Raw genomic sequence first — 114495 nt, forward strand, 5'->3', positions numbered from 1 at the left:
CTCCGGATCTGCGCCTCGAGCGCCTCGTCCAGCTTGCCCTGCTCGCGTACGGACTCCAGGATCGCGGCCCGCCGCTCCTCGAGCTCCCGCAGATACCGCAGCCGCTCCTCGAGCGTGCGCAGCTGCGCGTCGTCGAGCATCTCGGTCGCTTCCTTGCGGTAGCGCGCGATGAACGGCACGGTCGACCCGCCGTCGAGCAGCTCGACGGCCGCCTTCACCTGCCGCTCGCGTACGCCGAGCTCCTCGGCGATCCTGCCTTCGATGGACGTCGTCACGGTTTCCCGACTCGCCTTCTCGTGCTGGCTGTGCTTGACAGTGCATTGTGCCGGGTGGCCGGGTGCCGTGTCGCGCGCCGCCTCAGACGTGGCGGCTTCGGCGGCCGCTTCCCGAGGCTCCGCCGAAGAGACGGGCCGGCAGCCGGAAGGGGAGCGTCACCACAGTGGCGATCGCCGAGCCGATCGAGCGGCGTCAGCCCTTGCCGCTGAGGTTCGCGGGGAACGCGCCCGCTGCCACCGCGGTCATCAGGAAGCCGCGCGCAAGCTCGGTGAGCCGCTCGGTGCCCTCGGCGCCCAGGTGCTCGTACGGCGCCCGGTCGAGGCGGTCCGTGTGCTCCTCGAGATCGGTCCGGAGCGCCGCACCCGCCTCGGTCAACTCGCCCTCGCCGTCCAGCAGTCCACGTTCGCGCAGCCGTCCCTCGGCCGCCTCCCAGTCCGCACGCCGCCAGCCGCGCGTGGCCAGAATCCAGCGCGGAGCCATGCCCTTGCCGGTGGCGGTGTGGCTCACCAGGGCCTCGACAGGGTCGAGCTCTGCGGAGAGCAGCGCCACGAGATGGGCGTCCCCGCGGTGCTCGCGCAGCAGGGTCGCGGCATGCCAGTAGGCGAGGTGCGGCTCCTCGGGCACGGGAAGATCGGCGTGCGCCGCGTACAGCGGCCGGGCGTGCCGGGTGCCCGCCTCGGCGGCGCGCAGCGCGAGCTCTGCGGCCTCCGCCAGCTCCTTCGACGCGACGACCTCGTCACCGAGCAGCCGCCGCAACGTGCTGTCCACGGCGCGCAGCCGCGCCTCCAGCACGGCCTCGGGGGATGCGGTGTCCCACACCGCGGGCAGATGCCGGGCGATCAGCTCGTGGTTGAAGTTGTAGAAGGCCGCGGCGACCGCACCCGGCCCGACGGCGCCCATCGCGGCGCCGCGCCCGGCGAAGTAGGCGGCGCTCGAGTCTTCGACGCCGAGCCGAGCGAGCTCCTTCGTGAAGTCGGGCGAGAAGTAGACCGTCGAGTGCATCGGGTTGAGGGCGTTGTGGCAGCGGCGGCCGGCGCGCGCGGGCAGAGAGCTCATAGGCAGAATGTTACCGACTGGTTGGTACGTAGTGAAGTCCGTGCTCATGGCAGGAAAGGTGGGGTACTCGTCATTGCGGCCATCTCCGCCGCGTCGAAGCATGGACACCATGACCCAGCGATCCGTACTCGTCGTTCTCTTCGACGACCTGCAGAGCCTCGATGTGACCGGCCCGGTCGAAGTCCTCGCGGGCGCGAGCACGGCGGCGGGCGGCGCGTACGAGATCCGCACCGCGTCCCTGGACGGTGCCCCGATCCGTACCTCCAGCGGCCTCACGCTCGTCCCGGACAGCAGCCTCACCGACGCCGCCGACCCCCATACGCTGCTGGTCCCCGGCGGCAACGGCACCCGTACCCCGGACCCGCGCCTCATCGACTGGCTGCGCGTCCACGCCCCGCGAGCCGAGCGTCTGGTGTCCGTCTGCACGGGAGCCCTGCTGCTGGCCGAGGCCGGTCTGCTCGACGGTCACCGGGCCACCACGCACTGGGCCACCTGCGACCACCTCGCCCGCCGCTACCCGGCCGTCGACGTCGACCCGGACCCGATCTTCGTACGCGACGGAAAGCTGGCCACCTCGGCCGGTGTCACCTCCGGCATCGACCTCGCCCTCGCCCTGGTCGAGGAGGATCTCGGCCGGGACATCGCGCTGACCGTCGCCCGCCATCTCGTCGTCTTCCTCAGGCGGCCCGGAAACCAGGCGCAGTTCAGTGTCCAGCTCGCCGCACAGACCGCGCGGCGGGAGCCGCTGCGTGACGTGCAGCAGCACATCACCGAGCATCCGGAAGAGGACCTCTCGGTCGAGGCACTCGCCGCCCGCGCCCGGCTCTCGCCGCGCCACTTCGCCCGCGCCTTCCAGAAGGAGACGGGCATGACACCGGGCCGCTACGTCGAACGGGTCCGTCTGGAACAGGCGCGCCGGCTCCTGGAGGACAGCCCCGACGGCGTGGAGGAGATCTCGCGCAGCTGCGGCTACGGCACTCCTGAGGCCATGCGCCGCGCCTTCGTCAAGACCCTCGGCACGGCACCGGCCGAATACCGGCGCCGCTTTCGCACCCTGACCCCGAAGTAGCCCGAAGCAGTCGCAGAGCCTGCAGAAGCCCGCAGAACCGGGAAGAACCCGAACCGAGAGGGACCGACCACCATGCAGATCGCCATTGTTCTCTTCGACCGCTTCACCGCGCTGGACACCGTAGGGCCCTACGAAATGCTCTGCCGCCTCCCCGGCGCCGAGGTGGTTTTCGTCGCCGAGCACACCGGACCGGTCACCAACGACCGCGGCGACCTCGCGCTCGTCGCCGCGAAGACCTTCGCCGAGGTGAGCAGCCCGGACATCGTCGTCGTCCCCGGCGGCCCCGGCCAGAGCGACCAGATGGAGAACGAGATCCTGCTGGGCTGGCTGCGCGCCGTCGACGCCACCACGACCTGGACGACCTCGGTCTGTACCGGCTCGCTGCTGCTCGCCGCGGCCGGCCTGCTCAAGGGCCGCCCGGCCACCTCGCACTGGTTGGCCCTTGACTTCCTGCGCCAGTTCGGCGCCGAGCCCACCGGCGAACGTGTCGTCACCGACGGCAAGTACGTCACGGCCGCGGGCGTCTCGTCCGGCATCGACATGGGGCTCACCCTGGTCGGCAGGATCGCGGACGACGAGCACGCGCAGGCCGTACAGCTGCTCACCGAATACGACCCTCAGCCGCCGTACGACGCCGGATCACCGCAGAAGGCCCCGGCAGCCCTGGTCGAGGAGTTCCGTACGAAGAGCCGCTTCATCCTCCGATAGGCCATCCGGCCATCCGGCCATCCGGCCATCCGGCCATCCGGCCATCCGGTCAGGCGGTCCAGGTGAACCGGGGCACTCTGCGCTCCAGGAAGGCGGCGACCCCCTCCGTGAGGTCGCCGCTGACGCGCGCCTGCTCCTCCCAGTGCGTGTCACGGTCGGTGCGGCCCGTCGCGAACTCCTTCGCCGCGGCCTGGGTGAGCTGGGAGCGCGACGCGATGATTCTGGTGAACTCCGCCACCCGCTTCCCCAGTTGGCCGCCCGGCAGCACCTCGTCCAGCAGACCGGTCCGCAGCGCCCGCTCCGTATCGATCAACTCGGCGGAGAACAGCAGATACTTGGCGGCGGCAGGACCCACCAGCGAGACCAGCCGCCGGGTGGACGAGGAGGGGTAGACGATTCCCAGCTTCGCCGGCGTCACCCCGAACAGCGCGCCCTCCTCCGCGAACCGCAGATCGCACGCCGCGGCCAGCTGGCAGCCGCCGCCCACGCAGTAGCCGCGCACCGCGGCCAGCGTCGGCTTCGGGAACGCGGCGAGTGCCTCCTCGGCTCGCACGGCCAGCGACTGCGGGTCCTGGCCGGGCTCGCGCAGGGAGGAGATGTCGGCGCCGGCGCAGAAGGTCGGGCCCTCGCCTGTCAGCACCAGCGCCCGTACCTCCTCGTCCGCCGCCAGCTGCCCGAGCAGCTCGGGCAGAGTCCGCCACATCCCGGCGGTCATGGCATTGCGCTTGGCGGGATTGCTGATGACGACGGTGGCGACACCGTCCGCGACGGTGTGCGTCAACTGCGGCTGCGGCTCGGGCGGCTCGGGCGGCTCGGACGGCTCGGACGACTGGGGCGGCTCCATGAGCCGGATGCTATCCGCCGGACCCGAACCTATGATCGTTAGGTGAGCGTGGTCACGGATCTGACGAAGCGGCCAGAAGGAGATCAGGAACAGTCGCGCAGCTGATGCTGTCATACGCACCCGGTCAAAAACCGTCGATTGGCGCTGACTTCTGCTCAGCAGCCCGGTCCGGACCAACTGACTCCCAACACTTATTACTCGATGGTCAGTGGCAATCGATCCGAGGGTGGGTGCCGGACTATGGAGAGCCGTGGGAGCGTCCCGGCCCGGCCACTGTCGTACGAGGGCGTCTGGCGGTTCACGGCTCCTGCCGTCGACATATCGGTCCCACAGGCCAGGCATGCCGTACGCGATCTACTGAACCGCCAAGGCGTACCGGTCGGGGACGATCTCGTCCAGGGACTGCTGCTGATCGTGTCCGAACTGGTCACCAACGCCGTACGGCACGCCGCCCTGCTCTCGCCCGAGGTTGCCGTCGAGGTCGCCATCGGCGCGGAGTGGATCCGCGTCTCCGTGGAGGACAACCACCCGTACCGGCCCAAGGCGCTGGAGAAGGACTACGGGCAGACGGGCGGCCGCGGTCTGCTGCTCGTACGGGAGATCACCCTGGAGGCAGGCGGATCCTGCGACGTCGAGCACACCGCGAGCGGCGGCAAGATCATCTGGGCCGCGCTGCCGCTGAAACCGGTCGGCGACAGCGCGCCGCTGTAGACCGCTTGACCGCTTGTGCTGGACCGAGGACCTACTGCCGACCCGGCTTGCCTCACCAGCCGCCGGACGGCCCCGTGAGCTCCTTGATCGCCGGCCGCGCCGCGTCCAGCACGGTCATGAACCACGCGGAGAACGGCGCCTCCGCATGCCGGTCGGCCAGCTCCTTCGGCGTCACGAAGGCCGTCTCGCCGACCTCCTCCGGGTCCGGCCGCAGCGGAGCCTGCACCAGCCCGACGAAGAGGTGGTTGTACTCCTGCTCGACCAGGCCCGAGTCCGGGTCGGGGTGGTTGTAGCGGACCGTGCCCGCCTCGGCGAGCAGCGAGGGCGAGATGCCCAGCTCCTCGTACGTACGCCGGGCGGCGGCCGCGAACGGGGCCTCGCCGGGGTACGGGTGGCCGCAGCAGGTGTTCGACCAGACACCGGGGGAGTGGTACTTGCCCAACGCGCGACGCTGGAGCAGCAGCCGCCCCTGCTCGTCGAAGAGGAACACGGAGAACGCCCGGTGCAGCTGTCCGGGCGCCTGATGTGCGGAGAGCTTCTCCGCGGTGCCGATGGTGGTGCCGTGCTCGTCGACCAGTTCGAGCAGGATCGCTTCTGGTGCGCCGTTCGACGAGCTGTTCGCCGCGGTGGCTGGTGTGGTCGGCATACCCATCCTTCGCTTCGGTCCTCGGCCCTGCGGGGCCTGCCCAGTCTGCCGCACAAAAGCGGCTTGTCCGTACTTCGGCAGCCCGGGCATGTCCGCCCTCGCCGCGTCGGCACGCGGCGAGGGCGACCCTACTCACCAGAATTCATCAGAACTCATCAGACCCCGAAAGCCGCCGGATAGCGGATCGTGCCGCGTGGCACGCCCCCGGAGCCGTCGAGCACAAGGACCATCATGGCCTCGTCGGCAACCTCGAAGGTTGGCCTGATTCCGTACCGTGAGGCCGGTTCGAAGCCGAACCTCGGGTAGTAGCCGGGATGCCCGAGGACCAGGACGAGCCGCTCTCCGCGCACCCTGGCCAGATCCAGCACAGCCCGGACGACCGCCTGGCCGGCGCCCTTGCGCTGGTGCTCGGGAGCCACCGCGACCGGCGCGAGCGCCACCGCCGGAACGTCCTCCACATGGCACCGGGTGAGCAGTGCGTACGCCGCCACCGTGCCGTCCGCCGCCTCGGCGACATACGACGTCCCTGGCAGCCACGCCGCACCGTCGAGACGCAGCGCGTCCACCAGGCCTGCCTCCTCCGGGGTCGCGAACGCCGCGGCATTGACGGCGCGCACGGCCGGGATGTCGGCCGCCGTCTCCGGCCGGGTGCGCCAGCGTGCGTCGGCGGGACGCAGCGCGTAGCCGGTGTAGCCGTACTCCGTGCCGTGCTCACGGCGCATGGCGATCTCCGCCCGGGTGGCCGCGAGCGCCTGCGCCATGCCGGGAGCCGCGGCATCCGCGGCGTCGGCCCGCTCGCCGAGTGGGCCGTAGTACTCGTCCCAGTCGCTCTCGGGCTGGCGGTGCACCCCGAGGACGGTGTATCCCGCCGCGACCGCCGCGGAGGTGTTCTCGACGGTGGTACGCAGTGCGTAGTGCTGGTCCCAGAAGGCACGGGCCTCGGCCGAGGGGTTCCCGGCGGTCCACTCGCACTCGGTGAGAACCAGTGAGCCGCCCGGCGAGAGCAGCCGCCGCCACTGCCGCAGAGCGGTGTCGAAGCCGATGCTGTACGCGGAGCTCTCCGCCCAGACGAGGTCGAACGAGCCGTCGGGGAAAGGGAGTTCGGCCATGTCGGCCTTGATGGTGCGGATCGCGTCACCGAGTCCGCGGGCCTCGGCGGTCTGCCGTAGCTCGTCGAGGAACGGCTCGTGCAGATCGACTGCCGTCGTCTGCGCACCGGCCTCGGCGGCCAGCAGCAGGGCGGACCGGCCGGGGCCGCAGCCCAGATCGAGCACGCGCGGACGCGTCGGCAGTGGCCCGGCGAGGGCGAGCAGCCGACGGGAGGTGTTGTCGGAACCGGGGCCCTGCCGCGGAAGACCGTGATGCAGGGCGAAGAAAGCGTCGTGGAGAGTGTTGTCGGACAACGTGGGAACCCTTGAGTGTGTGCGGGCTCCGGCCGGCGTACGAGATCAGGTCAGTCGTACGAGATCAGATCAGAGATACGTGATCAGGTCAGACGTGCGTGATCACGTGATGCGAGATCAGGTCGGCCGGGAGCCCGGAAGCCGAGGACGGACCAGGCGTGGCGCTGCGCGGGGCAGCCTGCACTGCGACGGTCATCAACTCAGCTCCTCTCAAGCGTGGCGGTCAGACTAGCAGCGCTCAGTGACAGAGCTTGGCCTCGTGCTCCGCATGGCCAACGGGCTCCAGCTGGAAAGTGCAGTGCTCGACATCGAAGTGATCCCCGATGCAGCCTTGCAGATCGTGCAGCATCTTCTCGTGCCCGACTGAGTCCAGGGCGCCCTGACTCACCACCACATGCGCGGAGAGCACCGGCATCCCGGAGGTGATCGTCCAGGCGTGCAGATCGTGCACGTCCTCCACGCCGGGAAGAGCGACGATGTGCGCCCGCACCTCGCCCATGTCGACGCCCTGGGGAGCCGCCTCCAGCAGGACGTTGAGGGTTTCCCGCAGCAGTTTCCAGGTGCGCGGCACGATCATGAGGCCGATGAGCAGTGACGCGATGGGGTCGGCCGCCTGCCAGCCGGTGGCGATGATGATGCCGGCCGAGACCAGCACTGTGAGCGAGCCGAGCGTGTCCGCGAGCACCTCCAGATACGCCCCGCGCACATTGAGGCTCTCCTTCTGGCCGCGCACCAGCAGGGACAGCGAGATCATGTTGGCGACGAGACCGATGAGGGCGAAGGCGATGGTCAGCGCGCCCTTGGTCTCGGCAGGGGTGATGAAGCGCTGCACCGCCTCGTACAGCAGATAGCCGCCGACCCCGAGGAGCAGCAGACAGTTGGCGAGGGCCGCGAGGATCTCGGCCCGTGCGTAGCCGAAGGTGCGGTTCTGTACGGCCGGGCGGTTGGCGAAGTGGATCGCCAGCAGCGCCATGGCGAGGCCGACCCCGTCCGTCGCCATATGGGCGGCGTCGGCGATCAGGGCGAGGGAGCCGGAGAGCACACCGCCGACGATCTCCAGGACCATCACGCCCAGCGTGATCGTCAGCGCGATGCGCAGGCGCCCCTGGTAGGCCGCGGCCGCGGTGCCGGTCGGCGGCGGTCCGCCGTGCGAGTGCCCGTGATCGTGCCCAGCCCCCATGAGGACGCCTCCTGGTCGTCGAAACGATCTGCCGAGACCTCAGTCAACTACGGGTGGGGGGTATCGGGCAACACGGCACTGAACACCGTTGTCATATCGCCTGACCTGCGGAAATGACCGCAGGTCAGGGCGCTGACAAGGTCATTTGATCCGAGCCTCCGGGTGCCGCAGACACCAGCCCTCCCAGGCCGACTCGACCATCTCGCGCACACCTCGCGAGGACGTCCAGTCCAGCTCCTTGGCGATCAGATCGACCGAGGCGACGGCCTTCGCCGCATCGCCGGGACGGCGAGGCTCGACGACCGGCTCGTCGGTGAACCCCGTGATCTCGGCCACCACGTCGGCGAGCTCACGCACCGAGACACCGACCCCACGGCCGATATTGACCGTCAGATCCCCGCCGCCGTCCTGCTCGGCCAGCCGGCGCGCGACCGCGAGATGGGCGTCGGCCAGATCCGAGACATGGATGTAGTCACGGATGCAGGTGCCGTCAGGGGTCGCGTAGTCGGCGCCGAAGATCCGCGGAGCCTCACCGCGGGTGATCCGGTCGAAGAACATCGGAATGATGTTGAACACCCCCGTGTCGGCCAGCTCCGGCCGCTCCGCCCCCGCGACATTGAAGTAGCGCAGACAGGCGGTGGACAGGGAGTGCGCCCGGCCGGTCGCCCGGACCAGCCACTCGCCCGCGAGCTTGGTCTCGCCGTACGGATTGATCGGCTCGCACGGAGCGGACTCGGGGATCAGGTCCATCTCCGGTACGCCGTACACGGCGGCCGATGACGAGAACAGGAACTGCTTCACGCCGGCCTCGACGACCGCCTCCAGGAGCACCGTCAGACCGTGCACATTCTCACGGTAGTAGTGCAGCGGCTGCTCGACGGACTGTCCGACCTGCTTCTTCGCCGCGAGATGTACGACACCGGTCACAGCGTGCTCGGCGAGCGTGCGGTCCAGCAGCTTCCGGTCCAGGACCGCCCCGCGCACCAGCGGGATCCCCTCCGGCAGCCGCTCGGCGACGCCCGACGAGACATCGTCGAGGACCACGACCCGCTCACCTGCCGCCGTCATGGCCCGCGCCACATGCGCTCCGATGTACCCCGCCCCACCTGTGATCAGCCAAGTCATGCCGACCACCCTAGGCCCTGCCGGTCCGCGGTTTGTCGGGCGAGGCATGCATCGACGATGATGATCGCGGCGGGCCCTTCGGGGCCCGGTCCGTGCCGAGCGGGACGTAAACGGCCAGTGAACTCCCGCTTCCGTTCATCCGATAGCCTCTGCCGACGTGCCGCCGCCCGCGTAGCCGGGCCGGGCCGCCGCACCCGCACCGTCAGTTCCAAGGAGTGAGTTCGTCTGTCGACCGCCATCCTCACCGGTCCGCCGGTACCCGGATCGTCGCTCGAGGGCGATCTGCGGTCGCTGGGCTTTGACGTACGGGTCGCCTCCGGCGCCGAGGACACCGCCGCGCTGATCGACGCCGTACCGGTCGCAGACCGCGTCGCCGTCGTCGACCCCCATTTCGTCGGGCACGTCCACGCGCTGCGGCTGGCACTGACCGATCCCCGCTTCCCGGCCGCCGCGGTCCCGGGCGCGCTCACGGCGCAGCCCGAGGCGCGGACTGCCCTGAGCCGCGCACTGTCGGTCACCGCGGGCACCGGAACGCCGTCCCGCGCGGACGGACCCGCACCGTCCGGAGCCGCCGCAGAGGGACCCGCACCGTCCGGAGCCGCCGCAGAGGCGGCGACCGGCGCACGGCCCGGCGGCGTGGCCGACAACAGCGACACCCTGTCGGCCGTCCAGACCGCGGTGCTGCCCGACGCGCTCGCCGACGCGCTCGACGCCGACGGCACCGCCGTGCACCGGCCCGAGCTGGGGTCGCTCGTCGCGACCGTTCCCGGTGACCCGCAGGCTCGCAATGAGGCCCGGCAGGCAATCGCCGCGGTCGATGACGAAGCTGTACGCCTGCGCTCGGCCGTGAAGGCCCGCGACGGGTTCTTCACCACCTTCTGCATCAGCCCGTACTCGCGCTACCTCGCCCGCTGGTGCGCCCGCCGCGGATTCACCCCCAACCAGGTCACCACCGCCTCGCTGCTCACCGCGCTGATCGCGGCGGCCGGAGCGGCCACCGGCACCCGCGCCGGATACATCGCGGCAGGCCTGCTGCTGCTCTTCTCCTTCGTTCTGGACTGCACCGACGGGCAGCTCGCCCGCTACTCGCTGCAGTACTCGACGATGGGCGCCTGGCTGGACGCGACCTTCGACCGTGCCAAGGAGTACGCCTACTACGCGGGCCTCGCCCTCGGCGCCGCCCGCAGCGGTGATGACGTCTGGGCGCTCGCGCTCGGCGCGATGGTGCTGCAGACCTGCCGGCACGTCGTCGACTTCTCCTTCAACGAGGCGAACCACGACGCGACGGCCAACACCAGTCCCACGGCGGCCCTCTCCGACAAGCTCGACAGCGTCGGCTGGACGGTCTGGATACGCCGGATGATCGTGCTGCCGATCGGTGAGCGCTGGGCGATGATCGCCGTACTCACTGCCGTGACCAGCCCTCGCACCGTCTTCTACGCGCTGCTGATCGGCTGCGGGCTGGCTGCCTGCTACACCACCGCCGGCCGCGTCCTGCGCTCGCTGACCCGCAAGGCACAGCGCACCGACCGCGCCGCCCGGGCGCTCGCGGACCTCGCCGACTCGGGCCCACTCGCCGAAGCCGTCGCGCGCTCCTTCACGACGCGTGCGCGGAGCCTCCCCGGGTTCCTGCCGCTCGCGACCGCCGTGGCCGGCGGCGCCGCTCTCGTGGCGACCGCCGCCTTCACCGACTACGGCACCGTCTGGCCCGCCCTCGCCGCTGTGGTGTATGTCATCACCTCGGGCCTCGCCGTCGCCCGCCCCCTGAAGGGCGCACTCGACTGGCTCGTCCCACCGGTGTTCAGGGCCGCCGAGTACGGCACTGTCCTGGTGCTCGCGGCCCGCGCCGACGTGAACGGGGCTTTGCCCGCGGCTTTCGGGCTGGTAGCGGCAGTCGCCTACCATCACTACGACACGGTCTACCGCATCCGCGGCGGTACGGGCGCGCCCCCGCACTGGCTGGTGCGGGCGATCGGCGGGCACGAAGGACGGATCCTGGCAGTCGCGCTGCTGGCCGCCCTGCTCAACAACTCGGACTTCACCACCGCGCTGACGGTCCTTGCTGTGGCCGTGGCACTCGTGGTGCTCGTCGAGAGCATCCGCTTCTGGGTGTCCTCCGGAGCACCCGCCGTACATGACGAAGGAGAACCCGCATGATCGGCCTTGTACTGGCAGCCGGTGCCGGACGGCGTCTGCGCCCCTACACCGACACGCTCCCGAAGGCCCTCGTGCCCGTCGACGGCGACACCACCGTCCTCGACCTCACCCTGGGGAACTTCGCGGAGATCGGGCTCACCGAGGCCGCCATAGTCGTCGGCTACCGCAAGGAGGCCGTGTACGAGCGCAAGGCCGCCCTTGAGGCGAAGTACGGCCTCAAGCTGACCCTCGTCGACAACGACAAGGCCGAGGAGTGGAACAACGCCTACTCCCTGTGGTGCGCCCGAGACGTCCTCAAGCAGGGCGTCATCCTCGCCAACGGCGACACCGTCCACCCGGTCTCCGTCGAGCGGACCCTGCTCGCCGCCCGCGGCAACGGCCAGAAGATCATCCTTGCCCTCGACACGGTGAAGCACCTCGCCGACGAGGAGATGAAGGTCATCACGGACGGTGACAAGGGTGTTCAGCGCATCACCAAGCTGATGGACCCGGCCACCGCCACCGGCGAGTACATCGGCGTCACCCTCATCGAGCCCGAGGCTGCCGACGAGCTCGCGGACGCGCTGAAGACCACCTTCGAGCGCGACCCCGACCTCTACTACGAGGACGGCTACCAGGAGCTCGTGAACCGCGGCTTCACCGTGGACGTGGCCCCCATCGGCGACGTCAAGTGGGTCGAGATCGACAACCACGACGACCTCGCGAAGGGCCGTGAAATCGCGTGCCTGTACTGACCCGGCTGATCCCGTCCCCGGTCGTCGTCGACATCCGCACGGGAGCCCTCGACGACCTGGTCGGCCTCCTCGCCGACCAGCGGATCTCGGCGTCGGGCAGGCTCGCCTTCGCGATAAGCAATGGCTCCGGCCAGGCGCTGCGCGAGAAGCTCGCGCCACTGCTGCCCGACGCCGACTGGTACGCGGTCGCCGACGGCACGATCGACTCTGCCGTGAAGCTGGCCGACGACATCAAGGGCAAGCGGTACGACGCGGTCGTCGGTCTCGGCGGCGGCAAGATCATCGACGTGGCGAAGTACGCCGCGGCCCGCGTCGGGCTGCCGATGGTCGCGGTCGCCACGAACCTCGCGCACGACGGGCTCTGCTCCCCGGTCGCCACTCTCGACAACGACAACGGCCGGGGCTCCTACGGAGTCCCCACACCGATCGCCGTCGTCATCGACCTGGATGTGGTCCGCGACGCCCCGGTGCGCTATGTGCGTTCCGGCATCGGTGACGCGATCTCGAACATCTCGTGTGTCGCCGACTGGGAGCTCTCCCACCGGCTGACCGGCGAATCCATCGACGGACTGGCCGCCGCCATGGCCCGTCAGGCCGGCGAGGCAGTGCTCCGGCATCCCGGCGGCATCGGCGACGACGCCTTCCTCACCGTCCTCGCCGAAGGGCTGGTCCTGACGGGTATCTCGATGTCGGTGGCCGGCGACAGCCGACCCGCCTCCGGCGCCTGCCACGAGATCAACCACGCCTTCGACCTGCTGTACCCCAAGCGCTCAGCGCTCCACGGCGAGCAGGTGGGCCTCGGTGCCGCCTTCGCGATGCATCTGCGCGGTGCCCACGACGACGCGGGACTCTTCGCCGAGGTGCTGCGCAGACACGGCCTGCCGGTGCTGCCCGAGGAGATCGGGTTCTCCACGGACGAGTTCGTCAAGGCCGTGGAATACGCACCGCAGACCCGTCCGGGCCGCTTCACCATCCTCGAGCACCTTGACCTCACCACCGATCAGATCAGGGACGCGTACGCCGACTATGCCAAGACCATCAGTAGCTGAACTCCGTCCGGTCGTTCACCCGGAGGGCGTGAAGGACAGGCGAAGCGGCGAGCACTGGGGCGGCCGCCTGTACATGCGCGAGATCTCCCTGCGCATCACCCGCCGCCTGGTCACCACCAAGGTCACGCCGAACCAGCTGACCTACCTGATGACCCTCTGCGGCGTCCTCGCGGCCCCCGCCCTGCTCGTGCCGGGCGTCTGGGGCGCAGTCCTCGGCGTCGTGGCGGTCCAGCTCTACCTGCTGCTCGACTGCGTCGACGGCGAGGTCGCCCGCTGGAAGAAGCAGTTCTCGCTCTCCGGCGTGTACCTGGACCGCGTCGGTGCCTACCTGTGCGACGTGGCGGTCCTGGTCGGCTTCGGCCTGCGCGCCGCCGACCTGTGGGGCCCCGGGCGGATCGACTGGCTGTGGGCCTTCCTCGGCACCCTCGCCGCGCTCGGCGCGATCCTGATCAAGGCCGAGACCGACCTGGTCGGGGTCGCCCGCCACCAGGGCGGGCTGCCGCCGGTCAAGGAGGCGGCGTCCGAGCCCCGCTCGTCCGGCATGGCACTGGCCCGCCGGGCCGCCGGCGCGCTGAAGTTCCACCGGCTCGTCCTCGGCATCGAGGCGTCCCTGCTCATCCTGGTGCTCGCCGTCCTGGACGCGGTCCGGGGCGACCTGTTCTTCTCGCGCCTCGGCGTCGCCGTGCTGGCCGGCATCGCGCTGCTCCAGACGCTGCTGCACCTGGTGTCCATCCTGGCCTCGAGCAGGCTCAAGTGAGTACGCCCATGAAGCTCGGCGCGGTCATCATCACGATGGGCAACCGCCCCGACGATCTGCGCGCCCTCCTCGACTCGGTCGCCAAGCAGGACGGCGACCCGATCGAGGTGGTCGTCGTCGGCAACGGCGCCCCGGTGACGGACGTGCCCGAGGGCGTACGCACCGTGGACCTGCCCGACAACCTGGGCATCCCCGGCGGACGCAACGTCGGCATCGAGGCCTTCGGCCCGTCCGGCTCCGGCGTCGACGTACTGCTCTTCCTGGACGACGACGGACTGCTGCCCAACAACGACACCGGGGAGCTGGTGCGCCAGGCCTTCGACGCCGATCCGAAGCTGGGCATCATCAGCTTCCGGATCGCCGACCCTGAGACCGGGCTCACCCAGCGGCGCCACGTCCCGCGGCTGCGCGCCTCCGACCCGATGCGCTCCTCGCGGGTGACGACCTTCCTGGGCGGCGCCAATGCGGTCCGTACAAAGGTCCTCGCCGAAGTCGGCGGGCTGCCCGACGAGTTCTTCTACGCCCATGAGGAGACGGACCTCGCCTGGCGGGCGCTGGACGCGGGCTGGGCGATCGACTACCGCTCGGACATGCTGCTGTTCCACCCGACGATGCCGCCGTCCCGGCACGCGGTCTACCACCGCATGGTGGCCCGCAACCGGGTCTGGCTCGCCCGCCGCAATCTGCCCGCGCCCCTGGTCCCCGTCTACCTTGGTGTCTGGGTGCTGCTCACACTGGCCAGGCGCCCTTCGGCGTCCGCGCTGAAGGCCTGGTTCGGCGGCTTCAAAGAGGGCTGGCAGACGCCCTGCGGTCCCCGTCGGCCGATGAAGTGGCGTACGGTATGGCGGCTCACGCGACTGGGCCGACCGCCCATCGTCTGACAAGCTCGGTTCTGGGATCATCGGGCGTACTCCCAGGACCGGCGACGTCCGAAGCAGCGCCCGACCTGCCGCGCATCTTGAACACGAAAGTTTCAACTTGTGAGTGACACAACCCATGACGGTGCGATCGCGATGACCGCCCCGCCATCTCCCGACGAAGGCCTGACCTCGGCGCAGCTCGCGGCCAAGTACGGCCTGTCGGTGAGCGGTGCCCGGCCGGGGCTCGTCGAGTACATCAGGCAGCTCTGGGGCCGGCGCCACTTCATCCTGGCGTTCTCCTCGGCGAAGCTGACCGCGCAGTACAGCCAGGCCAAGCTGGGCCAGCTCTGGCAGGTGGCGACCCCGCTGCTGAACGCGGCCGTCTACTACATGATCTTCGGCCTGATCCTCGATTCGGGCCGGGGGATGGACAAGGCGGTCTTCATCCCCTTCCTCGTGACGGGTGTGTTCGTCTTCACGTTCACCCAGACCTCGGTGATGGCCGGTGTCCGGGCGATCTCGGGCAATCTGGGGCTGGTGCGGGCGCTGCACTTCCCGCGCGCCGCACTGCCGATCTCGTTCGCGCTGCAGCAGCTGCAGCAGCTGATGTTCTCGATGATCGTGCTGTTCGTCATCGCGGCCTCGTTCGGCAGCTATCCGTCGCTCAGCTGGTTGCTGATCTTGCCCGCGCTGGCCATGCAGTTCGTGTTCAACATCGGGCTGGCCCTGATCATGGCGAGGCTGGGCAGTAATACACCGGACCTTGCCCAGCTGATGCCATTCATCATGCGCACCTGGATGTACGCCTCGGGCGTCATGTTCTCCATCTCGGTGATGCTCAAGGGCAAGCCGGAGTGGATCACCCATGTGCTGATGTACAACCCGGCGGCGATCTACATGGACCTGATCCGGTTCGCGCTGATCGACGGGTACGGCGCGTCCAACCTGCCGCCGCATGTCTGGGTGGCCGGAGCCCTCTGGGCCGTGCTGCTGGGCGTCGCAGGCTTTGTGTACTTCTGGAAGGCTGAGGAGCGGTACGGCCGTGGCTGACAACGACCAGGGACGCATCCCGACTGTCATCGCCGACGATGTGCACATCGTGTACCGGGTCAGCGGCGGCAGCGGCGGCAAGGGCAGTGCGACCGCGGCGCTGAGCCGCATACTCCGCCGTGACAAGCGAGAGTCCCGCGGTATCCGCAAGGTGCACGCCGTACGCGGTGTCTCCTTCACCGCGTACCGCGGCGAAGCGATCGGCCTGATCGGCACCAACGGCTCCGGCAAGTCGACCCTGCTGCGCGCCATCGCGGGCCTGCTGCCGACGGAGAGCGGCAAGGTCTACACCGACGGTCAGCCCTCCCTGCTCGGCGTCAATGCCGCGCTCATGGGCGATCTGACCGGCGAGCGCAACGTCATTCTCGGCGGACTGGCCATGGGCATGACGCGTGAGGAGATCCGCGATCGCTACGAGGGGATCGTGGACTTCTCCGGAATCAACGAGAAGGGCGACTTCATCACCCTTCCGATGCGCACCTACTCCTCCGGCATGGGAGCGAGGCTCCGCTTCTCCATCGCCGCGGCCAAGAACCACGACGTCCTGATGATCGACGAGGCTCTGGCGACCGGTGACCGCAAGTTCCAGATCCGTTCCGAGGAACGAATCCGGGAGCTCCGAAAGGAGGCCGGCACGGTCTTCCTGGTCTCTCACGGTGCCAAGTCGATCAGGGACACCTGCGACCGCGTCCTGTGGCTGGAGAGGGGCGAACTCCTGATGGACGGCCCGACCGACGAGGTCATCAGGGCGTACGAGAAGGAGACCGGCAAGTAGTCCGGTCCCGATCGAAGTCCGGGTCGAAGGCTCCCGTCGTGACATCCAGGCGGGGGCCTTTTTTGGGGCTCGGCTCGCCTCGCGGTGGAGGCCGTGCCCTTCGGGGGGACGGCCGGGCAGGAGTCGCCACCGCTCCGGGCCGGGATCGTCAAGTGAAGGTCAAGTCCTGTGTCGCCAGGGATGGTTGACCGGGATTGGAGTGTTCTTGTAACGCGCGCAGCACCCCGACGTATCACTGGGCGTTGTACAACGTAAGCTGTACCGGTGCTGAATTGCGGCAAGTAGGGCGATACTCCCTAGGAATCCTGTCCGCCGGGCGGTCTCCCAGCGGGGAGGATGGGCGGCGTGTCCGAAATAGGATGTATTGGGTCGGCAGTGTAGAACGGGAGATGTGACGGCAATGACGGAAAATCTCCAGCTCCGCGAGGCTTTCGCCGTCCCCGCACCGGGCAGCGCGCCATGACTGGCACCCGGATGGCGCGCCCCGAGGCATCCGTGCGCGCCACACTCGACAAGGCCGCGGACGAGAACTTCCCCGTGGCCCCCTTCTTCCTGCCGCGCGCCTGGCGCGACGACCTGATGGCCGTCTACGGCTACGCCCGCCTCGTCGACGACATCGGTGACGGCGACCTCGCACCCGGCGGCGCGGACGCCCGTCACCTCGGCGTGGACCCGGCACTGGCCGAGGACCGGCTCGCCGTGCTCGACGCCTTCGAGGCCGATCTGCGGCGCGTCTTCGACGCCACGCCGCGGCATCCCCTGCTGCGCGCCCTCCAACCGACGGTGCGCCGCCGCTCGCTCACCGCCGAGCCCTTCCTCGGCCTGATCGAGGCAAACCGCCAGGACCAGCTGGTACGGCGCTACAAGACGTACGACGATCTCCTCGCCTACTGCGAGCTGTCCGCCAACCCCGTCGGCCGCCTGGTGCTGCAGATCACCGGCACCGCCAGCCCCGAGCGCGTACGCCGCTCCGACGCCGTGTGCACCGCGCTCCAGATCATCGAACACCTCCAGGACGTGACCGAGGACCTGGGGCGCGACCGGGTCTATCTGCCGGCCGAGGACATGGAGCGGTTCCGCGTCACGGAGGCCGACCTCGCCGCGGGAACCGGGAGCGCGTCGGTGCGCGTCCTGGTCGCATACGAAGCTGAACGCGCCCGGCAGCTGCTGAATGAAGGCACCCCACTGGTGGGTAGCGTCCACGGCAGGCTGCGGCTGCTGCTCGCCGGATTCGTGGCCGGGGGGCTCGCCGCCCTCACCGCGATCGCGGACACCGGACACGATGTCCTGCCAGGACCGCCCAAGCCCACCAAGGCGAATCTGCTGCGTGAAGTGGGAGCTGTCTTGCGAAGAGCGCGTAGAGAGGGGTGAGCCGGACGATGGAGGGACCGACGGAGGTGTCCGCACCGGTGCAGGCCGCGTACAGCTACTGCGAGGCCGTCACCGGACAGCAGGCGCGCAACTTCGCCTACGGCATCAGGCTGCTGCCGACCGAGAAGCGCCAGGCGATGTCGGCGCTGTACGCGTTCTCGCGACGTGTCGATGACATCGGCGACGGCACCCTCGAGCCGAAGGCCAAGGAGGACCGGCTCGAGGGCACGCGGGACCTGCTGGACCGGATCCGGCAGGACGCGGTCGACGAGGACGACATCGACCCGGTCGCCGTGGCGCTCGCGGACGCGGCGCGTCGCTTCCCGCTCCCGCTCGGCGGGCTCGACGAACTCATCAACGGCGTGCTGATGGACGTGCGCGGCGAGACGTACGAAACCTGGGACGACCTGAAGGTCTACTGCCGGTGTGTCGCGGGCGCGATCGGGCGTCTCTCGCTCGGCGTGTTCGGCACCCAGCCCGGTGCGCGTGGCGCCGAGCGCGCCGCCGAGTACGCCGACACGCTCGGCCTCGCCCTCCAACTCACCAACATCCTCAGGGACATTCGCGAGGACGCGGGCAGCGGACGCACCTATCTGCCCGCCGACGACCTCGCCAAGTTCGGCTGCTCCGCGGGCTTCCGCACCACCACCCCGCCGCCCGGGTCCGACTTCGCCGGCCTGGTGCACTTCGAAGTCCGGCGCGCCCGCACGCTCTTCGCCGAGGGCTACCGGCTGCTGCCGATGCTCGACCGGCGCAGCGGCGCCTGTGTCGCCGCGATGGCCGGCATCTACCGCCGACTGCTCGACCGCATCGAGCGCGACCCCGAGGCGGTGCTGCGCGGCCGCGTGTCCCTGCCCGGACGCGAGAAGGCCTACGTCGCCGTGCGTGGCCTGTCCGGACTCGACGCCCGGCACATCACCCGGCAGACCCTCAGGGGGCGTTCCTGATGCCGGCGCACGCGCACAAGCGGCGGGCAACCGTCCGCCACGGCGCGGCGTCCTTGACGGCAACGGCCCGAGGGGAGGTCGCATGACGAACGACGACGACATGCGGTCCCGGCACGCGGTGGTGGTCGGCGGGGGACTCGCCGGAGTCACCGCGGCACTGCAACTCGCCGGCGCGGGAGTCCGCGTCACGCTGGTCGAAGGCCGCCCTCGTCTGGGCGGTCTCGCCTTCTCCTTCCGCCGCGGCGACCTCACCGTCGACAACGGCCAGCATGTGTATCTGCGCTGCTGCGCCGCATACCGCTGGTTCCTCGAGCGGGTCGGCGGTGCTCATCTCGCCCCGCTCCAGGACCGGTTGGACGTACCGGTGCTGGACGTGGCGCGCGCGCGGGGCCCGCGGCTCGGACGGCTGCGCCGCACCGCGCTGCCCGTGCCGCTGCACCTGGCCGGCAGCCTCGCCACCTACCCGCACCTCTCGCTCGCCGAGCGGGCGAGTGTCGGGCGCGCCGCGCTCGCCCTCGGAAAGCTCGACCCGGCCGACCCGGCGCTGGACGGTATCGACTTCGCCACCTGGCTGGGCCGCCACGGCCAGTCCCAGCGCACCATCGACGCCCTCTGGGACCTCGTCGGCGTGGCGACCCTGAACGCCACCGCGCCGAATGCCTCGATGGGCCTTGCCGCGATGGTCTTCAAGACCGGGCTGCTCTCCGAGCCCGGCGCCGCCGACATCGGCTGGGCGCGCGTGCCGCTCGGCGAACTCCACGACACGCTGGCTCGCAAGGCCCTCGACTCCGCAGGCGTACGCACCGAACTGTCGACCCGCGTGAAGGACATCTCCCGGGCGGAGTACGGCCGCTGGCACGTCGAGGTGGACGGCGAGCAGCTGGAAGCCGACACCGTCGTGCTCGCCGTACCGCAGCGAGAGACCCACGCCCTGCTGCCCGAAGGGGCGCTCCCGGACCCCGACCGGCTGCTCGACATCGGCACCGCGCCGATCCTCAACATCCATGTCCTGTACGACCGCAAGGTGCTGCGCCGCCCCTTCTTCGCCGCGCTCGGCACTCCGGTCCAGTGGGTCTTCGACCGCACCGAGGCCTCGGGCCTGCAGCACGGCCAGTATCTGGCGCTGTCCCAGTCCGCCGCCGAGGACGAGATCGACGCGCCCGTCGCCGTACTGCGCGAGCGGTATCTACCCGAGCTGGAACGGCTGCTGCCCGCCGCGCGCGGCGCCCACGTACGCGACTTCTTCGTGACCCGGGAGCGGACGGCGACCTTCGCCCCGGCCCCGGGAGTCGGCAGGCTGCGACCCGGCGCGCAGACCCGCGCCCCCGGCCTGTACCTTGCGGGCGCGTGGACCGCCACCGGCTGGCCCGCGACCATGGAGAGCGCCGTGCGCAGTGGCTTCAGCGCCGCGGGTGCCGCACTCTCCGCGCTCGGCCGCCCCCATGAACATCCGCTCAAGGAGGCGGCGTGAGTCTGAGTACTGGAACAAGAGGAGAGACCGTGCCGACTGTGCCCTCGGCGAATCCGGCTGGTGACACCGCAGCCGGAGGAGAGAGCCTGGACACCCTTGCGTTGCTTGAACGCGGGCGGACCATGTCCACCCCGGTGCTGCGCGCCGCCGTGGACCGGCTCGCGCCGCCCATGGACACCGTCGCGGCCTATCACTTCGGATGGATCGACGCGGAGGGACGGCCCTCCGCCGGGGACGGCGGCAAGGCTGTACGGCCGGCGCTCGCACTGCTCTCCGCCGAGGCGGCCGGAGCAGCGCCCGAGGTGGGCGTGCCCGGCGCGGTCGCCGTGGAGCTGGTGCACAACTTCTCGCTGCTGCACGACGACCTGATGGACGGCGACGAGCAGCGCCGCCACCGGGACACCGTCTGGAAGGTCCACGGCCCGGCCCAGGCGATCCTCGTCGGCGACGCGCTCTTCGCGCTCGCCAACGAGGTCCTGCTCGAGCTCGGCACGGTCGAGGCGGGGCGTGCCACACGCCGGCTGACCACCGCCACGCGCAAGCTGATCGACGGCCAGGCCCAGGACATCTCCTACGAGCACCGCGAGCGGGTCACCGTCGAGGAGTGCCTGGAGATGGAGGGCAACAAGACGGGCGCGCTGCTGGCCTGCGCCGTCTCCATCGGCGCGGTGCTCGGCGGGGCGGACGACAGGACCGCCGACACGCTGGAGGCGTACGGCTACCACCTCGGCCTCGCCTTCCAGGCCGTCGACGATCTGCTCGGCATCTGGGGCGACCCTGTCTCCACCGGCAAGCAGACCTGGAGCGATCTGCGCCAGCGCAAGAAGTCCCTGCCGGTCGTCGCCGCACTCGCCGCGGGCGGACCGGCCTCACAGCGCCTCGGGGAGCTACTCGCGGCCGACGCCAAGAGCAATGACTTCGACAGCTTCTCCGAGGAAGAGTTCGCGATCAGGGCGGCCCTGATCGAGGAGGCGGGCGGCCGCGAGTGGACCTCGCAGGAGGCCCGCAGGCAGCACGCCGTCGCGATCGAGGCCCTCAGCGGTGTCGACATGCCGGAACAGGTGCGGGCGCAGCTCGTCGCGCTCGCGGACTTCGTCGTCGTACGAAAGAGATGATCGATATCGCCTGCCGCATATGAATCGCAGTCGCCGGCCGGTGCACGGGCAACCGTGCGCCGGCCGACGGAGACCCCAGCACAGCAGAGAGCCACTGCATCGAAGGGGAAGCCATGACAGCGACGACCGACGGAAGCAGCGGGCCCGCGTGGGCCGGCGCAACCGCGGCCAGTGAAACAACCGAAACGACATCCGCCGCGAGCGCCGTTCTCGACGCCGCAGGGCGGGCCGCGGAACGCTCCGTAGAGCATCTGCTGGGTCGGCAGGACGCCCAGGGCTGGTGGAAGGGCGACCTCGAAACCAATGTGACGATGGACGCGGAGGATTTACTGCTCCGCCAGTTCCTCGGCATCCAGGACGCTGTGACCACCGAGGCGTCCGCCCGTTTCATCCGCGGCGAGCAGCGCGACGACGGCACCTGGGCCACCTTCTACGGCGGTCCCGGTGAACTCTCCACCACCATCGAGGCGTACGTCGCCCTGCGGCTGGCCGGCGACCGGCCCGACGACCCGCACATGGCGCGCGCCTCCGGCTGGATCCGCGAGCAGGGCGGCATGGCCGCGAGCCGGGTCTTCACCCGGATCTGGCTGGCCCTCTTCGGTTGGTGGAAGTGGGACGACCTGCCCGAGCTGCCGCCCGAGCTGATCTTCCTGCCCAAGTGGTTCCCGCTGAACATCTACGACTTCGGCTGCTGGGCGCGGCAGACCATCGTTCCGCTCACCGTGGTCTCCGCGAAGCGGCCGGTGCGGCCCGCGCCGTTCGCGCTCGACGAGCTGCACATCGACGCCCGGGTGCCGAACCCGCCCAAACCACTTGCGCCCCCCGCGAGTTGGGACGGGTTCTTCCAGCGCGCCGACAAGGCGCTGCACGCGTACCACAAGCTCGTACCGCGACGGCTGCGGCGCGTCGCGATGAACGCCGCCGCTCGCTGGATCATCGAGCGCCAGGAGAACGACGGCTGCTGGGGCGGAATCCAGCCGCCCGCCGTGTACTCCGTGATCGCCCTGCACCTCCTCGGCTACGACCTCCAGCACCCCGTCATGCGGGCGGGCCTGGAGTCGCTGGACCGCTTCGCCGTGTGGCGCGAGGACGGCGCCCGCATGATCGAGGCCTGTCAGTCACCGGTCTGGGACACCTGCCTCGCCACCATCGCGCTCGCCGACGCCGGGCTGGCAGCGGACCACCCCGCGCTCGTGAAGGCCGCCGACTGGATGCTGGGCGAGGAGATCGTACGGCCCGGCGACTGGTCCGTACGCAGGCCCGGACTGGCCCCGGGCGGCTGGGCGTTCGAGTTCCACAATGACAACTACCCGGACATCGACGACACGGCCGAGGTCATCCTCGCCCTGAGGAGGGTCAAGCACGCCGACCCGACGCAGGTCGATGCGGCGATCGGGCGGGGCGCGCGCTGGACCATGGGCATGCAGTCCAGGAACGGCGCCTGGGCCGCGTTCGACGCAGACAACACCAGCGCGTTCCCCAACCGGCTGCCGTTCTGCGACTTCGGCGAGGTCATCGACCCGCCGTCGGCCGACGTCACCGCGCATGTCGTCGAGATGCTGGCCCATGAGGGCAAGGCTCACCACCCCCGTACCCGGCGCGGCATCGAGTGGCTGCTCGCCGAACAGGAGACGAACGGAGCCTGGTTCGGGCGCTGGGGCGTCAACTACGTATACGGGACAGGGTCGGTGGTGCCGGCGCTGATCGCGGCCGGAATGTCCGCCGCGCACCCCGCCGTCCGCCGTGCCGTCCGCTGGCTCAGATCCGTTCAGAACGACGACGGAGGCTGGGGCGAGGACCTGCGCTCGTATCGCGAGGAGAAGTGGATCGGCCACGGTGACTCCACCGCGTCCCAGACGGCCTGGGCGCTGCTCGCCCTGCTCGCGGCGGGGGAGCGGGAGAGCGAGTCGGCGGAGCGGGGAGTGGTCTGGCTCGTCGAGAACCAGCAGTCGGACGGCTCCTGGGACGAGCCGCACTTCACCGGCACCGGCTTCCCCTGGGACTTCTCCATCAACTACCACCTCTACCGGCAGGTCTTCCCGCTCACGGCGCTCGGTCGCTATGTGCACGGGGAGCCCTTCGCCGACCGCACGGACAGTCGCAAGGGGGGCTGATGGAAGCGTCCTCGGAGGAGTCCGGCGCCGCCGCGCCCCTGCTGATCGCCTGTGCGCTCGGCATCGAGAAGCTCGCCCTGCGCAGCGGCGACCGCAGTGGCGCGCGCGGCCAGGTCACCCTGCTCCGTACGGGTATGGGGCCGGCCAACGCGGAACGTGCCGTACTCGGTGCGATGCGCGAGGGTCCGCTGGGCGGTGCGGTGGTTGTCGCCGCCGGTTTCTGCGCGGGCCTCGCCCCGGGCATGCATCCCGGGGACCTCGTCGTCGCCGACGAGACGCGCGACACCACCGGCGTCACGGCCTGCACACACACAGAACTGCTGGTCAAGGCGGTGACCCGGGCCGTACCCGGACGCACCGTGCACACCGGCCCACTGACCGGGTCCGACCATGTCGTACGCGGGCAGGAGCGTGCCGAGCTGCGTGCCACCGGGGCGATCGCGGTGGACATGGAGTCCGCGGCCACGCTGCGCAGCGCTCTGAGCACCGGGCCCCGCCCGGTTGCGGCCGTCCGGGTGGTCGTGGACGCTCCAGAGCATGAACTGGTCCGTATTAGCACGGTGCGCGGTGGAATATCAGCTTTCCGTGTTCTTCGCGCCATCCTTCCCGCTTTCTACGAATGGCACCGTTCTTTGCTGCTCCCCAGGAGGTGAGCTAGATGGCCATGCCGCTCCGTCAGACCATCAGGGTCGGGACTTATCTCATTGAACAGAAGCTCCGCAAGCGTGAGAAGTTTCCGCTCATCGTCGAGCTGGAGCCTCTCTTCGCCTGCAATCTGAAGTGCGAGGGCTGCGGGAAGATCCAGCACCCGGCCGGGATTCTGAAGCAGCGCATGCCGGTCGCGCAGGCAGTCGGGGCGGTGCTCGAGTCCGGGGCCCCGATGGTCTCGATCGCAGGCGGCGAGCCGCTGATGCACCCTCAGATCGACGAAATCGTGCGGCAATTGGTGGCCAAGAAGAAGTACGTGTTCCTCTGCACCAACGCCATGCTGCTGCGCAAGAAGATCGAGGAGTTCACCCCTTCTCCCTACTTCGCCTTTGCCGTGCACATCGACGGGCTGCGCGAGCGGCACGACGAGTCGGTCGCCAAGGAAGGTGTGTTCGACGAGGCGGTGGAGGCGATCAAGGAGGCCAAGAAGCGCGGCTTCCGGGTCACCACCAACTCCACCTTCTTCAACACCGACACCCCGCAGACCGTCATCGAGGTGCTCAACTTCCTCAATGACGACCTGAAGGTGGACGAGATGATGATCTCGCCCGCGTACGCCTACGAGAAGGCGCCCGACCAGGAGCACTTCCTGGGCGTCGAGCAGACCCGTGAGCTGTTCAAGAAGTCCTTCGCCGGCGGCAACCGGCGACGCTGGCGGCTCAATCACTCGCCGCTCTTCCTCGACTTCCTCGAGGGCAAGGCGGACTTCCCGTGCACGGCGTGGGCGATCCCCAACTACTCGCTCTTCGGCTGGCAGCGCCCCTGCTATCTGATGGCCGACGGATACGTCCCCACCTACCGGGAGCTCATCGAGGAGACCGACTGGAGCAAGTACGGCCGCGGCAAGGACCCGCGCTGCGCCAACTGCATGGCGCACTGCGGCTACGAGCCCACCGCCGTCCTCGCCACCATGGGCTCCCTCAAGGAGTCCCTCCGGGCGGCGCGCGACACCGTCTCGGGAAACCGCGGGTGACGTGATGCCCGCAGGGAAGCCAGTCGCACTGGGGCTGCCCGAGCTGCCGGCCAGGCCGATCGCGATGCGCCGCACCTCGCGGCGCATCCAGGTCGGCACTGTGGCCGTCGGCGGGGACGCCCCGGTGTCGGTGCAGTCGATGACGACCACACGCACCTCCGACATCGGCGCGACGCTGCAGCAGATCGCCGAACTGACCGCGTCCGGTTGCCAGATCGTACGAGTCGCCTGCCCGACCCAGGACGACGCGGACGCGCTGGCCACCATCGCGCGCAAGTCCCAGATCCCCGTGATCGCGGACATCCACTTCCAGCCGAAGTACGTCTTCGCTGCGATCGACGCCGGCTGCGCTGCCGTCCGGGTCAACCCGGGCAACATCAAGCAGTTCGACGACAAGGTCAAGGAGATCGCCCGAGCCGCGGCGGATGCGGGGATTCCGATCCGGATCGGGGTGAACGCCGGATCGCTCGATGCCCGGCTCCTCGCCACGTACGGCAAGGCGACGCCCGAGGCGCTCGTCGAGTCCGCGCTGTGGGAGGCGTCCCTTTTCGAGGAGCACGGCTTCCGCGACATCAAGATCTCGGTCAAGCACAACGACCCGGTGGTGATGGTGGGCGCCTACCGGCAGCTGGCGGCCGCCTGTGACTATCCGCTGCATCTGGGCGTCACGGAGGCGGGACCGGCGTTCCAGGGGACGATCAAGTCGGCCGTTGCCTTCGGCGCGCTGCTGAGCGAGGGCATCGGCGACACCATCCGGGTCTCGCTCTCCGCCCCGCCCGCCGAAGAGGTCAAGGTCGGCATCCAGATCCTGGAGTCCCTGAATCTGCGGCAGCGGCGGCTGGAGATCGTGTCCTGCCCGTCCTGCGGTCGGGCGCAGGTGGATGTGTACAAGCTCGCCGACCAGGTCACGGCGGGTCTCGAGGGGATGGAGGTGCCGCTGCGCGTCGCCGTCATGGGGTGTGTCGTCAACGGCCCCGGCGAGGCGAGGGAAGCGGACCTCGGTGTGGCGTCGGGCAATGGGAAGGGTCAGATCTTTGTGAAGGGCGAGGTCATCAAGACCGTGCCCGAGTCGAAGATCGTCGAGACCCTCATCGAAGAGGCGATGAAGATCGCCGTATCCATGGAGGACGCAGGGGTGACCTCCGGGCAGCCCGCCGTCACCGTGAGCTGATCAGCATGTGAAGGGGGTCCGACCGTGACGATTCTTGAGACCATCAGGGGGCCGCGCGATCTCAAGGCGCTGACGGATGCGGAACTCGAAGATCTCGCAGAGGAGATCAGAGAGTTCCTGGTCCATGCGGTGGCCAGAACAGGGGGCCATCTGGGGCCGAACCTCGGGGTGGTGGAGCTGACCGTCGCCCTGCACCGGGTCTTCGACTCGCCCGTCGACCGCATCCTCTGGGACACCGGGCACCAGAGCTACGTACACAAACTGCTCACCGGCCGACAGGACTTCTCCAAGCTGCGCGGCAAGGGCGGTCTCTCCGGCTACCCGTCCCGCGAGGAGTCCGAGCACGACGTCATCGAGAACTCCCACGCCTCGACCGTGCTCGGCTGGGCGGACGGCCTGGCCAAGGCACATCAGGTGCTGGGCAGCAGCGACCATGTCGTCGCGGTCATCGGCGACGGCGCGCTCACCGGCGGTATGGCCTGGGAGGCGCTCAACAACATCGCCGCGGCCAAGGACCGGCCACTGATCATCGTGGTGAACGACAACGAGCGGTCCTACGCGCCGACCATCGGCGGCCTCGCCAACCACCTCGCCACCCTCCGTACCACCGACGGCTACGAGCGGATGCTGGCCTGGGGCAAGGACGTTCTTCAGCACACACCCGTGGTCGGGAAGCCGCTGTACGAATCGCTGCACGGCGCGAAGAAGGGGTTCAAGGACGCCTTCGCACCGCAGGGGATGTTCGAGGATCTGGGCCTGAAATACCTGGGGCCGATCGACGGACACGACATAGCGGCCGTCGAGTCCGCGCTGCGCCGCGCGAAACGCTTCCACGGGCCCGTACTGGTGCACTGTCTGACCGAGAAGGGGCGGGGCTACCAGCCTGCGCTGGAGGACGACGCCGACCGCTTCCATACCGTCGGCGTGATGGACCCGCTCACCTGCGAGCCGCTCGCCCCCTCCAACAGGCCTTCCTGGACCTCGGTGTTCGGGGACGAGATCGCCGAGATCGGCGCGGAACGGCCGGACGTCGTGGCGATCACCGCCGCGATGCTGCATCCCGTCGGGCTGACCGAGTTCGCCGAGCGGTTCCCCGAGCGGGTGTGGGACGTCGGCATCGCCGAGCAGCACGCCGCGGTCTCCGCGGCCGGGCTGGCCACCGGCGGACTGCACCCGGTCGTCGCCGTGTACGCCACCTTCCTCAACCGCGCCTTCGACCAGCTGCTGATGGATGTCGCCCTGCACAAGTGCGGGGTGACGTTCGTACTGGACCGGGCCGGCGTCACCGGGGTCGACGGGCCCTCCCACAACGGCATGTGGGACATGTCGATCCTGCAGGTCGTCCCGGGGCTGCGGATCGCGGCGCCGCGCGACGCCGACCGGCTGCGCCAGGAGCTGCGCGAGGCCGTCGCCGTGGCAGACGCGCCGACGGTGCTGCGCTTCCCCAAGGAGTCGGTGGGCGAGCCGGTCGAGGCGATCGGCCGGATCGGCGGGATGGACGTACTGCACCGGGCCGACGACGCCGAGGTGCTTCTGGTCTCGGTCGGCGCGCTGGCCGCCGTCTGTCTGCAGGCGGTGGAACTGCTCAGGGGCCGCGGTCTGCGCTGCACCGTGGTGGACCCGCGCTGGGTCAAGCCCGTCGACGAACAGCTCGCACCGCTCGCCGCCCAGCACCGGCTGGTGGCAGTGGTCGAGGACAACAGCCGCAACGGCGGTGTCGGCTCGGCCGTCGGGCAGTCGCTGCGCGACGCCGGCGTGGATGTGCCGCTGCGCACCTTCGGCATCCCCGAGCAGTTCCTCGCGCACGCCAAACGCGGCGAGGTGCTGGCCGACATCGGACTCACCCCGGTCGAGATCGCGGGACGGATCAGTGCCGCCATGGCAGTCAAGGAGAGCTGAGGAATGACCGATCCGCTCAAGGGCTTCGATCTGGCGAGACTCCTCGCGGAGCGCGGGGCCGAGCGCTATGAGCTGCATGCGCGATATCTCAACCACCAGCTGCCGCGCATGCTGCACACCATCGGCTTCGACAAGGTCTATGAGCGGGCCGAGGGCGCGTACTTCTGGGACGCCGACGGCAACGACTATCTCGATATGCTCGCGGGCTTCGGGGTGATGGGGCTCGGCCGGCACCATCCCGTCGTACGCAAGGCGCTGCACGATGTCCTCGACGCCTCGCTCGCGGACCTCACACGCTTCGACTGCCAGCCGCTGCCGGGGCTGCTGGCGGAGAAGCTGCTGAGGCAGAGTCCGCACCTGGACCGGGTGTTCTTCGGCAACAGCGGTACGGAGGCGGTGGAGACGGCGCTGAAGTTCGCCCGGTACGCGACCGGGAAGCCGAGGATCCTCTACTGTTCGCACGCCTTCCACGGGCTGACCACCGGATCGCTGTCGGTCAACGGGGAGGCCGGCTTCCGGGACGGCTTCGCGCCGCTGCTGCCCGACACCGCGATCGAGCTCGGCGATCTGGCCGCGCTGGAGCGGGAGCTGCTGCGGGGCGATGTGGCGGGCTTCGTCGTGGAGCCGATCCAGGGCAAGGGCGTGCATGCGACGCCGCCAGGATTCCTTTACGCCGCACAGGAGTTGCTGCACAAGCACAAGGCGCTGCTGATCGCCGACGAGGTGCAGACCGGCCTCGGCAGGACCGGTGACTTCTACGCGTACCAGTACGAGGCAGGGGTCGAGCCGGATCTGGTCTGTGTGGCGAAGGCGCTCTCGGGCGGGTACGTGCCGGTCGGCGCGACGCTCGGCAAGGACTGGATCTTCAAGAAGGTCTACTCGTCGATGGACCGGGTGCTGGTGCATTCGGCCAGCTTCGGCTCCAACGCCCAGGCGATGGCTGCCGGGCTCGCGGTGCTCGCGGTGCTGGAGGACGAGCATGTCGTGGCGAACGCGCGGGTGACCGGAGAGTTGCTGCGGTCGCGGCTGGCCGCGCTCGTCGACCGCTATGAGCTGCTGCACGAGGTGCGGGGCCGCGGCCTGATGATCGGCATCGAGTTCGGCCGCCCGGACTCGATCAAGCTGCGCGGCCGCTGGACCATGCTGCAGGCGGCCCGCAAGGGTCTCTTCGCGCAGATGGTGGTGGTGCCGCTGCTGCAGAAGCACCGGATCCTCACCCAGGTCTCCGGCGACCACCTGGAAGTGATCAAGCTGATTCCGCCGTTGACCATCGGAGAGCGGGAGGTCGAGCGGTTCGTGGCGGCCTTCACCGCGGTGATGGACGATGCGCACGGCGGTGGCGGGCTGATGTGGGACTTCGGCAAGACGCTGGTGAAGCAGGCGGTCGCCAACCGCTGATTTTGCCCCTGGGGCAAAAAATTTGCCCCAGGGGAAAGATCCTGGCGCAATGGAGGCATGAGCCCCACTGAAGAGGCGGCCACGGTGCTGCCGGATGTCGCGCCACGGCTACGCGATCTGCGCCGCCGCCGTGGCCTCACCCTGGAAGCCGCAGCCCAGCGTGCGGGGCTTTCCCCCGCCCACCTGTCCAGGCTGGAGACGGGCAACCGTCAGCCGTCGCTGCCGATGCTGCTCGCTCTCGCCAGAATCTACGGTACGACAGTCGCGGAGCTCCTCGGCGAGCTCGCGCCGGAGCGCGATCCGATCATCCGCGCCGGCAGCCGGGAGCCCTCCGAGGCCGACGGCTGGACCTACCACCAGACCGGCGGAGCCGGCCGGGCGATGCAGGCCCTGCGGCTGGTGGTTCCGTACGGCAGCCAGGGCGAGCTCGTCCGGGTGCATCCCGGGGAGGAGTGGCTGTACATCCTCAACGGCCGGCTGCGCCTGAGCCTGGGTGACGCAGTCCACGAGCTGGCGCCCGGGGACAGCGCGCACTTCGACTCACTGACCCCGCACCGTCTCGCGGCGGTCGGCCGCGAGGGTGCCGAGCTGCTGTTCGTCCACACGCTGCTGCAGAGCCCCAACCTCCATCCGCACAACTGAGTTCAGAGAAGAGGCCTGTTATGTCCAAGAGCAATGAAGAGCGGTCGTTTCCCCGTGGGCTGGTGATCCGGCTGTTCGCCTATCTGGTGGCGGGCCATCTGTTCGCCGGGTTCCTCTACCTTCTGTTCACGCTGGGCGGCCAGAACCAGTAGGCGGCCGCTCGGCATCCGGCGGCTCCGCATCCTCTGCTCCGCGGTCGCCTACGCCTCGTCGATGAGACGCTCGCGCAGGCGCTCGCGCGTCTCCGGGGCGATCTTCAGGCCCTCGGCGAGGTACCGCTCCGTCGTGCCCCAGGTCTCCTCGATCGTCTCGAAGGCCGCCGCGAGGTACTCGGCGCGCGCGTCGAAGAGCGGGCTCAGCAGCTCCATCACCTCCGGGGACATCCCGGCCGGGGAGTTGTCGCTGCGGCGCACCAGATAACGCCGGTGCGGATCATTGGACTTGAGGTAGTCCGCCTCGATGGCCTCGCGCTCCACGCCGACCGCGAGCAGCGACACGGCGATCGAGATTCCGGCGCGGTCCTTGCCCGCCGCGCAGTGCATCAGCGCCGGGACACTGTCTTCAGCGAGCGCGTGCAGTACGCGGCTGTGCTCGGCGGTGCGATGCTTGATGATCGTCCGGTACGACGTCGACATCCGGCCCGCCGCCTTGCCGTCCGCGAGGATCGACTTCAGCTGGTCGAGATCGCCCTCCCGGACCATCTTCCAGAACTGGGCGCCGTCGGCCGGGTCGGTGAGCGGCAGATTCACATTGCGCACGCCCGGCAGCTCGACGTCCGGGCCCTCCAGCTTCTGGTCCGCGGCATTACGGAAGTCGAAGATCGTGTGCAGGCCCAGGGTGGAGAGGAACGCGGTGTCGCTCTCCGTGGCATGGGCGAGGTGGCCGCTGCGGAAGAGCCGTCCGTACCGCACCCGCCGGCCGTCCACGGTCGGCAGGCCGCCCACGTCCCGGAAGTTGCGCACTCCGGACAGCTCAGGTTCTGTCGACGGGATCTGCGGCAGCTGCTGTGTCACGGGGGCTCCTGAAGTGACAGCCGTCGGCGCTGCTCGCCGACGATGGCGCGTTTCCCGACGATACGACATTGCTTTATCGGGCAATCATCTCGGTTCGTCTCCACAAGAGCGTTGCACCGGCGACGGCTCCCGTCGGATGATGTGCGGACCTGTGCGAACCTGTGAGTATCTGAGGGGTCGGGATGATCGAGAGCGTTGGCAAGGGTCGGACGTGGGTTCTCTCCGGACCGAGGAGCAGTTATGCGCTGCGTCTGACAGACGCTGACGAACTGCTGCATCTCCACTGGGGGCCACGGATCTCCGGCGCCGACGCGGAGGCACTTGCGGCCCAGGGCCTGCCGCCCTACTGGCCGTTCGAGTCACAGCTCGACGGCCACGAGGAGTATCCGGTCGAGGGCGGCCCGCGCTTCGTACGGCCGGCGCTCTCCGTCCGTACGGACACGGTGCGCGGCACCGAGTGGACCTTCGCCGGCGCCGATGAGGTGCATGGCGACGAGCTGAGGCTCCGCTTCACCGACGCTGTACACGGCCTCGGGCTCACCCTGCACCATCGGATGCGCGGCGACGCGGACGTCATCGAGCGCTGGGTCACCGTCACCCATGAGGGCGAGGGCCCCGACCTGGAACTGCTGCGCGCCGATGCCGCCACCTGGACACTGCCGCAGCGCGACAGCTGGCGGCTCAGCCAGCTGCACGGCCGGTGGGCGGCGGAGTCGCTGCTCGTACGGTCGGAGCTGACGTACGGCGAGAAGGTGCTGAGCAGCAGGCGCGGCCACACCGGCCACCAGCATCTGCCCTGGGTCGCGCTGGACGCGGAAGGGGCTACGGAGGAGCGGGGTGAGGTGTACGGCGCCGCGCTCGGCTGGTCCGGGTCCTGGCGGATCTCCGTGGCGCAGCTGCCCGACGGACTCGTACAGATCACCGGCGGAGCCGGCTACGACGACTCCGGGCTGCTGCGGCTCGCACCCGGCCAGTCGTACACCTCGCCCGTCTTCGCCGGACTGTGGAGCGAAGGAGGGTTCGGTGGAGCCAGCAGGGCCTGGCACGCCTGGCAGCTGGCGCATGTGATCCCGGACGCCCAGGCCGAGCGGCCGGTGCTCTACAACTCCTGGGAGGCCACCGGCTTCGACATTTCCGAGGAGCAGCAGCGGGCGCTCGCGCAGCGGGCCGCGGCCATGGGCGTCGAACTGTTCGTGGTGGACGACGCGTGGTTCGGGCAGCGCACCAGCGATCGCGCCGGACTCGGCGACTGGACAGCCAACGCCGAGCGCTTTCCGCGGGGGCTGAAGCCCCTCGCCGACGAAGTGCACGCGCTGGGCATGCAGTTCGGGATCTGGGTCGAACCGGAGATGGTCAATGCCGACAGTGATCTCTATCGCGCGCACCCCGACTGGGTGCAGCACCACCCGGGACGGGGACGGACGGAGTTCCGCAACCAGCTCGTACTGAACCTCGCGCGCGAGGACGTACAGGCCTACCTCTGGGAGCAGTTGGACGGACTGCTCGGCAGCGCGCCCATCGACTATGTGAAATGGGACTTCAACCGCTGCTTCACGGACGCCGGCTGGCCCGGCGAGACATATCCGCAGAAGCTGTGGGTCGAGCATGTGCAGGCGCTGTACGCGCTCCTCGACCGGCTGCGCGCCGCGCATCCCTCGGTCGCCTTCGAGTCCTGCTCGGGCGGCGGTGGCCGGATCGACCTCGGAATTCTGTCCCGGACCGATCAGGTGTGGACCTCCGACAACACCGATCCGCTGGACCGGCTCGCCATCCAGCAGGGCTTCACCCAGCTGCATCCGGCACGGGTCATGGCGGCCTGGGTGACCGACAGTCCCAATGTCCAGCTCAACGGCCGCGTCAGCACGCTCCGCTTCCGCTTTGTGAGCGCCATGGCAGGAGTGCTCGGAGTCGGTGGCGATCTCACCGAGTGGAGCGCGGAGGAGCTCGCCGAGGCGCACGGCTGGGTGGAGCTCTACAAGAAGATCAGGCCGGTGGTTCAGCACGGCGAGCTGTACCGGCTGCGGGCGCCGGAGGGCGGACTGAGCGCCGTGCAGTACGTACGCGGTGACGAGAACGTCGTTCTCGCCTGGCTCCAGGCACAGCACTACGGCGAACAGCCGCCCAGGCTCAGGCTGCGCGGGCTCGATCCGTCAGCCGCGTACGAGTGCCTGGACACGGGCGTCGTACACCGCGGATCCGTGCTCCTGCACCACGGGCTGCACACCGGACTGAAGGGCGACATGGACGCCACGGTGATCCGGCTGCGGCGCCGCTGATTCCGCGCCGCTGATGTGCCCCTCGGGCAAGGGCAGTGAGCCGCGCTGGGATTTCCCGCGACGTGGCATGAATGGGGGGTAAGGAGGACTGCGGGCCATAACTAGGCGATCGTCATTAAATGACGGTTCTGTCCGAATTGGGTGATTCGAGATAATGTGCCCCGTCTCCAAAGGCGGACGGTGCATGGCCGTGAGCGGGATCATATTCGTGACGGTGTGTGGTGGGGCGGCAGGGGTGAATTCCGTTTCCGGGGCGGATGGCGAAGATCCTTGATTTACGGAGGGTTACGGGAATTTCGGGGTCGATATCAAAGGGATCATTGAAGGGCGAAAGCGACAGCTTGTTCCGGTACGCCCATTCGTTTACGGTCACGACCAATCCGGACGGAACGCCTAATCCTGCCGCCGACCGGAATTTCACCCACCCATGTGTGGCAGGAGCGGGGGGCCCAGGTGATGTGCCGATTCCGGACTTCCGGACGGCTTGGGGTGAAGTCGCGCAACTGCGCGGCCGGGCATCTCCAGCCCGAACCCGACAGCTCACCTCGCCGGCGCCGGAGAGGAATTCGCCATGCCCAAGAAGGGTAAGCACCGCCGCCCCAAGGTCAGCCCGATCACGCGCGGATTCGTCGCCGCCGGTACGGGTGGCGCCGCCATCGCCCTGCCGCTGATAGGCGCCGCAGGCGCCCACGCGGCAGGAAAGACCGCTCCGGCCGTGGCGCCGGAAAAGGCCGTGACCGCCGCCCCGTCCTCCCCCTTCTCCGCCGGGTCCGCCGCCGCGGCCCACGTGGCGCAGAAGAAGGCCTCTCCCACCACGTACTCCGTCGTCCCCGGCGACTACCTGTCCAAGATCGCCGACGAGCACGGTGTCCCCGGCGGCTGGAAGAAGCTGTACCAGGACAACCGTGAGGCCGTCGGCGACAACCCGTCGCTGATCCACCCGGGCCTCAAGCTCACCCTCGGTGCGAAGTCGAAGGCGAAGGCGCCCGAAACGTCGCAGCACCCGTCGAGCCCGGACCGGTCCTCGTCGAAGGCGTCCACCTCGAAGGCGTCCCCCACGAAGGCGCCCTCCGGTTCCTCGGACTCGGGTTCCTCGGACTCGGGCTCGGTGGTGCAGTCCTCCGCGAAGTCCTCGTCCGGTGGCTCGGCAGGCGGCAACGCCGCGCAGATCAGCGCCTCCGGCTTCACCGCCCCCGTGGACGGCGCGACCGTCATCACCCCGTACCACCTCGCCGGCGCCATGTGGGCCAGCGGCTACCACACCGGTCTCGACTTCGCGGCGTCCACCGGCACGACCGTCAAGGCGGTCGGCCCGGGCACCGTCGTCTCCGCCGGCTGGGCCGGTGCGTACGGCAACCAGATCGTCATCCAGCAGAGCGACGGCACCTACTCGCAGTACGCCCACCTCTCCGCCCTCTCCGTCGCCTCCGGCCAGAGCGTGAGCGGCGGCCAGCAGATCGGCCTCTCCGGCACCACCGGCAACTCCACTGGCCCGCACCTGCACTTCGAGATCCGCACCGGCCCCGGCTACGGCTCGGACATCGACCCGCTGGCCTACCTGCGCCAGCACGGCGTCTCCCTCTGATCCGTCCGACGCACGCAGTGCCCCGTCCTCCCCTCGTGCCGCCGCCCGCGGCGCGGGGGGAGTCGGCGTATTCCGGGTTGGACCAATCTTGACCGGTGGGATACATCACGCCTCGTCAACCCCTCCTTACGGTCGCGTAGGTCACATCCGTAAGGGAAAAATGAGGTCTCGTGGCAGACGATTCGAGAACAGAGAACAGTGGCGTATTCGGGTCGTACGCGGCGGTCGGTGACAGTTTCACCGAGGGCGTCGGAGACCCGGGCCCCGGCGGGACGTACGTCGGCTGGGCGGACCGGTTCGCGGTCCTGCTCGACGACCGAATGCCGGAGCACACCTTCCGGTACGCCAACCTCGCCGTACGCGGCCGTCTCCTCGACCAGATCGTCGAGGAACAGGTGCCGCGGGCAAAGGAACTCGCCCCGGATCTGGTGACCTTCTGCGCCGGCGGCAATGACATCATCCGGCCCGGCAGCAACCCCGACGACGTGGCCGAGCGCTTCGAGCGGGCCGTCGCCGACCTCGCCGGCTCGGTCGGCACCGTCATGGTGACCACCGGCTTCGACACCCGCGGCGTGCCGGTACTGCGCCATCTGCGCGGCAAGATCGCCACGTACACCGCGCATGTACGGGCCATCGCCGACCGTTACGACTGCCCCGTACTCGACCTGTGGTCGCTCAAGTCCATCCAGGAGAGGCGGGCTTGGGACGCCGACCGGCTGCATCTGTCGCCCGAGGGCCACACCAGGGTCGCACTGCGTGCCGCCCAGGTGCTCGGACTCGAGGTGCCCGCCGACCCCGACCAGGCGTGGCCGCCCCTGCCGCCGCGCGGACCGCTCGAGGTGCGCCGCGACGACATCAACTGGGCGCGCGAGCACCTGGTGCCGTGGATCGGGCGACGGCTGCGCGGTGAGAGCTCCGGCGACCATGTCGAGGCCAAGCGCCCGAATCTGCTGCCCTTGTGACAGCGGATGGTCGGGGCGTGGCAGACCTGCCCCGGCTGACCGGGCGTACGGCCCTGGTCACCGGCGCCAACCGCGGGATCGGCTTCGCGGTCGCCAAGGGACCCGCCGGAGCCGGAGCGCGGCTGCTGCCCGGGCTCCTCGACCGTCCGGGCAGCCGGGTCGTCACCGTCACCAGCATGGTGCGGAGCAGTGCCCGCCTCGACTTCGCCGATCTGCAGAGCGAACGTCGCTATGACGCCTGCCACGGGCGGGCCGCGGCCGCGGGGCCACCCGGATCGTCAACTTCGCGGTGCGCACCTTCGGTTCGGACGCGGGCAGGCGGCGCACTGCCGGTGCTGCGGGACGCCGCCGACCCGGAGGCGCGGCCCGGCGACTACTACGGCCCGTCCGGCCTCGGCTCCTTCAAAGGCGCGCCGCAGCGGACCGCGTTCTCCGCGCGGGCTCAGGATCCCGCGGTCGCGTGCCGGTTGTGGCAGGAGTCGGCGAGGCTGACAGGGATCGCCTTCCCCGCCCCGTACGACGGCTGAGGCACAGCGGCGTACGAACCGGTGCGTCAGACCACGGCCGACGACAGGAGGTCGGCCGGTCCGATCAGCGCCGTACTGCCCTCGCCCGTACAGGCATGGGCGCCGGCCACCGCGCCCAGCCTCGCGCTCTCCTCCAGGTCGCGGCCCGACAGCTGCCCGAACAGAAAGCCGCAGACATAGGCGTCACCCGCGCCGTTGGAGTCCACCACCGGAGCGGGCGGGGCGACTGCCGGGACCGGGCGCGGGGTGGATCCGCCGTCGCGGCTGAGGAGGTACGAGCCACCGGCACCCGCCGTCGCGACCACCGCCTGCGCCCGACCGTCGCGCAGGATCTCCCGCATCACCGATGCTATGCGCTCGCCCGCGCCCGCCGTGCTGAGGAAGACCAGGTCCGAGCGGAGCGCGAACTCCCGTTGGTGCTCCGCCAGTCCGTCCCAGTCGTGCAGATCGGTGGAGACCGGCACGCCCAGCGCTTCGATGTCGTCGTAGAGGAACCGCGCGAAGTTCATGATCGAGAGATGGATGTGGCGAGCACGCTGCAGATGGGGGAGGTAGAAGTCGCGCGGCATCCGCAGCCCGTCGGGATCGCGGGCATCGTAGAAGGACATCCGGCGGCCCGCGGGGTCGACGAGGTTGACCGCGCGCCGCGTCCCGGCCGGGGAGATCAGGGACTCGAAATCCACGCCGCCCGCGGTGAGTTGTTCCCGGACCAGACGGCCCGGCCAGTCGTCGCCGATGTAGTCGAGGAGGGTGGCATTCAGCCCGAGGGCCCGGCAGCCCAGGGCGACATTGCCACCGGTGTGGCCCGGCCATTCACGGATCGGGCCGACGCCGACAGAGTCCGCGAGCGGGACCGGCAGGGCGTCGACGCGGACGACCGTGTCCACCCCGGTACCGCCGACCACCAGCACATCGGGTGGGAGGCGATCCGTCGGCTGCTCGGGCTGCTGATACGTCTGGTGCTGCGACTGGTGAGACACAGTTGCCCAGTATGGGGGCTGCGGGCCCGCCCGTTCAGGCGTTCAGCGTGCGGCGGCGGTCAGTGCGTCACGGTGGACACCGAGCTCACGGGCGAGCGCGTCGTCCGTCCACTCCAGCATCGCGGCGCGCGACAGCGACCCCGCGTACGAGGTCATCTGCACGGCGAGCCCGTCCAGAAACGCCGTCAGCCGCCAGGCCGTCGCCGCCGGGTCCTCGCACGGGAACTCGCCCGCCGCCGCACCTTCCGCGATGACCTCGGTCAGAGCCGCCTTCCACTGCTGGTCCAGATCTCGGGCGACGTCCCGCAGCGCCGGCTCGCGCAGCGCGGCCGCCCAGCCCTCGATCCACAGCCGCCAGCCCTTGGCCTGCCCGGTCGGCGCGTACCAGCGGACCGCGGCGCGCAACCGGCGCAGTGCGGTGGTCCGGCGGCTCAGCAGTTTGCGCAGATGCGCGAGGTCACCGTCGGCGGCGTAGGTGAAGGCGGCCGCGACGAGCTTCTCCTTGGTCGAGAAGTGGTAGAGCACCAGGGCATTGCTCACACCGAGGGCCGACGCGACATCGGCGATCCGTACGGCCGCCACACCGTGTTCCTCGATCTGCCCGACGGCAGCACGAAGCAGCTCTTCCCGCCGCTCCGTCACGCTCAACCGGACTCTTGTCACGTCGTCACCCTACACAGGCGATCTTGGGCCCGGACGCGGGTCCAGCCGGCCGTCCTCACTGCGGTCCGCGGACGACGGCGACCCACCCCGGGGCGGAGAGGATGTCGGGCCAAGCCGTCATCTGTACCAGCCGTAGCGCTCGGCGATAACCGGCAGCCGGTCGGCGACGATCGCGTGCGCGGCGGCCCGCGCCGTGGTCCCGTCCGCCTCCGCACGCGCCAGCATCTGGCCGATCAGCGCGCGCATCGAGTGACGGGTGTACGCGAACGCCTCGTCCGCGTCGGCGCCGATGTCCCCGAACAGAGTCCACCACCACCAGGCATTCGTACCGGAGTTGACGACGACGTCCGGCAGTACCGTGATGCCGCGCCGCGCGAGCAGTTCCTCGGCATCCGGCAGCACCGGCATGTTCGCCGCCTCGACGATCCAACGCGCGGTGATCCGCGCCTGGTTGGCGGTGTCCACTGCGTACGAGACCGCGGCAGGCACCAGTACCTCCGCGTCGACCGACAGCCACGCGTCGTCGGACAGCTCCAGATCGTCCGGCCGCAGCGCCGTACGGTCGACCGTCCCGTACGAGTCACGGGCCGCGAGCAGCGCATCGACATCGAGCCCGGCCGGATTGGCGACGGTGCCCTTGACGTCGGCGACGGCGACGATCTTCAGCCCGGCGCGGGCGAGGAACCGGGCCGTCGCGCCGCCCATCGTGCCAAGACCCTGGACGGAGACCCGGGTCCCCTCGTATGCCACGCCCGCCCGGTCCAGCGCGACCAGCACCGACTCGGCGACACCGCAGCCGCCGACGAGCTCGTCGAGCCCGATGCCGTCCACCTCGACGGCGAACGCGTCCGCGAGCCGACGGCGCGCCGTCGCCTCGTCGTCCAGCAGCGGATAGACGGCCTGGATGGAGGAGACCAGACCGGCCTCGGCCGCGGCCCTGTCGACGATGTCCTGGGTCAGCCCGAGGTCCTCGCCGGTGGTCCACATGTTCTCGATGTACGGGCGTACGGCGCGCAGATAGCGGACCAGGATTCCGTACGCCCGCGGGTCCTGCGGGTCGCAGTCGATACCGCCCTTGGCGCCGCCGAGCGGGATGTACCGGCCCTCGGGGTTGTAGTGGAGGGCCTCCTTCATCGTCATCCCGCGGGCCAGCCCGGCCACCTCGTCCAGCGTGCAGCCCTCGCGCATCCGCAGGCCCCCGCTGGAGACCCCGCGCACCAGCCGGTCGATCACCAGATGGCCCCGGCGGCCGGTGACATGGTCGGTCCAGGTGAGCGACAGCAGGGGAGTGGTCATCTGGCGGTCTCCTCGGGAACAGTGATCACGGTGGGGCCGGGGACAGCAACCGCCCGCGCCCGTGGCCGGATCACAGACTAACTGAATCGCCAGTCAATATCTGGAGCTGGGAGCTCCCCCGTCAACATGATCGTCAACAATGTTGCCGGCCGGTGGTCCCGCAGCACGCGGCTCAGCCTGCGGCGGTCCCCGGACGTGCCGGAATGTCGCAGTGGTCCTTGAAGCCCTGGCTGGTCAGACCCAGTGCGGCGTTCATCCGCGAGCGCAAGTTCTCCACCGCCACCATCGCGGTCAGCTCGACGAACGCGGCCTCGCCGAGGGCGGTGAGCAGCCGGGCCGCCGACTCGTCCCCGACCTCCGGGGGATTGGCGGTCATCGCCTCCGCGTACTCCATGACATCGCGTTCCAGCGGGGTGTAGACGGTGCTGTCGCGCCACATCGGTACATCGCGCAGCTTGCGGACGTCCATGCCCATGCCCTGGCTCTCCCAGTGGCCGAAGTCCATGCACCAGCTGCACCCGATCGAGGCCGCCGAAGCCATCACGGCCAGCGCCTTCAGACAGGGGTCGAGCTCCTTCCACTTGGCCACCGACAGCTCGAAACGCAGATCGCTCCACAGCACCCGGGGGTTGTGGGCCAGCGCCCTCGCGGGGTCGAGGACCTTTCCGTATGTGCGCTTGCAGTACCACTCCACCGCGCGGAACAGGAGCGAGCGGCGCGGGGTGAGCGAAATACGGGCCATGACGGGCCTCCTGAAGGTGTGGACGACGTCCTCTCACGCGTACGACGGACCGGGTGCCCCGGGATGTGACATCGGGAGGGAAAGATCTTCAGGAACACCCGTGAGAGGTGAGACGTTGCTGTGGTCATGACGGACATCGACGCACCGCAGGATCCGCAGAGGGACGCTCAGCAGGAAGCGCTGCTGAAGCTGGTCGCCGAGTGCGACGGAGGGGTGCTGGTCACGCTCAAGCGGGACGGCAGGCCCCAGCTCTCCAATGTGAAGCACGCGTACTACCCCGACGAGCGGACCATCCGGGTGTCCGTCACCGATGACCGGGCCAAGACCAGGAACCTGCGCCGCGACCCGCGCGCCGGATACCACGTCACCAGCGACGACCGCTGGGCATGGACCGTCGTCGAGGGCACCGCGGAGCTCTCCCCGGTCGCGGCCGACCCGCACGACGCCACCGTCGAAGAGCTGATCACCCTCTACCGGGACGTCGTGGGTGAACACCAGGACTGGGACGACTACCGGCGTTCGATGGTCCGCGACAAGCGCCTGGTGCTGCGGCTGCGCATCGAACGGGCCTACGGCCAGCCGCGCGGCTGAGTCGGTCATGCCGCCCGCGCTCCGGCCCCGGCCGCGAAACCGGCGATGGCCGGGCCGGGACAGCGACGTCAAGTCCCGGGAAACCGGTGACGCCGAGTCCCGTAACGGGCCCGTTCCCGTCCCTTCGTACCCCCCGCTCATAATGAAAAGACACCGACATCAGGAGGTGCCGTGACCGGCACTGGTTCCCCCCACCCGCTGAGCTCCCGGCTGCGCTCGCTGCGACCCGCCGCATTCGGCGCCGACCCGGCCGGAGAGCGGTGGGAGCGGATCCGCCGCTCGCCGAACTTCGCGGACGGCTCCTTCCAGAACCCTGTGGGGGCCAGGACCAGACCGTCCGGCGGCTCCATGATCGAATTCGCGAAGATCTACTTCCGGAAGGAAGCTCGGGCGCACCGGTCCCCGGTCGGGCTCGTGCCCATCCATGCCACCACGCTCGCCGATATCGCGAAGCCTCCGGCCTCGGGGCTGCGGCTCACCTGGATGGGGCATTCGAGCGTTCTCGCCGAGATCGACGGCCGGCGGGTGCTCTTCGACCCGGTCTGGGGCGAGCGCTGCTCCCCCTTCCCCTTCGCAGGCCCCAAGCGGCTGCACCCCGTGCCCGTACCGCTCGCCGTCCTCGGCCCGGTGGACGTCGTCGTGATCTCCCACGACCACTACGACCACCTCGATCTGCCCACCATCCGTGCCCTGGCCTCCACGGACACGGTCTTCGCGGTGCCGCTCGGCGTCGGCGCACACCTGGAGCACTGGGGCGTGCCCGCCGACCGGCTGCGCGAGCTGGACTGGAACGAGTCGACCGAGGTGGCCGGCCTCCGGCTGACCGCCACGCCCGCGCGCCACTTCTGCGGGCGCGGTCTGCGTAATCAGCAGCACACCCTCTGGGCGTCATGGGCCGTCGCGGGCCCCGAGCACCGGATCTACCACAGCGGGGACACCGGTTACTTCCCCGGCTTCAAGGACATCGGCGCGGAGCACGGCCCGTTCGATGCCACCATGATCCAGATCGGTGCGTACAGCGAATACTGGCCCGACATCCATATGACGCCCGCCGAAGGTGTCCGCGCTCATCTCGATCTGCAGGGCGGGAAGCCGTCCGGCGCGATGCTGCCGATCCACTGGGGGACGTTCAATCTCGCGCCGCACCCGTGGGCCGAGCCCGGCGAGGGCACGGTCGCGGCAGCAGCCGCGGAAGGTGCGCGCATCGCGCTGCCGCGGCCCGGCGAGCCGTTCGAGCCGACCGCCGAGGGCATTCCGTCCGAGCCGTGGTGGCGCGCGGTGGCGACGGCGCCCGCCACGGGGTGGACCGCGTCGGTCGATACGAGCAGCGCCGAGGTGGCACCGAGCGCCTGATGAGTAGCGCGTGACCCTGCGGCGCCTGCCTGTGCGGCGCCTGATCCGTAGCGCGTGACCCTGCGGCATCCGATCCGCAACGCGTGACCCTGCGGCATCCGGGACCCCCTTCGCCGCCGTCGCGGCGGTAGGGGGTCAAGCCGGCGTTTTCGGGCTGGCGTACGAGGCCTCATACCAGAGCGGGACGAATGGCGGGCAAGTTTGTCAACTGCTCGCCGCACGTGCGCGCTTGGCGACTACCGTGTGTTGCCGGTGATCAGCGGTGGGCTCATGTTGTGCATGACGAGCCCGCCGGGAGCCGAAGCTGACCACTTGCAGTACGCCGATTCCTGGGGCCCCACGTACCAAGGACGCTGATGTCTCAACTACGCGCACCCACCGCGCGGCCGGACCGCCGTGAGGGCGGGCGCCACGGCCGGCCAGGCGCCCGCTCCCTGTCCTCGGCAGGGAGGCCGCATTCCGTGCCGTCGTCACCGGAAGCCCGTATACGCCCTCAACTCCTGCGCACCGCAGTCCTGCCCGCGGTCGGCACCGCGCTCATCGGCGCGGCCGCGGTGATCTTCGCGATCCGCTCCTCCGCTGCCCAGCCTTCCGCGAACCTGTGGGCCGTGCTCACCGGTTCCGCTGTGCTGGCCGTCGCCTCCGTGGCGGCGGCGGCGATGGGCGCGGACCGCATGGCCAAATCCGTGCACGACCGCTGCGCCGCGTTGCGCCAGTCCACCGCGCGCGGACAGACCGAGCTGCGCACGGTGATCGATCAGCTCAGACGGGGCGAAGGCCCGCCCGCCCGAAGGACACCGCAGCCCGCACCACCGGGCGGAGACGAATTCGATCTGCTGACACAGGAGTTGAGCCGTTCCCACGAGGCCGCTGTGGCGGCGGTGGTGCAGGCGTCCCGGCTCTCGAGCAGCGTCGGCAACGAACAGAAGGTCGAAGTCTTCGTCAATCTGGCCCGTCGGCTCCAGTCCCTGGTCCACCGCGAGATCCAGCTGCTCGACGAGCTGGAGAACGAGGTCGAGGATCCCGAGCTGCTCAAGGGCCTCTTCCATGTGGACCACCTGGCCACCCGCATCCGCAGGCACGCCGAGAACCTCGCTGTCCTCGGCGGTGCCATTTCCCGTCGGCAATGGTCCAACCCGGTCACCATGACCGAGGTGCTCCGGTCCGCGATCGCAGAGGTGGAGCAGTACCCGAGGGTCAAACTGGTACCGCCGATCGACGGCACCCTGCGCGGCCACGCGGTCGCCGACGTGATCCATCTGCTGGCCGAACTGGTCGAGAACGCCACGCTGTTCTCCGCCCCGCACACTCAGGTGCTGATGCGCGCCCAGCACGTCACGGCCGGACTCGCCGTCGAGGTCGAGGACCGTGGCCTCGGTATGCCCGCCGTCGAACAGAACAAGATGAACGCCCTGCTCGCCGACCCCGACCAGGTGAATGTCGCCCATATGCTGCAGGACGGGCGGATCGGCCTCTTCGTGGTTTCCGCGCTCGCCCGCAGACACGGCATCGCGGTACGGCTCCAGTCCAATATCTACGGCGGCGTCCAGGCCGTTCTCGTACTGCCGCAGGGACTCCTCGGTGCCGAGCCCGATGGACTCTCGCCGGCCGAGGCCGCCGCGGGGCGCGAGACCGCAGACCGCCCCACGGCCCAGCCCGACGCGGCTCAGGCGGCCGGGGCCCTGCCCTCGACCCCACCCCTGATCCCGCAGCAGCTTCACTCAATGCCGCACCAGCCACCGGCCTTTCACCAACCCCAACCCCAGCATCAACCGCAACCGCAACCGCAACTGGAATCACAGCCGCAGCTTCAACAGCCGCAGCGCGCACCGGTGCACGCCACCTTCGGCGCAGGCCTCCCCCTACGCGGAGACCAGAGCGACCGTCCCAACCCGGCCGCCGCCCGCCCCGGCGTCAACCACTCGGCTCCCGCGGAGACCTCGTCCGCCGAGCAGTCCGTCCACACCACGGCAGCACCGCCCTCCGACGGAACGGTGCCCAGCCCCATGGGCCGCCCCCAACTGCCCAAGCGCCGCAGCCAGGAACACCTCGTCCCCCAGCTCAGGGACGCCCCGTCGCCCCGCAAGGACGACGAGAACACCCTCCACGACCCGGGCCTGATGGCGGCCTTCCAACGCGGCATCGGCCTGGCCGAGTCCCAGTCCGTCGCGGACCCCGCCCCACAGCCCGCCCCGCTGCGCCACGACAACACCCCCAAGGAGTAGATGCACCATGGTGAGCGATGTGCCGAACGGACATGTCTCGGACCTCGACTGGCTGCTCAGCGGCCTGGTCCAGCGTGTGCCGTACACACGCAATGCGGTGCTGCTCTCCTCCGACGGGCTGGTGAAATCGGTGCACGGCCTGGACGCCGACAGCGCCGACCATATGGCGGCACTCGCCTCCGGCCTCTACTCATTGGGCCGCAGCGCCGGAGCGCGTTTCGGTGACGGTGGCGAGGTACGCCAAGTGGTCGTGGAGCTCGACTCCACGCTGCTGTTCGTCTCCACCGCCGGCTCCGGCACCTGCCTCGCCGTGCTCGCCGGGCGTGAGGCGGATGCCGCGGTCCTCGGATACGAGATGGCGATGCTGGTCAAGAGCGTACGGCCGTACCTGACCACCCCGGCCAGACAGTCGGCGGGGGCGCCGAGCGCTGCGGGGCAGTGAACGTGCCGGCCCCCAAGGACGGGCCGTTGCTCGACGACGCGGCCGGCCGGCTCATCCGTCCGTACACGGTGAGCGGCGGCCGCACCCGTCCCACGGCCGCGCTGGATCTGCTCTCCCTGGTGATGGCCACCGGAAGTGTGCCGCAGACGCATCTCGGCCCCGAGCACGCCCTGGCGCTCGGGCTGTGCGACGGGCCGACCTCGGTCGCCGAGATCTCGGCGCACCTCAGGCTCCCGGCTGTGGTCACCAAGGTGCTGCTCTCCGATCTCGTGGACTGCGGGGCCGTCACAGCGCGGGCGCCCCGCTGCCACGACTCACCCACCGACCGATCTTTGCTGGAGGCGGTGCTGGATGGCCTACGACGACGACTCTGAGCTTGCCGATCCCTTTCCCGCCGCGCTGAAGATCCTCGTCGCGGGCGGATTCGGGGTCGGCAAGACGACCTTCGTGGGAGCGGTCAGTGAGATCGAACCACTCAATACGGAGGAGCTGCTGACCCAGGTCAGCGTGGCGACCGACAGCCTGGACGGCATCGAGTCCAAGACCACCACAACCGTCGCCATGGACTTCGGCCGGATCACCCTGGACCGAAGTCATGTGCTCTATCTCTTCGGAACGCCCGGCCAGGAGCGCTTCTGGTTCATGTGGGACGAGCTCTCCGAAGGCGCGCTCGGCGCGGTCATCCTCGCCGACACGCGCCGCCTCGAGAACTCCTTCTCCGCGGTGGACTTCTTCGAGCGGCGCGGCATCGGATTCGTCGTCGCCGTCAATGAGTTCGACGGTGCCTACCGCTATGACCCGGAAGAAGTACGGGCCGCGATCGACCTCAAGCCGGAGGTGCCGGTCGTGCTGTGCGACGCGCGGATCGCCGGCTCGGGGATAGGGACCCTGGTCACCCTCGTCCAGCATCTGCTCACCACCACCGCGGTGCCGGCCCCGGCACCGAGCTACGGAGCACCGACATGACGTACGACCCGACCGGCCATCTGCTGCTCACTCCCGTCGACCGCGAAGCGCCCGTCCGCGTAAGGCGGCTGCGTCAGCTGGGTTTCGGGGACCGGCCGGACCCGGCCTTCGACGAATTCGCGCACAAGCTCGCCGAGGTGACCGGCGCGCCGTACTCCATGGTCAACTTCATCGACGAGAACCGGCAGTTCTTCGCCGGACTGCACACCCCGGCCGGTACACACTCCGGAACCGACCTGGGTGCGACAGCCGCGGCGGGCGGCGGTGATGTCAGCCGGTTCATGGCGCGAGACCACGGCTACTGCCCGCATGTGGTCGTACGGCGCAAGGCGCTGGTCCTGGAGGACGTCTGCGACTATCCGCGCTTCGCCGGGAACCCGGTCGTGGACGAGATCGGCATCCGTTCCTATCTCGGTGCGCCGCTGATCGACCGTACGGGGATCGCGCTGGGCACGATCTGTGTTGTCGCCACCGAGCCGCGGCCCTGGGGCCGGGCGGGGCTCGAGACCATCAAGTCGCTGGCCGCGGAACTGATCGACCAGATCCACCGGCGTGAGGACGGCGGCATCTGAAGTCCCTCTGATCCTTGTGAAGTGACGTCCCCGGGCTGCCTCGTGTGCTCCCGGGGACGTCATGCGCGGCGGGCCGGGTCAGACGGCGGCTTCCAGCCGGACCACGTCGGACAGTCTCTGCGACCACTGGCCCTTCGTCGTGCCCAGCGCCACCTCCGCCAGACGCAGCAGCTGTACGTCAGACGTGCCGGCCGGGGCGAACATATGGAGTGCGTCCCGCAGATACCGCTCGATGGGGCGGTCGGTGAAGAGCCCTGCCGCGGCATGGATCTCCATGGCGTTGCGCGCGGAGTCGATCGCCGACTCGACATTGACCAGCTTGGCGTTCATCAGCTCCGCATCGCACGGCAGCCCCTCGTCGAGCAGATGCACGGCGTGGTACGCGGCGAGCCTGGAGGTCATCAGCCGGGACTGCAGCGTCCCCAACTTCAGCTTGATGGACGGCAGTTCATGGAGCGGCTTGCCGTAGCGCTGCCGATCCGAGCAGAACCTCGTGGTCTCCTCCAGGATCGCCTGGTGGATGCCGAGCGATACGGCGGTGAGGTTGGCGCGTCCGTAGAGCATGCTGGAGGAGTACGCCACGGCCAGTCCGTCGCCCTCCTCGCCGAGCCGGTTCGGCGCGGGAACACGGCAGTTGTCGAAGTGCAGCTCGCCGAAGCTGAAGCCGTGCAGGCCCATGGTCGGCTGCTGCTCACCGATGCTGCAGCCCGGCCGGCCCGACTCCACCAGGAAGGCGGTCAAGCCCCTGGACCCGGGTGCGGTCCTGACCACCACACCGTGCAGATCGCCGATATGGCTGTTGCCGACAAACACCTTTCGGCCATTGAGAAGGTAGTCGTCGCCGTCCCGTACGGCGGTGGCACTCATGCCCAGTACATGGCCGCCCGACTCGGGTTCGGTGACCGCTATCGTCGGGAGGCAGTCGCCGGCGGCGATGGAGGGGAGCCAGGTCTTCTTCTGCTCGGCGCTGCCGAAGTGGACAATCTTGGCAACGCCCAGCTGGGAGGCCTGCACCATCGCACCCATCGCGCCGCTGACCCGGGACAGCTCCTCGATGATGATGGTCTTGGCGAGGTGCCCCATCCCCATCCCGCCGTGCTCCTTGCCGATCGTGGCGCCGAGCCAGCCCTGCCGGGCGACGAGCCGGGACAGTTCGTGGTGGACGGCACGGGATGCCTCCATCGCGGGGATCCGCGGACGTATCTCCTTCTCTGCGAAGTCACGCACATGATCACGTAGTTGATGATGCAGTCGACCGGCGAAGTAACCGTCCATCGCGAGCCTTCCTCTGCTAAACGCCTGCTCGGGCGGTTGTTCGAGCAGGTGGTGCATCGGCAGTGGTCTCGTCCCGAACAGGCCGACCACATCATGGTGTTGATCGTTTCAGGGTGGCACAAGATCGACGCCAACTCTGTCCAAAACGGGGACCGTTGACGTTTGATTAAGGCTGTGTTCCGTGTGGTACGGGCCCGTCCGGTCCTGCCGTACGGCATTCCCCCTGTGCGTCTCTCTGCCACATGCCAACGGCAAAGGTTTCGTGGGCATATGGCACTGAGGGACAAAGAGCCTCCTCAGACATGCGCAGCAGTGACATCAAGGAACACCAGCAGAACCGATACGGCGCCAGACCTGGACCGAAATGAACGCACTCCGGCCCGGCAGACCGGCGGGGGACCGGCGGTCGGAGGTGCACATCCGGCGCTCGGAGCGCGCGGGGGTGCCAGCGGCGCGCGCCCCGGCGCGTACAACAGCCGGGCGCTGTCACGCCCGGTGCTCCAGTACGTCGACGGCCAGCTCACGCACCACCGACTCGTCCACCTCGACCCCCAGCCCCGGTGAATCCGGCACCTGAGCCACTCCCTTCTCCACCCGCACCGTCGCAGTCGCGTACGGGGAGTCGATGAACTGACGGCCGTTGAGATCGACCGGAGTGTCGATCCCGTATGCAGCGAAGAGGTGCAGCGACGCGGCAAGTCCCAGATCCGAGTCGGTGAGCCCCGAACCCATCAGCCGCACCCCGCAGTCCTCCGCGAGCGAGCACAGCCGCCGTGACAGCGTGAGACCGCCACTGCGCTGCACCTTGGCGATCGCCACATCCACCGCCTCCAGCCGGACGAACGTCGCAAGATCGGTGGGGTGCCGCAGGCTCTCGTCGAGCGCCACCGGCACCGGGGAGTGCTCACGCAGCCGCCGCAGACCCGCGATGTCATTGGCCGGCAGCGGCTGCTCGAAGGCGCTGATCCCGATGGCGTCCAGCCGCCGCGCCATACGCAGTGCAGCGTCCACGGTGTACGCCTGGTTGGCGTCCACCCAGACCGGCGCAGTCGGCGCGTGCGCCCGCACCGCGGCCACCACTGCCGCGTCGGTGTCCTCGTCATGCAGCCCGATCTTGACCTTGAACGCCCGGTACCCGGCGTCCGAGCCCTCCGCCACACTGTCGCCGGCCTCGGCCGGCGACTGTCCCGAGACGATCCAGCCCAGCTCGATCGTCTCGGACCTGCGCTGCCCCCAGAGCATGCCCAGCGGCACCCCTGCGGCCCGTCCCAGCAGATCGTGCAGGGCCACATCCACCGCGCTCTTGGCGAGAGGCGCGCCGATGGTGAAGCCGCGGTTGACGGCCCGGTCGAAGGCGCTGTCCACCGCGTCCAGGTTCCAGGCGGGCCTGCCGACGATCGCCGGCGCGAGATAGCGGTCGACGGTGGTGACGATGGATTCGGCGGTCTCGTAGGTCCAGGCGGGGATCGGCGTCGCCTCGCCCCAGCCGTGCACCCCGTCGGCGCTCACCTTCACCAGTACCCGCAGGGACGGCTGCCCGGCGACAGCGACCGCGCCGCCCGATACGCCGAAGGAGCGGCGGGTGGGCAGCGCGACGGCGAAGGTCTCGACGCGCTCGATCTTCGCCGACGGGTTCAACGTCGGCGCCGCCTGTGGGGCCGGGTGCGTGGCCGTCTGCGGAGCCGTGTGCGGGGCCATCAACGGGTCCTCTCCGTAAGGGAGTCGGGTGTGGGCGGTGGCGGTGCGACGCTCGCGCGCAGGACGACCTCGCCGCCGACCCGCAGCACCCGCGACCGCGGACCGCGCGGTTCGCGCAGGGCGAGGGCCATGACCTCCTGGCCCATGGCGGTGAGCGGCAGCGCGACGGTGGTGAGCGGCGGGGACAGTTCTCGTACGAGAGGGATGTCGTCGAAGCCCGCGAGGGAGACGTCCCCGGGTACCCGTACGCCCTCCTCCCGGAATGCCGCCAGCGCCCCCACGGCCATCACATCGGTGACGGCGAAGACACAGGTGGGCCGGGTGGAGCGGGCGAGGAGTTCGCGGGCCGCCGCGTACCCGCCGTCGCGGGTGAAGGCACCGAGTACGACCCGCTCCGGCGCGAGCGCGATCCCCGCCTCCGCGAGACCCTCCCGGAACCCGGCCAGCCGGTCGGAGACGGTGGTCAGCGCGGGCGGGCCGCTCAGCACCGCGAACTCCCGGTGTCCCAGCTGCAGCAGCGCGCGCGCCAGCGCTGCAGCCCCGGCCCGGTTCTCGGGCAGGACGGCGTCCACCCGCAGGCTGCGGTGCCTGCTGACGACCGCGACGCGGCCGCCCGCGCGGACATACGGTTCCAGCTCCGCCGCCAGCGCCCGCTCCCACTCCCGGTCCTGGAAGCCCGAGCCGATCAGCAGGATGGCGCGAGCGCGCTGGGCGCGCAGCGTGGAGACGTACGCGATCTCCCGCGCCGGTTCGCGGAAGGTACTGGCGAGCATGACGAGGAGGTCCTGCTCCGCTGCCGCCGGCATCACACCGCCCGCGATGGCGGCGAAGTACGGGTCGCCGACGTCGTGGCAGACGAGGCCCACGGTGTTGTTGGAGGCGCTGGCGAGCGCCTGGGCATGGGCATTGGGAATGTAGCCGAGCAGATCGGCGGCCGCGCGTACGCGCCGGCGCAGATCCTCCCGGACCCGGGTGGTGCCGTTGAGGGCCCGCGATGCGGTGGCCAGCGAAACGCCGGCTCTGCGCGCGACGACGTCCAGCGTCACATGGACAGGTGTTGCGTGCCGTTCACTCACTGCACCCCCCGAAACTTCGGGACGACCTATTGACCGTGCGTACGGGCAGTCATTAGCGTGGCGACACCTTATCAGAAAGCGCTTTCTGAAAGCGTTTTCCAGACCGTACAGCCCAGACAGCGCCTCTTAACCGCTCCGGAACCCAGAGGAGTTGACCGTGAGCCAGAGCGCCACCGAGGCAGCACCCGTAAAAGTGGCGGGAGTTGCTCAGCGGAACAAGCCGGGAGCGGGGGAGCGGGCCGTCCGTGCACTCGAGCAGAGCTGGCGGCCCGTCGCGCTGCTGCTGGTCTGCTTCGGTGCGTGGTGGGTGATCGCCGCGGCCGAACTGGTCGAGCCCTATCTCGTCCCCTCACCCGGCGCGACGCTCGACGTGCTGACCGGGAAGACCGACTACATCTGGCAGCACAGCTGGGTGACCACCTACGAGACGCTGCTGGGCTTTGCGATCGCCGTCGGTGTCGGCGTGCTCGCAGCAGTGATCATGGTCTACTCGTCCACCGTCGAGAAGACTCTCTACCCGATCCTGCTCTTCGCCCAGGTCGTGCCCAAGATCGCCATCGCGCCGCTGTTCGTCGTCTGGCTCGGCTTCGGGATCGCGCCGAAGATCCTCATCGCCGTCCTCATCGCCTTCTTCCCGGTCGTGATCTCCATGGTGACCGGACTCAAGGCGGTCGATCCGGAGATGCTCCAACTGTCGTCGACGATGGGCGCGCGCCCTTGGCAGACCTTCGTCAAGATCCGCTTCCCGGCCTCGCTGCCGCACCTCTTCTCCGGCCTCAAGGTCGCCGTCACGCTCGCCGTGACCGGCGCCGTCGTCGGTGAGTTCGTCGGCGCGAACGAAGGACTCGGCTATGTGATCCTCCAGGCCAACGGAAACCTCGACACCCCGATGCTCTTCGCGGGACTGCTCGTGATGTCACTGATCGGCGTGGTCCTCTTCGTCCTCGTCGAGATCGCCGAGAAGCTCCTCCTTCCGTGGCACGCAGGCCGCCGGGACGGAAGCGTCACCACCACCTACTAGCCCGGCACGACCCACGCCGACGAGAAGGGCCAGCCATGACTGCGCGCAGACTGATGATCGGCCTCGTTCCGCTGCTCCTGGTCGCCACGGCCTGTGGTGAGGACGGCTCGGACAAGACCATCAGCGACTCCGGCAAGAAGCTCGACAAGGTGACGCTGACGCTCAACTGGTATCCGTACGGCGAGCATGCGCCGTTCTACTACGGCAAGCAGCAGAAGATATTCGAGAAGTACGGCATCGATCTCAACATCCGGGCGGGACAGGGCTCCCAGAAGACGGTCCAGGCGACAGGCGCCGGTCAGACCGACTTCGGCTGGGCCGACACGCCCGCCGTGCTCTCCGGCGTCGACTCCGGCGTCAAGGTGAAGAGCCTCGGCGTCTTTCTGCAGACCACACCCTCGTCCGTGCAGTTCTTCGAGTCGAAGGGCATCAAGACGCCCGCCGACCTGAAGGGCAGGACCATCGCGGGTACCGCGGGCGACGCACTCTCCAAGACCTTCCCGATCTTCCTGAAGAAGAACAAGCTCAAGGAATCGGACGTCAAGGTCCAGAACACCGACCCGGCGGGCAAGATCGCCGCGGTGATCTCCGGCAAGACGGACGGGCTGCTCGGATACGCCAGCGACCAGGGACCGACCATGCAGAACAAGGCCAAGAAGCAGGTGGCGTATCTGCGCTTCTCGGAGAACGGACTCAACTTCTACTCCAACGGTCTCATCACCGGTCAGCGGTTCCTCACCGCCAAGAAGGATGTCGCGGCGCGCATGGTGAAGGCGGTCAGCGAGTCCTTCGCCGCCGCCGAGAAGGCGCCGGTCCCCGCCGTCGCCGCGATGCAGGGCGCGAGCCAGCAACTCCCGCCCAAGGAAGTCCTGTCCGAGCAGTTCAAGACCACCGTGACGCTGCTGCACACCCGGGCGACGCAGGGCAAGGCCCCCGGAATCAACACCGACGCCGACTGGCAGCAGACCATCGACGTGTTCGCCGAGGCGGGTCTCGTCAAGAGCCCCAAGTCCGTGGCGGAGTACTGGGACAGCGCCACCGCACTGAAGGGATGACGATGGCCGGAGACTCGACGGTGCGGGAGCCGGTGGTGATCACCAAGGAGAGCCAGGAGCCCACGGCGGCGGTCGGCCTTGAGGACGTCGCCGTACGATTCCGTACCAAGAACCGGGATGTCACCGCGCTCAGCGGGGTCTCCCTCGATGTCGCCATGGGCGAGTTCGTTGCCATCGTCGGCCCGTCGGGCTGCGGCAAGTCGACGCTGCTCAAGCTGGTCGCCGGTTTGCTGAAGCCGTCGGCGGGCGACGCCCGGCTGAACGGCGAGCGGGTGCGGGGGCCGCGGCACGACATCGGATACGTATTCCAGCGCGCGGCTCTGCTGGAGTGGCGGTCCGCGCGGCGCAACATCCTTCTGCAGGCGGAGATGCGGAAGATGCCGGGCGGCATGGCTCGCAGGCGCGCGGACGAACTGATCGCGATGACCGGGCTCGGCGGCTTCGAGGACGCCTATCCGCATGAGCTCTCCGGCGGAATGCAGCAGCGGGTGGCGCTGTGCCGCGCGCTGCTGCACGAGCCGCCGGTGCTGCTGATGGACGAGCCGTTCGGCGCGCTCGACGCGCTCACCCGTGAGCAGATGAACAGGGAGCTCAACCGCATCTGGCGGGAGACCGGCACCACCGTGCTGCTGGTCACCCACTCCATCTCCGAGGCGTGCTATCTCGCCGACCGGGTGGTGGTGATGAGCCCGCGACCCGGCACCGTCACCGAGATCATCGACGTGGGACTGCCGGCCGAGCGCGACTACACCGAGACGATGGGGCGGCCGGAGTTCCGCGCGGCCACCAGCCATATCCGGGGTCTGCTCGGCGCGGCGTCCGCGCAGGACTAGGGCGGGACTTCTCAAGCCAGCCCTGGCCGATGCCCGGCGGGGCTGTCCCCTCCCCGCCCCTTCCCGCTGTGCCGATGTGTGGCTCCGCCGCGTGGGGGGCAAGCCCCAGACCCCGTACGCCCTTCAGGGGCCCCACGCCGTCAGGGCGTAGGGGGAGTGTCCTCAATCGCCGGACGGGCTTGGATTTCCGCCCTGGCGGGCGGAAATCCAGCCTCGTCGGCGTTGAAAGCTCAGCGCCTCCGGCGATTGAGCAGCGGGGTCCGGCGCGCAGCCCCGGAATCCGGCCTCGCCGGCGATTGAGGCGCGGGTCCGGTGCGGAGCCCCAGTTCGGGACGCCGTCAGTACCTGAGCTTCGCCAGATACGTGTAGCTGTTCAGCGCGCTCGCGAACGGATCGGCCGGCGAGTCGTGTTCGACCAGCCACTGCTTCACACCACCGCTGCGAGCCGTGTCGAACATCGACGGGAAGTCGAGGATGCCGGAGCCGACATCGGCGAAGCCGCCGTTCGGAGCCATGTCCTTGACATGCAGCGCGGGGAAGCGGCGCCGGTGTTGCACGAAGAGCGATCTCGGGTCGGCCCCGCCCTTCGACGCCCAGTAGAGATCGAGCTCGAAGGCCACCAGATCCGGGTCGGTCTCCTTGAGCAGGATCTCGTACAGGTTCTCGCCCTCGACCACCTGGTGGTCCAGGCCGTGATTGTGGAAGAGCAGCGGACCGAGGCCGGACTCGCGGGCGGCGAGCCCGGCCTTGTTGAACTGCCGTGCCGCCTCCCGGAATCCGGCCGGGTTGTGCATGGACCCCGGCAGGCTCGGCACCACGATCCACCTCGCGCCGAGGGTGTGGATGTCCTCGAGCGTCTGCGGCAGACCGCCGCCGCTGACGATGTCGTAGCCGACGTGCTCGAGCACCGCCTTGAGACGGGTCTCATCGAGCATGCCCCGGATCGCCGCCGCGGTGTTGCCGTGCCGGCCGCTGACCCCGACGGTCGCGTACCCCATCGCGGCGAGCCGGGCCAGCGTGCCCTTGAAGTCCTTCGCCAGGGTCGAGCGCATTGTGTACAGGTGCATACCGATGCCGGACGGCGGGATGCGTCGCCGGCAGCGGGCGGTCTCGGCGGCGTACGCGGTCGATCCCGTCGCCGCCGCGGCGGCGACGCCCAGGGCCGTACCGAGGAACGCACGTCTTGTGTCGCCGTTCGTGTCTGCCGTGTCTGCCGTGTCTGCCATGGCTGCTCTCCTCTCAACTCACGTTGATCTGAACGTAGTTGGCAGTGGTGTCGCCTTTGTCGTCGGTGACGGTCAGATGCGCGGTGTACGCACCGGGGCGGGCATAGCTGTGCGTCGCCGTCGCTCCCTCGGGGGCCGTCGCCTTGGTGTTGTCGCCGAATTCCCAGTGGTACGAGGCGACGGTGCGGCCGGGCAGTGGCCTGACCCTGCTCGCGAGCTGCACGGCCAGCGGCGCGGTCCCGGTCGTCGGCGTCGCCGTCAGCGCGAGCCTGGTTCCCGGATGCTTCTCGACACCTCGGCCGTTGAAGTGCAGCCAGTCCAGGGCGAAGAGATCGGGCTTCTCCGCCGACCACTGCGGGTTGCTGAAGACCGCGTACAGCTTCACGGTGCCGCCCGGGTTGCTGAGCGTCGTGGTGGGCGAGACGACATTGCCCCAGCCCCCGGTGTTCGGGACGGTCACCTTGCCCAGCAGCGGACCTGTCGGCGATCCGGCGCGGAACTCGATGTCTCCGCCGAGTCCGCCGGAGGCCGCGCCGACCGTCACCGAGTCGATCCCCTTGAGGTTCACGGGGTCGAAACCGATCCAGTCGCTGTCCTCGATCTCGGTCAGCCGCCTGCCGCCCGAGGCGTCGGCGCGGCTCGCCACCACCGCCCCGGCGTGCGCGCCGCCGGTGGTGGTGAAGTGCTCGGCCTCACGGAACGTCGTACGCAGCGTCAGCGAGGTGGAGCCGGTGAGCGCGGGCACCCCCGGAGCCCCTTTGTCCTCGTACTGTGCGGTGATCCCGTAGTACAGATTCTGGCCGGGACCATGACTCTCGCCCGCGTCCGTCGCGATCTCGCCCGCGCAGCCGGTGTAGTTGTCCAGCGGATGAAGATGGCTGTCATGGCCGAGCTGCGACTGGACGACCACCCGCGAGCAGTCGATCCGCCCGTCCTCCTTGTCCTTGACCTTCACGGTGAAGGGGATGGTGTCGCCGAAGCTGAACATCCCTCCGTTCGGGGGCTGTTGGATGGTCACCACGGGCCGGGTGTTGCCGACAGTGATGTCCGTGACGGCGAGCGCCGTCAGATCTCCGGGACCGGTGACCGTGAGCCGGGCGGTGAAGCGTCCCTTGGTCCGGTAGACATGCGTGGGGTTCGCCTCCGTCGAGTCGGCGGTGCCGTTTCCGTCGAAGTCCCAGGCGTAGGTCACCGGTTCACCGGCCGGCAGCCCGGAGCCCGCACTGGAGAACTTCACGGTCAGCGGCACCGAGCCGGTGTCGGGAGCGGCGCTGACCTTGGCATCGGGCAGCCGGCCGTCGCCGACGTAGTCGATGCGGTAGATGCCAGAGCCCTCGTTGCTGCCGCCCCGGCCCGTACCGCTGCCGAGCCCGAAGTCGATGACGTACAGCGCCCCGTCGGGTCCGAAGTCGGCGTCGAAGGGCTGGTTCCACGCCATGTCGTCGAAGACGGAGTTGATCGATTGCAGGTCGCCCGCCTTCGCCGGCGCGAAACGCGGGTCGGTGAAGGTCTGGTCGTGCTGCTGGATGGAGAAGGCCTTGAACCACTTGCGGGTCAGCTCGTAGTTCAGCCACTTCCCCTCGAAGTACTCGGGGAACTTGGTGCGGTACGTGTTCGCCGGGTCGTAGTCGTAGACGGGACCGCTCATCGGCCCGCCGCCACCGGTGCCGATCTCCGGGAACTCCGTCGATGCCGAGTATGCGTACCAGACCGTGGCCGGCTGAGCGGGCGGCAGATCCGTCAGGCCCGTGTTGTTGGGCGAGTCGTTGACCAGCTTCGCGCAGTCGAACTTCGGGCCGGAGGTCTTGGTGGTGAAGTTGTAATCGTTGAACGGGGTGTTGTTGCCGATGCAGTACGGCCAGCCGAAGTTGCCCGCCTTGGTGATCCGGGTGTACTCGACCGTGCCCTCGGGCCCGCGGTCCGGCTCGGCCGCGCGGGCATCGGGGCCGTAGTCCGCGACCAGCAGCGCTCCGCTCAGCGGATCGGTCGTGATCCGGAACGGATTGCGCATCCCCATGGCGTAGATCTCGGCACGCGTCTTCGCGGTGCCGGGCGCGAAGAGATTGCCCTCGGGAACGGCGTACGTACCGTCGTCGTTCGGCTTGATCCGCAGGATCTTCCCGCGCAGATCATTGGTGTTGCCCGCGGTGCCCTGGGCGTCCCAGGCGCGGCGTCCGGCACCCTCGTCGATCGGATTGAAGCCCTCGGATGCGAACGGGTCGGTGTTGTCGCCGGTCGCGACATACAGATTGCCACTCTTGTCGAACGCGATCGAGCCGGCCATATGGGAGTTGGCTCGACCCTCACCACGCCAGGTGGGAATGGTGAGCAGCCGTTTCTCGGAAGCGGGGTCGATGGTGTTGCCGGTCACCGTGAACCGCGAGAGATTGAGCCGCTTCTCGGTCTTGTCGGAGTTCAGCAGATAGAGCCGGTTGTTCTTGCCGAAGTCCGGATCGAGCGCGAGACCGAGGAGTCCGTCCGACTGGCTCGTCATCTCCGGCGAGTACGCGAAGTCCAGTGCGGTGGTGACCTTCATCGTCTGCTGGTCGATCACCTTGACCTTGCCGGTGCGCTGGATGAAGAAGACGCGGCGATCGGGCGCGACAGCCAGCTCGAAGGGGTCGGCGAGATCGCTCGTGGCCAGCGGAGTGCGCTGGAAGGCGCCGGTCTTGGTGGCGGTGCAGTCACCGGGCCTGTCGCCCGCGGCCCACTGGATCCCACCGAGCAGATGCTTGAGGAAACCCGCTTCCTGGAAAGCGGACTTGGCGTGTCCGCCCGCGGTGAACCACGAGCGTCCGCCATCGTAGTTCTGGCACCAGGACCACGGGTGGTCGACACCCTCGTCGAGTCCGGTGATGCCGTCGCGCACCTTGATCTGCGCGAGCGTGTGCACCTTCCCGGTCGGATTGGTGCGCCAGTTGTACCACTCCTCCGTACGCTCCCAGAGCTCGGGAAGTCCCTTGGTCGAGGGATGGGTCCGGTCGAGCACCTTGATCCGGCCGGTCTGTACGGCGGGGTGCTTGTCGAAGATCGCGCCTACCAGGCCCTCGTACCAGGGCCAGTCGCGCTCGCTGGCGGAGGCGGAGTGCAGACCGACCCAGCCACCGCCGCCGCGGATGTACTTCTGGAGCGCGGCCCGCTGTCCGGCGTCGAGGAGGTCGCCCGACTCCGGAGTGGAGTTGGTGTTGTTGAAGACGATCGCCTGGAAGCGGCCGAGATTGGCGTCGGTGAACGCCGCGGCATCGTCGGTGGCCTCGACCTCGAAGCCGTTCTCGCTGCCCAGCTTCTTGACCGCGTCGATTCCTGCCTGGATCGAGTCGTGGGAGAAGTTCGTGACCTTGGAGAAGACCAGTACGCGATAGGGCGCCGCCGCCTCGGCGCGAGGCGGTGAGGCCACCCCGAGTCCGAGGACGAGGGCCAGCAGTGCCGTGACGACGATCAGAGGGGAGAGGGTTCTTCGGCCGCGTGCTCTGTGACTACTCATTGCGCTCCCGGTGCTGGTGGACGGACCGTGATGTAGAAAGCGCTTTCTGAATACGTCGCACAGCGTAGGTTCCCGCTATACAGGGGGTCAATGGGTCGGAAGAGCCCTGTGCGGCAACGGCGGGGGGAGGACCGGGAAGGTCTGATCGCCTCCGAGCCCGAGAAGTTCTTCATACGCGCCGGGCACGACGACAACTACGCCTGGCTGCGGGTGCGGTTGGCGGCCGTGGAGGACGATGAGGAGTTGTACGCGATCCTGCTCGACTCCTGGCGCCAGGCCGCACCCCGCAGGCTGGTCGACGCCCACCCCGAGCTGGGGCAGGCGCCGGCGAGCTAGCCGCTCCCGGATCCCCGCGCTGATCACCCGGTCCGGCTGCCGGCGCTCCGCCCCGTCGAAGCCCTCCCTGCTGATCTCGGGCGGCACGAGACCCAGCCGTGGATCTTGGTCCAGTAGTCCCGATGTCGTCGGGGTGAGCCGGTCGCGCAGGGTGTCCATGATCAAGATCCCTCGTCTTCCAGGCGAGGGCGTTCCTGGGCTCGACGCGGGCGACGACGGTTCGGGGCCGCCCCGGATGCGGCGCCGTGAAGCCGGCGTAGAGGCATCGAGGTCCCGGCCGGCTCGGTGGGCCCCTTCGGCCGTAGCCCGAGGTCCCCACGGTGGGCGGCAGCCCGTGTCCGAGCGGCCGCTGCCGATCTCGGTGACCCGGAACCAGCAGCCGGTCGGGGTGATGGCCGGGCGGGGAGTCGTACGCGCCGAAGCCGGGCGGCTACTCCTCTGGGAAATGGTCGAGGTCAAGCGCGCTCAGGGGTGGAAACGGGTTCGTGACCACCGGTCGAAGTGCGGTATTGTTCTCATGCGCGTTCGGCCCGGGGAAACCCCAGGTCAGACGGGCACCGGGACGTGGCGCAGCTTGGTAGCGCACTTGACTGGGGGTCAAGGGGTCGCAGGTTCAAATCCTGTCGTCCCGACTCTGCTTATGGCAGGTCGGAGGCCGTTCTCTCATCCATGAGAGGGCGGCCTTTCGTGTGTTCGGGGGCGTGGCGGTCGTTATGTGGTCGCCCGGCCGGTCTGCGGATCGTCGGCGGTGAGGCAGAAGCCGTGCGGGGTGGGGGAGTGGAGCCGCCCGAGGGCTTCGCGGAGCTGCTGGATGTGGTCTCGCGATGGTCGCAGCAGGCCCCTCGGTCGGCTCGCTTCTCGGTCAGGGTGAGGAGGGTGTGGTCGATGGCGTCGACGGCTTCGCGGCCGGCGGCCCCGGTCGATCGCATCGGCAACCGACTGGCGCGCTGGATCGAGTACCTGTGGTCGAAATCGGGGCTCTGTCCACAGTTCCGGAATCCCCAGGTCAAGGGCGGAATGCAGGATCGTCCCACCGGGGCGTGCGGCCTTCGTGGGGGTCTACTCAAGCGAGGGTGTGCCGTTTCCCGGGATGGATGTGCGGTTGGAGCAGGTCACCAGGACCGCGGGACTGCTCCTGATCGAGGTGGCGGTGTGCGGTCCAACCACCACGCTGCCCTGGCTGCCGGGCTCGCGCTCGGCGGGATTCACGGCTTCGCCGCGCGGCCAGTGAGCGCCCGAGGCGGTGCTGCGGCCCACGCCGCAGCCGAGTCAGCGGACGCGACGCCGGCGCACCCTCTGCCGCAGCACGAAGAACACGGCGAGCAGCGCTACCGCCGGCAGCCACCGGATCGCCCCGGACGCGACATCCCCTGCCGACACTCCCCCGCCGTCCGAGTCGTCGGCCTGCCTCGTCGCCGGCGTACCCGCGTCGGCCTCCGTACCCGCGTCCGCCGCCGGCGCGCCTCCGCCGAGCCACACCTGCCCCTGTCCGGTGTCCGTCACTGGCTGTGCCAGCGACCGGCTCACGTCCCGGGTCAGCGTGGGCCAGCGCTCCTTCATCCGGTCGGCCGACATCGAGGTGTAGCGGACGGAGGTGAAGTCGACGCCCCCGTAGATGTATGTCTTCGTGTATTCGGTGTTGCCCTTACGGGTGCGGTGCGTCACCTTGAACTCGCCCTTGGTGTACGAGCGCACGTACTGGTCGAAGGTGTCGCGCGGCGTCCACTTCTTCTGCGTGGTGTACGCGCTGATGTCACCCTTGTCGATCATCTCGCCGTACGCCGTCTTCTTGCGAACGCTCAGTTTGCGGTACCACTCGGCCGCGACTCGGCTGAGATACACACGCCGCAGCTCGGCGTACTCGGGGGCGGTGTTCACCGCCTTGACCACCTTGGGCAGGATCAGTCGCCGGAACACCGCCTCGTTGTGCTCCTGCACCGAGGCCGACTGCTCCGGGCACGACACCGCCGCGTTGCCGCCGCGCGACTTCAGATACTGCGTCTCCATCTGCACGTCCAACGGCGCGTCGAGGATGTGCAGTTCATCCCCCGCCTCGTGCACCGTCGCCGGCGTCGGCACGATCCACGTACGGAACGACATGCAGTCGCCCGACAGCGACCCCCAGTACTCCGCGCCGAGTTTCGTGTCCGGGTGGATGAACGTGCCGGTCGTCTTCTTCAGCAGCAGATCCGCCTGCAGCAATACCCGTCCCGCGTCGGTCCGGCCGAGCCGGGAGTCGACGATGCGGTCGGGCTCATTGGGGTTGAGGTTGACCCAGAACGTCGACGGCTCCAACTCCAGCCAGGTGAAGAAGGCCTCGGACGACTCCCTGGCGCCGGCCAACCCTGTCGATCCGCTTCCCTTGCCCGATGCAGTCAAGGGAGCTTTGAACGCGTAGCGCAGACCACCGCCGTCCGATCCGGGATCGGCGAGATAGCGCAGCTCAAGGCGGGAGAAGTCGATGCCGCCGGGCGCCTGGGGCGGCATGGTCAGGCCCCGCGCCAGACCGCCTCTGGCCTGCTCGTCAGCGTCACCGCAGTCGGCGGTCCGCCGCGTGGAGAAGGCCGCGAGCCGGACATGGGAGGCGGCGCCCGGGAGTCCGAGACTTTGTGCCTGCGGCGTCGGGCAGTCCGTCCGAGTGGCGACGAACACGGACTTGGCCGCGGCGTCGGCCTTGCGCGCCTTGTCGATGTCCTTGCGCAGATTGCCGCTCGCCGTGGCCGCCCGGACACTCTCGATGTCCTTGTAGCGGTCCACGATCTGCTGCCTGCGGGCCTCCGCGGCCTTCCGGCGGCCGGCCACCTTCTCCATCTCCCTCTTGATCACCTTCCTCTCGTTCGCGCGCTGTCCCGCAGGCAGCTTGGCCGCCTTCTCCGCCCGCTCGACGAGCTGCTTCTGACTGTTCGTGAATTTTCCGAGTTCGACGTCGGCCTTCTTCAGCTCGGCATCCCGCCGGGCCCGCTCCTGCCGGCTCAGGCCGTATTCCTGCGCGTGGTAGACGGGGGTCCCGTCCTCGATGACCTCTTCGTCGCACTCCTCGCACGGACCCCGATCGGTGTACCAGGACAGCGGGTTCAGGGCCGCCTTGCCGGTCCTGTTCTGCTGCAGCACGTTCTTGATCAGCTTCTCGGAGTGCAGGCCCGTCTTCTTCCGCCCCTCCCGCACGCCGGGAAAGCTCATCGCCCGCACCATCAGCAGGTTCTTCACGCCCTGCGCGCGCAATTCCTGATAGTCCTCGGGCCGCAGATAGCGCTTCCAATCCTCCAGGGGCACCAGCTTGAAGTCGTACGCCGGGGCCTCCTCCGGCCGCCCCGTGCCCAGCAGGTCCTCGAGTTCATCGTCGGTGCGCCCGCGCGGATCGACCAGGGCGGCGGCCACATTGGCGAACTCGCTGTAGCCGTTGGCGAATTGGCGCTTGTCGCGGATGTACGCGCCCCTGTACTCGGTGCCCAGCCGGTCGCGGAAGTCGAAGCCCTCCTGGCTGAACTGATCCTCGTAGTACGGGACAAGGCCCCCCTTGCCGCCCTCGGCCGTCGACCGCGCCGCCGCCTGAGCGGTGGGTACGACATCACATCCGGGTCCGATCAGGGGGGTTGCCGCGAACGCTGCCAGGCAGAAGGCGGTCGTCCACCGCCGCCACCCCGACGCCCGCGTCCAGGACCGTAACCCAGTGATCCCGCGCATGATCGAGTGCACCCCCGTTGTGCGTCAGTCGGCCACCGGAGACGGTAGACCGGCGATCCGCCTTTGGTACAGGGCCCATTACGCCAAAGTGCGCTCTGCGGACAGTGCCCCTTCCCGATGCGGCGGGGCTCGGGCACCATGGCCGGACGTGCCGCGCCCGAACATCCGGACGACCGGTGCGCCCACAGTGCAGGAACCTTCCTTCCGCCCCGGAGGCGCCGCGTGGCGAGCAAAGATCACGCCCGGCTCGACGAGCTGCAACGCGATCCCTACCCGCTCTACGCGCAGGCGCGCCGGGCCGAGGGCCTGACCTTCGTTCCCGAGCTGGATGCCTGGCTCGTCGCGCGGGACACGGACGTACGGGAAGTGCTGCGGCGGCCCGAGGAGTTCTCGTCGGTGCGCGCGCTGCTCCCCGACGTCATGCCCTCGCCGGCCGCGCTGGAGGTGCTGGCCAAGGGCTACGGAAAGCGCCCCACCGTCGTCTCCACCGACGGCCCCGCCCATCAGCGCCACCGGGCCCCGCTCAACAGCGGCCTGTCCGCCGGTCGGATCGCCGCGCTGGTGCCGTACGCCGCCGAGCGCGCCGAGGCGCTGGTCGACAGCTTCGCGCCGGACGGCGGAGTCGAGCTGATGGAGGCGTACGCGCGACAGCTGCCCGGTCAGGTGATCGGGCGGCTGCTCGGGCTGGACCCGGCGGATGTGCCGGCCGCGGTGCACGGCGGCTACCGCGCCGAAGAGCTGCTGTTCCGACCGCTGGACCCGGACGAGCAGGTCCGGGCCGCCGAGGACGTTGTCGCGCTGCAGAAGCTTCTCGACACGTATATACGGGACCGGCGGAAGAGCCCGCGCGACGACCTCTGCTCGGCGATGGTCGCCGCGCTCGCGCCCGGCAGCGGCGATCTCACCCTCGACCAGCGCCACGAGCTGGTGTCGAACCTCCAGAACTTCCTGATCGCCGGGCATCTCACGACCACCGCACTCATCGGTACGACGCTGCTCCATCTGCTGAGCGACCGACGGCAGTGGGAACTGATCTGCGCCGACCCGGCGTTGATACCGGCAGCCGTGGAGGAGGCCGCGCGGTACGACACCGCGGTCCAGGGCTTCAGACGGACCACCACCCGGGCCGTGACGATTGCGGGCACCGAACTCCCTGCCGGGGCAACGGTGTTCGTGGCCTACGGATCGGCCAATCGCGACGAGGACCGTTACGAGCGGCCCGAGGTCTTCGACATCACGCGGCCCGTCTCCCGGCAGCATGTGGCCTTCGGCCACGGTACCCACGGCTGCCCCGGCTCCCAGCTCGCCCGTGAGCAGCTCCGGCTGACCATCGGGCTGTTCGCCCGCAGGCTGCCCGGTCTGCGGATCGACGAGGACCGGCTGCCGATCGTGATGCGGCCCACCCTGATCCATCGCTCGCCCGAAGCGCTCCATCTGGCCTGGTGACCTGATCCGTTTCGGACAGAGTGTGCCGGCCCCCTGGGCGAAGATGGCGACCTGTGACATGGCACTATGCCCCGGGTCATGACCGCGCGTACCGCGTCCTCGTCCCAGGCCGGGCGAGTGCGCAGGCGATCCGCGGGCGAAGTAGCCTCGGTCCCATGCCCGGCACGCACATCCTGATCCTCGGCGGCACGGCCGAAGCCCGACAGCTCGCCGCCGAGCTGACCGGGCGCGGCGGCCTCCGCGTCACCACCTCGCTCGCCGGTCGGGTGGCGCAGCCCCGGGTGCCCGCCGGAGAGGTACGCATCGGGGGTTTCGGCGGCCCGGAAGGTCTCGCCGACTGGCTGCGCGAGCACCGCGTCCATGCCGTCGTCGACGCCACGCACCCGTTCGCCTCCGTCATCAGCGCCAACGCCGCGCAGGCCGCGGCAGCCGTCGGCATCCCGCTCTGCGCGCTGCGGCGGCCCGGCTGGAGCGTCGGCCCCGGGGACCGCTGGCATTCGGCCGTCTCGCTCGTCGACGCCGCCGCGCAGCTGCCCGCGCTGGGTCGGCGCGTCTTCCTCACCACCGGTCGTCTCGGCCTCGCCGCCTTCGCAGGCCTCGATCAACTGCACTTTCTCGTACGGTCGGTGGAGCCGCCCGAGCCGCCGCTGCCCCGCCACATCCGCGTGCTGCTGGACCGCGGACCGTTCACCCTCGAGGGCGAGCGGGAGCTGCTCCGTACGCATGACATCGACGTCCTGGTGACGAAGGACAGCGGCGGGCCCGCCACCGCCGCCAAGCTCACCGCCGCGCGCGAGCTGGGCATGCCCGTGGTGGTGGTCTGCCGTCCGTCCGCGCCGCCCGGGGTGCCCCTCGCGCCGCACGTGGCGGGCGTACTCGAACTGCTCGGACAGCTCGGACAGCTCGGATAGTTCCGACAGCTCGGATAGTTCCGACCGCTCGGACCGCTCGGACCGCTCCGACCGCTCCGACCGCTCCGACCGCTTGGACCGCTCGGACCCCTCAGCCGCGGCGCAGCAGATAGGTGTCCATGATCCAGCCCTTGCGGGCGCGCGCCTCGGCCCTCAGCTCCTCGATCCGGTCGGAGACCTCCGCCAGCCGCCCCGACACCAGGATCTCGTCCTCGGTGCCCACATAGGCGCCCCAGTAGATGAACAGGTCCTGGTCGAGATGGCGGGTGAAGGCCTGCCGGGCGTCGAGCATCACGACCACATCGTCGACGCCGTCCGGCCAGCCTTCGGCGAGCCGCCGGCCCGTGGTGATCTGCACGGGACGCGCGACCCGGTTGAGACCGGTGCGGTGTCTGGCCAGCAGCGCCGAGACACTGCTGATGCCGGGAATGACCTCATGGTCGAACGCGACCGCGCCCCGTTCGAGGATTTCCTCCAGGATGCCGAGCGTGGAGTCGTACAGCGCCGGATCGCCCCAGACGAGGAACGCCCCGCACTCGTCCTCGCCCAGCTCCTCGGCGATGAACCGCTCATAGAGGTCGGCCCGGCGGCGGCGCCAGTCGTCGACCGCGGGGGAGTAGTCCGATGTTTTCCGGTCCCGCTCCGGATCGCGTGCCTCGATCAGCCGGTACGAAGGGTCCTCGATGTGCGCGTCCAGAATGTCGTGCCGCAGTCGCGTCAGATCCGACTTCTCCTCGCCCTTGTCGAGGATGAAGAACGCATCCGCCTTGTTCAGCGCCTTGACCGCCTGCAGCGTCAGATGGTCGGGGTCGCCCGCCCCGATGCCGATCACATAGATCTTTCTCACCCTGTCGAGTCTGCCGCATCCGGCGGTTCGTGGTACCTACCGGGGCCGCCGGTAGCGGCATATCCTCCGACCATGCGTGTCGCACTCTTCGTCACCTGCGTCAATGACGCGTTCTATCCGGCCACGGGCATCGCGACGGTGAGACTCCTGGAGCGGCTGGGGGTGGAGGTGGACTTTCCGGCCGCGCAGACCTGCTGCGGACAGCCACAGTTCAACACCGGCTACCGGCGCGAGACCGAGCCCCTGATAAGGCGGACGACGCGGGCCTTCGAGGGGTACGAGTACGTCGTGACGCCGTCAGGATCGTGCGCGGCGATGGTGCGTGACCACTACCCGAAGTTCGGCGAGACCTCGCTCCCCTCCCGTACATACGAACTCACCGAGTTCCTCGTCGATGTCCTCGGCGTCACCGATGTCGGCGCCTACTTCCCGCACACTGTCACCTACCACCCCTCCTGCCACGGTCTTCGGATGCTCCATCTCGGTGAACGGCCGCGGAAGCTCCTCGACGCGGTGAAGGGCCTGGAGCTGCGCGAACTGCCCGGCGCCGAGGAGTGCTGCGGCTTCGGCGGCACCTTCGCCGTCAAGAACGCCGAGGTCTCCGCCGCCATGGGCCGGGACAAGGTCCGCAATGCCGTCTCCACCGGAGCCGATGTGCTGTGCGGAGCCGACAACTCCTGTCTGATGCACATCGGCGGCATCCTGCGCCGCGAGGCTGTGCCCATGAAAGGCGTGCCGCTGCGCGCCGTGCACATCGCGGACATCCTCGCCAGTACCGAAGAGGAGCCCTACGTATGAGCGGCACGTATCTCGGGATGCCGTCCTTCCCCGAGGCGGCCAAGGAAGCCGTACACAATGTGACGCTGCGCGCCAATCTGCGGCACGCCACCCACACCATCCGCGACAAGCGAGCCCTGGCGGTGGCGGAGCTCGCCGACTGGGCGGAGCTGCGCGAGGCCGGCAAGCAGATCAAGGACCACACACTCCGTCATCTCGACCGCTATCTGGAGCAGTTGGAGACGGCGGTCACCGAGGCCGGCGGCACCGTGCACTGGGCGGCCGACGCGGCGGAGGCCAACCGGATCGTCGCCGGTCTGGTGAAGGCGACCGGCGAGCGCGAGGTCGTCAAGGTCAAGTCGATGGCCACACAGGAGATCGGTCTCAACGAAGCCCTGGAGGCCGAAGGCATCTCGGCCTACGAGACCGACCTCGCCGAACTCATCGTGCAGCTCGGCGACGACCGGCCCTCGCACATCCTGGTTCCGGCCATCCACCGCAACCGTGGCGAGATCCGCGACATCTTCCGGGAGCGGATGGGTAGTTGGGGACGGCCCGCTCCCGACGGCCTCTCCGACAACCCCACCGAACTCGCCGAGGCGGCACGCCTCCACCTCCGCGAGAAGTTCCTGCGGGCGAAGGTCGGTATCTCCGGCGCCAACTTCATGGTCGCCGAGACCGGCACGCTCGTGGTCTTCGAGTCCGAGGGCAACGGCCGGATGTGCCTGACCCTCCCCGAGACGCTGATCTCGGTGGTCGGTATCGAGAAGGTGGTGCCGAGCTGGCGTGATCTGGAGGTCTTCCTGCAGACGCTGCCGCGCTCATCGACCGCCGAGCGCATGAACCCGTACACCTCCATGTGGACCGGCACCGCTGACGCCGACGGACCGCAGAGCTTCCATCTGGTCCTCCTCGACAACGGCCGCACCAACGCCCTCGCCGACGAGGTCGGCCGCCAGGCGCTGCGCTGCATCCGCTGCTCCGCCTGCCTCAATGTCTGCCCGGTGTACGAGCGGGCCGGCGGGCATGCGTACGGCTCGGTCTACCCCGGGCCGATCGGCGCCATCCTCAGCCCCCAACTGCGCGGCATCCAGAGCGAGATCGACGCTTCTCTGCCGTACGCGTCCTCCCTCTGCGGGGCCTGCTACGAGGTGTGCCCGGTCGCCATCGACATCCCCGAAGTCCTCGTCCACCTCCGCGAGAAGGTCGCGGACCAGGGAGGCAAGGGCCACCGCCTGGAGAAGGCCGCGATCAAGGCCGCAGGCTGGGTCCTCGACCATCCCGCCGCGCTCGCCGCCGGGGAACGCGCCGCGTCCAGGACCCGAAAGCTGCACCCGAAGAAACTGCCGGGCGCAGGGGCCTGGACCGCCGCCCGTGAACTGCCCGAGCTGCCCGCAGAATCCTTCCGTGACTGGTGGAAGAGGAACCGCACATGAGCGCCGGACCCCACTCCCGTACGAGCTCCCGCGACCGCATCCTCGCCCGAGTGCGCAGCGCTGTCGCCGCCGCGCCCGAGGCCCCCGAGCCGACCCGCGACTACCTCACCACCCACACACCCGACGACCCTGCCGCGGTCCTCGACCTCCTCCACGAGAACCTCGCGGACTACCGGGCCGTCGTGCACCGCACGTCCGCGGACGAACTGCCGTTGCTGCTCATGCGGCTGCTCGCGGAGCGCGGCTCCGCGACTGTGCTCGTACCGCCCGGACTGCCGCCCGAGTGGCTTTCCGCCGCCGACGCGACCCGGATCCACGACCGTTCGGTCTCCACCGCGCAGGAACTCGACGCTGTCGACAGTGTTGTCACAGGATGCGCGCTCGCCATCGCCGAGACCGGCACGATCGTGCTGGACGCCGGTCCCGGACAGGGCCGTCGGCGCATCACGCTCATCCCCGACCACCACATCTGTGTCGTACGCGTCCCGGACCAGGTCGTGGCGTCCGTACCGCAGGCGATGCCCCGCCTCGACCCGACCCGCCCGCTGACCTGGATCTCAGGACCCTCCGCGACCAGCGACATCGAACTCGACCGGGTCGAGGGTGTCCACGGCCCGCGCACCCTCGAGGTCGTCCTGCTACAGGGCTGAGGTCAGCCGGGGCGCCTCGGCGCCCGCGTCCACCGGTCCTTGGACGCGGGCCGAGAGTTCACGCGCCCAGGCGGTCAGCCCGGTCACATCGATGCCGTACGGGTCGCGAAAGCCGGCGATCCGGTCCGCGCCTCTGAGCAGCAGCCTCGCGCCGCCCGCCGTATTGCCGCGGGCGGCGTGCGTGAGCCCCACCGCCAGCTGCGCGAGCCCCCGCCACAGCTCACGCTCGGCCTCGGGACCGGACTTCCAGGCGTCCTCGAAGACCTCGTGCGCATGGAAGGGCATGCCCGCGTCGAGCAGCCGCTGTGCCTCGGTCAGCGTCTCACCGGGCGTACGCACCACACCCTCGGGCTGCCGTTCCACCCCCGGTGTTCCGTACGGGAGCGGGCGTCCCAGCCCGTCGCGAGGACGTGCGTTGCGTGCGCGCCCCTCGATGTCGCGGTCCCTCCGTGCCTTGTCCACACCTCAATTGTCCACTGTGGTCCGACAGGCGCCCGCCGCCAGCCGGCCGCCGTCAGCCGCCCGCTGTCAGCCGCCCGCTGTCAGCTGTCAGCCGTCAGCCGTCAGCCGTCAGCCGTCAGTCTTCGCCGTCGGCCGTGAGTGCGGCAGGAGCAGGCAGCACGCGGCCGCCGCGGCCACCGCCGCCACCAGAGTGAAGATCCAGCCGTGGCGGAAGGCGTCCACCGCCGCCGCGCCGTGCGGCTTGCCGAGCACGGCGACGAGCCCCGCGACACCCACCACACTGCCGGTCTGGCGCGCCATGGTCACCACGCCCGAGCCGGTGGCGAAGTTCGCCGGAGGAACCCTGGTGACCGCCGCGCCCACCAGCGTGGGCAGTGTGAAGCACACGCCGACGCCGGTCAGCACCATGCCGGGCAGCAGTCCCAGCACATACTCGTGCTCCTGGACGCTCAGGGCCGCGATCCACCAGAGAAGGCCGATCGCGAACAGTCCGCTCCCGGTCGCGGCCACGACGGCCGCGCCGAAGCGCTGCACCAGCAGGCCCGCGTACTTTGACAGAAGCGGCACCATGACGGGGCCGGGGCTGATCGCCAGACCGGTCTGCAGCGCGGACCAGTGCCATACGTTCTGGCACCAGAGCGCCGCCGAGAGCAGCATTGCGCCGAAGGCCGCCGCGAACAGCAGATTCGCGATCAGGGCAGGGCCCATGGCAGGCGTCCGCAGCAGCTGCAGCGGCAGGACCGGCACCGGGTGCTTCGCCGAGCGCCGGACGAACAGCGCGAGCAGCACGATCCCCGCCAGCAGCGCGATCGCCGGCGAACCCGAAGTCCAGCCCCAGTCCGGGGCCTTGACCAGCCCGAGTGCGACCGCGCCGATTCCGGCGGTCAGAAGTGCCGCGCCGAGCAGATCGCTGCGGCCGCTCTCCGTACGGCGTGCGGTGGGCGCGATCGCGCTCCGGCCGACGATGACGGTGGCGATACCGACCGGAACGTTGATCAGGAAGATCCAGCGCCAATCGGCCTGGGCGAGCGCGCCGCCGACCACCGGGCCGAGCGCGGCGGCCAGCCCGCCCAGCGCCGCCCAGTTGCGTACGGCGGAGCCGCGCTGCTCCGGCGGGGCGGCGGCCAGAAGGATGCCGAGCGAGGCCGGGATGAGCAGCGCCGCACCTGCCGACTGCGCGACGCGAGCGGCCACGAGCAGCCAGACGCTCGGCGCGAGCGCGCACAGCACCGAGGCCACGGTGAAGACGGAGACACCGAGCAGATACGCGCGGCGCGGTCCGTTGCGGTCCGCGAAGCTACCGGCGGGGACGAGCAGCGCGGCGAAGACCACGGCGTACGCATTGAGCACCCAGGACACGGAGGACAGCGGAGCTCCGTGGAAGTGGCCGCTGATATGGGGGAGCGCCACGTTCACGACGAAGAGGTCGAGGTTGGACATCGCCACGCCGGCGGCAACGACGGCGAAGACGAGACGGAAGCGCGAACTCGCCGCCGTGTCCTCGACGGGTGGGGCCTGCTGGACCATGATTCGTCACTCATTTCCGGCCGACTCGCGCCATGGTTTGAATGTCAAACTGACTTCTCGGGACGCGATGCTAGAGGTAGTGAGTTGGATGTGGCAACCTAGGGAGCATGAAGGCACGCACCAAGGAGGACGGCACGCTTCCCGCCCCGGCCCTGGACTCGCGCGGCAGGCCGTGTTCGATCGCGGCGTCGCTGCAGGTCGTCGGTGAGAAGTGGGCGCTGCTGGCCGTCAGGGAGATCAGCCTCGGCAATCACCGGTTCGCCGCGATCGCCCGTAACACCGGCGCTCCCCGCGATGTCCTCACCGTGCGGCTGCGCCACCTGGAGTCCGTCGGCATCCTCGTCCGGCGGCCCTACAGCGAGCATCCTCCGCGCTTCGAATATCACCTCACCGAGGCGGGCCGGGACCTGCTGGTCGTGCTGACCACGCTGCGCGCATGGGGTGACAGGTGGCTCGTCGACGAGCCACCGGCGGTCTTCAGTCACTCCTGCGGCGAGGAGCTGGAGATGGTCCACAGCTGCCGCCACTGCGGAGAAGAGGTCGTCCCTGAGGATTTGCGGCTGGATGTGCGTGCCCCCGGCTGGAACGTCCGTGGGCCGGTCGAGCCGTCGGCCGCGGAGTAACCCGCCGAACCTCGATCACTTGAGGCACGGTGTGATGCCCTCGCCGTCGGGACCACCGCGGGGCATATGACCGCAGGCCGGACGTCCAACCGCCCCGCGAAGTGGGGTAATGTTCTCTTGCGCGCTCGGCCGGGAATCCGGCAGAAGCGCGCACCGGGACGTGGCGCAGCTTGGTAGCGCACTTGACTGGGGGTCAAGGGGTCGCAGGTTCAAATCCTGTCGTCCCGACTTTTCGAAGTCGCAGATCAGAGGCCGTATCGAAGAGATTCGACACGGCCTCTGATCGTTTACGGACCAGCTGCGGGCAGTGTTCCCGCCCGCTCGGTGGCGAAGACGACCTGGTGCCCGGCGTCGTACTCGTACTCGCACTTGCGCCCTGACGCAACGGCACCCACCATGCGTGATCCGCATCACATCCAGCCGCTGCCCCGTGATGTTTCGTCAGCGCGGTGCGCTGGGTATCTCAGGCCGCCCATGTGACGGGTGCGCCGCGAGTGAACATTCTGGAGAGGTGGGGCACTTGAGCCCGCGTACGTCGCATGCGTACAGACCATTGAGCATGAAGCGCCGAGCCTGGCTGACCGTCGGCGCCGTCGTCCTGGGCGGGGCGGGGGTGGTCACCATCGCCACGGCCAACCCGTCCGACCTGCCCAAGAAGCCGCATCAGCAGGAGCGGGCGGCTGAACTCCGTACGCTCCGGCTGGACAGGGGTGGAGCCGGCGAGCGGGAGCTGCCGGCCACCAGCACCGAGCCGTTCTCCCTCGTCGGCATCGGCTGGGACAGTGCCACGGTCGAGGTCGAAGGCACGGCACGGGTACGTACGCGCAATGCCGAGACCGGCAAGTGGTCCGGCTGGCAGGCGCTCGAACTGGACGCACACCGGCCGGACGGGGCCGAGGGCACGGCACACGGAGCGTCCGAGCCGCTGTGGGTCGGACCGTCCACCGCGGTGCAGGTACGCGTCGACTCGGGCAAGGCGCTGCCCAAGAACCTCAAGCTGCACATGGTCGACCCCGGTGTGAGCAGGACCGAGGCCAAGAGCCCGGCCGCCACGGTCATGGACAACGCCGCGTTCGCGGTGGACGAGACCCCGTCCGTCTCCCCGAGCGATCCGGTCACCCCGAGCGATCCGGCGTCGCCGACCGACACCGCGACTCCCCTGGACTCGGCCACACCGACGAGCTCTCCGACCGACACGGCCGGCCCGACGGCGACGCCGACCGCGACGCCGACAGTGACGCCGAGCCCGACTCCCACGAAGCCGACCGCACCACCGTCGACGGTGAAGCAGCCACCGATCATCGGCCGCACCCAGTGGGGCGCCGACGAGTCGATGGTCGACGACCCCGCCGAGTACATAGACAAGGTGCAGGCGGTCTTCATCCACCACACCGTCGGTTCGAACAGCTACAGCTGCGCCGAGTCGGCCGCCCTGGTCCGCGGCATCATGACGTACCACGTCAAGACCGAGGGCTGGAACGACCTCGGCTACAACTTCCTGGTCGACAAGTGCGGCCAGATCTTCGAGGGCCGGGCCGGCGGCGTCGACCTGCCGGTCAAGGGCGCGCACACGTACGGATTCAACAGTTACTCCACCGGCATCGCTCTGCTCGGTGACTTCGAGGGCGATGCCGCCACCGGAAAGCCTGCCGGAAAGCCGAACACGGCCGCTCTGCAGTCGGCCGCCCGTGTCGCCGCCTGGAAGCTCGGCCAGTACGGAGGCAGCCCGAAGGGCACGGTCACGCTCACGGCCCAGGGCAACACCGGCAAATGGACCGAGGGCCAGCAGGCCACGATGAATGTGATCTCCGGCCACCGTGACGCCTTCGCGACCGCGTGCCCGGGCAAGAACCTGTACGCCAAGCTCTCATCGATCCGTGACTTCGCCGCGAGCGCGGGGCGCAACTCCGCGATCCCCACCTCCGACTTCGACCGGAACGGCATCACGGATCTGGCCGTCGGCCTGCCGAAGACCGTGGCCACCGGTGGCACGGTGAGTGTCCTGCCCGGTGACACGAGCGGCCCGGTGGCCACGGCCCGGCGCACCCTCACCCAGGCCTCACCCGGCGTCCCCGGAGAGAACGAGACCGGCGACAACTTCGGTTCCTCGGCAGCGTACGGCGACGTCAACGGTGACGGCTACGCCGACCTCGCCGTCGGCGCGCTCGGTGAGGACGACGACTCCGGCCACGGAGACACCGGCTCGGTCACGGTCGTGTACGGCCCCGGGCTCGACACCGGCAAGCAGTACATGACCTCTCCCGCGTACCGGCTGGTCAGCGAGAAGCTCGGCTCCGCCGTCACCGTGGGCGACTTCAACGCGGACGGCAAGGCCGACATTCTGACCGTCGCTCCGGGCAAGCCGGGCCGCTGGTGGGTGTTCGAGGACAAGTCCGAGTACGCCACGAAGGCCGGCTTCCTCGGCACCTCCGCGTACACCGCGGCGACGAGCCTCTCCTCCGCCGTGACCGGTGACTTCAACAAGGACGGCTACGCCGATGTGGCGATCAGTTTCCGCGACCCGGGCGGTATCGCACGCCTGCTGTGGCTGAAGGGTTCCTCCACCGGTCTGCAGCGGGTCGGCATCCTGGACGCCAAGGGCGGCCGCTCCCTCGCCGCCGGTGACCTCAACGGCGACGGCTATGCCGACCTCGCCGTCGGTCAGCCCGTCGCGGCCGAGTCCGGTCACACCGCCAAGGGCGGCGCCGTCACCGCGGTGTTCGGCTCGGCGACCGGGCTGACCTCGACCGGCAGGCTGACATTCAGTCAGGACACCACCGGCGTCCCCGACACCGGCGAGACCGGCGACGACATGGGCGCGTCCATCTCCATCGGCGACGTCAACCTCGACGGATACGGCGACATGCTCACCGGACTTCCGGGCGAGGACATCACCCGCAACGGCGTTGCCCAGACCAACGCGGGCCAGGTGATCCTGCTCCGCGGTTCGGCCACGGGACCGACGGCCACGGGGTCGGTCGCCTACCACCAGGACACCGCGGGTGTGCCGGGTGACACCGAGCCCAACGACCGTCTCGGCTCGTCCGTTTCACTGACCGATCTGTCCGGCTACACGCGGGCGGATCTGGCCATCGGTGCGGACGGCGAGGACGCGAACAACGGCGCGGTCCTCCAGATCGACAACAGCGGCACGTCCGGAGTGATCCCCTCGTCGGGCGTGTACTACGGCGTCACGGCTCTCGGCGCGCCGGCAGGCGCACGCATCGGCCTGGTGCTGACCCCCTAGCCCGACGGCCGCCGACGGAATGCGGCCGGGGTCCCACAAGGAAGGGGGCCCCGGCCGCGCACGAGCGCGCAATGCACCTTCGTCGATTGGTCAGTTCGCCTGGCTCCCGGACGGCTTCTGTCCGGGAGCGCTTCCGTTCTCCCGTCCGTTCTGCTGCCCGGCGGGCACGGGCGGATCCTTCTTCTCGTCCTTGGACGGACCTGTGCTGGGCGGCTGGTTGAGAGGCTGCTCGCTCAACAGCCGTGCGCAGTACGCGGCAACGGAGCCGGGACCGCCGGCGGCGTCTTCGAGATGCTGTCGCGCGGTACTGTCCAGCGACCGGCCCCGCCCCTGCTTCGACTCGTACACACGGCACTGCGCCAGTTGATTCTGGGCCTTGGGCGGAGACTCGCCGGGAGTACGCGCGGTTGGTCCGGCCGCCGATGGCACGGGGGCGGAGGGGCGCGCAGGGCCGGTGGTCTCCATGTCCTGAGCCGAGGAAGCGCTGGGCATCGGTTCGGGCTTCTCGGGCGTATCGCCGAACGGTGTCGGGATCGCGCCGGCCGCCATCGCCACGCCTCCGAGCGTCAGCCCGGCCACAACAGTGCCCAGTACCACCTTGATCCAGCCGGTCCGGACCCGCGGCTCCACGGGCCGCCAGTCATCCATACGCCGGGTGCGCGCTGTCGGCGCACCCTCCTCGAGCGTCGCCCGGAAGGCTGCGACGGCGCGCTCCTCCGCTTTCGGTGCGGCGGGCGCCGGGCGGGCGGCGGCAGCGAGCAGCTCATCGAGCGTCGGCGTCCGTGCCGGCGTCGGCGTCCGCGGCTCGTCCCCGGAGTCCATGGCACCTCTGGATCGGTTTTCGGTCATGTCGCTTCTCCCAGCGCACGGGAGTCCGAATCTGTCACACGGCTTCGCTCGAGCGTCGCCAGGTGCTTCTCCAACCGCCTCAGCCCGCGGTGCGTGGCAGACCGTATCGCCCCGGGCCGCTTGCCCAGCACCCGCGCGGCCGCCGCCCCGTCGAGTCCGATGACCGCCTGGAGGAGCACCGCTTCCGCCTGTTGTCGGGGCAGGGTCGCGATCAGCGCGAGGGCACGCTCCGTCGAGATGGTTTCGAAGGCCTCTCCGGCTGTGTCCTGCCCGGCAGGCAGCTCTCCCAGCTCCTGTTCGAGGAGCGTGCCGCGCGGTCGGCTCTTCAGCCGGCGCAGATGGTCGATGGCGCGGTTGCGCGCGATGCGCGCCGTCCACGCACGGAAGCCCGCGCCGTCCCCTCGGAACCGCCCCAGGTCACGCGCGATCTCGAGCCACGCCTCGGACGCAACGTCCTCGGCATCGTCCCCGACCAGGCCACGCAGATAGCCCAGCAGGGGAGGGTGTACGCGTCTGTAGGCAGCGGCGAAGGCCCCTTCGTCCCCCTCCTGTGCCCGCGCGACTTCCTCACCGAGCTCCCCGTCGTACGTCTCCGCACGGCGGCCGCCCCCCACCTTGCCCACTCGTTCCTCTTTGTCGCGCCGGCACGGCACACCCTTGTCGATGTCCCCTGCAGATAACAGCGCCGGGGCCCGCGGGAATGTCACAGGTGTTCGAAGGGTTTCGCCGCGGATCAGGTGGGGGCCACCGGCCGGCGGCCACGGGCAGCGGATCGGCCGCTCAGGCCGTGATGGTTTCGGTCCCGCTGTCCTGCGGCGTGAGGTAGTCCTCCGAGATCTCCTTGGGCCCGAAGGGCCACACCTTCTCGTATCGCGCCCACACCAGGAAGGCGGCGCAGCCCAGGCCGAGCCAGGCCAGTGACCATTCGATGGGGTGACGGCCGGGGGAGTTCTTGTCGGCGTATCCGTAGATGACCAGCCAGCCGGCGAGGGCGACGATGCTCGGCAGCGGGTAGAGCCACATCCTGTACGGGCGGCGCAGGGCCGGCTGTCGTTTGCGCAGTACGGTCAGGGCGACGACCTGGGCCAGGGCCTGGACGATCACCATGACGGTGGTCAGCAGCTGGATGAGTGTGGCGAGGTCGGTGTGGCGGCCGATGAGGAAGCCGACGGCCGTGATGACGCCCATGGTGGCCAGACCCAGCATCGGGAAGCGGTGCTTGGGGTGGAGCTTGGCGTACGGGCGGAAGAAGACCCGGTCGCGTGCGGCGTCGTAGGGCACTCGCGATCCGCCGAGGAGCCCGGCGAAGACGGAGGCGAAGGCGGTGATGAGGATGAGGACGGTGACCGTGTCGGCGGCGCCCTTGCCCCAGGTCTCCTCCATGACGGCGGAGGCGACGGAGGTGGACGCGATGTCGCCGGGGTCGGTCATCCGGTGCCAGTCGATGACACCGAGAGTGCCGATCTGCAGCAGCAGATAGATCGCCATGATGCCGAGGATCGAGAAGATGATGGAACGCGGCAGTGTGCGGCCGGGGTCCTTGATCTCGGCGCCCATGTAGGCGGTGGTGTTGTAGCCGAGGTAGTCGTAGATACCGATCGTCAGGCCCGCGGCGAAGCCGATCCAGAAGTGATTGCTGGTGAGTTCGAAGGCGTGCGCAGGGTAGGTGAAGGCCAGGTCGGAGCTGAAGTTGGTGGCCGAAGCCACGATGACCAGGGTGACCGACGCGATCATGACGGTCCACATCACGGCGGTGATCTTGGCGATGTGCTCGATCCCGCGCCACAGCAGCAGGATCACCAGGGCGATGACACCGAGGCCGATCAGGTCGCCGGCGGTCCGGCCCAGGCCGGGTGCGAGATAGCCGAGGTACTGGACGAAACCCACCACGCCGGTGGACATGATCAGCGGGATGAAGAGCATGGCCGTCCACACGAACAGGAACGCCATGAGCTTGCCCGTCCGGTACTGGAAGGCCTGGCGCAGATATACGTAACTGCCGCCGGAGCCGGGCATGGACGAGCCGAGTTCGGCCCAGATGAGGCCGTCGGCGAGGGCGAGCAGCGCACCGGCGACGAAGCCGATGACGGCCTGCGGCCCGCCGAAGGCGGCGACCATCAGCGGGATGGTGACGAACGGCCCGATACCGCACATCTGACTCATGTTGATGGCGGTGGCCTGGAACGGGCCGATGCGGCGCACGAAGCCGTCGGTGCGCGGCGGGGTTCCGGACAAGGGGAGCCTCCCTGATCTCAGGTGGCGGGGCGCGGAGTTGTGGCCGTTTCGCCAGTACAGGGATGCACGACGGCGCCGGGTGTGATTAAGTTAAGTACCTTTACTTAGGTCGTCAAGAGGTCGTCAGGGGATGCGTGAGAATGACGGCATGACCACCAGCAGCGAGGACAGCGCCGAGCAGCGCTGGAACCGGCAGCGGCTGCGCGGCGCCAACGAGAGGCTGCTGCTCGACCGGCTGAGAGCGGCCGGATCCGCCTCCCGGGCTCAGCTCGCGCGCGAGACCGGCCTGTCGAAACCCACCGTCTCCAGCGCTCTCGCCGCGCTGGAAAGGGCAGGCCTGGTACGGGAGGTGGGGACCCATACCCCCGAACGCGGCCGCGTCGCCGTCCTCTACGCCCCCGACCCGACCGCCGGATACGCCCTGGGCATCGATATCGGCCGCGACTGGCTACGGGTGGCCCTCGCCGATCTGGACGGTTCGGTCGTTGCCCGCGCCGACGTGCGCAACCGCGCCCGCACCTCGGCCACCATGGCCGACCTCGTCGTCGGCACCGCCCACCGGGTCGTCGCCGACAGCGGCGTCGACCACGACCGGGTGATCCAGGCCGTGGTCGCGACCCCGGGTGTGTACGACAGTCGGAACCACCGCGTGCGCTATGCGGTCAACCTGCCGGGCTGGGGCCGCGCGGGGCTCTTCGACCGTATGCGTGAGCAACTCGGCCTGCCGCTGGCCGTCCACAACGACGCCAACCTCGCCGCCCTGGGCGAGTACGCGTTCGGCGCGGGCGCCGGCAGCAGACTCTTCGTCTACGTGATGATCGGCACCGGCCTGGGCATGGGCGTGGTCCACGAGGGCCGGCTGTTCACCGGCGCGCACGGCGCCGCCGGCGAGATCGGCTTCCTGCCCTGGCCCGGACGGCACAAGCCGGATGTCCTGGAGGACGCAGTCTCGGGCGAGGCCGTCGTCGCGGCCGCCCGTGCGCTCGGCATGACCGGACCGCTCACCGCCAAGGACGTCTTCGACGCCGCACGCCGCGACGATCCCGCCGCGACCACAGCGGTCCGCCAGGAGGGCGAACGCCTGGCCCACACCGTCGCAGCCGTGGCCGCAGTCCTCGACCCCGACCTGGTCGTACTCGGCGGCGGCGTCGGCCACAGTGCCGACCTGCTGCTGCGTACCGTCCGCGACACCCTCAAGTCCCTTACGCCGCTGCGCCCCAGGGTCGCCCCGAGCGCCCTCGGTGAGGACGCGATCCTGCTGGGTGCGGTCGCGACGGCGTTGGACACGGCACGGGACGTGGTGTTCGAACGGCGTGCGCCCGGGTGAGGCGCCCGGGGGTGGTTCTTTACGCCCGCTCCGCCGCTGTCTTCAGATGCCGGAGCCAGGCTTCGAGTGACTCGTCCAGGAGCCGGTGCATCTCCTTGGGCTGCGCGAGGACGGGGGCGCCGCTCCAGGACTCCTCCGTCGAGACGACGGTGTGGCCGTCCTCCTCCGTGAAGGTCCAGAGGTGGATTCCGGTGATGCCGTGGGCCGGGCCGCCCCAGATGACCCGCTCGCCGGGAACGACCTCATAGACGGTCGATTCGATGTCCAGGTCGCCGGTCAGCCACCGGAAGGTGGCACCGGGCGCGAGCGGGCCGTTGAGGTGCGCCGTCTCGATGCCGGGATTCCAGCCGGGCCAGGCGTCGATGTCCGTGTGGATGCGCCAGATCAGCGCGGCGGGCGCGTCGACGGTGATGCGGCGGCGGACCACGACCGGTGCGTCCGCGTCGATGGTGTGGGGAAAGGTCATCAGAGCCTCCAGAAAATGATGGTCGGGAACCTGAAGCGGTGATGCATCGTTGTGTTAGTTATGGACCGTAACAGAAGCTAGGATGGTTTGCATCATCTATGGAGGGACGTGGCTGTGACGCCGACGACACCGGGCCCACGGGCCCGGTACAGGGAGCAGACGCGCGCGGAGATCAAGGAAGCCGCGCTGCGACAGCTGGCCGAAGGCGGCCTGGCGGCCATCGCGCTGACCCGTATCGCCAAGGAAATGGGCATGTCGGGGCCCGCGCTCTACCGCTACTTCGCCAACCGTGACGACCTGCTCAGTGCGCTGATCCGCGATGCGTACGACGACCTTGCCGGGGCCATCGGCGTCGCCGCGGAGGCCTGTGCCGAGGTGTCACCGCGCGCACGGCTGCACGCGCTGGCCGGCGCGTTCCGGGCCTGGGGCGTGGAGCAGCCGCACCGCTATCTGTTGATCGCCGGCCCGCCCCTGCCCGGCTACAGCGCACCGGCCGACACGGTGGCGCGGGCGCGGGCGGCGCTCGGTCCGTTCCTGAGCGTCTTTGTCGCGGGGGAGCCGTCGGGACCGGCGGTCCGGCTCGTCGAGCAGATGACCGCCTGGGCGGAGCGGGAGCCCGACGTGGCGTCCTGGGCGGAGCAGTACACAGAACTGTCGGCGTCAGGAAGCGGTGTGGGCCGGGCGCTGGCGGGGGCGGTGCTCGCCTGGTCCCAGATGCATGGCGCCGTCAGCCTCGAAGTGGCCGGTCAGTTCACCGGTATGGGGCACGATCCGGGGACTCTGCTCGACGCCCAGATCGACGCACTCGCGGACGCGTTCCGGCTGGACTGACGGGCGGCGGGCGACGGGCGACGGGCGACGGGCGCCAGGCGACGGGCGGCGCGCCGGTCCGGCCGGGACGCGCGCGCCCGTCTAACGGCCCAGCGCGGCGCCGCCGTTGATGTGCAGGATCTGGCCCGTGACATAAGCGGCCTCGGGCGAGGCGGCATAGCGGACCATCGCCGCGATCTCGGCGGGGAGCCCCGGCTTGCCCGTCAGGGACTGCTTCACCCGCGAAGCGATGAACTCCTCAGTGGCGCGGTCGCCGAAGAACTCCGTGTCGGCGACGAACCCGGGCGCCACGGCGTTGACCGTGATGCCCTCCGCGCCGAGCCTCTGGGCGAGATCGAAGGTGTACGTGTTGACCGCGGCCTTCGAGCCGCCGTACGAACCCGGGCCGCGCAGAGCCGCGATCGACGACAGATGGACGATCCGGCCGCCCGGCCGCCGCATGTGGGGGAGCAGCGCCTCCGTCAGCAGGACCGATGTCAGGACGTTGGCGGCGAAGTTGCGGCGGTAGCTGTCGGCGATGCCTTCCAGGCTGCCGTCGTGCGAGGCCGCGACATTGCCTCCCGCGTTGGTCACCAGGACATCGACCGCGTCACTGCCGTCGGTGATGAACTGCGCAGCGCGGCGTACCTGTTCGGGCTCGGACAGATCCGCCGGGAACCAGGTCGCCGTGGAGTCCCCGTGGGTGGCGTTGAGCTTCTCGGCCGCCGCGCGCAGCACCACTTCGCGGCGGCCGAGAAGGGTCACATCGGCGCCGGCCGCGGCGAAAGACTCAGCCACGGCGAGCCCGATGCCCGTACCGCCGCCCGACACCACGATCCGCCTTGGACTCACAGCTCCACCTGTTCTTGTATGTGACCGATGGTCTTATTCGTGCACAGGAAGTTACGGATCACCTCACGTGGTGTCAAGGAATCTCGAGGGATCCCGCAAGACAGGCAGCATTCTCAATTGGTCTATGCACGACGGTTGTTCAAGCACCGAGACGTCGATTACATGGTTGAGCTTTCGCTCCCTCCCGTCGAAGGAGATCAGCGGTGCTCGCACCTCGCAGCAAACGATCCCCGTTCCTCATTGCCGTGCTCGCTCTCGCCCTGCTGCTGTCCGTACTGACGGCGTCGCCCGGCGCGGCGCAGGCGGCAGACGAAGCCGGTGGGCCTGTCCATGACCCGATACCGACGAAGCCGATCCAGTCCGGTCTGGGCCTGGTGGTCGAGGAGTACGCCTCCTTCCCCAAGACCGAACCCGTTCCCGGACCGGTCACCGACCCCCGTCTCAAGCGCCATGCCCGGATCAACTTCCTGAGCGAACTGCCCGACCGCTCGGGGCGGATGGCGGTCCCCGACCTCAACGGCCGGCTCTATCTCGTCGAGCACGGACAGCCGCACGTATATCTGGATGTCGCCGCCGCCATCGGCCCCGCCTTCTTCGCCAGCAGCGGCATGGGCCAGGGCTTCGGGTTCGTCACCTTCGACCCCGACTTCCGCAAGAACGGCAGGTTCTACACGGTCCACACCGAGAATGCCTCCGCCACCTCCGCCCGGCCGGACTTCGTCCAGCAGGCGACCACCAACTACCACGGCATCGTTACCGAGTGGACGGCTGACGACCCGGCCGCCGACACCTTCATCGGCAGCCGTCGCGAGCTGCTCCGTATCGGATTCTCCGGCGGCGGCCACGGCATCCAGCAGATCGACTTCAACCCGACCGCGAGGCCCGGCGACCGGGACTACGGGTTGCTCTACGTCGCCACGGGCGACGGAGCCCAGGGTCTCAACAACACCGAGCCGCAGAATCTGGCGCTGCCGCACGGCAAGATCCTCCGTATCGACCCGCGCGGCAGTAACAGCGCGAACGGAAAATACGGGGTTCCGGCCTCGAATCCGTTCGTGGGCAAGCCGGGGGCACTGGGCGAGATCTACGCGTACGGAATGCGCGACCCGCACCGCTTCAGCTGGGACCCGGCCGGACGTCACCGGATGTACCTCGGGCACATCGGCGAGCACGCCGTCGAAGGCGTCTACGAGGTGCAGGCAGGAGACAACCTCGGCTGGAGCGAGCGCGAAGGCACCTTCGTCTACGACAAGGCGGCGGTCAACCCCTGCGACCGGCTGCTCCCGCTGCCCAAGGACGACGCGAAGAACGGCTACGCCTACCCCGTCGCCGCGTACGACCACGATCCGCCCGCCGGCTGGAACTGCAGGTCGGACCTGGGGCGCGCGATCGTCGGCGGCTTCGTCTACCGCGGGCACGACGCGCCGGCGCTGTGGGGCAAATACCTCTACGGCGACCTCGTCGACGGCCGGCTGCTGTACTCCGAGGCGAGCGAGATGCGCAGGGGCGGCAAGCAGCTCGCCGACACCTACCAGTTGATGCTCTTCGACCGTACGGGCAAGCGCGTCACCCTGCCGGAGCTCGCCGGTGACAGCCGGGTCGACCTCCGCTTCGGCCGGGACGCCCGCGGCGAGCTGTATCTGCTGTCCAAGGCGAACGGCAAGATCTGGAAGGTCACCGGGACCCGCCGGTTCGCCGACTGCAGGACCCACGGCACCACGCTCACGCAGGTGACGGGCGCGAAGAACTGGGCGCCCGTAACCCCCGCCAAATGGCAGTTCCCGCGCGGCCAGGTCACTCTCGCCGAGGCGGGCGTCGCCCGCCCGGGACCGCGCAGGCCGTTCGAGTACGCGGTTCTCACCGCGGGGCCGCGGTTCGGCTCCGCCCGGATCGACGCGGAGGTCCGGCTGGACACCCCGGTCGAGATCAGCAACCGGGACGTGATCATCGTGTTCGGCTACCAGTCCGACACGAAGTTCTATTACGCGCATCTGTCGTCCGACAACACGATCTACCCGCACAACGGCATCTTCGTGGTCAATGAGGCGGACCGGCTGCGGCTCGATCACCAGTGGAACGGATCCACCGGAGCTCCGCCGGCCATCGCCGACGCGCGATGGCACGACGTCCGCGTCGTGCACTGCGCGGACAGCGGAGAGATCGCGGTATACGTCGACGGCTCGAAGAACCCGCTGATGACCGCCGTGGACAAGACATTCGGCTCGGGCAGGGTGGGCTTCGGCTCGTTCGACAACGTGGGCAGCCTGCGCGACCTCAAGGTCACCGGCAGGCCTGCCGGGAAGTGACACCACGCAGTCAGGGCCCCTCCTGGGACGGGCCCTGACTGCGTCGCAGTGGAATGTGGTGCTGACGCGTCAGACGATGTTCTCCGCGATCTCCGCCTGCTCACGGGCGGATCCGTACGCGGACGGCGTGCCGTACGAGCGGCGTGCCACGAACCACCACACGGTGGCCAGCACCAGCACAGCGGCCAGCGCGATCGAGGCGTAGTTCATCGTGTCGACGGTCACCGGGTTGGACTGCGGCAGGCAGAACAGCACCGTCACACACGCCACCCACACCACGGCCACCCAGCCGACCGGCTTGCTCCAGCGGCCCAGGCTCCACGGGCCGGGTTCGAAGCGGTCCTTGGCGCGCAGCTTCAGATAGATCGGGATCGCGTACGCCGGCGTGATGCCGATGACGTTGATCGCGGTCACCGCGCCGTACGCGGTCGTGGAGTACAGGGACGGCAGGGCCAGCAGACAGGCGAAGACGACCGACAGCCATACCGCGGGAACCGGGGTCTGAGTGCGGCTGCTGACCTTCCGCCACAGCGCCGAGCCGGGCAGCGCGTTGTCGCGGCTGAACGCGAACACCATACGGCTGGCCGCCGCCACCTCGGCGTTGCCGCAGAACAGCTGTGCCACGATCACGACGAGCAGCAGGGCCGTGGCGCCGCCGGTGCCGAGCGCGTCGAGCAGGATCTGGGCCGGCGGTACGCCGGTGGCACTCGCCTTGGTGCCCTCGTAGTCCTGGATGGCGAAGGTCAGACCGGCCAGCAGGGCGAAACCGGCGATCCAGGAGACCCAGATGGAACGCACGATGCCGCGGGCGGCGGAGACGGAAGCGTTGGAGGTCTCCTCCGACAGATGCGCGGAGGCGTCGTAGCCGGAGAAGGTGTACTGCGCCAGCAGCAGACCGATCGCGGCCACATAGATGGGACTGTCCCAGCCGGTGCCGTTGACGAACTCGGTGAAGACGAACTCGGGCGACTGGTGGTCGGAGGGCACGATGGCCAGTGCGCCGACGATCAGAGCGACGCCGCCGAGGTGCCACCACACGCTGACCGAGTTGAGCAGGCTGACCAGCCGCACCCCGAACAGGTTCAGGACGGCGTGCAGCAGCAGAATGCACATGAAAATGATCATGGTGGAGCCGGGTGTGGGATGAAATCCCCACTGCAGATTCAGAAACGCCCCGGTGAACAGGGCGCAGCCGTAGTCGATACCGGCGATCGCACCCAGCAGGCCGAGGAGATTCAGCCAGCCGGTGTACCAGCCCCACTTACGGCCGCCGAGCCGGTCGGCCATGTAGTACAGCGCACCCGACGTGGGGTACGCGCTGGTCACCTCGGCGAGGGCCATGCCGACGCACAGGACGAACAGACCGACGCCCGCCCAGCCCCAGAGCATCACCGCAGGGCCACCGGTGTTCAGCCCGAAGCCGTACAGGGTCATGCAGCCGGACAGGATCGAGATGACGGAGAAGCTGATGGCGAAATTGCCGAAGCCACCCATGCGGCGGGCAAGAACCGGCTGATAGCCGAGTTCCCGCAGCCGCTCCTCCTCGTCTTTCGGGGACGTCTGGTCCGAACTCGACCACTTCGGCGGGGATATGGACATCGAAGAACCTCCGGGGAAAGGGTGATGCACTGAGCGGACAGGGACGGGAGTAGGAGCAGGGACAGGGCGTGGTGCGGGCGCGCGGACGTGTCTCTCGTACGCGTGCGGGGGAGAGCGGTGGATCAGCCGTGCGGTCGGGCGCGGGGCTGGGTGCGCGGTCAGGGCCCCGCGCCGCGCGCGGCCGCGAGACAACGGCCGCGGGCGCGGAGGAACACTTCCTCCGCCAGGCCCGCGTCACCGGGGCTGTCTGTGCGGTAGGCCCACGGCAGGGTGGTGTAGTACGGGCCCAGCGCCTCGAACACCGGTGCCGCGTCGGGGAATTGGAGCGCGCCCCACAGGGCGTGGGACAGATAGTTGAGATCAAGCAGCGAACGCCCGGCCGGGGCCACCTGGTTGAACCAGCTGTGCAGGGCGCGCTGCGCGTCCCGGGCCGCGTCCTCCGTCACCCAGTGGAGATCCAGCGCCTTCTCCTGGCCGTGTTCCCGGCGGTAGCGCTCCACGCGTACATAGAGCGGGAGCGCGTGCAACGGCGACCCGGAAGGCGCGGAGGAGGCGGCCCACTGCACGAAGTTGACCGCCTCGGACAGATGACCGCCGGACCTGCGCGCGTAGACGAACTGCAGCATCCGGTGGTACGCCTCGCGGTTGAACGGATCGCGCTTGTCGGCCTCCGCCAGCAGACCCCACGGGCCGGGGAACAGCATCGGACCCGGCGGTGCCGTGCGATGCTCGTCCATCTGCTGCTTCTCGTCGAGCTGGGCCAGCGCCAGCAGACAGACCCAAGGCACCGGATCCTCCGGAGCCTGGTGACCGGCGACCCGGCAGGCCTCCCAGGCCTCGTGCCACAGCTCCTGGGTACGCCGGTGCCCCTCGCGATGGGCCCGCAGCGCCCGCTCCACCACGACCCGGCAGTGCATCACGGTCGCGGCGAGGGAGCGGGGTTCCTCCCTGCGCCAGGCCTGCACCGCGTCGGAACCGGCGGCCACCGCGGCGAGAACCTGGGTCCGCTGGGTCCACAGTGCCCAGTCGGAGGTCGCGGTCAGCAGGTTCCGCATCGACACCCATCGACCGGTGCGTAAGTCCTGCATGGCGGTGCGCAGTTCACTGTCGTGACCCGCTGGGTGGTACACCGGGCGTAACTCGTCGTGGGACATCAGCCCGCTGCAGGTCTCGTTGTGGTGGTCATAAGTCCTCTGGAGACGGTGACGGGTCGAGGCGGTGCTTGGAGGCGATGCTTTGCGGTGATCTTACTCAACCATGGGGTAACAGCAAGAAGTTGATGATGCATCAGGGGCCCGTCAGGATTGCGGTTGTGGGGACGCAGGTCCCCCGGGGGGCTCTTGACGGCGGCCGTGACCTGCTCCACGCTTTCCTTGAGCGATCAAGGTTTTTTCTGCGTTTCCTCTGCAGGATTCCCTCTACCGAAGACTTCTACCGAAGAGCGGGGTGGCCCGATGACAGGCCCAGTGCTTGCCGTCGACCAGGGCACCTCCGGTACGAAGGCCCTGGTCATCTGCCCCGAGCGCGGTGTGATCGCAACCGGCTCCGCTCCGGTGAACCCGCGCTACCGAAGCGGCGGACGCGTGGAAGTCGACCCCGCCGCGCTCCTCTCCTCGGTCGTCGACGCCGGACGCCAGGCGCTCGCCCGTGCCGGAGAACCGGTCGCCGCTGTCGGCCTCGCCAACCAGGGCGAGACCGTCCTGGCCTGGGATCCGGCCACGGGCGATCCGCTGACCGACGCGATCGTCTGGCAGGACCGGCGGGCCGAGCCGATCTGTGCGGAACTCGCCCCGCACGCCGCCGAGCTGGCACAGCTGACCGGACTCCCGCTCGACCCGTACTTCGCCGCACCCAAGATGGCCTGGATACGCCGCGAGCTCACCCGCGAAGGCGTCGTCACCACCAGCGACGCCTGGCTGATCCACCGGCTGACCGGCGCCTTCGTCACGGACGCGGCGACCGCCGGACGCACCCAGCTCCTCGACCTCGACCGCGTCGCCTGGTCTCCGCAGGCGCTCGACATCTACGGCCTGACCGGCGAGCGGATGCCGGAGATCGTCGATGCGGACGGCCCCGTCGGCATCACCACGGCCTTCGGCACCGCGATCCCGCTCACCGGACTCCTGGTCGACCAGCAGGCCGCGCTGCTCGCCCAGAGCGTCACCGAACCGGGCACCGCCAAGTGCACCTACGGCACCGGCGCGTTCCTTCTCGCCCAGACGGGGGCCCGCCCGCGCCGTACGAGCAACGGCCTTGTCAGCTGTGTTGCCTGGCGGCTCGGCGGACGCACCAGCTACTGCCTCGACGGACAGGTCTATACGGCCGCGTCCGCCGTCCGCTGGCTCACCGACCTCGGAGTGATCTCCGGCGCCGCCGACCTGGACCCCGTCGGCTCGGCCGTGCCGGACTGTGGCGGCGTCACCTTCGTACCTGCTCTGGCCGGTCTCGCGGCCCCCTGGTGGCGCGGCGATCTGCGCGGCTCGCTGACCGGCCTCGGACTGGACACCGGCCCCGGACAGCTGGTGCGTGCGCTGTGCGAAGGCATCGCCGCTCAGGTGGTCGAGCTCACCGACGCGGTCGCCGCGGACCTCGGCACACCGCTCACGGGTCTGCGCGTCGACGGCGGCCTGACCCGCTCGGCCCTGCTGATGCAGACACAGGCCGATCTGCTTCAACTGCCCGTCGAAGTATCGGCGTTGCCCGACGCGACGGCACTCGGGGTCGGAGCGGTGGCGCGACTGGGCCTGGATCCGGGCCTGACCGCCGAGCAGGCGATACCCGCGTGGAAACCGTCCGTCGTCCATGAGCCGAGGATCAGCGCGGCACAGGCGGCCGAGCGCCTCGCGGCCTTCCGCGCCGAGGTGGCCTCGCTGCTGGACCGTACGCCTGCTGACCGTTGAATCCCGACTGCTCCATGAGGCCCGGCCGGGGGCCGTACGCGCGATCAGGACCAGGGCGTGTTTTAGAAGTAGCGCCGTCCGCCCGCAGGGCGGGCGGGACTTCCGAAACCCGCCCTAGGAGCACCATGACCGTCACGACCGCCGGGCAACTGCCGGACACGATGCACGACGTGATCGTGGTCGGCGCCGGCGTGGTCGGCTCGGCCATCGCCCGCGAACTCGCCCGCCACCGGCTGCGTGCCGCCTTCGTGGACGCCTCCGACGACGTCGGCAATGGCACGTCGAAGGCGAACACGGCGATCCTGCACACCGGATTCGACGCCGTCCCCGGCTCGTTGGAGTCCCGGCTCGTACGCGACGGACAGCGGCGGCTCGCCACCTACGCGGCGGAAACCGGCATCCCTGTTGAACCGCTCGGTGCGCTCCTCGTCGCCTGGGACCAGGAGCAGCTCGCCGCACTCCCCGCGCTCGCCGCCAAGGCCGAGCGCAACGGCTACCACGACGCACGGCTCATCGGCGCGGACGAGGTGCGCGCACGCGAGCCGCACCTCGGGCCGGGTGCGCTCGGTGCGCTCGACGTCCCGGGCGAGAGCATCATCTGTCCCTGGACCACCACACTCGCGTACGCCACCCAAGCCGTCCGAGGCGGCGTCGACCTGCATCTGAACTGCCGGGTGGAGAGCGTGACCAGCGGCGGCAGCCACCATGAACTCACCACCAGCCGCGGCCTGTTGCGCACCCGCTACCTCGTCAACGCGGCCGGACTGTACGCCGACGAGCTGGACCGCGAGCTCGGCCACACCGACTTCACCGTCACTCCGCGCCGGGGCCAGCTCATCGTCTTCGACAAGCTCGCCCGCGAGCTGGTCCGCCACATCCTGCTGCCCGTGCCGACCGCGCTCGGCAAAGGCGTACTGGTGGCGCCGACCGTGTACGGCAATGTGATGCTCGGCCCGACCGCCGAGGACCTCGGCGACAAGGAAGCCACCGGATCGACCGCCGAAGGGCTGGACTTCCTGAGGGAGAAGGGCCGACGGATCATGCCGGAGCTGCTCGATGAGGAGATCACCGCCGTCTACGCGGGCCTGCGCGCCGCCACCGAGCACGACGACTACCGGATCCGGGCCCACGCGCGGCAGCGGTACATAGCCGTCGGCGGTATCCGCTCCACGGGACTGACCGCATCGATGGCGATCGCCGCCCACGTCACCGACCTGCTCGCCGACGCCGGTCTTGACCTGGGGGATGCGCGCGAACTGGAGCCCGTACGCATGCCGAACCTCGGGGAGGCGTTCCCGCGTCCCTACCAGCGTGCCGATCTCATCGCAGCGGATCCCGAGTACGGCACACTCGTCTGCCACTGCGAACGTGTCTCCCGCGGGGAGATCCGCGACGCCCTGGCCAGTACGGTCCCGCCGGGCTCGCTCGACGGACTCCGGCGCCGTACGCGCGCACGCGGCGGTCGCTGCCAGGGCTTCTACTGCGGGGCCGCGGTGCGCGAGCTCTTCGAGGCACGCCGATGAGCCGGCCCGCGCGTACCGTCGACGTCCTCGTCGTCGGCGCGGGACCGGCCGGCCTCGCCGCAGCCGCCCGGCTCGCCGGGGCGGGCGCGGGCGCCGTCGAGATCGTCGAGCGCGAGCGACACGCCGGCGGCATCCCGCGGCACTGCGGCCACGGCGGCTTCGGACCGCGCGAACTGCGCCGTCCGATGAGCGGTCCGCAGTACGCCCGCCGCCTCGTCGACGACGCCGTACGCGCCGGAGCGGACCTGCGCACCGGCGTCACCGTCACCGGCTGGTCCGGCCCCCGCACTCTGGACACCACAAGCCCGGCGGGACTGGAACGGATCACCGCGCGCGCCGTCGTCCTCGCCACCGGCGCGCGCGAACGGCCGCGCAGCGCCCGGCTGGTGCCTGGCACCCGGCCGGCGGGTGTGCTCACCACGGGCGAACTGCAGCAGGAGGTCCACCTCCACAGCCGGCGGGTCGGCAGCCGGGCGATCGTCGTGGGAGCGGAGCCGATCGCCTTCTCCGCGGTACGCACTCTGCGGGCCGCCGGAGTCGAGGTCATCGCCATGGTGACCGACCAGGCGCGACGGCCGCCGCACCCGCTCCTGAGCCGCCGCGTCCCGCTGCTCACCGGTGCCACCGTGACCGAACTGACCGGGCGCGGCAGGCTGACGGGAGTCGGACTGCGGCACCTGGACGGCAGAACCGTCACCGTCGGCTGCGACACGGTCGTGTTCACCGGAGACTGGATCCCCGAACACGAACTGGCCAGACGGGGAGGGATACCGCTCGACCCCGGCACCCGGGGCCCCGCGGTCGACACCGCGTTCCGCACCGCCGAGGCAGGCGTCTTCGCCGTCGGCAACCTGCTGCACGGAGTCGAGCCGGCCGGCACCGCGGCCGAGGAGGGCCGGTACGTCGCGGACCAGGTGCTGCGGCACCTGGCCGGGGCAACATGGCCGGACGGTGGGCTGCGGCTGCAGGTCGCCGGACCGTTGCAGTGGGTGGCGCCGAACCGCGTCGCCCCGGACGGCCCCCGTCCGCTGCGGGACCGCTTCCTTCTGCGCACCTGCGAGTCGCTCGCCCGCCCCGTCCTCGTCGTCAGCCAGGACGGCCGGGTGCTCCGCCGGCAGCGTCTGCTGCGTACCGCGCTGTCCGGCCGTGGACTCCACCTCCGTGCGGACTGGATCGGAAGGGCGGATGCGCGCGGCGGCCCTGTGGAGATCACCGCGTACTGAGTCGTTGTTGGTCGGCGTTGGTCGGCGTTGGTCGGGTTGGTCGGCGTTGGTTGGCCCGCGGTGAACGCTCGGCCGGGCGAAGCCGTAATACACGGCAGGCTGTTGAGCCCACCTAGGAGGTATGCCGCGGATGACTGCCCATCGAACTGCCGCCGCCGCGCTCGCCGGTGTCCTGCCGCTCCTGCTCACGGCCGTGGCTGCCGGGACCGCGCAGGCGCACGGGGCGCCGACCGATCCTGTCAGCCGGGTGGCCGCATGCGGTCCCGAGGGTGCCAAGGGCCGGTCGGCCGCCTGCCGGGCCGCCGTTGCCGCGAACGGCGGATCGGCTTTCGACCAGTGGGACAACCTGCGTGTGGCCGACGTACGGGGCAGAGACCGCGAGGTCGTCCCGGACGGACAGCTGTGCAGCGCGGGCCTCGACGCGTACAGGGGCCTGAACATCGCCCGCGCCGACTGGCCGACGACGACCCTGAAGGCCGGTGCCCGGTTCACCCTCACCTACCGGACGACGATCCCGCACGAGGGAACGTTCGACCTGTATCTCACCAAGAAGGGCTACGATCCGACCGCGCCGCTGCGATGGGCCGATCTGTCGGCGGAGCCCTTCGCCACGGCCACCGATCCGAAGCTCACGGACGGCGCGTACCGGATCACCGGACGGCTTCCGGCCGGACTGACGGGCCGTCACGTGCTCTACACGGTATGGCGGAACTCGAGCACGCCGGACACCTACTACTCATGCTCCGACGTGGTGCTGGCTGGCGGTACGGAGCGGGGCGGCGAGCCGGTCGCGGATCAGCCGGGCTCCGAGCCCGCTGCCGAGCCGCCCTCCGAGCCGGTCACCGGGCCGACCTCGCAGCCCGCCTCCGAGCCTGCCGTAGCGCCGGCGAGCTCTCAGCCGGTCACCGCGCCGGGTTCTGTGCCTGCCGACGAGGCCGCCGGGCAGCCGGCCGCGGCGTCGGCGGAGAGCGACGGCGGCAACACGGCCGTCATTCTCGGCGGGGTGGCCGCCGTGCTCGCGCTTCTCGCACTGGGCGTGTCCGCGTTCCTCCGCCGCCGATAGCCGAACGAGACGGCGGAACCCGACGTCCGAACGCGACGTCCGACCCCGATGTCCGAAACGCGACGTCCGATTTCCGCCAGCCGAGCGCCCGGCGCGCTGCCCATACTGGCCGTATGACGATCGAGGACAGCAGGTACGAGGCGGTGAGCAGCAGGGACGCCCGGTTCGACGGGGTGTTCTTCTTCGCCGTGTCCACCACCGGGATCTACTGCCGTCCGAGCTGTCCCGCGATCACGCCCAAGCGCCGGAACGTGTCGTTCTACCGGACGGCCGCGGCGGCCCAGGGCGCGGGCTTCCGGGCCTGCCGTCGCTGCCGCCCCGACGCCGTGCCGGGCTCCGCCGAGTGGAACGCCCGAGCCGACGTCGTCGGGCGCGCCATGCGCCTGATCGGCGACGGCATCGTGGACCGGGAAGGCGTGGCAGGCCTTGCCCACCGGCTGGGCTACAGCGCCCGGCAGGTGCAGCGGCAGCTGAACGCCGAACTCGGCGCGGGCCCCATCGCTCTGGCGCGCGCCCAGCGCGGCCACACCGCGCGCGTACTGCTGCAGACCACCACCATGCAGGCGGCCGAGATCGCCTTCGCGGCGGGCTTCGCGAGCGTGCGGCAGTTCAACGACACCATGCGGGAGATCTACGCGGCCACCCCCAGCGAACTCCGCTCCGCCCGGCCCGGCCGCACCTCCCGCTTCGGCCCGGTCGCCCAGGAGAACGGGGCCGCGGCCGGAGTGCCGCTGCGGCTGGCCTACCGCGGTCCGTACGCCTCCGTGGAAGTCTTCGACTATCTGGGCAGCCGCGCGATCGCAGGTATTGAGGAGATCGTCGGCGAACGCGGCTCCCGTAGCTACCGGCGCACACTGCGGCTGCCGGGCGGGCCAGGCATTGCCGAGGTGGGCGAACAGCCGGGCGTGGGCGGCTGGCTGGAGTGCCGGCTGCACCTCGCGGACCTGCGTGATCTGACGACGGCGACACAGCGGATGCGCCGTCTCTTCGACCTGGACGCCGACCCGTGCGCCGTCGCCGAACGCCTCGGCACGGACCCGGCGCTGGCCCCGCTGGTCGCCGCCCGTCCAGGACTGCGCGCCCCGGGCGCGGCCGACCCGCACGAACTCGCGGTACGGGCGGTGCTCGGCCAGCAGGTGTCGGTGTCCGCGGGAGGGAAGCTCGGCGACGCGCTGGTCGCGGCGTACGGGGAGCCGCTGCCCGAGCCGAGTGGCGGGCTGACGCATCTGTTCCCGCGGTCGGAGAACCTGGCGGAGGCTTCTCTGGACGAGCTCGGCATGCCTGACGCGCGGCGCGCCACCTTCCGTACGCTGACGGCCGCGCTCGCAAAGGGCACGGTGGTACTGGACCCGGGCGCCGACCGGGCCGGGACCGAGCGGCAGCTGCTCGCCCTGCCGGGCATCGGCCCCTGGACGGCCGGCTACATCCGGATGCGGGCCCTCAGCGACCCGGATGTACTCCTGGCGGAGGACGTGGCGGTCCTGGCGGGGATGCGGCGCGCCGGCGTGGCGGCGCAGGACGCGGAGAGGTGGCGGCCGTGGAGTTCGTACGCCATGCATCACTTCTGGAACACGTGAGGCTGTCCCGGTCAGGGCCCCGCGGAGCGGGCGCCGTCGGCCAACGCGCGTAACCGGGCGTCGAGTTCGGCGGCGCGTCCCGCGGACCGCCGATGCCGTGCACGAACACCGGACGCGGCTTCACGATTCCCCCGAAAGCCCCGTCCGGGTGCCCCGGGGCGAACTCCGATATCAACCGGCCTGCTGATCGCGGTGTGTATCCCCTCTGCCGCCGACCTCAGGCGATGGACGCCGAGACGATCGCGGACACGGCGAGATTGCAGGAGGCGGTCACCCACACCGCCGGGTGCGGCTCCACCTCGACCAGCGTCGCGCCGAGCTTGCCCGGCGTGACCAGGTCCACCACCAGGAACGCCACAGCCATCATCACCAGCCCCAGCAGACCGAACGCGGCAGTGGAGGCGAGACCCTTGCCGAAGTTGTCGTACGTCGTCCAGATCGACGTGAACACGATGCCGCCGATACCGAGCAGAGCCGAGCTGAGCAGCAGCGCGGCGTTGCGGTTGCGGTCCTCCCAGATCTGCCTGCCGAGCTTCCCGGGCGTCAGCACGTCGATCAGGACTATGCCGAGGATCAGGAGGACCACACCGAGGGCGCCGTACGCGCTCGCGCGGCCAAGTCCGTTGACGATGTCACTCATTGAGGGGCCGGTCTCCATGTCGAGTAGTTGACGCTGGTCAAGGGCGCGCAAAATCTACCGCATGGTTCCGGCCAGTGGATCACGGGCTGCATCACCCGTACGGCGTAGCAGTACGGGGGACGGCGGCCCGAACCGGGCGAGAGTGGATCCCGTACGCCCCCACCCCACCGTGTCCGATCCGGGAGACCTTCATGGCCTGCATCAACCGACGTGACCTCGGACTGCTCGTACTGCGCGTCGGCACCGGCGCGGTCCTCGCGGCTCACGGCTCGCAGAAGCTGTTCGGCTGGTTCGGGGGCGGCGGGCTGGACGCCACGGCGAAGGGCATGGAGGCCATGGGATTCCACCCGGGCCGGGAGAGCGCCGTCGCCGCCGGGCTCGGCGAGGCGGGCGGTGGCGCACTGCTCGCGCTGGGCCTGGCCACCCCGGCGGCCGGTGCCGCGGCCGCGGGAGCCATGGCCGGCGCCGTGGCGGTGCACATGCCCGCCGGGTTCTTCAACCAGGGCGGAGGCTTTGAGTACCCGGCCTTCCTGGGCTTCACCTCGGCCGCCATCGGACTCGCCGGGGCCGGCCGCTACTCCCTCGACCACGCGACCGATCACCGCTTCGACCAGCCGTGGGTCGTGGCCGTGGCCTTCCTCGGCAGCGCGCTCGCCGCGGGCGCGGTGCTGGGCAAGCGGGCCACGAGGCAGTCCGCCGCGCAGTCCGGCGACGCCCGCACGGACGCCGCCGGGGAGTAGCCCGTACCCGGGGTGGCGGCTGTAGAAGCCCGCGCTCGCCTTCTGCTCGTGGTCGGCGCTGCGGCCGTTGCGCCATCGCCGCCCGGCTTCGGGTTGATACCGATGATCCGGCCCGCCTCGTTGTTGCTCAGGCCACATGCCGCGCAGGGTGACCGCTCGTACCCTGAAGCGGATGCCTGCGGACGTCCATCTCCATGGGAAGCCGGATCACCAGGCGCGCAGTGGTCCAGATCCCTGTCCGGTACTCGGTGAAGTGGCGGGAGGTGTCCCATGAGCAGGGACCGCGCGACTGGCCCTGGCGGCGGGCGCAGCGGCGCTTCTGGTGCTGGTGGTCTTCGCCGGGCTCGCCCGGCCGCACGGCGGCCTGACACGGTGGAACCGCTGCCAGTTCTGGCCTTGGCTTCGGCGACTCACCACGCAGGAACCGGCTTTTCTGAGGTCGTTGCTCGTTGCTCCGCCCCCTGGCGCCGGAAAAGGAGCGATCGCCCTGCGGACAGCCCCAGGGGGAGCCGGAACGCTGTGTGCCGCCCCGGCGGGAGAAGGTCAGGTGGTCAGCCCGCCTGCCGCAAGTCGATCACTCATGTCGCTCACCAACCCCTTGCCCGAACTGTCAGCTGCGGTGAGCAGCTCTTCGAAGGCCCGGAGGCGACGGAACGTCTCGGCAAACACCGTCTGCTTCTCCAGGGGAAACTGGAGCACCTGGAGACGCCGGATGTCGACCCTGGACGAACTGGAGGCGTGGGTCCCCGCCTGGCGCCCGTTGGCCGGCGCGCACAGACAGCCGGCGAGGAAGTGGGCTTCCAGCTTCTCCGCATCCACCCGCAGCATGTAGAGCTGAGGGCCCAGGGCCATCGGCGGTCCTTCGTGGACCCATGCCTTGAAGGCTCGAGCCACGCCGGCAACCACGACGTCGCCCTCCTCGGCGATGGCTGGGGCCGAGCCGGTGGAGACCATGCCGCTGGGAGTGCCGTCGTGCAGAAGGTCGGCGATGGTGAGGAGCGGTACGGCGTCCCCGCGAGCCGTTGGGGCCGACTCCGGCGGCTGCTGGCCGACGCGCAGTGTCAGTGCCCCGGCTTTGACGAGGTCCCCCACCGTCGTCGTGGTCTGTGAAGTCCCGGCCTGGAAATCGAGTGCGGACAGACGCCGCGCATGATCGGCCAGCTCGGTCAGCAACGACCCGAACTCGTCCCACTTGCCGACGAGTTCCTTACCGGACGGCTCGGTCGTCGCCGCGGTGTAGCGTCCCGGAGTGACGTCCACCTCGTCGTCGAGAAGGTCGAGCAGGGGGACACACACGGCGCCCTTCGGCGGCTCCTGGTCCACTTGGTCGAGGGTCGCCATCGCGGTGAGTACGAACGAACCGAGGCCGTCCCAGTCGGGGCTCGGCTCGCGCGTTCCTGACCTGGCGAAATGTGTGGCGTCCACCAGGAGGGCATTCTGGCTCGGGGGAGCGGCTGCAGGGCCGTCCGGTGCCGCCCGGAGGATCCACAACTGCAATGACACGCTGTGCGGTTGGGCGCTGCCAGGGGGCAGGGAAACGACCGCTCGGAGCGCTCCGGTGCGTAGCAGCGAGCCGCGGATACGGCGGCCCGCCTTGCGTGACGCGACGGCCGGCGGAAGGACGACCACGGCGGCCCCGCCCGGCTTGAGGTGGGACAGCAGGTGCTGCACCCAGGCCAGTTCGGGCTCGGTGCGAGGGGGCAGGCCGTGCGTCCAGCGCTGGTCGGTGGCGAGTTCCTCGTAGCCCCAGTCGCGTTCGTTGAAGGGTGGGTTGCACAGTGCGATGTCGGCTTTCGCGCCGGCGAAGGGGTCGTCCCGCAGTGAGTCGGCGGTGGCGATCCGCGTCCGGATGTCGCGGTCCTCCGCCAGGAACGCGAGCCGGCCGGCCGTCAACGCGGCCAGCGCCGGGTCCCTTTCACACGCGAGTACCTCCAGCCCCGAGCTGTCGTACTCCTGCACTGCCGCGGCGGCCAGGTGTCCCGTGCCGCATGCCGGATCGAGGAGGGTCAGTCCGCCCTGTGCCGGACCGAGGCGGACGGCGAGAGCGATCCGGGCCATCAGCGCGGCGAGTTGCGGCGGCGTGGTGCTGAGCTGTCGGACATGGGTCTCCAGCCACCGTTGCAGCAGAAACTCGAAGGTCTCACGCGGTCCCTCTTCCCGTCCCACCTGCGCCGCCTGGGCCACCAGGTCACGGGCTTGCGCGGAGAGTTCGGGATGGGCGATCCGAGCCCTGGAGGAACGCATCCGGCGAGCCGCCTCGGCGATGGCCAGCCCCGACTCGTTCCGACTGCCGAGTGCCTCGAAGCGCGGCCAGAGGAGTTCCCGGCCGCCGATGTCTCTCAGCTTGCCGTTGTCCCGCAGCCACTGCTCGACCTCTGCCAGCGAGAACTGCGGACTGACGTCGGTTCCCCCGATCCGGGTGGGGAAGGAGTCATGGCGGCGGCGCCAGTTGCTCACGGCGGCTCGCCCGACGCCGGCGATCCGGGCGATCTCGGCCAGGCTGACGGGGACGGCGTCATGGGCACTCATGGTTCAGTCTCCGAGGTACTTGGCGGCTGGACTGGTCGGCGTTCCCAGCGGCCGTTCATGCGGGGAAGGCTACTACCCTCATTGACTTTGTTCACAGCGTGTACGTTCCATCTTGTTGTGTAGGGAATGTGGAGGTCGGCAAATATGTGGAGTCCCGTGCCGGGAATGGTGATCCACGACCGCTATCGGTTGGAGTCCATCCTGGGCCGCGGAGTGATGGGGCACGTGTGGCAGGGACGCGATCTGCCTCTTGACCGGCCCGTCGCGGTGAAGACCGTCGCCACGGAACTGTTGGCCGTGGCGAGCAGCCGCGACGCCGCACTCGCACGGTTCGGCAGGGAGACGCGGGCGGCCGCGCGCCTCGACCACGCGAACGTCGCCACGGTCTTCGACGCGTCGATCACGGACGACACGTGCTGCCTGGTGATGGAACTGATCGACGGCACCACGCTCGAGTACCTCTTCGACCAGCAGGAGGACGGCCGGTTCGACGTGCCCTCGGCGGCCGCAGTCGCCGCCCAGCTGTGCGCGGGGCTGTCCGCGGTCCACGCGGCCGACCTGGTGCATCGCGACCTCAAGACGCAGAACGTCATGGTCCGCCGCGACGGCGTCGTGAAGATCCTCGACTTCGGCCTGGTCAAGCTGCTCGGCGACACCGACCCGCGGCTGACGACGACCGGCGAGGGCGTCGGCAACCTCATCTGCGCCTCTCCCGAGCTGCTGGCCGGCCGGGACCGACTCGACGGCCGCAGCGACCTGTACGCCGTGGGCTGCCTGCTGCACCACATGCTCACCGGGGAGACGCCCTTCCCCACGGATCAGCCGGCGCTCCTGGCCTCCCACCATCTCGCCTCGCCCCCGCCCCTCGTCGCCGACGTGGGGGTGCGTGTTCCCGGGGATCTCCAGGACCTGATCACGGCCCTGCTGGCCAAGCGGCCGGACGACCGTCCCGCGTCGGCGGCCGAGGTCTACGCCGGGCTGGCGCCCCACCTGCCGGAGCCGGATCCCGGGTTGGCCGTCAGGCGGACTCCGCCCGAGGACCCGCGCCGTCCCTTCCTGATCCCGCAGGGCCCAATGCCCCTGTGAACGACAGGGTCACCGGGTTCCGGCGAGGGCGCTCCGATGGTTGCAGCCCGCACTTTTTTGGTCACGTGCAGCACAGGAGTCTCGTGACCGGTGACAGAATGGCCCGGTCGGCGGGGGTGCCGTGAGGCTCCCGGCCGTGGGAGGCGGCGGGCGCGGCAGGCGCCGGAACTGGGGGCGGGGCGCGATGCGGCGGAGCCTTGGACGGTACGAGCTGACGCACGAGCTGGGCCGGGGCGGGATGGGCGTCGTCTGGGCGGCCCACGACCGCGACCATGACCGCGAGGTGGCCGTCAAGCTCCTCGCGACGCGCGGCCGCGGTGCCGAACTGAGCACGCTGGAGCGCCGGTTCCTGCGCGAGATCCGCCTGACCGGCCGCCTGCGGCACCCGGGCGTCCCCGCCGTCCACGACCACGGCAACCATGAGGGCGAGCTGTATCTGGTCATGGATCTCGTCCCGGGCTGGGCCCTGGACGCCGTCCTCAAGAACGATGGCCCCCTGCGCGTCGAGCAGGCGGCAGACGTGGCCCGCCGCGCGTCCGAGGTGCTGTCCTACGCCCACGGTCAGGGGGTCGTGCATCGCGACCTGAAGCCGTCGAACCTGATGTTGACCCCCGACGGGGAGATCAAGGTCCTGGACTTCGGGGTCGCCGCGGCTCTGGAGCCCCAGCCGGGCGAAACCCGTTTCACCGCTGCCAACGCCACTCCCGGCACGGTCGTCTACATGGCGCCCGAACAGGCCGTCGGACGGACCGTGCCCGCGAGCGACCTGTACTCGCTGGGGTGCGTCCTGTACGAACTGCTCACCGGCGCGCCCCCTTTCACGGACGCCAGCCCGTTCATGCTGTACCACCGGCACGCCAACGACCCCGTCCCGCCGCTCGCCGACCGTCGCCCCGGCGTACCGAACGGCCTGCGGACACTGGTCGAGCGGCTGCTGGAGAAGAAGCCCGAGGACCGGCCCGCCTCCGCCGAGGAGGTGGCCGCCCTGCTCGCCGCCTGGGCGCCCCGACCGGCTCCCGTCGGGGCCACGCCCGCTCACCCACGGCTGGTCGAGCTGGCCGCCCTGCGCAGGGCAGGACGTCCGGCCCGCGCTCTGGAGGAGTACCGCGAGCTGATGGCCGTCCCTGGCCTCGACCGCGCGGGCACGCTCGCCGCCCGGGCCGGAGCCGCCCTGTGCGCGGGGACGCTCGGCCGCACCCGCGAGGCCCTGGACGAGCTGAAGTCCGTCCTCGCCGAACAGCGCAGCCTGCTCGGGCCGGGCAACCCCGCCGTGCTGGACACCCGCTACGAGATCGCCGTCCTGCTGATCCGCACCGGGGAACGGCACGCCGCCGAGGAGCTGTTGCGCCGCCTTGTGGACGAGGAGGAGACGGTCCTGCCCGAGTCCGACACCGGGCACGGACGGAGCCGGAAGCTGCTGGAGCGGCTGCGCCGCATGGGCTGAGGACCGCCGGATCCGAACTGCGGACTCGATAGTTTGTAATCTCTGTTCACAGACTACGGCGCGTGTTAGCCTGCCGTCGCGTCGTTCCGGAGGGGAGACAGGACACGGGACACTGTCTACGGACGACGGCAGGTGAACACCGAGGGGAACAGCGCCCATGACGCCAGCAGCTCAGCGCGAGACCGAGCGGACGGGGGCGCAGCCGCTCCCCGAAGAAGGCAACCTGGTCGAGGTGCGCGGCCAGTCCTGGGTGGTCGCCCGCGTCGAGCCGTCCCCTGCCGCCTCCGACGGCGACGAGTCCCGGCGCCCCGCGACCCTGGTCCACCTCCAGTCCGTCGCCGACGGCCGCTTCGGCGACACCCTCTCCGTGATCTGGGAGGTCGAGCCCGGCCGCCGCGTCCTGCCCGCCGGCTCCCTGCCCGACGCCTCCACGGGCTCCTACGACTCCCCGAACCGCCTCGCCGCGTTCCTCGACGCGGTCCGCTGGTCCGCCGTCGCCTCCGCCGACGGCAGGACCCTCCAGGCCCCGTTCCGCTCCGGCGTCGCCGTCGAGCCGTACCAGCTGGAGCCGGTCTCCCGGGCGGTCGGCGCGCCCCGCGTCAACCTCCTCCTCGCTGACGACGTCGGCCTCGGCAAGACCATCGAGGCCGGCCTCGTCGTGCAGGAACTCATGCTGCGCGGCCGGGCTCGCCGCACCATGGTCGTCTGCCCCGCCGGCCTCACCCTCAAGTGGCGCGACGAGATGGCTGAGAAGTTCGGCCTGGAGTTCACCATCGTCGACTCCGAGCACTGCGCCCGCCTGCGCCGCACCCACGGCACCGCCGCCAACCCCTTCCGCGTCCACCCGCTCACCATCGTCTCCCTGCCTTGGCTGCGGGGCCAGAAGGCCCAGCGCCTCCTCGACGAGGTCATCGGCGCCCCCGAGGAGAGCTCCGACGGCGAGCACAAGCGCTTCTTCGACCTGCTCGTCCTCGACGAGGCGCACCACGTCGCGCCCGCCGCGCCCAAGCAGGTGTACGCGGTCGACTCCCAGCAGACCAAGCTGATCCGGCGCCTCGTCCCGCACTTCGAGCACCGGCTCTTCCTCTCCGCCACCCCGCACAACGGCTACCCGGAGTCCTACACGGCGCTCCTCGAACTCATCGACGACCAGCGCTTCGCACGCGGCGTCGACCCCGACAAGGAAGCACTGAAGGACACGGTCGTACGTCGTCTGAAGTCGACCATCACGGAGCGGGACGGTGTGACGCGCCGTTTCCGGGACCGTCTGATCCGCGATCTCTCGGTTGACTACACCCAGCAGGAGCGCGAGATCCACCAACTGCTCGGTTCCTTCGCCGCGTTGCGTCGCGGGAAGCTGACCCCGAAGGCCCGGGGCGGCCGCCGCGCCGCCGACCTGGTGACCCTGCTGCTGAAGAAGCGGCTGTTCTCCTCCCCGGCGGCCTTCCTCCACACCGTCCAGGTCTACCTCTCCCACCTGGAGGACACGGGCCCCGCGCGCGGCCGCACGGCAGCCGCCGAAGTCCCTGAGTGGCTGGAGGAGTTCGCCGATCTCGTCGCCGACCTCGACGACACGGGTCTGGTCGACGCCGAGGACGACGCCCTGACCCGCTCCACCTCGCTCACCCCGGCGGAGGACGGCCAGGAACTGGACCTGCTCCAGGAGATGGAGCGCTGGGCACTCACCCACGAGGCCGCGCCCGACTCCAAGGCCGAGGCGCTGATCGCCGAACTCAAGGCCGTCTGCCGCCCCGACGGCAAGAAGTGGACCAACGAACGGGTCGTGGTCTTCACCGAGTACCGCGACACCCAGAAGTGGCTCCACGACCTCCTCCAGCAGGAAGAACTCACCGACGGGGGCCGCGTCGAGCGCCTGCACGGCGGCCTGTCCGCCGAGGAGCGCGAGCGCATCCGCCTCGGCTTCCAGACCGAGCCGTCCCGCGCCGAGGGCAGGGTCCGCATCCTCCTGGCCACCGACGCTGCCGGCGAGGGCATCGACCTCCAGAACCACTGTCACCGCCTGATCAACTACGACATCCCCTTCAACCCCAACAAGCTCGAACAGCGCATCGGCCGTATCGACCGCTGGGGCCAGAAGCACGACCCGGAGATCACCCACTTCATCGGCTCCGGCTGGCAGCAGGCGCAGGCCGGCTCGTACGAGGCCGACCTGGAGTTCCTCTCCCGGATCGCCAAGAAGGTCGCGCGCATGGAGGCCGACCTCGGCTCCGTCAACGCCGTCCTCGCCGACGCCGTACAGCGCCGGATGACCGGCGACACCGCACCAGTCGACATCGAGAACGCCAAGCCCAAGCCGATCAAGGGCCGCCGCACGGGCGGCGAGGTCGCGCCGGAGCAGAACGTCACCGCGCAGACGAAGCGGCTCGCCGACCAGTACGACGAGACGGTGAGCGCGCTCGGCCTCACGCCCGGCAACGTCAAGCGCGTCGTGGACACCGCGCTGGCGCTGGACAACCAGCCGCCGCTGCTGCCGTCCACGCTGCGGGCGGAGGACTTCGAGCCGGGCGACCTCTTCGACGTACAGCCCCTGTCCGGCAGCTGGGAGCGCGCCACCCGCGGCCTCGCCCACAAACTCCGCGAGGGCGAGCAGCGCCCGCTCACCTTCTCCCCGGCGGTGGCCGCCCAGGGCAGGGACGACGTGGTCCTCGCCCACCTCAAGCACCCGCTCGTGGCGCTCTCCACGCGCCTGCTGACCGCCGCCGTCTGGAACGCGGACCTGATCGGCCTCCACCGCGTCACGGCCGTCGTGTCCGACGATCCGGCCGTGACCACGACCCTCGTCTCCGCGTACGCGCGGTACGTCCTCGTCGGCACCGACGGCACCCGCCTGCACGAGGAAGTGCTGTACGCGGGCGGCTGGTTCGGCGACACCGGCCGCTTCCGCCGCTGGGAGTCGGTGAACGAACAGGGCAGGGTCCTCTCCCAGGCACTCACCGAGGGCGTCGAGGCGGCCCCGCACCTCCGCAGGGATCTCACCGAGGCCTGGCCGAGGCTGCGCGACCCCCTCTACCGGTCCCTGGAGGCCCGCGCCGGCGAACTCGGCCGCCAGTTGGAAAGCAGGCTCGCCGACCGACGGACGGAAGAGGAACGCCGTATCACCGCGACCCTCGACCGCTTCGAGGCCACCCTGCGCGCCAAGCTCAAGGAGGAGGGTGACGGCGAGGGCGAACAACTCGCGCTGCTGTCCACCCACGAGCTCACCGGCCACGAGCGCCGCCAGTTCGAGGACGACCGCCGCCGCTGGGACGACCGCTTGAAGGGCCTCCCCGCGGAACGAGAACGCGAACTCGCCGCCATCGCCGCCCGCTACCGCGAGCCCCGCTCCCACCTCTTCCCCGCCGCCGTCGTCTTCGTGATCCCCGCAAAGGAAGCCCGCCGATGAGCCCCCGCCGCCCCGTGAGCTCCGGAGTAGCCGCCGCCAAGGCCCAGGCCGCCGACGGCCGCAGGCAGCACCAGGAGTGGCTCGACCTCACCGAGGTCTCCGGCCCCTTCCTGACCATGCCCGTCCTCCTGCGCGCCTGGCCCCAACTCGACGCCCTGGAAAAGGACGAGCGCGCCCGCCTCCGCGCCCGCCACGCCGACTGGCAGACGGACACGACGGCGGGCCGCGACGAGTGGGTGGCCTACGTGCTGGGCCGCCTGCTGGGCTGGGACGACGCGTTGGCGTTCCGCCAGGGCGAGTCGGAGCACCACGGCCTCGATCGCCTCACCCTGCGCGTCGCGGAGCACAACACCGAGGTGCGCCCCAACTTCGCGCTGGTCGAACCGGGCACGGACCTCGCGGTCGAACCGGACGCGGAGTCGGCCGCCAAGCGCGTACGCCTACTCGGCCTGACGGTCCCGGCGGGCACGGCGCCCACGGCCCGCGTCGGCGGTGGCGGCGACTGGTCCGCGGCCCCCGCCGACCGCCTGGCCCGCCTCCTGCGCCACCACGGCGTACCGCTCGGCCTGGTCACCGACGGCCGCTGGTGGTGCCTGGTCTGGGCTCCCCTCGGCGGCGTCACGACCACGGCCGTCTTCGACTCCATCGGCTGGAACGAGCGGGCCGAGCGCAACGTCGTCCGCGCGTTCGTGTCCCTTCTGCGCCGCCGCCGCTTCTTCGAGTACGACGACGCCGAGACGCTGGTGGGCCTGCTCAAGGCCAGCCTCGCGGCGGGCGAGGACGTCACCGAGGCGCTGGGCGTCCAGGTCCGCCAGGCGGTCGAACTCCTCGTGGATGCCATAGGGCGCGCGGATGTGCGGGCGGTCGAGCACGGGGCACCGGGCCTGCACGCGTCCGGGGTGAGCTCGGGTGAGGTCTACCGCGGCGCGGTGGCGGTCATGATGCGTGTCGTCTTCCTTCTGTTCGCGGAGGAGCGCGGCCTGCTCCCGGCGGACAACGAGGTGTACGCCCGCTCCTACTCCGCCCGCTTCCTGCGCGACGAGCTGAAGGCGCGGGCGGACGAGGAGGGCGAGACGTCGCTGGAGCACACGACGTCCGCGTGGCACCGCCTGATCGCCCTCTTCCACGCCGTGCACGGGGGAGTGGACCACTCGGGTTCGGGCTTCCACCTCCCGGCGTACGACGGCTCGATCTTCGACCCGGACAAGTACCCGTGGCTGGAGCGCACCACCCCGCTCCTGCCCATCGACGACCGCACGGTCCTGCACATGCTCCAGGCAGTGCAGGAGGTCCGCGTCGGCAAGGGCAAGGACCGGGAGGTCCGCACACTCAGCTTCCGCGCGCTGGACGTCGAGCAGATCGGCTACGTGTACGAGGGCCTGCTGTCGTTCGACGGACGCCGGGCCACCGAGCACATGGTGGGCCTGATCGGCCCCGAGGGCCTGGAACACGAGGTCACCCTGCGGGAGTTGGAGGCGCTGGCGGCGAAGGCCGGCGGTTCCGTGAAGACGCTCGCGAAGTCCGTCCACGAGAAGTGGAAGGACCCGAAGCCCCCGGCGACGGCGGGCCAGTTGGAGAAGAAGCTGGCTCCGCTCGGCACGGAGGACGGGGCGGAAGCACGGCGCCGGCTGAACGCGGTGACGAAGGACCCGGCGCTGACGGAACGGCTGCTGCCGTTCGTCGGCATCCTCCGAGACGACCTGCGGGGCCTGCCGACGGTCATTCCGAACGGCGCGCTGTACGTCACGGAGTCCTCCCTGAGGAAGAACACGGGCACGCACTACACGCCCCGCTTCCTGGCGGAGGAGGTCGTGCTGCACGCGCTGGAGCCGCTGGTGTACGAGCCGGGCCCGCTCCAGACGGCGGACACGGGGGAGTGGCGCCTGAAGTCGGCGGACCAGATCCTCGACCTCAAGGTCGCGGACATCGCGATGGGCTCGGCGGCGTTCCTGGTCGCGGCCTGCCGTTACCTGGGCGACCGCCTGATCGAGGCGTGGGAGTCCGAGGGCCGCGCGGACGCGATGGCGTACCGGGCGGGCCGGGCCGTGGACGCGGTGACGGCGGCGGACGCGGAGCAGGACCCGGTGGTCGTCGAGGCACGACGCCAGATCATCGAGCACTGCCTGTACGGCGTCGACATCAACCCGATGGCCGTGGAGATGGCCAAGCTGTCGCTGTGGCTGGTGTCGATGGACCCGGGGCGACCGTTCACCTTCCTGGACGACCGGTTGGTGGCGGGGGACTCGCTGCTCGGCGTGCACAACATGGAGCAGATCCAGTCGGTGCACATGAAGCCGAGCGGGCAGACCGACGTCCTGGCCGAGCAGGCGCGGGAGTTGGTGGATCAGTTGACGCGGGAGCGGTTGGCCATCACAGCCATTCAGGGAGTGGACCTGCCTGCGCTCCAGGAGAAGCGCGAGCGGCTGGTGGAGGTCAACCGGCACTCGCGGCGGCTGCGGCTGGTGGGCGACCTGATCGCGGGGGCGGCGCTGGCCACTTGTGCTTCGGGGCGGGTGCCTTGGTATGAGGAGGAGGGCGGGGAGCGGGTCAGGGATCTGTTCCCGCGGGCTGCGTGGATCGTGCAGCGGATCATGGAGGACGGGGTCGAGGACGACTCCGAGGTGGTGCGCGAGGCTCGGGCCACGGCGGAGGACTGGCTGGGGGCTGAACTGCCGGAGGGGGCGTTGGAGCGGCGGCCGGTGCATTTGCCTTTGGTGTTTCCGGAGGTGTTTTCGCTTCGCGCTGGTTTCGATGCAATTGTGGGGAACCCGCCTTTTCTAGGGGGGAAGAAGCTAACCGCCCCGTTCGGGCAGGCGTACCGTGAATACCTCGTTGACTACCTCGCTGGTGGCAGGCGGGGCAACGCAGATTTGGTGGCCTATTTTGAGCTGCGTGCGCATGATCTGCTAAATCTCAGAGGGGGGACGGGGCTAATCGCCACAAACACCCTGGCTCAGGGGGATACGCGAGAGGTTGGACTCGACCAGATCGTGGACATGGGCGTTGAAATTCGCAGAGCTGTCAAGAGTTCGCCGTGGCCATCGAGTTCAGCAGTTCTTGAGTATTGTGCGGTGTGGACTAGTCAGCGTGGGAGTGGACATGAGGCTCTGCGGATTCTTGATGGCGCCATAGTGCCAAACGGAATCACTTCGTCGCTCAACCCGCAGTCACGCGAATCCTCATGGTCGGCAAAGCTGGCTCGAAGCGCAGGTTGTGCCTATATTGGCAACTTCGTCAATGGGATTGGTTTTGTGCTCACGGAGCAGGAGGCGGGAGAAATGGCCGCTAAAGATCCCGCGTCGCGGGATGTCTTGTTTCGATATCTTACTGGGCAAGATCTTAATAACAGTCCCACCTCGACAGCTAGTCGAATGATTATTGATTTCCGGGACCGGTCTTTGGCGGATGTCGAGCAGTATCCAGGAGCGCTAGCTAGGGTTCGTGACCTGGTGAAGCCGCAGCGAGATCGACTGGGTGATGATAAGCGCGCCACGCGCGAGAAGTGGTGGCAGTATGAAAAGCTTGCTCCTGGCCTACGTGCGGCGCTAAAGCCGATGCGTCGCGTAATTGTGATGGCGCTGGTGAGTAAAGTTGTGATGCCGGCGATGGTCTCAACAAATCAGGTATTTTCGCATAAGCTTGCCGTTTTTGTCTCTGAAGATTTTGGGCTCCTCTCATTTCTTTCCAGTGCGCCTCACTATTGGTGGGCTCTTGATCGCAGTTCAACCATGAAGGCTGACCTGAATTACAGTCCGTCCGACGTCTTTGAGACGCTAGTCCGACCCGAGTTCACTTCCTATCTCCACAGTGTCGGAGTGCAACTCGATGCCTGCCGACGTGACTTGATGCTCGCACGTAGCATCGGTCTTACGGACACCTATAACTTGGTCCACAGTCCCAACTGTCACGACGAGGACATCGTCGAACTCCGCCGTATCCACCGGGAGATTGATAGGGCCACCGTCGAGGCGTATGGCTGGCATGACTTGCTGGATGAGACCAGGCGGACGCAGCCCATCAATCCGACTCACGAGACGTTTCCCCTCGATCACGGTTTCCACGAGACCGACCAGGGCGTCCGCTACACCATCGGTCTATTGGCCCGCACCGAGATCATCGACCGCCTGCGTCAGCTGAACCATCAGGCGTACGCAGACGAGGTTCACCTCGGCTTGCACAAGGGTGTGACGGATAAGAAGGTGCGAGAGAAGCACCCCGAGCTGCCCCCGCCGTCTCCCGAAGCCATCCGCAAGCGCAAGGAGAAGTTGGCCGCACGAGGTGGGTCGGATTTCGGTGAGGGTACCGAGGGCGCCCTGTTCTGAGCCGACAGCATGACAACGGGCTCGCTCCCGTCACCCCAGGTCACACAAGCGAGCCCGTTGTTGCGCTCAGAAGCCGCGCCCGGCCCTACTCCACCGTGAGCGCCACAAACGCCGCCCACTCGCCCCGGCCGATCCGCAGTACCGGCCCGCCACCCACGGCCTTCGAGTCCCGTACGTACACGCCCTCCAGGCCGGCGGCCACCTCCACGCAGTCGCCACCGCCCGACCCGCTGTAGCTGCTCTTGAACCAGCGCAGCCCGCTCACGTTCTCGGATACCTGCTCCACGCTCATGTCTCTCCCACCAGCCGTTCGATGAGCCGCGCAGACTCGACGCCGTTCAGAGCCTGCGATCGCAGCTTGCCATACCGCAACCCGAAGGCGCTGACCTCTGCGGGATCATGCACGACGCACCCGACTTCCTGCGACTCGATGTAGCCGAGGTGCTGGTGCTCCTTGGTCTCCAGAACCACGAACGGCCCGTTCAGACCGGAGTGGAACCCGCACGCGGCAGGCATGACCTGGACCTCCACGTTCCGCAACGTGCCCACCTCCAACAGGTGTTGCCACTGTCCACGCATGACCTCCGTGTCGCCCACCGGATTCCGCAGTGCCTCCTCCGCGATGATGAAGGACAACTCCGCTAGCGGCACCCGCGTCACCAGCCTCTGCCGGCTCAGCCGCGCCTCCGTGTGCTGTTCGATGATCTCCTCGCTGAGCGGCGGGCAGTGCCCGGCGAACAGAGCCCGCGCGTACGCCTCCGTCTGCAACAATCCAGGCACCAGCAGCGGATCGTAGGAGAACCGGCTCACCACCTCCGCCTCGATCAGCGCGAAGTTCCTGAAGAACCGAGGCAACTTGGCCCGATCCACCTCCCCCTGAAGCGCCTCCAGAACCCCGCTCGCCTCCAGCACCCGCTCCGCCGCCGCCGTGAACGCCGCCTTCGCCGGCCGTCGCCCCTGCTCCACCGAGGCCACCTGCTCCAGCGAGTAGCCGATCGCGTCGCCGAGTTGCTGCTGGTTCAACCCGGCCCGCTTGCGCAGGTACTGCAACAGCACCCCGTACGCCGACCACACGCCCGGCACATCGGGCCTCTCGTCCTTCGTCTTCGCGCCCCGCCCCGTCTGCGTGTCCCGTACGTCCCGTACCGTCTTCACAGTCCCACGCCCTTCCGTCCCGCTCCGCACCCCGCCCACGGCCGCGCTCGCCACCGGTCCATGTCCAACGCGACGGGCGGGAACCGGGACACGTGCCGGACCCGTACAACGCCCGTACAAGCCCCGTACAACCAAGCCCACGGCCGACCGCCCACTCCGTACGACGAGGACGACGTACGGCCGTCGTACCTGGTCAGCGGGCCGCTCACCCCGTCACGCTGACACCGTGACCCACCATCAGCTCACCGACGAGGCGAAGCCGCCTCACGCTCCGGCCCGCCAACTGACCCTGCGCTTCAGTGGCACGAGACGCGGCGCCCGCCTGGCCCGCCAACTCGCCGTCCAGCAATTCACCGAGTGGACGGGCCTCCCGCACGACTCCGACCCTGCCCGTGCCGTCGCTCTCGTCACCGCCGAGCTGGCCTCGAACGCGGTCCGCCACGGCAGCCTCCCCGGCCGGGACTTCCGCCTGACGCTGCTCCTCTTGCCCGACCGCTTCCGCGTCGAGGTGACGGACACCCGCCCCGAGCGCCTGCCTCCGCCGCCCGTGACGCCACAGGCCGCCGACGAGACGTCGGGCCGCGGACTGCTCATCGTCCAGTCCTACGCCGACCGTTGGGGAAGCACGGTCCGCGACGCGTACACGAAGACGGTCTGGGCGGAGATCCTCATTCATGGGCACGTCCCGCCGAATACCGACCACCAGGCTCACGGGACGTAACAGTCCAGCCTCCGGCCCACCTGCCGGGCAGAGCCTCCACGGCGGGGCTCGACGCCGCCGCCCGGATCAGGCCAGTCGCCTGCCCTGGACGAACCACGCGGCCTCTATCTGGTCCGGCAGGACTCCCGCCCGTTGTGCGTGGTCATGGGCGAGAGCCAGGTACCGGCTGTAGCGCGGCGTGGTCCAGCCTCCTCCGCGCCACTTCTCGCCGGTGTCGGCTTCCCGCAGCGCCAGGGCGACGAAACGGTCCAGGATCAGCGGACGCCACACCCCCGCACACCGCTCGTGACCGGCGAAGTACAGCACCTTGGTGAAGAACGCCGGGCCCAGGAACCTGATCCGGTGGTCATTGTTGAATGCGTAGTACGCCGCGACGGCCCCCTCCTCCTGGAGGATGCCCAACGCGGCTTCCAGGCGCGCGTCGATGTCCCGGGGCAAGGACTCCGCGAAGACGCGTGCGCGCCGCGAGACCGACTGGGCTCTGGTCCCGCTGCCCCAGACGAGGGCTGCGGTCAGAAGGTGCCGTCGGCCTTCGGCGGTGTCCGAGCGCCGGGCGATGCCGAAGACCGTGCTGCGGTCGACCCTGGGGCGGCCGGCCACCGTTGGGCAGTCGTCGAGTTCCGCGGGCCACCAGTCGGGGCCGGGCAGGAGAGGCAGCCAACGCGCCCGGTCGAACGGGATCTTCTGGCCGAGCACCTCGTCGCCGCCGGGGACAGCAGTCCCGTCCGGCATCATGGCCACCTTGGCCGCGCTCACGGTCTGAGTGTCGCGCATCGCATCATCAACACCTCGGTATCGGAACGGTGGAACACATGGCGCGGGCCATACTGGGGTCATGCTCGTTCCCAGCGGTCAGCTCTCGCCGCTTCAACAACACCTGTTGCAGGAACTGGATCTGTGTGACCTCCCGGCTCCCGAAAGGGCACCGGAGTCGTACATGGCTCGCGACCTCGACACGGACGAGATCCGGGACGCCTTGCCGACCCTGTTGTGGGCCGGACTGGTGGAGCGACGGGGTGGCGACCTGGGCACCCTCGCGCTCACCCCGCTCGGAGCGGCGGCCCTGCGCGCGGCGGAGTGCGACGAGCTGACGGCTCGCCTGAGCGCGGTGGCGTCCTTCGCCGACACCGTGTCCACGGGCGCGGCGCCCCGCCCCGCCGGGCTCGCCCTGAGACGACTCGCGGAGGGGACATGGACCCTGGAGCAGGCGAAGTCCTACGTCCGCACGGGTGAGACGGGCGCCGACCGCTCATGACTCGTCCGGCTGGCCGAAGTCCAGGACGACGCGGCGTCGGGCGCGAGTCGCCCCGGGCTGCGGCGGGAGCACGCCCGCCGATGTGAGGTCGGCGACCGTGACGACCGGCGAACCCACGATCTTCGTGGTGAGCGCCTGCTGTGCGGGTGCGAGGTCGACCAACCGCCGCAGGACGGACAGCAGGTCGATCAGGTCCTCGGTCCACTCGCTCGGCCAGGACGTGACGTGGATGTCGTCGAGCGGGCTCGTCTTCCGGCTGGTGGGGGAGGCCTTCCGGTAACCGAACCACTTCTTGACGACGTTCATCCCGCCGACTTCGTAGTTCCAGACCTCGGGCGGGACACCGGTGAAGGTGCCCGGACCCACCCGCAGGGTGCCGGTTTCCGCGTCGTAGGCGAGCGTGTCGGGCACGGTGGAGTCGATCCCGGTCTCGTACCGCACCTGCCGTGGGTCGCCCACCGGAAAGGCGACGCTCTCCTGGCCCGGCTCCTGCCCGGCCGGAGGGGGGCCGACGTCGCCGTAGGTCGCCGCCCACAGGAACTCGCGGCCGACGCGGACCGCTTCGCTCCACAGCACCGGGTCGCGGGTGAGGGGCAACCGGACACCTGGGGTGAGCAGTTCCTCGGCGAAGTGCTCCGTGAAGGCACTGTGTCCGGCGACGGCTACGGCGTAGGCGGCGAGGTCGTGCACGGTCAGGTCGTCCATGCCGAGGGCACCGGCCAGGTACCGGAGCAGTCCGGTGGGCACATTGGCGCCGCCGTCGGGATGGAGCAGGGGGTGCACCCTTCCGCCTCGGCCGTTGAAGTGGTGCGTGTCCGGTAACAGCGCGGTCGCCACCAGCGCGGGACCGCTGCTTATCTCATGGCTGCTCTGCTGATTGAGGAACACCTGCCCGGGCCGCAGGGACTCCCACAGGTCGGGCCGGGGCCGGTCGATGACTCGGCCGTCCGCGATGAGCCACTGGCGGTCGAAACTTCGTAGTCCGATCCGTAGAAGCCGTGGGCTGGTGGGAGGCTCATCACCTATGGGTCGGTCGGGGTGTGTGAACCCCGGCAGGCTCGCCGGCCGGGCGTCGAGACTGCGGCTGTCAGTCTCCTTGAACAGGTGGGCCTTGGCCTCGGGGCTCGTCTCACCGGTGAGACGAGCCCAGCGCTGTACCAGAACCGTTGCTGAAGGAGAGCTCACCCAGGACCGGTTCGACGTGATGCCAAGGCTGCCCCACGGGAACACGTCATCCAGCGCCGGATAGTCGTCCCACCCTGACAAGGTGGCCGGAGTGAACGGTCGCACCCCCCGCGCATGCGCGTCCCGCCAGCCCCCGTCATCCAGACTCACCGCCCGGAGCTGAGCGAACTTATCCGCCCGCCTGCCCTGCACAGCCCGGTAGTGGACGCGCGCCGGGCGGCCGGGGTCGTGATCCGCCCGCCGTACGAACACGCAGATCGACAACGGCTGGGCGACATGGGGGAACACGCGGGTGGCCACGTCCGACCGCTGCCCCTCTGGTGACAGGTTGATGATCCACCCCTCGTCGCACGTCCTGCGCAGATAGTCGCGCATGCCCCGCCCGGCGGGACCGGTGGCGAACGCCGACGGGGTGATGAAGCAGACGACGCCGTGCCGGTCGTCCGCATGGGCGTCGAAGACCTTCCAGGTGGCCCAGCGCCAGAAGTAGACGTACAGGTTCTTCAGCGCGTGCTCGTAACGGCCGTTGCCCGGATACCGGAAGTCGTCCAGGGGAGGACGGCCCTGACCTTTCACCCGTTTCTCGATCCAGCCGCCGCGATTCTCCGCCTTGTCGTCGTACGGCGGATTGGAGATGACCACGGTGACGGGGACGTTGGCCTTGACGTGGTTGGCGCGGGCGCGTGACACGGAGAGGGCCGCGTACGTCGAGGCGAGTTGCTCCTCCTGGACGTAGGGGTCGTCGAGCGTGTCCGTGACGTGGAGGTTGAGTCCGCCCGGCGGGAGTGGGGCGCCGTGCTTCTTCAGCAGGTCGGCGGCGCGGAGTTCGGCGACGGCGAACGGGCCCATCTGGAGCTCGAAGCCGTACAGTCGCTGGGCGAGCCGGCCGATCGCGTCGGGTGCCATGGCGTCGCCGTGCCGCTCGGCCGCCTGGCGCGCCACCCGCTCGATGACGGTGTGCAGGTAGGTGCCGGTGCCCATCGCGGGGTCGACGATGTGCACGCTCTCGTCGCCGTAGCCGCGCGTCTTGCCCAGGCGGGTGCGCAGTACCTCTTCGGCGAGCCGGACCATCTCCTCGACGACCTGGTGCGGGGTGTAGTACGAGCCGCTGCGCTGGCGGAGGCTGTCGTCGTAGACGGAGAGGAACGACTCGTAGAGGTGGAGGTAGGCGTCCCGGTTGCCCTGCCGGATGGTCTCCCATTCGACGGCCGCGACGGTACGGGCGAGGAGGTTCAAGGTCACTTCGAACCGCTCGTTGACGTTGTCGGTGAGCAGTTGCAGGGCTTTGCCCATCAGGGCGTGGCCAGCGTTGAGACGGCGGCCGATCTCGTGGAAGCTCGTGCCGGTGACCGGGATGCCCTCGGTGCGGGCGAGGAGCAGCGCGAAGGTGACCGTCTGGGCGTAGCCGTCGGCGAAGGTCGCGTCGTCGGCGGTGGGGAAGAGGAGCCGGCGCCAGTCGCTTCTGAGGCCGGTGAAAGGACGGTCGGCGGCGGAGTCGGCCGCGTTCAGCCCGGCTTCGGCCCGCAGTTGTTCCCGTACGGCCTCGCGCAGCAGGCGGCACAGCGGAGCGATGTGCTGGACGAGCACCGAAACACGACGGATCTTCGGCGGGTCCCAGCAGAGCACGGCCTGTGCCAGCGCGTCGAAGGCGGCGAGGTCGACGGCTGTCAGTTTCTCCCCAGCGCTCTTCAAAGCCCCCGACAGCACGACCTCCTCACCGATCTGCGCGCCGTACTGGAACACACGCCAGTGGGTGCCGTTGGTGTAGAGCAGGTTGGGGAGGTCGCGCAGGCGTTCCCACTGCCTCTTGTCGTGACCGGTGAAGGAGTCTGGATCGATGCTCTTCCCGGGCCGCTTCACCTCGATGTAGCCGGTCACGTCCTTGTCGACGCGTACGGCGTAGTCGGGCCGTACTCCCAGGTGCGGGATGCGGGTCTCTGGGTACCAGCCGATCTCGGAGCGGGCATGATGCGCGGCGATCGTGCGGAACAGTTGCTCCAGAGGGCTGCGGATGGCTGCCTCGCGGTCACCCGGGCCCAGCAGATTCTGTTTGCATTCGGCGCCGAAGACGGAAACAGCTTCCTTGAGCCACTGAAGACGTGCGTCAGCCATGGATCGTCCCCCCATCCCCCCGGTCCCGGACGAGATACGGGACCAGCCCCTTGGTGAAGTATGGGACAGCAACATCCCAAATGGGCAGGGGTGTGCAGGAGTTCGGCCGCGGTGAAGGTGCGCCCCACAGCAGTTGTCTGCCGGAGGGAACCTGCTGCGCCGGACGGAAGCTAGTTTTCCAACCGCACCGGCATCAGGAGCGAGAAGGCGCCCTCGTCGTCGGGCCGGCGGATCGCGAGCGGCGCCGTGGGCGCGCCCAGCTCCAGGATCAGCTCGTCCCGGGCTCCGGCGGTGAGCGCGTGCAGCAGGAACTCGCGGTTGACGGCCACGTTGTTCTGATCGTCGTCACCGTCGTCACACACGATCACGGATCCGTTCTCCGTCACCCTGAGCACACTGAGGTCGTACGGCTCGCCGTCCTGCTCACGTGTCTCGCTCGCGCGGACCGGACCGGTCTCCAGGGCCTTCTGGAAGGCCGCCGTATCGACGTGGGCCCGGCGACCGGCCGGGAGTTGGACGAGGCGACGGTAGTCGGGGAACTCGTGGCCGAGGCTCTGTCCTGATGTCTGCCGGTCGCCAGTCTCCAGCGCGACGCTGTCACCGTCCACCGCGAGCCGGGCGGGCTCCTCGCCGGTCAGCAGCGCCCGCATCGCGTCGGCGAGCGGAAGGGGCACCACCACCTGCGTCCTGGGCCCGCCATGTCCGGTCGCGTGTGCTTGCGCGACGGCCATCCGGTAGCGGTCGGTGGCCACGAGGTGGAGTCCTTCGCCCTCGATGTCGAACAGGATCCCGCCGAGCATCGGCAGCTCGGCGTCGGTACCGGCGGCGAAACGGACCGCGTCCAGCGCGGCGGCCAGCTCCGGCACGGGGACGGACAGCCGGGCGGTGGCGGTGTGGGGCGAGGTCATGGGGTTTGTCTCCCTGTGGTCGAGTAGAGCTCGGAGCGTGGAGAACTCGCTGCGGGCATCGGACAGCCCCAGCTCGAGACGGCGCAGGTGCGCCTGAAGGAGACCTCGCACCAGGTCCGTGTCCGGGCCCGCCCAGCCGGCCAGCACGAGCCGGATGTCGGCCAACGGCATGCCTGCCCGGCGCAGCCGGGCCAGCAACCGGGCCTCCTCCAGCTGCTCGGGCTCGTACCAGCGGTAGCCGCTGACCGG

At 69.7% G+C, this 114495-nt stretch carries 98 protein-coding genes, 2 tRNA genes, 2 pseudogenes and 1 riboswitch (2 of these 103 cut by a window edge); of the genes and pseudogenes, 65 read left to right on the forward strand and 37 right to left on the reverse strand.

The genetic code is table 11. The annotated features are described in order from the left end of the window. From ACFWDI_RS21870 to ACFWDI_RS21880, 3 genes are all read right to left on the reverse strand, one after another. A protein-coding gene (locus ACFWDI_RS21870) for a Tex family protein (RefSeq protein ID WP_385306159.1) crosses the window boundary here: on the reverse strand, positions 1–275 show its beginning. Its footprint begins 2122 nt before the window's first position; only the first 275 of its 2397 coding nucleotides appear in the window; it begins with the start codon at positions 273–275; its stop codon lies off the left edge, out of view. An 82-nt stretch (positions 276–357) separates the two neighbouring features. Then, positions 358–459: an LPFR motif small protein gene (locus ACFWDI_RS21875; RefSeq protein ID WP_385306283.1), complete on the reverse strand. Its 102-nt coding sequence runs from the start codon at positions 457–459 to the stop codon at positions 358–360. Between the two features lie 9 nt (positions 460–468). Next, positions 469–1332: a hypothetical protein gene (locus tag ACFWDI_RS21880; protein ID WP_385306160.1), complete on the reverse strand. Its 864-nt coding sequence runs from the start codon at positions 1330–1332 to the stop codon at positions 469–471. Positions 1333–1441: 109 nt separating this feature from the next. On the opposite strand from ACFWDI_RS21880, the gene ACFWDI_RS21885 reads away from it, so the two are divergent. Together ACFWDI_RS21885 and ACFWDI_RS21890 are read left to right on the forward strand one after the other, a co-directional pair. Further along, positions 1442–2401, forward strand: coding sequence for a GlxA family transcriptional regulator (locus tag ACFWDI_RS21885; RefSeq protein ID WP_385306161.1), 960 nt, complete (start codon positions 1442–1444; stop codon positions 2399–2401). Positions 2402–2473: 72 nt separating this feature from the next. Further along, a complete protein-coding gene (locus tag ACFWDI_RS21890; protein ID WP_385306162.1) occupies positions 2474–3109 on the forward strand; it encodes a DJ-1/PfpI family protein in 636 nt (211 codons plus the stop codon). A 49-nt stretch (positions 3110–3158) separates the two neighbouring features. Here ACFWDI_RS21890 and ACFWDI_RS21895 read toward each other — a convergent pair whose 3' ends face one another. After that, entirely contained in the window at positions 3159–3953 is a 795-nt protein-coding gene (locus ACFWDI_RS21895; RefSeq protein WP_385306163.1) for an enoyl-CoA hydratase/isomerase family protein, read from the reverse strand. 240 nt (positions 3954–4193) lie between these two features. On the opposite strand from ACFWDI_RS21895, the gene ACFWDI_RS21900 reads away from it, so the two are divergent. Continuing rightward, complete coding sequence (locus ACFWDI_RS21900) at positions 4194–4664, forward strand: ATP-binding protein (protein ID WP_385306164.1); 471 nt, start codon at positions 4194–4196, stop codon at positions 4662–4664. Positions 4665–4716: 52 nt separating this feature from the next. On the opposite strand, the gene idi is transcribed toward ACFWDI_RS21900, so the two are convergent. The 4 genes from idi to galE form a co-directional block, all read right to left on the reverse strand. Further along, on the reverse strand, positions 4717–5310 hold the full coding sequence (gene idi / locus ACFWDI_RS21905; protein WP_385306165.1) for an isopentenyl-diphosphate Delta-isomerase: 594 nt from the start codon (positions 5308–5310) through the stop codon (positions 4717–4719). Between the two features lie 155 nt (positions 5311–5465). Then, positions 5466–6713: a GNAT family N-acetyltransferase gene (locus ACFWDI_RS21910; RefSeq protein ID WP_385306167.1), complete on the reverse strand. Its 1248-nt coding sequence runs from the start codon at positions 6711–6713 to the stop codon at positions 5466–5468. Between the two features lie 238 nt (positions 6714–6951). Beyond that, entirely contained in the window at positions 6952–7893 is a 942-nt protein-coding gene (locus tag ACFWDI_RS21915; RefSeq protein WP_385306169.1) for a cation diffusion facilitator family transporter, read from the reverse strand. A 141-nt stretch (positions 7894–8034) separates the two neighbouring features. After that, positions 8035–9018, reverse strand: a complete 984-nt coding sequence (galE, locus tag ACFWDI_RS21920; protein WP_385306170.1) for a UDP-glucose 4-epimerase GalE — start codon at positions 9016–9018, stop codon at positions 8035–8037. A 282-nt stretch (positions 9019–9300) separates the two neighbouring features. On the opposite strand from galE, the gene ACFWDI_RS21925 reads away from it, so the two are divergent. The 20 genes from ACFWDI_RS21925 (at position 9301) to ACFWDI_RS22020 (ending at position 30361) form a co-directional block, all read left to right on the forward strand. Then, positions 9301–11175, forward strand: coding sequence for a DUF5941 domain-containing protein (locus ACFWDI_RS21925; RefSeq protein WP_385306284.1), 1875 nt, complete (start codon positions 9301–9303; stop codon positions 11173–11175). Further along, the gene (locus ACFWDI_RS21930; protein ID WP_385306171.1) at positions 11172–11909 is read left to right on the forward strand and encodes a sugar phosphate nucleotidyltransferase; all 738 of its coding nucleotides are present in this window, start codon (positions 11172–11174) and stop codon (positions 11907–11909) included. The genes ACFWDI_RS21925 and ACFWDI_RS21930 overlap by 4 nt, the downstream gene beginning before the upstream one ends. Further along, a complete protein-coding gene (locus tag ACFWDI_RS21935) occupies positions 11897–12958 on the forward strand; it encodes an iron-containing alcohol dehydrogenase family protein (RefSeq protein ID WP_327327284.1) in 1062 nt (353 codons plus the stop codon). Before ACFWDI_RS21930 ends, ACFWDI_RS21935 begins: the two co-directional genes overlap by 13 nt. Beyond that, positions 12936–13715, forward strand: coding sequence for a CDP-alcohol phosphatidyltransferase family protein (locus tag ACFWDI_RS21940; RefSeq protein ID WP_385306173.1), 780 nt, complete (start codon positions 12936–12938; stop codon positions 13713–13715). Before ACFWDI_RS21935 ends, ACFWDI_RS21940 begins: the two co-directional genes overlap by 23 nt. An 8-nt stretch (positions 13716–13723) precedes the next feature. Continuing rightward, a complete protein-coding gene (locus ACFWDI_RS21945) occupies positions 13724–14596 on the forward strand; it encodes a glycosyltransferase family 2 protein (protein WP_385306285.1) in 873 nt (290 codons plus the stop codon). A gap of 99 nt (positions 14597–14695) precedes the next feature. Further along, a complete protein-coding gene (locus ACFWDI_RS21950) occupies positions 14696–15625 on the forward strand; it encodes an ABC transporter permease (protein ID WP_385306175.1) in 930 nt (309 codons plus the stop codon). Next, positions 15618–16400, forward strand: coding sequence for an ABC transporter ATP-binding protein (locus ACFWDI_RS21955; RefSeq protein WP_385306176.1), 783 nt, complete (start codon positions 15618–15620; stop codon positions 16398–16400). Before ACFWDI_RS21950 ends, ACFWDI_RS21955 begins: the two co-directional genes overlap by 8 nt. 459 nt (positions 16401–16859) lie before the next feature. Continuing rightward, entirely contained in the window at positions 16860–17771 is a 912-nt protein-coding gene (hpnC, locus tag ACFWDI_RS21960) for a squalene synthase HpnC (RefSeq protein WP_385306178.1), read from the forward strand. Between the two features lie 8 nt (positions 17772–17779). Further along, on the forward strand, positions 17780–18718 hold the full coding sequence (gene hpnD, locus ACFWDI_RS21965) for a presqualene diphosphate synthase HpnD (RefSeq protein WP_327327289.1): 939 nt from the start codon (positions 17780–17782) through the stop codon (positions 18716–18718). Further along, positions 18718–18804 carry a DUF6380 family protein gene (locus tag ACFWDI_RS21970; RefSeq protein WP_362683427.1) on the forward strand — a complete coding sequence of 29 codons (87 nt, stop codon included), beginning with the start codon at positions 18718–18720 and terminating at the stop codon, positions 18802–18804. The genes hpnD and ACFWDI_RS21970 overlap by 1 nt, the downstream gene beginning before the upstream one ends. Further along, the gene (gene hpnE / locus ACFWDI_RS21975) at positions 18801–20189 is read left to right on the forward strand and encodes a hydroxysqualene dehydroxylase HpnE (RefSeq protein WP_385306180.1); all 1389 of its coding nucleotides are present in this window, start codon (positions 18801–18803) and stop codon (positions 20187–20189) included. The genes ACFWDI_RS21970 and hpnE overlap by 4 nt, the downstream gene beginning before the upstream one ends. 38 nt (positions 20190–20227) lie before the next feature. Next, positions 20228–21304, forward strand: coding sequence for a polyprenyl synthetase family protein (locus ACFWDI_RS21980; protein WP_362683430.1), 1077 nt, complete (start codon positions 20228–20230; stop codon positions 21302–21304). A 113-nt stretch (positions 21305–21417) separates the two neighbouring features. Next, positions 21418–23418 carry a squalene--hopene cyclase gene (shc, locus tag ACFWDI_RS21985; protein ID WP_385306182.1) on the forward strand — a complete coding sequence of 667 codons (2001 nt, stop codon included), beginning with the start codon at positions 21418–21420 and terminating at the stop codon, positions 23416–23418. Then, positions 23418–24071, forward strand: a complete 654-nt coding sequence (locus ACFWDI_RS21990) for a 1-hydroxy-2-methyl-2-butenyl 4-diphosphate reductase (RefSeq protein WP_385306183.1) — start codon at positions 23418–23420, stop codon at positions 24069–24071. The genes shc and ACFWDI_RS21990 overlap by 1 nt, the downstream gene beginning before the upstream one ends. Before the next feature lie 5 nt (positions 24072–24076). Then, positions 24077–25099 carry an adenosyl-hopene transferase HpnH gene (gene hpnH / locus ACFWDI_RS21995; RefSeq protein ID WP_385306184.1) on the forward strand — a complete coding sequence of 341 codons (1023 nt, stop codon included), beginning with the start codon at positions 24077–24079 and terminating at the stop codon, positions 25097–25099. A 4-nt stretch (positions 25100–25103) separates the two neighbouring features. Next, a complete protein-coding gene (gene ispG, locus ACFWDI_RS22000; protein WP_385306186.1) occupies positions 25104–26270 on the forward strand; it encodes a flavodoxin-dependent (E)-4-hydroxy-3-methylbut-2-enyl-diphosphate synthase in 1167 nt (388 codons plus the stop codon). Positions 26271–26294: 24 nt separating this feature from the next. After that, positions 26295–28169 carry a 1-deoxy-D-xylulose-5-phosphate synthase gene (dxs, locus tag ACFWDI_RS22005; protein ID WP_385306187.1) on the forward strand — a complete coding sequence of 625 codons (1875 nt, stop codon included), beginning with the start codon at positions 26295–26297 and terminating at the stop codon, positions 28167–28169. A 3-nt stretch (positions 28170–28172) separates the two neighbouring features. Next, complete coding sequence (locus tag ACFWDI_RS22010; protein WP_385306189.1) at positions 28173–29567, forward strand: aspartate aminotransferase family protein; 1395 nt, start codon at positions 28173–28175, stop codon at positions 29565–29567. 57 nt (positions 29568–29624) lie between these two features. Further along, positions 29625–30209, forward strand: a complete 585-nt coding sequence (locus tag ACFWDI_RS22015; protein WP_385306191.1) for a helix-turn-helix domain-containing protein — start codon at positions 29625–29627, stop codon at positions 30207–30209. 20 nt (positions 30210–30229) lie between these two features. Then, positions 30230–30361 carry a DUF6126 family protein gene (locus tag ACFWDI_RS22020; protein WP_327327298.1) on the forward strand — a complete coding sequence of 44 codons (132 nt, stop codon included), beginning with the start codon at positions 30230–30232 and terminating at the stop codon, positions 30359–30361. Positions 30362–30409: 48 nt separating this feature from the next. Here ACFWDI_RS22020 and ACFWDI_RS22025 read toward each other — a convergent pair whose 3' ends face one another. Then, entirely contained in the window at positions 30410–31222 is an 813-nt protein-coding gene (locus ACFWDI_RS22025) for a tyrosine-protein phosphatase (RefSeq protein WP_385306192.1), read from the reverse strand. A gap of 182 nt (positions 31223–31404) precedes the next feature. On the opposite strand from ACFWDI_RS22025, the gene ACFWDI_RS22030 reads away from it, so the two are divergent. The 4 genes from ACFWDI_RS22030 (at position 31405) to ACFWDI_RS22045 (ending at position 36572) form a co-directional block, all read left to right on the forward strand. Next, a complete protein-coding gene (locus ACFWDI_RS22030) occupies positions 31405–33498 on the forward strand; it encodes an alpha-galactosidase (protein WP_385306194.1) in 2094 nt (697 codons plus the stop codon). A gap of 412 nt (positions 33499–33910) precedes the next feature. Then, positions 33911–34065, forward strand: a riboswitch (cyclic di-AMP (ydaO/yuaA leader). 4 nt (positions 34066–34069) lie between these two features. Then, a complete protein-coding gene (locus tag ACFWDI_RS22035; RefSeq protein ID WP_385306195.1) occupies positions 34070–35083 on the forward strand; it encodes a peptidoglycan DD-metalloendopeptidase family protein in 1014 nt (337 codons plus the stop codon). A 170-nt stretch (positions 35084–35253) separates the two neighbouring features. Next, positions 35254–36045, forward strand: a complete 792-nt coding sequence (locus tag ACFWDI_RS22040) for an SGNH/GDSL hydrolase family protein (protein ID WP_385306196.1) — start codon at positions 35254–35256, stop codon at positions 36043–36045. Positions 36046–36062: 17 nt separating this feature from the next. Next, complete coding sequence (locus ACFWDI_RS22045; RefSeq protein ID WP_385306198.1) at positions 36063–36572, forward strand: hypothetical protein; 510 nt, start codon at positions 36063–36065, stop codon at positions 36570–36572. Between the two features lie 26 nt (positions 36573–36598). Here the strand turns inward: ACFWDI_RS22045 and ACFWDI_RS22050 are convergent, their stop codons facing one another. The 4 genes from ACFWDI_RS22050 to ACFWDI_RS22065 all read right to left on the reverse strand — a co-directional run bounded on the left by ACFWDI_RS22050 (position 36599) and on the right by ACFWDI_RS22065 (position 40253). After that, complete coding sequence (locus tag ACFWDI_RS22050; protein ID WP_385306286.1) at positions 36599–37480, reverse strand: carbohydrate kinase family protein; 882 nt, start codon at positions 37478–37480, stop codon at positions 36599–36601. Positions 37481–37594: 114 nt separating this feature from the next. Continuing rightward, complete coding sequence (locus ACFWDI_RS22055) at positions 37595–38215, reverse strand: TetR/AcrR family transcriptional regulator (RefSeq protein WP_385306200.1); 621 nt, start codon at positions 38213–38215, stop codon at positions 37595–37597. Between the two features lie 117 nt (positions 38216–38332). Then, positions 38333–39511 (reverse strand): Glu/Leu/Phe/Val dehydrogenase dimerization domain-containing protein, encoded by a 1179-nt coding sequence (locus ACFWDI_RS22060; RefSeq protein WP_385306201.1) that lies wholly within the window; start codon positions 39509–39511, stop codon positions 38333–38335. Between the two features lie 172 nt (positions 39512–39683). Then, on the reverse strand, positions 39684–40253 hold the full coding sequence (locus ACFWDI_RS22065) for a carboxymuconolactone decarboxylase family protein (RefSeq protein ID WP_385306203.1): 570 nt from the start codon (positions 40251–40253) through the stop codon (positions 39684–39686). A gap of 126 nt (positions 40254–40379) precedes the next feature. Between ACFWDI_RS22065 and ACFWDI_RS22070 the strand changes: the two genes are divergently transcribed. From ACFWDI_RS22070 to ACFWDI_RS22100, 7 genes are all read left to right on the forward strand, one after another. After that, entirely contained in the window at positions 40380–40844 is a 465-nt protein-coding gene (locus tag ACFWDI_RS22070; protein WP_385306205.1) for a PPOX class F420-dependent oxidoreductase, read from the forward strand. Positions 40845–41015: 171 nt separating this feature from the next. Continuing rightward, positions 41016–42197: an MBL fold metallo-hydrolase gene (locus tag ACFWDI_RS22075; RefSeq protein ID WP_385306207.1), complete on the forward strand. Its 1182-nt coding sequence runs from the start codon at positions 41016–41018 to the stop codon at positions 42195–42197. Positions 42198–42553: 356 nt separating this feature from the next. Further along, on the forward strand, positions 42554–44422 hold the full coding sequence (locus ACFWDI_RS22080; RefSeq protein ID WP_385306208.1) for an ATP-binding protein: 1869 nt from the start codon (positions 42554–42556) through the stop codon (positions 44420–44422). A 7-nt stretch (positions 44423–44429) separates the two neighbouring features. Beyond that, positions 44430–44864 (forward strand): roadblock/LC7 domain-containing protein, encoded by a 435-nt coding sequence (locus ACFWDI_RS22085; protein ID WP_327327309.1) that lies wholly within the window; start codon positions 44430–44432, stop codon positions 44862–44864. A gap of 2 nt (positions 44865–44866) precedes the next feature. Next, the gene (locus ACFWDI_RS22090) at positions 44867–45238 is read left to right on the forward strand and encodes a DUF742 domain-containing protein (RefSeq protein ID WP_362683082.1); all 372 of its coding nucleotides are present in this window, start codon (positions 44867–44869) and stop codon (positions 45236–45238) included. Further along, on the forward strand, positions 45216–45830 hold the full coding sequence (locus ACFWDI_RS22095) for an ATP/GTP-binding protein (protein ID WP_385306210.1): 615 nt from the start codon (positions 45216–45218) through the stop codon (positions 45828–45830). The genes ACFWDI_RS22090 and ACFWDI_RS22095 overlap by 23 nt, the downstream gene beginning before the upstream one ends. Next, on the forward strand, positions 45827–46402 hold the full coding sequence (locus ACFWDI_RS22100; RefSeq protein WP_362683088.1) for a GAF domain-containing protein: 576 nt from the start codon (positions 45827–45829) through the stop codon (positions 46400–46402). Before ACFWDI_RS22095 ends, ACFWDI_RS22100 begins: the two co-directional genes overlap by 4 nt. Positions 46403–46480: 78 nt before the next feature. Here the strand turns inward: ACFWDI_RS22100 and ACFWDI_RS22105 are convergent, their stop codons facing one another. Beyond that, positions 46481–47677 carry an acyl-CoA dehydrogenase family protein gene (locus ACFWDI_RS22105; RefSeq protein ID WP_385306212.1) on the reverse strand — a complete coding sequence of 399 codons (1197 nt, stop codon included), beginning with the start codon at positions 47675–47677 and terminating at the stop codon, positions 46481–46483. On the opposite strand from ACFWDI_RS22105, the gene ACFWDI_RS22110 reads away from it, so the two are divergent. Then, positions 47642–47836, forward strand: coding sequence for a hypothetical protein (locus tag ACFWDI_RS22110; protein WP_385306289.1), 195 nt, complete (start codon positions 47642–47644; stop codon positions 47834–47836). The two genes, ACFWDI_RS22105 and ACFWDI_RS22110, sit on opposite strands and share 36 nt — an antisense overlap. A gap of 327 nt (positions 47837–48163) precedes the next feature. Here ACFWDI_RS22110 and ACFWDI_RS22115 read toward each other — a convergent pair whose 3' ends face one another. Both ACFWDI_RS22115 and ACFWDI_RS22120 read right to left on the reverse strand, forming a co-directional pair. Beyond that, the gene (locus ACFWDI_RS22115; RefSeq protein WP_385306214.1) at positions 48164–49375 is read right to left on the reverse strand and encodes a mandelate racemase/muconate lactonizing enzyme family protein; all 1212 of its coding nucleotides are present in this window, start codon (positions 49373–49375) and stop codon (positions 48164–48166) included. Then, positions 49375–50421, reverse strand: coding sequence for a LacI family DNA-binding transcriptional regulator (locus tag ACFWDI_RS22120; RefSeq protein WP_385306287.1), 1047 nt, complete (start codon positions 50419–50421; stop codon positions 49375–49377). Before ACFWDI_RS22120 ends, ACFWDI_RS22115 begins: the two co-directional genes overlap by 1 nt. A 187-nt stretch (positions 50422–50608) precedes the next feature. Between ACFWDI_RS22120 and ACFWDI_RS22125 the strand changes: the two genes are divergently transcribed. From ACFWDI_RS22125 to ACFWDI_RS22135, 3 genes are read left to right on the forward strand one after another with little or no spacing between them, the layout of a single operon-like run. Continuing rightward, positions 50609–51472, forward strand: a complete 864-nt coding sequence (locus ACFWDI_RS22125) for an ABC transporter permease (protein ID WP_385306215.1) — start codon at positions 50609–50611, stop codon at positions 51470–51472. Positions 51473–51507: 35 nt separating this feature from the next. After that, positions 51508–52527, forward strand: a complete 1020-nt coding sequence (locus ACFWDI_RS22130) for an ABC transporter substrate-binding protein (RefSeq protein ID WP_385306216.1) — start codon at positions 51508–51510, stop codon at positions 52525–52527. Further along, entirely contained in the window at positions 52524–53360 is an 837-nt protein-coding gene (locus ACFWDI_RS22135) for an ABC transporter ATP-binding protein (protein ID WP_385306217.1), read from the forward strand. Before ACFWDI_RS22130 ends, ACFWDI_RS22135 begins: the two co-directional genes overlap by 4 nt. 338 nt (positions 53361–53698) lie before the next feature. Here the strand turns inward: ACFWDI_RS22135 and ACFWDI_RS22140 are convergent, their stop codons facing one another. Together ACFWDI_RS22140 and ACFWDI_RS22145 are read right to left on the reverse strand one after the other, a co-directional pair. Beyond that, positions 53699–54586 (reverse strand): sugar phosphate isomerase/epimerase family protein, encoded by an 888-nt coding sequence (locus tag ACFWDI_RS22140; RefSeq protein WP_385306219.1) that lies wholly within the window; start codon positions 54584–54586, stop codon positions 53699–53701. 13 nt (positions 54587–54599) lie between these two features. Next, the gene (locus ACFWDI_RS22145) at positions 54600–58070 is read right to left on the reverse strand and encodes a ThuA domain-containing protein (RefSeq protein ID WP_385306221.1); all 3471 of its coding nucleotides are present in this window, start codon (positions 58068–58070) and stop codon (positions 54600–54602) included. A gap of 87 nt (positions 58071–58157) precedes the next feature. Here ACFWDI_RS22145 and ACFWDI_RS22150 point away from each other — a divergent pair. Next, a pseudogene (locus ACFWDI_RS22150) lies at positions 58158–58406 on the forward strand (MmcQ/YjbR family DNA-binding protein); the annotation flags it as partial. A 328-nt stretch (positions 58407–58734) separates the two neighbouring features. Here ACFWDI_RS22150 and ACFWDI_RS22155 read toward each other — a convergent pair. Next, positions 58735–58833, reverse strand: a pseudogene (locus ACFWDI_RS22155) (transketolase); the annotation flags it as partial. Positions 58834–58964: 131 nt separating this feature from the next. On the opposite strand from ACFWDI_RS22155, the gene ACFWDI_RS22160 reads away from it, so the two are divergent. Together ACFWDI_RS22160 and ACFWDI_RS22165 are read left to right on the forward strand one after the other, a co-directional pair. Beyond that, positions 58965–59038, forward strand: a tRNA-Pro gene (locus ACFWDI_RS22160). Between the two features lie 458 nt (positions 59039–59496). Next, positions 59497–59637 (forward strand): hypothetical protein, encoded by a 141-nt coding sequence (locus tag ACFWDI_RS22165; RefSeq protein ID WP_385306222.1) that lies wholly within the window; start codon positions 59497–59499, stop codon positions 59635–59637. A 38-nt stretch (positions 59638–59675) separates the two neighbouring features. On the opposite strand, the gene ACFWDI_RS22170 is transcribed toward ACFWDI_RS22165, so the two are convergent. After that, a complete protein-coding gene (locus ACFWDI_RS22170; protein ID WP_385306223.1) occupies positions 59676–62090 on the reverse strand; it encodes a hypothetical protein in 2415 nt (804 codons plus the stop codon). Between the two features lie 222 nt (positions 62091–62312). Here ACFWDI_RS22170 and ACFWDI_RS22175 point away from each other — a divergent pair, with 222 nt between their 5' ends. Further along, positions 62313–63536 carry a cytochrome P450 gene (locus tag ACFWDI_RS22175; RefSeq protein WP_385306224.1) on the forward strand — a complete coding sequence of 408 codons (1224 nt, stop codon included), beginning with the start codon at positions 62313–62315 and terminating at the stop codon, positions 63534–63536. Between the two features lie 155 nt (positions 63537–63691). After that, positions 63692–64447 carry a cobalt-precorrin-6A reductase gene (locus tag ACFWDI_RS22180; RefSeq protein WP_385306226.1) on the forward strand — a complete coding sequence of 252 codons (756 nt, stop codon included), beginning with the start codon at positions 63692–63694 and terminating at the stop codon, positions 64445–64447. A gap of 91 nt (positions 64448–64538) precedes the next feature. Here ACFWDI_RS22180 and cobF read toward each other — a convergent pair whose 3' ends face one another. After that, the gene (gene cobF, locus ACFWDI_RS22185) at positions 64539–65294 is read right to left on the reverse strand and encodes a precorrin-6A synthase (deacetylating) (protein WP_385306227.1); all 756 of its coding nucleotides are present in this window, start codon (positions 65292–65294) and stop codon (positions 64539–64541) included. 72 nt (positions 65295–65366) lie between these two features. Here cobF and ACFWDI_RS22190 point away from each other — a divergent pair, with 72 nt between their 5' ends. From ACFWDI_RS22190 to ACFWDI_RS22200, 3 genes are read left to right on the forward strand one after another with little or no spacing between them, the layout of a single operon-like run. After that, positions 65367–66092, forward strand: a complete 726-nt coding sequence (locus tag ACFWDI_RS22190; protein WP_385306228.1) for a (Fe-S)-binding protein — start codon at positions 65367–65369, stop codon at positions 66090–66092. Then, entirely contained in the window at positions 66089–67507 is a 1419-nt protein-coding gene (locus ACFWDI_RS22195; RefSeq protein WP_385306229.1) for a LutB/LldF family L-lactate oxidation iron-sulfur protein, read from the forward strand. The genes ACFWDI_RS22190 and ACFWDI_RS22195 overlap by 4 nt, the downstream gene beginning before the upstream one ends. Beyond that, positions 67504–68157 (forward strand): lactate utilization protein C, encoded by a 654-nt coding sequence (locus ACFWDI_RS22200; RefSeq protein WP_385306230.1) that lies wholly within the window; start codon positions 67504–67506, stop codon positions 68155–68157. The genes ACFWDI_RS22195 and ACFWDI_RS22200 overlap by 4 nt, the downstream gene beginning before the upstream one ends. Here the strand turns inward: ACFWDI_RS22200 and ACFWDI_RS22205 are convergent. After that, a complete protein-coding gene (locus ACFWDI_RS22205) occupies positions 68146–68619 on the reverse strand; it encodes a DUF309 domain-containing protein (protein ID WP_327327324.1) in 474 nt (157 codons plus the stop codon). The genes ACFWDI_RS22200 and ACFWDI_RS22205 overlap by 12 nt on opposite strands. Before the next feature lie 108 nt (positions 68620–68727). Continuing rightward, positions 68728–70146, reverse strand: a complete 1419-nt coding sequence (locus ACFWDI_RS22210; RefSeq protein WP_385306231.1) for an MFS transporter — start codon at positions 70144–70146, stop codon at positions 68728–68730. Between the two features lie 107 nt (positions 70147–70253). On the opposite strand from ACFWDI_RS22210, the gene ACFWDI_RS22215 reads away from it, so the two are divergent. From ACFWDI_RS22215 to ACFWDI_RS22225, 3 genes are all read left to right on the forward strand, one after another. Further along, on the forward strand, positions 70254–70769 hold the full coding sequence (locus ACFWDI_RS22215; protein WP_385306233.1) for a winged helix-turn-helix transcriptional regulator: 516 nt from the start codon (positions 70254–70256) through the stop codon (positions 70767–70769). A 154-nt stretch (positions 70770–70923) separates the two neighbouring features. Further along, positions 70924–70997: transfer RNA gene (locus ACFWDI_RS22220), tRNA-Pro, on the forward strand. 331 nt (positions 70998–71328) lie between these two features. Further along, entirely contained in the window at positions 71329–74016 is a 2688-nt protein-coding gene (locus tag ACFWDI_RS22225) for an FG-GAP-like repeat-containing protein (RefSeq protein ID WP_385306235.1), read from the forward strand. A gap of 90 nt (positions 74017–74106) precedes the next feature. Here ACFWDI_RS22225 and ACFWDI_RS22230 read toward each other — a convergent pair whose 3' ends face one another. The 3 genes from ACFWDI_RS22230 to ACFWDI_RS22240 all read right to left on the reverse strand — a co-directional run bounded on the left by ACFWDI_RS22230 (position 74107) and on the right by ACFWDI_RS22240 (position 77100). Then, positions 74107–74865 carry a hypothetical protein gene (locus tag ACFWDI_RS22230; protein ID WP_385306237.1) on the reverse strand — a complete coding sequence of 253 codons (759 nt, stop codon included), beginning with the start codon at positions 74863–74865 and terminating at the stop codon, positions 74107–74109. Beyond that, entirely contained in the window at positions 74862–75488 is a 627-nt protein-coding gene (locus ACFWDI_RS22235) for an RNA polymerase sigma factor (RefSeq protein WP_385306238.1), read from the reverse strand. The genes ACFWDI_RS22230 and ACFWDI_RS22235 overlap by 4 nt, the downstream gene beginning before the upstream one ends. 157 nt (positions 75489–75645) lie before the next feature. Beyond that, positions 75646–77100, reverse strand: a complete 1455-nt coding sequence (locus ACFWDI_RS22240) for an APC family permease (RefSeq protein ID WP_385306240.1) — start codon at positions 77098–77100, stop codon at positions 75646–75648. Positions 77101–77248: 148 nt separating this feature from the next. Here ACFWDI_RS22240 and ACFWDI_RS22245 point away from each other — a divergent pair, with 148 nt between their 5' ends. Beyond that, positions 77249–78427 (forward strand): ROK family protein, encoded by a 1179-nt coding sequence (locus ACFWDI_RS22245; RefSeq protein ID WP_385306241.1) that lies wholly within the window; start codon positions 77249–77251, stop codon positions 78425–78427. A gap of 19 nt (positions 78428–78446) precedes the next feature. Here the strand turns inward: ACFWDI_RS22245 and ACFWDI_RS22250 are convergent, their stop codons facing one another. Then, positions 78447–78893, reverse strand: coding sequence for an SRPBCC family protein (locus ACFWDI_RS22250; protein ID WP_385306242.1), 447 nt, complete (start codon positions 78891–78893; stop codon positions 78447–78449). Between the two features lie 114 nt (positions 78894–79007). Here ACFWDI_RS22250 and ACFWDI_RS22255 point away from each other — a divergent pair, with 114 nt between their 5' ends. Beyond that, entirely contained in the window at positions 79008–79724 is a 717-nt protein-coding gene (locus ACFWDI_RS22255; protein WP_385306288.1) for a TetR/AcrR family transcriptional regulator, read from the forward strand. Positions 79725–79805: 81 nt separating this feature from the next. Here ACFWDI_RS22255 and ACFWDI_RS22260 read toward each other — a convergent pair whose 3' ends face one another. Next, the gene (locus tag ACFWDI_RS22260) at positions 79806–80555 is read right to left on the reverse strand and encodes an SDR family NAD(P)-dependent oxidoreductase (RefSeq protein WP_385306244.1); all 750 of its coding nucleotides are present in this window, start codon (positions 80553–80555) and stop codon (positions 79806–79808) included. Between the two features lie 203 nt (positions 80556–80758). Here ACFWDI_RS22260 and ACFWDI_RS22265 point away from each other — a divergent pair, with 203 nt between their 5' ends. Further along, positions 80759–82861 carry a PQQ-dependent sugar dehydrogenase gene (locus tag ACFWDI_RS22265; protein WP_385306245.1) on the forward strand — a complete coding sequence of 701 codons (2103 nt, stop codon included), beginning with the start codon at positions 80759–80761 and terminating at the stop codon, positions 82859–82861. Between the two features lie 69 nt (positions 82862–82930). On the opposite strand, the gene ACFWDI_RS22270 is transcribed toward ACFWDI_RS22265, so the two are convergent. After that, a complete protein-coding gene (locus ACFWDI_RS22270; RefSeq protein WP_385306247.1) occupies positions 82931–84460 on the reverse strand; it encodes an amino acid permease in 1530 nt (509 codons plus the stop codon). A gap of 158 nt (positions 84461–84618) precedes the next feature. Continuing rightward, entirely contained in the window at positions 84619–85614 is a 996-nt protein-coding gene (locus ACFWDI_RS22275) for a hypothetical protein (RefSeq protein ID WP_385306248.1), read from the reverse strand. A gap of 300 nt (positions 85615–85914) precedes the next feature. Between ACFWDI_RS22275 and ACFWDI_RS22280 the strand changes: the two genes are divergently transcribed. The 5 genes from ACFWDI_RS22280 to ACFWDI_RS22300 all read left to right on the forward strand — a co-directional run bounded on the left by ACFWDI_RS22280 (position 85915) and on the right by ACFWDI_RS22300 (position 92746). Then, on the forward strand, positions 85915–87360 hold the full coding sequence (locus tag ACFWDI_RS22280; RefSeq protein WP_385306249.1) for an FGGY family carbohydrate kinase: 1446 nt from the start codon (positions 85915–85917) through the stop codon (positions 87358–87360). A 125-nt stretch (positions 87361–87485) separates the two neighbouring features. Next, positions 87486–88883: an FAD-dependent oxidoreductase gene (locus ACFWDI_RS22285; RefSeq protein WP_385306250.1), complete on the forward strand. Its 1398-nt coding sequence runs from the start codon at positions 87486–87488 to the stop codon at positions 88881–88883. Further along, on the forward strand, positions 88880–90106 hold the full coding sequence (locus ACFWDI_RS22290) for an NAD(P)/FAD-dependent oxidoreductase (protein ID WP_385306252.1): 1227 nt from the start codon (positions 88880–88882) through the stop codon (positions 90104–90106). Before ACFWDI_RS22285 ends, ACFWDI_RS22290 begins: the two co-directional genes overlap by 4 nt. 130 nt (positions 90107–90236) lie before the next feature. Then, positions 90237–91169, forward strand: coding sequence for a lytic polysaccharide monooxygenase (locus tag ACFWDI_RS22295; protein ID WP_385306254.1), 933 nt, complete (start codon positions 90237–90239; stop codon positions 91167–91169). A 113-nt stretch (positions 91170–91282) separates the two neighbouring features. Beyond that, complete coding sequence (locus tag ACFWDI_RS22300; protein WP_385306255.1) at positions 91283–92746, forward strand: AlkA N-terminal domain-containing protein; 1464 nt, start codon at positions 91283–91285, stop codon at positions 92744–92746. Between the two features lie 217 nt (positions 92747–92963). Here the strand turns inward: ACFWDI_RS22300 and ACFWDI_RS22305 are convergent, their stop codons facing one another. Beyond that, entirely contained in the window at positions 92964–93386 is a 423-nt protein-coding gene (locus ACFWDI_RS22305; RefSeq protein ID WP_326653972.1) for a DUF350 domain-containing protein, read from the reverse strand. A gap of 191 nt (positions 93387–93577) precedes the next feature. On the opposite strand from ACFWDI_RS22305, the gene ACFWDI_RS22310 reads away from it, so the two are divergent. Next, on the forward strand, positions 93578–94126 hold the full coding sequence (locus tag ACFWDI_RS22310) for a DoxX family protein (protein ID WP_385306257.1): 549 nt from the start codon (positions 93578–93580) through the stop codon (positions 94124–94126). Between the two features lie 543 nt (positions 94127–94669). Here ACFWDI_RS22310 and ACFWDI_RS22315 read toward each other — a convergent pair. Continuing rightward, positions 94670–96655 (reverse strand): N-6 DNA methylase, encoded by a 1986-nt coding sequence (locus tag ACFWDI_RS22315; RefSeq protein ID WP_385306258.1) that lies wholly within the window; start codon positions 96653–96655, stop codon positions 94670–94672. 165 nt (positions 96656–96820) lie between these two features. On the opposite strand from ACFWDI_RS22315, the gene ACFWDI_RS22320 reads away from it, so the two are divergent. The 4 genes from ACFWDI_RS22320 (at position 96821) to ACFWDI_RS22335 (ending at position 106910) form a co-directional block, all read left to right on the forward strand. Then, positions 96821–97741, forward strand: coding sequence for a serine/threonine-protein kinase (locus tag ACFWDI_RS22320; RefSeq protein WP_385306260.1), 921 nt, complete (start codon positions 96821–96823; stop codon positions 97739–97741). A 184-nt stretch (positions 97742–97925) separates the two neighbouring features. Continuing rightward, positions 97926–99185, forward strand: coding sequence for a protein kinase (locus tag ACFWDI_RS22325; RefSeq protein ID WP_385306261.1), 1260 nt, complete (start codon positions 97926–97928; stop codon positions 99183–99185). Between the two features lie 157 nt (positions 99186–99342). After that, on the forward strand, positions 99343–102588 hold the full coding sequence (gene drmD, locus ACFWDI_RS22330) for a DISARM system SNF2-like helicase DrmD (protein ID WP_385306263.1): 3246 nt from the start codon (positions 99343–99345) through the stop codon (positions 102586–102588). Next, entirely contained in the window at positions 102585–106910 is a 4326-nt protein-coding gene (locus ACFWDI_RS22335) for an Eco57I restriction-modification methylase domain-containing protein (RefSeq protein ID WP_385306264.1), read from the forward strand. Before drmD ends, ACFWDI_RS22335 begins: the two co-directional genes overlap by 4 nt. 85 nt (positions 106911–106995) lie before the next feature. Here ACFWDI_RS22335 and ACFWDI_RS22340 read toward each other — a convergent pair whose 3' ends face one another. After that, a complete protein-coding gene (locus tag ACFWDI_RS22340; RefSeq protein WP_385306266.1) occupies positions 106996–107202 on the reverse strand; it encodes a DUF397 domain-containing protein in 207 nt (68 codons plus the stop codon). After that, entirely contained in the window at positions 107199–108065 is an 867-nt protein-coding gene (locus tag ACFWDI_RS22345; RefSeq protein ID WP_385306268.1) for a Scr1 family TA system antitoxin-like transcriptional regulator, read from the reverse strand. Before ACFWDI_RS22345 ends, ACFWDI_RS22340 begins: the two co-directional genes overlap by 4 nt. Before the next feature lie 60 nt (positions 108066–108125). Between ACFWDI_RS22345 and ACFWDI_RS22350 the strand changes: the two genes are divergently transcribed. Together ACFWDI_RS22350 and ACFWDI_RS22355 are read left to right on the forward strand one after the other, a co-directional pair. Further along, positions 108126–108287 carry a hypothetical protein gene (locus tag ACFWDI_RS22350; protein ID WP_385306270.1) on the forward strand — a complete coding sequence of 54 codons (162 nt, stop codon included), beginning with the start codon at positions 108126–108128 and terminating at the stop codon, positions 108285–108287. A 4-nt stretch (positions 108288–108291) separates the two neighbouring features. After that, complete coding sequence (locus tag ACFWDI_RS22355; RefSeq protein WP_385306272.1) at positions 108292–108786, forward strand: ATP-binding protein; 495 nt, start codon at positions 108292–108294, stop codon at positions 108784–108786. Positions 108787–108852: 66 nt separating this feature from the next. Here the strand turns inward: ACFWDI_RS22355 and ACFWDI_RS22360 are convergent, their stop codons facing one another. After that, entirely contained in the window at positions 108853–109560 is a 708-nt protein-coding gene (locus tag ACFWDI_RS22360; RefSeq protein ID WP_385306273.1) for a hypothetical protein, read from the reverse strand. A gap of 61 nt (positions 109561–109621) precedes the next feature. Here ACFWDI_RS22360 and ACFWDI_RS22365 point away from each other — a divergent pair, with 61 nt between their 5' ends. Next, positions 109622–110041, forward strand: a complete 420-nt coding sequence (locus tag ACFWDI_RS22365; protein WP_385306274.1) for a hypothetical protein — start codon at positions 109622–109624, stop codon at positions 110039–110041. On the opposite strand, the gene ACFWDI_RS22370 is transcribed toward ACFWDI_RS22365, so the two are convergent. Then, the gene (locus tag ACFWDI_RS22370; protein WP_385306275.1) at positions 110036–113338 is read right to left on the reverse strand and encodes a type ISP restriction/modification enzyme; all 3303 of its coding nucleotides are present in this window, start codon (positions 113336–113338) and stop codon (positions 110036–110038) included. The genes ACFWDI_RS22365 and ACFWDI_RS22370 overlap by 6 nt on opposite strands. Before the next feature lie 170 nt (positions 113339–113508). After that, positions 113509–114495 carry the 3' portion of a MerR family transcriptional regulator gene (locus ACFWDI_RS22375; RefSeq protein ID WP_385306276.1) on the reverse strand. The gene runs 99 nt beyond the window's last position, so 987 of the gene's 1086 nt are visible here — the last part of the coding sequence; its start codon lies off the right edge, out of view; its stop codon occupies positions 113509–113511.

The organism is Streptomyces sp. NPDC060064, from assembly GCF_042736455.1.
Lineage (GTDB): Bacteria > Actinomycetota > Actinomycetes > Streptomycetales > Streptomycetaceae > Streptomyces.

Coding starts and splice junctions, on each gene's coding strand:
- ACFWDI_RS22280 (WP_385306249.1), top strand. CDS start 85,915: ATGACAGGCCCAGTGCTTGCCGTCGACCAGGGCACCTCCGGTACGAAG.
- ACFWDI_RS22275 (WP_385306248.1), bottom strand. CDS start 85,614: ATGTCCCACGACGAGTTACGCCCGGTGTACCACCCAGCGGGTCACGAC.
- ACFWDI_RS22215 (WP_385306233.1), top strand. CDS start 70,254: ATGAAGGCACGCACCAAGGAGGACGGCACGCTTCCCGCCCCGGCCCTG.
- ispG (WP_385306186.1), top strand. CDS start 25,104: ATGCCCGCAGGGAAGCCAGTCGCACTGGGGCTGCCCGAGCTGCCGGCC.
- ACFWDI_RS22130 (WP_385306216.1), top strand. CDS start 51,508: ATGACTGCGCGCAGACTGATGATCGGCCTCGTTCCGCTGCTCCTGGTC.
- ACFWDI_RS21930 (WP_385306171.1), top strand. CDS start 11,172: ATGATCGGCCTTGTACTGGCAGCCGGTGCCGGACGGCGTCTGCGCCCC.
- ACFWDI_RS21880 (WP_385306160.1), bottom strand. CDS start 1,332: ATGAGCTCTCTGCCCGCGCGCGCCGGCCGCCGCTGCCACAACGCCCTC.
- idi (WP_385306165.1), bottom strand. CDS start 5,310: ATGCCGACCACACCAGCCACCGCGGCGAACAGCTCGTCGAACGGCGCA.
- hpnH (WP_385306184.1), top strand. CDS start 24,077: ATGGCCATGCCGCTCCGTCAGACCATCAGGGTCGGGACTTATCTCATT.
- ACFWDI_RS22140 (WP_385306219.1), bottom strand. CDS start 54,586: ATGGCAGACACGGCAGACACGGCAGACACGAACGGCGACACAAGACGT.
- shc (WP_385306182.1), top strand. CDS start 21,418: ATGACAGCGACGACCGACGGAAGCAGCGGGCCCGCGTGGGCCGGCGCA.
- ACFWDI_RS21945 (WP_385306285.1), top strand. CDS start 13,724: ATGAAGCTCGGCGCGGTCATCATCACGATGGGCAACCGCCCCGACGAT.
- ACFWDI_RS22030 (WP_385306194.1), top strand. CDS start 31,405: ATGATCGAGAGCGTTGGCAAGGGTCGGACGTGGGTTCTCTCCGGACCG.
- ACFWDI_RS22095 (WP_385306210.1), top strand. CDS start 45,216: ATGGCCTACGACGACGACTCTGAGCTTGCCGATCCCTTTCCCGCCGCG.
- ACFWDI_RS22315 (WP_385306258.1), bottom strand. CDS start 96,655: ATGAGTGCCCATGACGCCGTCCCCGTCAGCCTGGCCGAGATCGCCCGG.
- ACFWDI_RS22370 (WP_385306275.1), bottom strand. CDS start 113,338: ATGGCTGACGCACGTCTTCAGTGGCTCAAGGAAGCTGTTTCCGTCTTC.
- ACFWDI_RS22225 (WP_385306235.1), top strand. CDS start 71,329: ATGAAGCGCCGAGCCTGGCTGACCGTCGGCGCCGTCGTCCTGGGCGGG.
- ACFWDI_RS22195 (WP_385306229.1), top strand. CDS start 66,089: ATGAGCGGCACGTATCTCGGGATGCCGTCCTTCCCCGAGGCGGCCAAG.
- ACFWDI_RS22290 (WP_385306252.1), top strand. CDS start 88,880: ATGAGCCGGCCCGCGCGTACCGTCGACGTCCTCGTCGTCGGCGCGGGA.
- ACFWDI_RS22210 (WP_385306231.1), bottom strand. CDS start 70,146: ATGGTCCAGCAGGCCCCACCCGTCGAGGACACGGCGGCGAGTTCGCGC.
- ACFWDI_RS21990 (WP_385306183.1), top strand. CDS start 23,418: ATGGAAGCGTCCTCGGAGGAGTCCGGCGCCGCCGCGCCCCTGCTGATC.
- ACFWDI_RS22080 (WP_385306208.1), top strand. CDS start 42,554: ATGTCTCAACTACGCGCACCCACCGCGCGGCCGGACCGCCGTGAGGGC.
- hpnD (WP_327327289.1), top strand. CDS start 17,780: ATGGAGGGACCGACGGAGGTGTCCGCACCGGTGCAGGCCGCGTACAGC.
- ACFWDI_RS21890 (WP_385306162.1), top strand. CDS start 2,474: ATGCAGATCGCCATTGTTCTCTTCGACCGCTTCACCGCGCTGGACACC.
- ACFWDI_RS22170 (WP_385306223.1), bottom strand. CDS start 62,090: ATGCGCGGGATCACTGGGTTACGGTCCTGGACGCGGGCGTCGGGGTGG.
- ACFWDI_RS22010 (WP_385306189.1), top strand. CDS start 28,173: ATGACCGATCCGCTCAAGGGCTTCGATCTGGCGAGACTCCTCGCGGAG.
- ACFWDI_RS22270 (WP_385306247.1), bottom strand. CDS start 84,460: ATGTCCATATCCCCGCCGAAGTGGTCGAGTTCGGACCAGACGTCCCCG.
- ACFWDI_RS22115 (WP_385306214.1), bottom strand. CDS start 49,375: ATGGCCCCGCACACGGCTCCGCAGACGGCCACGCACCCGGCCCCACAG.
- drmD (WP_385306263.1), top strand. CDS start 99,343: ATGACGCCAGCAGCTCAGCGCGAGACCGAGCGGACGGGGGCGCAGCCG.
- ACFWDI_RS22065 (WP_385306203.1), bottom strand. CDS start 40,253: ATGGCCCGTATTTCGCTCACCCCGCGCCGCTCGCTCCTGTTCCGCGCG.
- ACFWDI_RS22320 (WP_385306260.1), top strand. CDS start 96,821: ATGGTGATCCACGACCGCTATCGGTTGGAGTCCATCCTGGGCCGCGGA.
- ACFWDI_RS22015 (WP_385306191.1), top strand. CDS start 29,625: ATGAGCCCCACTGAAGAGGCGGCCACGGTGCTGCCGGATGTCGCGCCA.
- ACFWDI_RS21940 (WP_385306173.1), top strand. CDS start 12,936: ATGCCAAGACCATCAGTAGCTGAACTCCGTCCGGTCGTTCACCCGGAG.
- ACFWDI_RS21970 (WP_362683427.1), top strand. CDS start 18,718: ATGCCGGCGCACGCGCACAAGCGGCGGGCAACCGTCCGCCACGGCGCG.
- ACFWDI_RS22360 (WP_385306273.1), bottom strand. CDS start 109,560: ATGCGCGACACTCAGACCGTGAGCGCGGCCAAGGTGGCCATGATGCCG.
- ACFWDI_RS22350 (WP_385306270.1), top strand. CDS start 108,126: ATGTCCAACGCGACGGGCGGGAACCGGGACACGTGCCGGACCCGTACA.
- ACFWDI_RS22365 (WP_385306274.1), top strand. CDS start 109,622: ATGCTCGTTCCCAGCGGTCAGCTCTCGCCGCTTCAACAACACCTGTTG.
- ACFWDI_RS22245 (WP_385306241.1), top strand. CDS start 77,249: ATGACCACCAGCAGCGAGGACAGCGCCGAGCAGCGCTGGAACCGGCAG.
- ACFWDI_RS22190 (WP_385306228.1), top strand. CDS start 65,367: ATGCGTGTCGCACTCTTCGTCACCTGCGTCAATGACGCGTTCTATCCG.
- ACFWDI_RS22300 (WP_385306255.1), top strand. CDS start 91,283: ATGACGATCGAGGACAGCAGGTACGAGGCGGTGAGCAGCAGGGACGCC.
- ACFWDI_RS22070 (WP_385306205.1), top strand. CDS start 40,380: ATGACGGACATCGACGCACCGCAGGATCCGCAGAGGGACGCTCAGCAG.
- ACFWDI_RS22035 (WP_385306195.1), top strand. CDS start 34,070: ATGCCCAAGAAGGGTAAGCACCGCCGCCCCAAGGTCAGCCCGATCACG.
- ACFWDI_RS22335 (WP_385306264.1), top strand. CDS start 102,585: ATGAGCCCCCGCCGCCCCGTGAGCTCCGGAGTAGCCGCCGCCAAGGCC.
- ACFWDI_RS22285 (WP_385306250.1), top strand. CDS start 87,486: ATGACCGTCACGACCGCCGGGCAACTGCCGGACACGATGCACGACGTG.
- ACFWDI_RS22295 (WP_385306254.1), top strand. CDS start 90,237: ATGACTGCCCATCGAACTGCCGCCGCCGCGCTCGCCGGTGTCCTGCCG.
- ACFWDI_RS22085 (WP_327327309.1), top strand. CDS start 44,430: ATGGTGAGCGATGTGCCGAACGGACATGTCTCGGACCTCGACTGGCTG.
- ACFWDI_RS21900 (WP_385306164.1), top strand. CDS start 4,194: ATGGAGAGCCGTGGGAGCGTCCCGGCCCGGCCACTGTCGTACGAGGGC.
- galE (WP_385306170.1), bottom strand. CDS start 9,018: ATGACTTGGCTGATCACAGGTGGGGCGGGGTACATCGGAGCGCATGTG.
- hpnE (WP_385306180.1), top strand. CDS start 18,801: ATGACGAACGACGACGACATGCGGTCCCGGCACGCGGTGGTGGTCGGC.
- ACFWDI_RS22230 (WP_385306237.1), bottom strand. CDS start 74,865: ATGACCGAAAACCGATCCAGAGGTGCCATGGACTCCGGGGACGAGCCG.
- hpnC (WP_385306178.1), top strand. CDS start 16,860: ATGACTGGCACCCGGATGGCGCGCCCCGAGGCATCCGTGCGCGCCACA.
- ACFWDI_RS22100 (WP_362683088.1), top strand. CDS start 45,827: ATGACGTACGACCCGACCGGCCATCTGCTGCTCACTCCCGTCGACCGC.
- ACFWDI_RS22305 (WP_326653972.1), bottom strand. CDS start 93,386: ATGAGTGACATCGTCAACGGACTTGGCCGCGCGAGCGCGTACGGCGCC.
- ACFWDI_RS22135 (WP_385306217.1), top strand. CDS start 52,524: ATGACGATGGCCGGAGACTCGACGGTGCGGGAGCCGGTGGTGATCACC.
- ACFWDI_RS22200 (WP_385306230.1), top strand. CDS start 67,504: ATGAGCGCCGGACCCCACTCCCGTACGAGCTCCCGCGACCGCATCCTC.
- ACFWDI_RS22340 (WP_385306266.1), bottom strand. CDS start 107,202: ATGAGCGTGGAGCAGGTATCCGAGAACGTGAGCGGGCTGCGCTGGTTC.
- ACFWDI_RS21895 (WP_385306163.1), bottom strand. CDS start 3,953: ATGGAGCCGCCCCAGTCGTCCGAGCCGTCCGAGCCGCCCGAGCCGCCC.
- ACFWDI_RS22145 (WP_385306221.1), bottom strand. CDS start 58,070: ATGAGTAGTCACAGAGCACGCGGCCGAAGAACCCTCTCCCCTCTGATC.
- ACFWDI_RS22180 (WP_385306226.1), top strand. CDS start 63,692: ATGCCCGGCACGCACATCCTGATCCTCGGCGGCACGGCCGAAGCCCGA.
- ACFWDI_RS21885 (WP_385306161.1), top strand. CDS start 1,442: ATGACCCAGCGATCCGTACTCGTCGTTCTCTTCGACGACCTGCAGAGC.
- ACFWDI_RS22060 (WP_385306201.1), bottom strand. CDS start 39,511: ATGACCACTCCCCTGCTGTCGCTCACCTGGACCGACCATGTCACCGGC.
- ACFWDI_RS22165 (WP_385306222.1), top strand. CDS start 59,497: ATGGATGTGCGGTTGGAGCAGGTCACCAGGACCGCGGGACTGCTCCTG.
- ACFWDI_RS21915 (WP_385306169.1), bottom strand. CDS start 7,893: ATGGGGGCTGGGCACGATCACGGGCACTCGCACGGCGGACCGCCGCCG.
- ACFWDI_RS22250 (WP_385306242.1), bottom strand. CDS start 78,893: ATGACCTTTCCCCACACCATCGACGCGGACGCACCGGTCGTGGTCCGC.
- ACFWDI_RS22310 (WP_385306257.1), top strand. CDS start 93,578: ATGGCCTGCATCAACCGACGTGACCTCGGACTGCTCGTACTGCGCGTC.
- ACFWDI_RS22020 (WP_327327298.1), top strand. CDS start 30,230: ATGTCCAAGAGCAATGAAGAGCGGTCGTTTCCCCGTGGGCTGGTGATC.
- ACFWDI_RS22325 (WP_385306261.1), top strand. CDS start 97,926: ATGCGGCGGAGCCTTGGACGGTACGAGCTGACGCACGAGCTGGGCCGG.
- ACFWDI_RS22105 (WP_385306212.1), bottom strand. CDS start 47,677: ATGGACGGTTACTTCGCCGGTCGACTGCATCATCAACTACGTGATCAT.